This window comes from Nocardia sp. NPDC047654, from assembly GCF_043205035.1.
Lineage (GTDB): Bacteria > Actinomycetota > Actinomycetes > Mycobacteriales > Mycobacteriaceae > Nocardia.
This window is the reverse complement of record NZ_JBIDDF010000001.1, coordinates 681,526-768,462: the sequence shown is the minus strand read 5'-3', so window position 1 is coordinate 768,462 and position 86,937 is coordinate 681,526. Positions and strand designations below refer to the sequence as shown.

Sequence of the window (86,937 nt, the reverse complement as noted above, 5' to 3'; positions counted from 1 at the left end):
GACGGACGCACGGACGCACGGACGCACGGACGCACGGACGCACGGACGCACGGACGCACGGACGCACGGACGCACGGACGCACGGACGCACGGACGCACGGACGACATCCCACAGTCCCGTCGCGGGGACACACCACGTCGAGGTCCCGTGACACAGTGGGCGCTCGATCCGGGTCCGGTGGTCGCGGTGGCAGAGTACCGGTGTGTCTACGAACCGATCGACGACCACCGGATCGCTGCTCACCGCGCTGTGCCCGGACCTGCGGACCGCGCTGACCAGGGTGGGCTACGACGCCGACACCCTGCTCGAGGTACTCGGCGACGCGCACGCCGCGCTGGGCCGGTCGGAGCCGGTGCCGGTGCGCCGCGCGGCACGCCGAGCCGGGGAACTGGGCACGCTGATCCGCCTTCTGCTGCTCGGCGACGCGCTGCCCGAACGGGAGGTGGCCGGGGCGCTCGCGCCCGTGGCAATCGACCGCGCGGTCGCCGCGGGCCTGCTCGACCGCGACGGCGACCAGGTGCGGGCGGCGCTCGACCTGCGGCCGCTGGACGCGGGCGCCGGCACCCGATGGGTCCTGTCCGACCTCGACGATTCGATGCACCGGCGCACCCTGACCGAGGAGCACGTCCTCGGCGTCGGCCACGCCTCCCTTTCGCTGCTGCGCGCCACACCCACCCGGCCGGTGGGCACGGTGCTCGATCTCGGCACCGGCTGCGGCGTACAGGCGGTGCACGCCGCGTCCTACGCGCGGCGCGTGACCGCCACCGATGTCAATCCCCGGGCGCTGTGGCTGGCCGAGGCCACCGCGGCGCTCAACGAGCTGGACATCGAACTGATCGAGGGTTCCTGGTTCGAACCGGTGCGGGGCAGGCGCTTCGACCAGGTGGTGGCCAATCCGCCCTTCGTGGTGGGTCCCGGGCGCGTCGAGCACACCTATCGCGATTCCGGCCTCGCGCTCGACGGCGCGAGCGAACTGGTGATCGCGCAGGCCGCCGACCTGCTCGCCCCCGGTGGCACCGCCGCGATGCTCGCCGCGTGGATCCATGTCGAGAACGAGGATTGGCGCGGGCGGGTCTCCTCCTGGTTGCCCGCGCACGGCGTGGACGCCTGGGTGGTGCAACGCGACGTCGCCGATCCCGCGCTGTATGTGGGCACCTGGTTGCGGGACGCGGGAGCGGATCCGCGAGATCCGGCCGCGCAGGCTCGCGCGGAGCGCTGGCTGGACGCTTTCGAGGCCGCCGACGTCGAGGGAATCGGGTTCGGCTTCGTCTACCTGCGCAGCATCGACGGGCCCACCGAACTGCTCGCCGAGGATCTCACCCACGGCTTCGACGATCCGCTCGGCGAGGAGGCCGTCCGGTATTTCGAGCGCTCGGCCTGGTTGCGCGCTGTCGCCGGTGACGAAAGTCTCGCCTGGTCTTCGCGTTTCGCCGTGGACCCGGCGACAGCGCTGGAACGGGTGTATCTGCGGGGCGCCGAGGGCTGGGCGCCGGAGGTGGCACGATTGCACCGCGGCGACGGGCCCCGCTGGCAGCACGAAGTGGATGAGGCCACGATCGCACTGCTGGCGGGAATGCACGCCGAGGGCCTGCCGTTGTACGAGCTGATCGAGCTGCTGGCGCTCGCGCACGGATCGGAGCAGGTGAGCGCCGAGTTCGCGGCCGACGCGTTGTCCGTGGTCACCGGATTGGTACGGCACGGATTGATCAGGCCCGTGTGATCACACGGCGACCGCGCGCCGGTCGGTGCGGGTCCTGGCGGGAGATTGTCCCCGCGCTGCGGTGCTTCTCAGGAACTTCTCAGACGAGAGGGGCGAAAACCGCTGCTCAGAGCGGTTTATGCCAGCCGTAACGGGGAACTTTCTTTCTGTCGGGTCCGTTTATCGGAGTGAGACACCACCGACAGGAGGCAAGTCATGACAAGCCCCGCCACCACTCGTGTGCGCATCAGCGATTCGGACCTCGACGCTCAGAGCCCTGCCGCCGACCTGGTACGCGTGTACCTGAACGGGATCGGCCGCACCGCGCTGCTCACCGCTGCCGACGAGGTCGAGCTGGCCAAGCGCATCGAGGCGGGCCTCTACGCGCAAAACCTGCTGGAAACCGGCAAGCGACTGTCGGCGACCCGCAAGCGTGATCTCGCGATCATCGTGCGCGACGGTCAGGCCGCCCGGTCTCATCTGCTGGAAGCCAACCTGCGCCTTGTTGTCTCGCTCGCCAAGCGTTACACCGGCCGCGGCATGCCGCTGCTCGACCTGATCCAGGAGGGCAACCTCGGGTTGATCCGTGCCATGGAGAAGTTCGACTATGCCAAGGGCTTCAAATTCTCCACCTACGCCACCTGGTGGATCCGGCAGGCCATCACCCGCGGTATGGCCGACCAGAGCCGCACCATCCGCCTGCCCGTCCACCTCGTCGAGCAGGTGAACAAGCTGGCCAGGATCAAGCGCGAACTGCACCAGCAACTGGGGCGCGAGGCCACCGACGAGGAACTGGCCCGCGAATCCGGCATCCCGGTCGACAAGATCTCCGATTTGCTCGACCACAGCCGTGACCCGGTGAGCCTGGACATGCCGGTCGGCAACGACGAAGAGGCCCCGCTGGGCGATTTCATCGAGGATTCCGAGGCCACCTCGGCCGAGTCTGCGGTCATCGCAGGCCTGCTGCACCATGACGTGCGCAGCGTGCTCGCCACCTTGGACGAGCGCGAACAGCAGGTCATCCGGCTGCGGTTCGGCTTGGACGACGGCCAGCCGCGCACGCTGGACCAGATCGGCAAGCTCTTCGGCCTCTCCCGCGAGCGGGTGCGCCAGATCGAGCGTGAAGTCATGTCGAAGCTGCGCAAGGGCGAGCGGGCCGATCGGCTCCGCGCCTACGCCAGCTGATCATTCCGGCGCCGGCTGCGTCGAGACAGCGCCGGCGTTCGGCTCGGTGACCCGTTTCCGCCCTGGTCACCTCTCCGCGCCGACCGGTAAGCGCGCGTGCCCGCCCCCTCCGGGTGTCGCGCGAGCCGGTCGGCGGTGTCGTACTTCCCCCACGTCGGTCCGCTGGGCTCAGCTCTGATCCACCGCGATGTCGTACTTCACGGTGTCACCGTCGACCGAGGTCACCGTCAGCATCACACCGAGGGTGTCCCCGCCCGCGGTCAGCGTGCAGCGCATGGTCGTTCCTTCCTTGCCGGTGAGATCGCCGGGGCAGTCGATGGCGTCGGGTTCCTGCCCGACCTTCTCGGTGAGCGAATCCTTTACCGACCTCTCCAGATCGGCCTCTTCGACTTTCGGCGTACCGATCCTGACCGAACACGCGGTCAGCGCCGTCACGAGCAACGACAACAGGGCAAGGCTGCGAATCTTCATGGCGAGCTGGGCCTTTCTCAGGACGAATGTGGCATCCCCAAATCGCGGTGCGAGGGATCGTCCGTTATCGGACATCCCGCTTGTGACTTGTGTGAGCCGACGTCTCAGCCACGCCACCCTCCCGGCGGACAGCTCGCCCGGGGTGACTCGGCCTGCTCAGCCGAGCCGGCGCGGACCGGTATCGAAACGACTCGGCTCCGGGCCGATGCGGCCACGGGCGTAGAGGATCTCCGCCGAGGTCGGTGAGGCCAGCACCGGGTCGAAGGACAGTTCCCGCATCTCTGGGAGATCGTCGAACAGGGCTGAAATGCGCTGGGCCAACTCGGCCAACGCTGCTTTGTCCACCCGCGGGCTCGCGGGAGTGCCCGACAGCAGGGGCGCGGCCCGCGGGGCGTCGATCAGGGCCGTCGCCTCGTCGGCGGTCAACGGCAGCGCCCGATAGGCGCGGTCGCCGAGCAATTCGATGATCAGGCCGGACAGGCCGAACTCGATCACCGAGCCGAACGAGGGATCGTCCTGCACACGCAGAATGCAGCCGACTCCCTTCGTAGCCATCTTCTGGATATGCAGTACGGGATCACCGCACAACTCCGCCAGATCCGCGTATCCCTGCCGCACCGCTTCCGGTCGCCACAGATCGAGCCGGACGCCCGTGAGATCCGGCCTGCGCCGCCACAATTCACCGGTCGCCTTGGCCGCCACCGGATAGCTGAGTTCCTCGGCGGCCGCCACCGCCTCCTCGGCGCTGCGTACCTCACGGAATCGCACAACCGAAATGCCGTAGCAGGCCAGCAGTTCCACCGTCTCGAGATCGGTGAGCCACCGCCCGCCCGACCCGGCCATCCAGTCGGCCACCAATCGGCGCGCGCGGTCGGTGTCGATGCCCTGCGGCCGCACCACCGGCGACACGGGCCTGGTCCGCCACTCGGCGTATCGCCGCACCCGCGCCAGGGCCCGCGCCGCGCGCTCGGGATCGGGATACGACGGGATCGACCCGTGCGCCGCCGTCGCCCCTGGACCGCGCACTGCGAGCAGGTTCGGGATTCCTTGCTCGGCGACGAACGTCGTGAGAATCGGTTTGCCCGACTCGGGCACCGCGGCCGCCGCCGCCCGGATCGCGTCGGCGAAACCGGCGGTCGGCAGCGGCACCGGGGGCGCGAAAACCACGATCACGGCGTCTGTCTCATCCGACCGCAGGGCCGCGACCAGTGCGTCCAGGTACGCGCCCGGCGTCGCCTGCGGGCCGAGGTTGACCGGCTCGCCGACCTGCAGGCCCTCGCCCCGCGCCGCGTCGACGGCCAGCCAGTTGAGCGCCGTGCTGTTGCCGACGACCGCCAGACGCGAGCCGCGCGGTAGCGGCTGATAGCCCAGCAGCGCGGCGCAGTCGAACAATTCGGAAATCGAGTCGACCTGGACGATGCCCGCTTGCGCGAACAGATCCCGCACAATCGAACGGTCCATGTCCCCCGCGGGCTGCGCGACCGAGCGGCCGCTGCTCACGGCGACGATCGGTTTGGTCCGGGCCACCCGGCGCGCGATCCGGGAGAACTTGCGTGGATTGCCGAAGCTCTCCAGATACAGCAGCACCACATCGGTGGCCGGGTCGCTGTCCCAGTACTGCAGTAGGTCGTTGCCCGAGACGTCGGCGCGATTGCCCGCCGACACGAACGTCGACAAGCCGAGATTGCGCGCCGCCGCCTCGCCCAGGATGGCCGCGCCCAAGGGCCCGGACTGGCAGAAGAATCCGATGCGTCCGCGCCCGGGCAACACCGTGGCGAGGGTCGCGTTCATGCCGATCGCCGGGTCGGTGTTCGCGATGCCGAGGGCGCTCGGCCCGACCACGCGCATGCCGTGACCGCGGGCCGCGGCCACGAGTTCGCGTTCGGCTGCCAGACCCCCTTCGCCGGTCTCGGCGAAACCCGCTGTCAGCACCACGAGACCCTTGACTCCCTTGGCCATGCAGTCGTCGAGCACCGATCCGATCGCCGCGGGCGGCACGGCGACCACGGCGAGATCGACCTCGTCGGGGATTTCCCGGACCGTGGCGTACGCCCGCACCCCGCGCACCGATCTGCGGTTCGGGTTCACCGGGAACACCGGTCCTTGGAACACACCCGACAGCAGATTCGCCAGCACCGCACCGCCGACGCGCCCAGGTGCGGGGGTCGCCCCGATCACGGCGACCGACCGCGGCGCGAGCAGATTGCCCACGCTGCGCGCCTCCGAAGCGCGTTCGCGCGAATCGCGTACCGAGAGCAGCGCTTCGCTGGGGTCGATGGCGAACTCGAGGTGCAGGACCGATCCGTCCCTGCTGCGCTCGACCTGATAGCCCGCGTCGCGGAAAACCGTCACCATCACGGTGTTCTCGGCGAGCACCTCGGCGACGAAGGTCTCGATCTTGTTCTCGGCGGCGGCACCCGCCAGATGCTCCAGCAGGATCGAGCCCAACCCGCGTCCCTGATGCCCGTCGGCGACCACGAACGCGACTTCCGCCGCCCGCGGCCCGTCCCGTTCCAGCAGTTCGTAGCGGCCCACCGCGACGATCGCCTCGCCCAGTTCGAGAACCAGCCCGACCCGGTCGTGATAGTCGACATGCGTGGTGCGGTACAGGTCTTTCGGCGAGATCCGCGGGTAGGGGCCGAAATACCGCAGGTACCTGGTGCGATCCGACAGTGCGCCGTGGAACTCCTGCAGCCGCTCGGCGTCGCCGGGAGTGATCGGGCGCAGTCGGACGACGCCGCCGTCGGAGGCCAGCACGTCGGCGAACCAGTGCTGCGGCGGCGGGGGCGGGGTGGCGGGAGTGTCCGAGGTATCGGGGAAATCAGTCACGAGGGTCCTCCGGGTCCAGACCTAGCAACCCGAAAGTCGCTCGGCGGGTGGCCAGCACGGCCATGTCGACGGCACGTTGGGCACGGTCGGCCCGCGCGTCACCGGTCTCACCGGTGCCGCCGGGGCCGTCCCACGGACGGTAGGCGACGTCGCCGCCGTCGCCCATGGTGCGCGGCGGCTCCGCCCGCGGCGCCGCCGCGCGGATCGAGTCGATCCAGTCCTGCGGAATCGGCGTCGCCGGATCGACGGTGCGGTCCAACGCGGTGGCCAGCAAGTGGGTCCACGCCCGCGGCACCACCCGGACCAGGCCGTATCCACCACCGCCGACGGCCAGCCAACGTCCTTCGGCATAACGGTCGGCGAGTTCGCGCATGGCGCGGAAGGCCGCGCGCTGCCCGTCGACGGTGAGTTCCAAGTCGGCCAGCGGGTCTTCGCGGTGTGTGTCCACCCCGCACTGGCTGACCACGATCTGCGGACCGAACGCCGCCACCGCGCCGGGGACCACCGCGTGGAAACCACGCAGCCACTGCGCATCCCGCGTGCCGGGCAACAGCGGCAGGTTGATCGAGGTGCCTTCCGCCGCACCCGCGCCGGTCTCCTCCGGCCAACCGGTGTTGGGCCACAGGGTGGCCGGATGCTGGTGTAGCGAGATGGTCAGCACCCGGGGGTCGGCGTAGAAGGCACGCTGCACGCCGTCGCCGTGGTGCACGTCCACGTCGATGTAGGCGATCCGGTCGAAACCGTGATCCAGCAGCCAGGAGATGGCCACCGCCGGGTCGTTGTACACGCAGAAGCCGGCCGCCGAGTCGGGCATCGCGTGATGCATGCCACCGCCGATGCTCACCGCCCGCTTAGTACGGCCCTCGGCGATCTCCCTGGCCGCGGCCAGGGTGCCGCCGACGATCGTGGACGCGGCCTCGTGCATACGCGGAAACACCGGATTGTCCGGGGAACCGAGCCCGTAGGGCGGCGCGGCCGGCGAACCGACCGGCGGCACGGCGCGTTCGACCGCGTCGAGGTAGTCGGGCGTGTGGATACGCAGCAGATCCGGACGCCCGGCGGCGGCGGGCTCGAGCAGCTCGACACCCTCGAGCAATCCGAGACTCCCGGCCAGCGCCATGGTGAACTTCAGTCGCGCCGGCTGCATCGGATGCTCTGGAGTCCAGGTGTAATCCAGGAACCGCTCGCTCCAGACGACGGTTCCGGACCGGCTCGTCCCGGGCGAGGTCGGCGCCTGAGGTTCGCCGCGCGGTGCAGTGGCCATGATCGCAACGCTAGCGGGAAGCAAGGAACCCCGCGAAACGTTCCTATGCAGTACAAATACAAGAAAGACGCTCATGGCCGCCTGCCGTGCGCCGATCGGGTTGCCACAATGCCGCCGGAATGTCGTGCGCGGCGTGGAGCGACACGATCCGGCACACGGGGGTGCCGTCGTGCGTGGGTAGAATTCGTGCCGACGAAGGGGTAACAGGTGAAGGATCTGGTCGACACCACGGAGATGTATCTCCGTACCATCTACGACCTCGAAGAGGAGGGCGTGGTGCCCCTGCGCGCCCGGATCGCCGAGCGCCTCGAACAGAGTGGTCCCACCGTGAGCCAGACCGTCGCGCGGATGGAACGCGACGGTTTGCTGCTGGTCGCCGGAGACCGTCATCTCGAGCTGACCGACAAGGGGCGCAGCATGGCCGTCGCGGTCATGCGCAAGCACCGGCTGGCCGAACGGCTGCTCGTCGACATCATCGGCCTCGACTGGCAGAACGTGCACGCGGAGGCCTGTCGCTGGGAGCACGTGATGAGCGAAGACGTCGAGCGCCGCCTGGTCGAGGTGCTCAACCACCCCACCACCTCCCCGTACGGCAACCCCATCCCCGGCTTGGACGAGCTGGGCATCATTCCGCCCGCCTCCGCCGACGAGACGCTGCTGCGCCTGTCCGATCTGCCGCACGGCCAGCTGCACGCCGTCGTCGTGCGCAGGCTCGCCGAGCACATCCAGACCGACCCGGAGGTCATCGGCCGGCTGCGCGAGGCGGGCGTGGTCCCCGACGCCCGCGTCACGGTGGAGACGAAACAGGGGTCGGTGGTCATCACTGTGCCCGGCCACGACGGCTTCGAACTGCCCGACGAGATGGCGCACGCCGTCCAGGTGAAGCTGGCCTGAGGCGTGAAACTTCTCGTCACAGGTGGCGCGGGCTACGTCGGCGGCGTCTGCGCCCAGGTCCTGCTGGAAGCCGGCCACGACGTGGTCGTGGTCGATGATCTGTCCACCGGTAATGCCGACGGCGTCCCTTCCGCTGCCCGGTTCGTCGAGGGTGACGTGGCGGTCGCCGCGCCCCGGCTGCTGGCCGCCGAACCCTTCGACGGAGTCCTGCATTTCGCGGCGCAGTCGCTGGTCGGCGAGTCGGTGCAGCAGCCGGAGAAATACTGGCACGGCAATGTGGTGAAGACGTTCGAACTGCTGGAGGCCATGCGGCGCGCGGGAACGCCACGGCTGGTCTTCTCCTCCACCGCGGCGGTCTACGGGGAACCGGAGCAGGTCCCGATCACCGAGGACGCTCCGACCCGCCCGACCAATCCGTACGGCGCGTCTAAGCTGGCCATCGACCACGCCATCACCTCCTACGCGGTCGCGCACGGGCTGGCGGCGACCAGCCTGCGGTACTTCAATGTGGCCGGCGCCTACGGTGGCCTCGGCGAGAACCGGGTGGTGGAAACGCATCTCATCCCCCTGGTGTTGCAGGTCGCGGCGGGGCATCGCAAGGCGATCTCGGTTTTCGGCACCGATTGGCCCACCCCCGACGGCACCGCGGTCCGCGATTACATTCACATCCGCGACCTCGCTCAGGCCCATCTGCTGGCTTTGGCGACCGCCGAAGCGGGGACCCATCGGATCTACAACCTCGGCAGCGGCACCGGATTCTCCGTTCGCGAAGTGATCTCGGCCTGTGAGCGCGTCACCGGCCTGCCGATCACCGCGCAGGACGCGCCCCGCCGCCCGGGCGACCCGGCGACGCTCATCGCGTCCAGCGAACGTGCCATCACCGAGCTCGGTTGGCGTCCCGAACACAACGATCTCGACGAGATCGTCACCGACGCCTGGGCTTTCCTCCAGGCGCTCGGCCCCCGCGCGCACAGCGCGAAATAACCGCTGAGTGGGGCAACGGGTTTCACGACGTCGGCGCGCCCAGGTCGATACCGAGACCGGCGGCGGTTCGGTAGCCACTGTGCGCGAGCCTGCGCAACTGTTCCGGGCGCATGCCCAGGCGCAGCGAGGTATCGAGCAGCATCGCCATCGGGTGTCCGGGGTCCGCCTCCAACGCGGCCTCCAACGCGATGCCCGCCAACGGTCCATCGCCACGGACGTAGGCGCTGTAGCCGAGCAGAGCGGCGGCCTCGGCGCGATCGGCGCCGGGCAGCGAACGGGTCAGCGCGGCCCACACCGCCTCGGCCGCGTCGGCGTTGTCACCGACGGCCAAGGCGAACATCGAATCCCGCACCGCCCTATCGCGCAGGGCTGTCGCTATTTTCGCGAGCTCGGGCGCCATCAGCGCGGCGCCCGAGGCGGCGTTGGCGATCTGCCACAGCACATGGTCGAGCGCTTGCCTGCTGTATCCGATCGGATCGCCGCGACGCGCGGCCCGCGCATAGCGTTCACGCGCGCGTGCGAGCGCGTCCGGTAGATGCGCGGCCACCTCGGCCTGGGCGAGCGGGTCCCGCGCGACCAGTGCGGTGAGTTCGGAACGCGAACCGCGGATCGGCCTGCCATCCAGCACGTGGGTCAGCGTCACCAGCGAGGCCGCCGGATCCCGGAGCACCCCGTGCCGCTGCGGCCCCGCAAGCGTCCACCAGCGCTGCCCGGCGGCGATCGCACGCACCGCCCACACCCCGCCGAGCGAGATGTCGCACGCCGCCAACCTCCTGCCGAGCGAGCCGACCAGCACATCGAATCGTCCGGTCGCGCAGCCCGGCCGGTCGGCGCCCGCCCCCGGTTCCACGGCGCGTTCGTCCACGACGACGGCCAGGACCTCGGCCGCCTCGTCGTGCGCGCAGATCCGCGCGACCGCCGCCGCCAATGTCGCGCCCCGTACCCGCCGCCCGCTGGGCGAGTCCAGATCGAACCGCACCACCGCGTCGACTATCGCACCACCCGCCGTCCCGTGCCGAAGGACGAGCACGACCACCGACCGTTCCGGGGTGAAGCCCAGCATGGCGGGCACACCGGCGATCAACTCCGCCGGGTCGTCCACGCACACAACGTGATCGGACGTATTCCGGAACGGCGGAGGTTCATCACGGCATCGGGCATCGCCGGCCGCGCCACCGGGGTTCCATGCGCTTGTTCCGCTCTGCGCGGTATGCGAAGAGGAGTGCGGCGCAACCATGGCGGCGGGAGAGACGCACACCTCGGCCTCGGAAGAAACGCCGGAAGGCGACGAACGGTGACTGCCGGTTCCCGGTCGGAAGGTGTCGTCCTTGCCCGCACAGCCGGCATCGACCGGTTCGGGAGCGGGAAACGGGGTCGCGGAATTGGTCATGCTTCGACCATGCGGCCCGGCTGTCTCCGGCCCGCGCCGCCGACCTGGTGATTCCGCCGCCCTGGGGATTTCGCTTCACACTGTGCACGACTCGACCGGCACGACGGACGTATCGCACTTCGTGTCGGTGGCGCCTGCTACGGTGCCGACTCTGCCCGCTATCTCTCGCGCACTTTGCGCACCGCGGTGGCGAACAGCGCATTCAACGCCGCGGTATCCGGTTCGTCATCGGCGAAGGACATATACGTCACCGAGACTCGCACATCTCCGGTCTGCGCGACGTGGGTGCGCATGGACTGGATCAGCCGGGTGCCTCCCGCCTCTGGCCGCACGGTCCTGCGCAGCGAAAGGGCGTCGTCGGCGTCGATCGGCGGTGGCGAAGCCTGCTCGGTCGTCACCGTTGTGGCGGCGCCTGCTCGCTGCACCCGCACCGATCCACACTGCTCCAGCCGGGCGCGCAATGCCGTCAACGGTTCGCCGGTGCGCGTCAATTCGACGGTCAGCGTGGCGCGCGTGGCATCGTCCGTGCCGACCGCCATGGCGGTGTGCTCGGGGCCGAAGTCCTGATCCGGCGGCGCACAGCGGCCGGGCTGGACATTCGCACCGCGGCCCATGCCGTCCAGATCGCCCGCCGCCTGCGCCACGGCTTCTTGCGGCAGCACCACCGCCGTGTAGGGCGGGGGGAACTGGTTCGCATCCGGCAACAGCGTCGGTAGTTCGGCGCTCACATGCCGGGTGACGGTAGCGGGCACCGACGAGACCGGGCGCCCCGGTACCGTCGACCCGCATCCTGCGAGCAGCACCGCGCAGACGACGGGCGCCACCCAGCCCGGCCGCATGCGCCTCGAATCCGCCACGGTCACACCCCCACTGTGCCAAACTCCTGGTGTCCAGTCGGCGATGCCACGCCGCCGGGCCGGGAATGCACGAGCCACCGATGCTGTTGCCTCGGAGTACGGGTCGGTGTCCGGCCGTGCGCGGTGACCGCCACGACATGGGGGACAATGGACAGCGGTCCCCGGTCCGGACGACTGCTCGTCTCGCACCACCAGCAAGGGTGGCGAACGATCGGGCAGGCAACCACACTGGCGCGTGAGGTACGCGCCCGGGCCGCAGGAGCCGCGCAGGAAGGAGTACGCGATGGACTACGAGTCGCGAATGTACGAACTGGAGTTCCCCGCTCCGCAGCTGTCGTCCGCCGACGGCGCGGGCCCGGTCTTGGTGCACGGGCTGGAGGGCTTCACCGACGCCGGGCACGCGGTACGGCTGGCGACCACGCACCTGCGCGAGAGCCTCGAAAGCGAACTGGTCGCCTCGTTCGACGTGGACGAGCTGCTGGACTATCGGTCGCGCCGTCCGCTCATGACGTTCAAGACCGATCATTTCTCCGATTACGCCGAGCCGGAACTCAACCTCTGGGCTCTCCGGGACACCGCTGGCACCCCGTTCCTGTTGCTCGCGGGCCTGGAGCCGGACCTACGCTGGGAGAAGTTCACTACGGCGGTGCGACTGCTCGCCGAACAGCTGGGCGTGCGCCGCAGCATCGGTCTCAGCGCCATCCCGATGGCCATTCCGCACACCCGACCACTCGGCGTGACCGCGCATTCCTCCGATCGCGACCTGATCTCCGACCACCAGCGGTGGCCCGGCGAGTTGCAGGTGCCGGGCAGCGCGTCGTCGCTGCTGGAATTCCGCATGGCGCAGCACGGGCACGAGTCGGTCGGCTTCTCCGTGCACGTGCCGCACTACTTGGCGCAGACCGCCTACCCGGAGGCCGCGCAGACGCTGCTGGAGAACGTCGCCGACAACGCGGGCCTTGAGTTCCCGCTGGCCGCGCTGGGCGAGGCCGCCGCCCGGGTGCGTGAACAGGTCAACGAGCACATCGCGGGCAACGCCGAGGTGGAGACCGTCGTGCACGCCCTGGAACGGCAGTACGACAGCTTCGTCACCGCGCAGGAGCGGCAGTCGAGCCTGCTGGTGGGTGACGGCGAGTTGCCGAGCGGCGACGAACTGGGCGCCGAGTTCGAGCGGTTCCTCGCCGAGCAGAGCCGCGACAAGGGCGAGGACGAGGGCGAGCAGGACTGAGCCGCGCGGCAGCCGGATCCCTGTCGCCCCTGCACGGCCGCCCGCCGGCGAGGCCGTAGGGTGGTCGGAGTGGATCTGAACGAACTGCTCGACATCCCGGGGACCGACGCCGACGCGCTCTACGAGTCGTTCGGAATGTGGGCCGCCGAGCAGGGCACTCCGCTCTACCCGGCGCAGGACGAGGCGCTGCTCGAGCTGGCATCCGGATCCAACGTCATCCTCGCCACCCCAACCGGTTCCGGGAAATCGCTTGTCGCGGTCGGCGCGCATCTCTTCGCCCTCACCCAGGGGCTGCGCACCTACTACACCGCCCCGATCAAGGCGCTGGTGAGCGAGAAATTCTTCGCTCTCTGCGAGGTATTCGGCGCCGAACGCGTCGGCATGGTCACCGGCGACGCCGCGGTGAATCCGGAGGCGCCGATCATCTGCGCGACCGCGGAGATCCTGGCCAACCTGGCGCTGCGCGAGGGCGCGGACGCCGCCGTCGGCCAAGTCGTGATGGACGAGTTCCACTTCTATTCCGACCCCGACCGGGGGTGGGCCTGGCAGGTTCCGTTGCTGGAACTGCCCCGCGCCCAGTTCCTGCTCATGTCGGCCACGCTCGGCGAGGTCGACTTCTTCGCCCGCGACCTGGAGCGCCGGACCGGCCGCTCCACCGCGATCGTCGCGGGTACCGAGCGCCCGGTGCCGCTGAGCTTCTCCTACGCCCGCACCCCGATCACCGAGACCCTCGAGGAACTGGTCACCACCCACCAGGCCCCGGTGTACGTCGTGCACTTCACCCAGGCCGCCGCGCTGGGGCGCGCGCAGGCGCTGACCAGCGTGAATTTCGCGACGCGCGCCGAGAAGGACGCGATCGCCGGCGCGCTGTGCGAGTTCCGGTTCGCCGCGGGCTTCGGCAAGACCCTGTCGCGACTGATCCGGCACGGCATCGGCGTGCATCACGCGGGCATGCTGCCGAAGTACCGGCGCCTGGTGGAACGTCTGGCCCAGGACGGTCTGCTGAAGGTGGTGTGCGGCACCGACACCCTCGGCGTCGGCATCAACGTGCCCATCCGCACGGTGCTGCTCACCGGGCTGACCAAGTTCGACGGTGTGCGCACCCGCAGGCTCAAGGCACGGGAGTTCCATCAGATCGCGGGCCGTGCGGGCCGGGCCGGTTACGACACCATGGGCACCGTGGTGGTGCAGGCTCCCGAACACGAGGTGGAGAACACCCGGTTGCTGGCCAAGGCGGGCGACGATCCCAAGAAACAGCGCAAGGTGCAGCGACGCAAACCGCCGGAAGGCTTCGTGTCCTGGAGCGAGGAGACCTTCGACCGCTTGGTGGCCGCGCAGCCCGAGCCGATGGTGTCGCGTTTCACGGTGACCAACGCCATGCTGCTGAACGTGATCGCCAGGCCGGGCAACTGCTTCACCGCCATGCGTCACCTGCTCGAGGACAACCACGAGCCACGTCCCGCCCAGCGCAGGCACATCCTGCGCGCCATCCGGCTGTATCGCGCGCTGCGCGACGCCGGGGTGGTGCAGCAACTGCCGGAGCCGGACGCCCACGGCCGCCGCGCCCGCCTGACCGTCGACCTGCAGCGCGATTTCGCCCTCGACCAGCCGCTGTCGCCGTTCGCGCTGGCCGCGCTGGATCTGCTGGACAAACAGTCTCCGAGTTATACCCTCGACGTGGTGTCGCTCATCGAATCCACCTTGGAGGATCCGCGCCAGCTGCTGATGGCCCAGCAGCACAAGGCTCGCGGCGAGGCCATCGCGGAGATGAAGGCCGACGGCATCGACTACGACGAGCGGATGGAACTGCTCGAAGAGGTGACCTGGCCCAAACCGCTGGCCGAGCTGATCGAACCGGCGTACGAGACCTATCGCGCAGGCCACCCGTGGGTGTCGGAATTCGCGCCCGCACCCAAATCGGTGGTGCGCGACATGATCGAACGCGCCATGACCTTCGCGGAGCTGATCTCCTTCTACGAGCTGGCCCGCTCCGAGGGCGTGGTGCTGCGCTACCTCGCCGACGCCTACCGCGCGCTGCGGCGGACCGTGCCCGAGTCGGCGCGCACCGAGGAACTCGACGACATCACCGAATGGCTCGGAGAACTTGTGCGCCAAGTGGATTCGAGCCTGCTCGACGAGTGGGAGCAACTGACCAACCCGGGTGCGGAGACCGACGCCGACCAGCTCGCCTTCGGCGCGGAAACGGTGCGCCCGATCACCGCCAACGAGCGCGCCTTCCGGGTCATGGTCCGTAACGCGATGTTCCGCCGCGTCGAACTGGCCGCACTGCGACGCTGGGACGAACTGGCAGAACTGAGCCCCGGACCGGACTGGGCCGAGGCGCTCGCGGACTACTACGCGGAGTACGAGCGGATCGGCACGGGCCCCGACGCCCGAGGTCCGCAATTGTTCCAGGTGGAACGAAGACCCGGATTCTGGCAGGTGCGCCAGGTGCTGGACGACCCGGCGGGCGAGCACGGCTGGTCGATCGACGCGGTGGTCGATCTCGCCGAGTCCGACGCCGCGGGCGAAGTCGTCTTCGACGACGTCACCGTGTCCGCCGGCTGAGCCCGCATCACCCATCGGTCCCATGTCCACGCAGGTCAGCAGCCCCGTCGCGCCAGGAGGACGGGGGTGCGCGACCATGTGGCGAACCCAGGTTTCGACGGATTCGTTTCTGGGTACGGGCCGCTGATACTCTCTCCCCCGCTGCCCAAGCGAAAGATCAACTATGCCCGAATCGCCCTACCTTGTCATCCATCCCGAGCGTGTCCGCCAGAATTACCGCGCGCTCGATGCCGCCCTGTCCGCGGACACGGGCGCCGCGACGAGGATCCGTTTCGCCGTGAAGGCGAGCCCGGTGCCGGCGATCGTGCGCCTGCTCGACGAGGAGGGCGCGGAATTCGATGTCGCCAGTATCGGCGAGATCGACCTCTGCCTCGGGCTCGGGGTGGCGCCGCAGCGGTTGTGCTACGGCAACCCCATCAAGAAGGCCGCGCATATCGCCCGGGCCTATGCCTCGGGCGTGCGCCGCTTCGCCTTCGACACCGAGGACGACCTGCTGCGCATAGCCGAGCACGCGCCCGGCTCCGAGGTGGAGTGCCGGTTCCTCGCCTCGGCGCCGGAGTCGCGCACCCCGTTCGGCACGAAGTTCGGTTGCAGCCCGGGTGAGGCGTTGCGGCTGCTGGTCCGCGCCCGCGATCTCGGGCTCGTGGTCGCGGGGCCCTACTTCCACGTCGGCTCCCAGCAACTGGACCCCGCCGCCTGGCGGATCGGCATCGAGCAGGCGGGCCGGATCGCCGAGGCGCTGGCCGACAAGGACATCGCGGTCGGTTCGGTGAACATCGGCGGCGGGTTACCGATTTCCTACGCCGACCCCGCGCCCGGGCTGGGCGAGATTGCCGCTGTGGTCAAGCACGCCGCAGCCGAATTCCTTTCCGGGGATACCGGATTGGTCGTCGAACCGGGCCGGGCACTGGTCGGTTCGGCGGGCACGATTCACGCCGAGGTCGTCGGCGTCCGCACCGCGCCGGACGGACGGCGCTGGGTGTATCTCGACATCGGCCGCTACAACGGAATGGCCGAGACGGAGAACGAGTACATCGCCTACCGGTTCGTCACCGACCGGGACGGCGACCCCGTCGACGAGGCGGTGGTGGCCGGTCCGACCTGCGACGGCGACGATGTACTGTATCAACGCACGCGAGTCCTCCTACCGACCACGTTGCGAGCCGGTGATCGCGTTCGAATCCTCGACACCGGCGCCTATACCGCGAGCTATTCGTCGGTGTCATTCAATGGTTTTCCGCCCTTGACCGTTCATGTCTCGGGCGCTGAGCGAGAGTGAGTTTGCCCATGACGGCGGAATTCACCGGTTGGCATGTGCTGGCCGAGTTCGGTGGTGTCGACGCAGACCTCTGCGACGATCTCGAACGACTCGAATCGGCGTTGCGTGAGTCTCTGATCGCGGCGGGCGTCACCATCTGCGATGTCGTACACAAGAAGTTCGAACCGCAGGGGGTGACCGTCCTCGCGCTGTTGTCGGAGTCCCACGCCTCGATTCACACTTATCCGGAGTCCGGCGACATCTTCGTCGACGTGTTCACCTGCGGCAGCATCGGCGCGGGCGCGTCGAAAGCGGTCGAGCTACTGCGGGACGCGTTGGCTCCCAAGGATGTTCGCATGCAGGTCATCCGTAGGGGACACGGCAGCCAGCGGATCGAGGAACCGGTGGGCGCGGGCCTGACCCGCATCTGGGACCTGCACGAGGTGATCGTCGACACCCACACCCCGTTCCAGCACATGGTCATCGCGCGGACCGAGCAGGGCATCAGCCTGTTCTCCGACGACGACCGGCAGTCCACCGAGTTCTCCCAGCTCACCTACCACGAGGCGATGATGGTCCCCGCCTTCGTGCTGGCCGAGAAGCTGGACAAAGTGCTGATCATCGGCTCCGGCGAGGGTGTCGCCAGTCAGATGTCGGTCGCCGCGGGCGCCACCCACGTCGACCACGTCGACATCGACCAGCTCGAGGTGGAGCTGTGCGCCCGGCACCTGCCCTACGGCTACTCCAGCGACGAGCTGGCCGCCGCCGTCGAGGGCGATGGACCGATCAAGGTGCATTACGCCGACGGCTGGGACTTCCTGGCCACGGCCGCGCAGGCGGGCACCCGCTACGACGTCATCGTGATCGACCTGCCGGACGAGCGCGTCGAGGACGCGCAGCACAATCGACTCTACGAGGCGGAGTTCCTGTCCCGATGTCGTGCGCTGCTCGCACCCGGCGGGGTGCTGTGCGCCCAGGCCGGCTGCGCGACGATGTGGCGCAACGAGACGCTGAAGCGGTCCTGGGAGCGTTTCCACGAGCAGTTCGGCACCGTCGTCCACTACGGCAGCGACGAGCACGAGTGGTCGTTCCTGTTCGGACTGGTGGACACGGTCGATGATCCGGTCGGCGGGATGACCGATCGTCTGGAGCGGTTGCCCTACCGGCCCGAGACCATCGACGCGCGGGCGCTGGTGCGCGGAGCGATCGAACCGCACGCGCTGCGGGTCTAGGCCGAGGCACTCGAATGCGCCGGTCCCGATCGGGCCGGCGCATTCGGCGTTCGATAGAGAAGTCGGCACCGCGGCTCCCCTGTATCGGGCTGTATAGGCCGTATCGAGATCTCGGCGCCAGAGGGGAACGTAACGGTTCCGGTGCGACTTCCTCGTGACGAGTTGTCCGGCAGAGAATTCGCGGTTCAGGAGCGCTGCTCGCGCCACCGCTCGACGTCGACCCCGCCGACACCCCAATTCGACAGGGCGACTTCGTCGATCACGACGTAGGTGCTCGAGGGCGCCTTGCCGAGCACGTCGTACAGCAGATCGGTGACGCCCTCGATCAGCCGCGCCTTCTGTTCGCGGGTCACGCCTTCGTCGGTGACCTTGATGTTCACGTACGGCATTTCAGGCCGCCCTTCCAGCGATGAACCCGCCGTCGACGGGGAGGATGTGTCCGGTCGTGAATTCCGCATCGGCGAGATACAGCACCGCGGCCGTCGTTTCGGCGACTTCGCCGATGCGGTTGAGCAGTGCCAGCCCGGCGGAGGCCGGTTCGTCGCCGTCGCCGAACAGCGGCGTGCGGATGATGCCGGGGGCGACCGCGTTGACCCGGATGCCGTCGGCGGCGAGTTCGGCGGCCAGGCTGGTGGTCAGCGCGTGCACGCCGCCCTTGCTGACCAGGGCCGCCGTGGCGGGCAGCCCGGCGAGGGCATGGTCGATCAGCACGGTGCCGATATTGACGATGCTGCCGCCTCTCGCTTGCGCCAGGAATCGCCGCACCACGGCCTGCGTGGTGAAGTAGGTGCCTTTGAGGTTTCCGTTCAGATAGCCGTCCAGATCTCCCTCGGTGACCTCCACAAACGGTTTGGCTCCGAAGGTGCCCGCGTTGTTGACCAGCACGTCCACGCCGCCGAACCGCTCGACGGCGACGCCGACCAAAGTCGCTCCGGTAGCGGCCGCGCCGATATCGCCCGCCACCGTGGCCACTCGTTCCGGCGCGCCGAGTGCGGCGGCCACCTCCGTCAGCTTCGCCTCGTCACGCCCGTTGAGCACGACGTTGGCGCCGCGTTCCACGAATGCCCGTGCGATATCGCGGCCGATCCCACTGGAGGAACCGGTCACGATGACCGTCTTCGCCATCGCTTGTCCTTTCATATACGACCGGTCGTCTTTGAACGGTTGGCCGAAGACGCCGGATGAGTGTGACGCCCTGATCAGGGCAGGAAGTAGTCGCCCAGCAGGCGATCCAGGCACTTGCGCAGCGGGCCGAGGGTGCGATCGATCTTCATCCTGATCACCGCCCCCTCCCAGGATTCGAGCAGCAGATCCGCCAGTTCACCCGCCTCGATGTCAGCGCGGATCATGCCCAGACGCTGCCCCTGCGCGAGTTGCTCGGCGATACGGTCGCGCCACGCGGCCCATGCCTTCGACAACGATTCCCGCAGCAGCTCACTGCCTTCCAGCTCGCCGCCCAGATTCGCGATGAGGCAGCCGCCGGTGAAATCGGACGCGACGAAGTCGTCCATCAGCCGCCCGAAGAACGCCCGCAAACCGCTCACCGGGTCCGGCGCGTCGGCGAACGCCTCGGTCAGGTTGCGTTGGACACAGCGGGAGTGGTGCTCGATGATCGCGCGCCCGAAACTCTCCTTGCTGTCGAAGTAGTTGTAGAACGAACCCTTCGGCACCCCGACCCGGTCGAGGATCTGTTTGATCCCGGTGCCGTGATAGCCGCTGGTCAGGAAACCCGCGGCACCCTCTTCGACCAGAAGCCGCCGAGTGTCTTCGCTGCGCCGTGGTCGTGCCATGCGTTGAATATACGACCGGTCGTCTTGGAATGGCAAGAGACGGTGTCCGTGCGTCTCACGTCGAGGGCCCCGACCATCCCGGCCCGGCCTGATCCGGGAAGCTCGCCGGATCTCGGCGCCACCGCGCGGAGCGAGCGGCGAATTGCGCGAGATGCTCGGCGGCGAACCGCTCCCGCTGCCAATCCGCCGGATCCGCCGCCACCGTCCAGACATAGGTCCACACCGGAACATTCCGGTGCTCGACGCACACTCGGCGCAGGTCGTACTCGTCGTCCTCGAACGCGTCGAGGATCGTCCACTCCGCCGCGGTCAGACCGCTCAGCACCGCACCACGGGTGCGGCCGAGAGGGGCGCCGACCAGCCCCGGGTAGATCCGCCGCGGCAGCGCGGCGGCGCGCCAACCGGTCAGCTCGGCCGGTTCACTCGGCGGGACTCGCCCGAGCAGCGTCTCCAGCACTTCGGGAAACTGCAGCGTGCCGTAGACGAACAGCGCCTCATCCCGTCCGGACAGGCGGCCCAGCCGCCCGTCGCCCCACGCCGCCGATGCCACCTCGCGCCTCCTCTCACCCTGGCTCGACGCGCTCTCCCGGGCTGCGCGGCTACATCGGCCGCTGAGCGCGGACGATGGCGGCCAGATATTCGTAATCATCGGCCCGAGCAGTGGAAGTACGGAAGACCAGGCCGATGGTACGGCCGGGGGCGGGGGCGCCGAAGTGCGCGACATCCAATGTGCCGCGCGCGGTTTCCGTCGCGACGGCCATCTGCGGGATCAGCGTCACGCCGAGTCCACCGGCGACGCACTGCACCACCGTGGACAGGGACGCGGCCCGGGTGTCACCGACGGCGGCCGGGTGCACATCGGCCGAGCGGCAGGCCTCCAATGTCTGATCGCGCAGGCAGTGCCCCTCGTCCAGCAACAGCAGCGGCTGGGCGTCCAGCACCGCCGCCGCGAGATCGGTGCGCCCGGCCAGCTCGTGACCGCGCGGCGTGACCAGCACGAATTCCTCGGTGTAGAGCGGGATCTCGACCAGGCCGGGCATCTCGGTGGGCACCGCCAGCAGCGCGACGTCGAGCACGCCGGTGCGCAGGCCGTCCAGCAACCGGGCGGTCTGGTCCTCGACGATCTGCGGACGCAGCTCGGGTAGCCGCTTGCGCAGTTCCGGCAGCAACCCGGGCAGCACATAGGGGGCGACCGTCGGGATGATGCCCATTCGCAGCGTGCCGCCGAGTCCGTCACCGGTGGCCGAGGCGACGAAGCGGTCGGCGGCCTCCAGCGTCGCCATCGCCTTGGGCAGCAAGCGCATCCCCGCGGCGGTCACGAGCACGCGGCGGGTGCTCCGTTCGATCAGCTGGAGCCCGAGCCCGTGTTCCAGAGCGGCGAGTGCCTGCGATAACGTGGGCTGACTCACACCGAGGCGCGCGGCCGCGGTGCCGAAATGGCGGTATTCCGCGATCGCCACGAACGCACGCAGCTGTGACAGGGTGGGCTGATAAGTCTGATCAGTCACGCCTATCAGTGTAGTGCGACTGATCACCTTTACCTTTTACGCACCCTTGGGCAAGATCGCCGGTGAGCTTTTCCACCGGCGGTGTGAGTGCCGGCCGAGGCGGTGGCTCGTGGAACCGCGACGGCCCCGCAATACCGCAGAACACAGTTGGCAAACAACCTGACGAGGAGACGAGCATGGCCCTGCTGACCATCGGCGACCAATTCCCGGCATACAACCTCACCGCCGTCATCGGCGGTGATCTGTCGAAGGTCGACGCTCAGCAGCCTGACGACTACTTCACCCGGATCACCAGCGACGACCACGCGGGCAAGTGGCGGATCGTCTTCTTCTGGCCCAAGGACTTCACCTTCGTGTGCCCGACCGAGATCGCCGCGTTCGGCAAGCTCAACGACGAATTCGAGGACCGGGACGCGCAGGTGCTCGGCGCCTCGGTGGACAACGAGTTCGTGCACTTCCAGTGGCGCGCTCAGCACGAGGATCTCAAGACCCTCCCCTTCCCCATGCTCTCGGACCTCAAGCGTGAACTGGCCACCGCCACCGGCGTGCTCAACGCCGACGGCGTCGCCGACCGCGCCACCTTCATCATCGACCCGAACAACGAGATCCAGTTCGTCTCCGTCACCGCGGGTTCCGTGGGCCGCAACGTCGACGAGGTGCTGCGCGTGCTGGACGCTTTGCAGTCCGACGAGCTGTGCGCCTGCAACTGGAAGAAGGGCGATCCGACCATCAACGCCGGTGAACTTCTGGCCGCCAGCGTCTGAAATACCCCTTCGCACCCGGGATTCGGGTACGCCCCACATCATCGAGAAACGACCCGGTCCCCGTACGGGGCCGCATCGAGTAGAGGAATCGCCGAATGAGCATTGAGAACCTGAAGAACTCCCTTCCCGAGTACGCCAAGGACCTCAAGCTCAACTTGTCATCCATCGCGCGCACCACCGTGCTGAACGAGCAGCAGCTGTGGGGCACCCTGCTGGCGTCGGCGGCCGCGACCCGGTCGACGACCACGCTGCGCGAGATCGCCGAGGAAGCCGCCGACGTACTGTCGGCGGAGGCGTACAACGCCGCACTCGGCGCCGCCTCGATCATGGGCATGAACAACGTGTTCTACCGAGGCAAGGCGTTTCTCGGCGGCCGCTACGACGACCTGCGGGCGGGACTGCGCATGCAGATCATCGGTGCGCCCGGCGTCGACAAGGCCGACTTCGAACTCTGGTCGTTCGCGGTCTCCTCGATCAACGGCTGCGCGCACTGCCTCGAGGCGCACGAGCACACTCTGCGCGAAGCGGGCGTCTCGCGCGAGGTGATCTTCGAATCGCTGCGCGCCGCCGCCATCGTGGCCGGTGTCGGCCAGGCGGTGCAGTCGACCGAGGCGCTCAGCACGGCCGCGATCTGATTTCGCTCGAAAAGAGGCCCCTGTGCTGCGGCGGGGGCCTCTTTCGCGTCCCCGATGTGGTCCGGCCGACAGCCCCCGGCGGGGGCACACGGGTAGGCTCGTCGAGCATGAGCACACAGGTTGATGTGGTGCGAGTGTTCACCGACGCGGCCGGGCGCTTCGGCAACGAGCTGGGTATCGCGCGGGCGGCCGACGTAGCCGCGGCCGATCGGCAGGCGCTGGCGGCCAAAGCCGGCTACAGCGAGACCGTGGTGGTCGAGGAGCCGGTCGACGGCACGGTCTCGGTGCGGATCTACACCCCCACGGTGGAGCTCCCGTTCGCGGGACACCCCTCGGTGGGGACCGCGTGGTGGTTCGCGTCCCAGGGCATCCCCGTGCGGACCCTGGCTGTGCCCGCGGGCCCGGTGGCGGTGGAACTGACCGAGGGATTGACCTGGATCACCGCTCGCGGCGAATGGGCTCCGCCGTTCACCTTCCATCAGCTGGAGGACGCCGAGGTGCTGGCCACCCTGCGCCCGGACGAGTTCCCCGGCGGCCCGCACTACCTGTGGGCGTGGACCGACGAACATCGCGCCGTCCTGCGCTCGCGCATGTTCGCGCCGACCATGGGGATCTCCGAGGACGAGGCGACCGGAGCGGCGGCCGTCGCGTTGACGGCCTTGCTGCGCAAAGGCCTGGTCATCACTCAGGGCAAAGGCTCGCAATTGTTCACCCGGTGGGACTCCGACGGGTGGGTGCACCTGGGCGGCCGAGTCGTCGGCGACCAACCGGTGGAGATCTAGACCCCGCTCAGGGCAGCGTGACGCCCACGATCGGATCGCCGCTCGGTACGTCGGAACCGCCGTCGGGTTCGACGCTCACCGCGAGGACGTCGCCGGAGCGGAAGCCGGTGACGAACGGCCGATCGGTCGAGGGCAGGTCGCTCAGCACCCCGGCCGAGCGGGCTTGCCCATCGGAGCCGACCAACCACATCTGATACACCCGACCCGAAGGCGGCGGCGCGACCCGGTCGAACACGACGACCGCGCGCCCGAGTTCGGGCGAGGCGTCGACGACGAGCACACCGCCGCCGGTGAACGAGCCGTTCACCGTCCGCACACCCGGGTGCACCTGCACCTGGTCGGCAGCGGCCGGATCGGACGGCGAGCCGATGAACTGCGCGGTCAGCACGCTTGCACCGAACACCAGGCTCGCGACGGCCGCGATCGGCACAGCCCAGCGCAGCGGCCGCCGCCACGCCGAAAGGCGCGTGACGGATGGCCCGGCGGGCTCGTCGGGCAGCGCGTCCAGGATGCGGCGTTCCAGCTCCGGCGGCGGCGCGAACTCGTCGAGCACGGCAAGCCGCCCCATGACGTCGCGCACCTGCCAGACGGTGTCGGAGAATGCCCGCCGCACGTCCGGGTCTGCGGCCGCGAGGCGGGCATCGATATGCCTGCGCTCGATATCGGCGACCGCGTCCAGCGCGCACGGGTAGGCGAGGTCGATGAGGTCGGCCTCCGACCGTGGCGAGGCGTCAACCATCGGTGCGTTCCCCGGACAAACACTTCTCCAATCTCTTCAGCCCGTCGCGGATGCGGGTCTTGATCGTGGGCAACGGCACCGAGAGGTGATCGGCGACCTCGCGATAGGTCCACCCGCTGTAGTACGCCAGCGCGATCGCCTCACGCTGGGTGGGGGTCAGGTTCTGCAGGCAGCCTGCCACCTGTTGCTCTTCGATGCGCTGGGTGACCGATTCCGCGACGACGTCGTGGTCGCGGCCCAGATGCTCGTGTGCGTAGACCAGGTCCCGGCTGGTGGCCGAACTCTCCGCGCGGACCCGATCCACCGCCCGGCGATGGGCGAGCATCATCAGCCAGCCGACCGGACTGGCCAGCGAGGCGTCGTAGCGGTCGGCCATCGACCACACCTGGAGGTAGACCTCCTGGGTCACCTCCTCGGCGGCGGCGTGACTGCGCAGGATCCGCACGGTCAGACCGAACACCCGCGGGCTGGTGAGCTGATAGAACTCGGTGAACGCGGCACGATCACCGGTGCCGGTGGCGGCGAGCAACGCGGCGAGTTCACGGTTCGCCCGGGTGGCCTGGGATCGGTCGTAGCCGGTCGGCAGCGGGCACGCGAGCGCCGGGCCATCGGATTCCTCTCTCGCGCGTGCCGCGGCGCCCGATCGGTGGGGTGAAGCAGAACCGTGTTCGTTGCTCATGGCCGAATCCCGTGCCTGCATGCACAGGGGTTCGGTATGCGGGCGGACCCGGATTGGTCGCGGTCACCGAATGATCACGGCCACCAGCATGTAAGCGGTGCCGGCGTCCATCACCACGTGCGGCACCGCCGCCCACGGTTCGGCGGGCCCGGTGAGGGCGGCGACGCAACCGCCGGAACGCGCGAGCAACCTCAGCGGGCCCGACGGCCGCGCATGCACCCAGCCGGTGCAGGCGGCGACCGCGACCAGGAGTGCGTCGAGGAGGAACAGCGCGGCAAGACCGAGCGTGGGCCCGACGGCCGGGCCGCCGACGTGGCCGGAGGCGGTGTGACCGGACATCGCGTAGAGCATCGCCGCGGCGGCGGCGATGTGGTAGCCGAGCGGGACCAAGCGGTCGATCGGCAGCGCCCGCCCCTGGGTGGCGTGCTCGGCGGCGCGCAGCATCAACAGTCCGGCGAAGACCACGACCATCGCCGTCAGCACGCCGCGCAACGCGTGCGGGCTCGCGCCCGAGGGGAACACCAGCATGCCGAGCATGACCAGGCACATCACCAGATGGGCCGCGTCGGACTCGGAATGCCCGGCCGCGCCATCCCGGGCGGAGGAAGAATCCGGCAACGCGTCGACGGGATCGGCGGACGGCACCGCGGGCGCCGCCACCCGCGACAGCACGATCACCGCGGCGACCACGAACGCCGCCACCGCCGCCCACCGCAACGCGGCATACTCCTGCACGAACTCCGCCACACCCCACCACCTCTCAGCACGGCGACCACGGTCGTCGCCCTCCCATGCTCGCATCCGGAAGGGGTGGCGGTGCCCCTTTTCGATTCGCCCACATCGCTGATCGGCCGCCTCTGCGGCAATCGACCAGCATTTCCGCACCGAGAGCGCTACTTCCGGCAGCGCCCGGCCGAGACAGACTATGCCGCAGTCCGTTACGGCGACGAGATGAGGCGCCCACTTCGAGTCACAACCTGCGGCCGCGTCACCCGCCCCGGCGAACGTTCCCTAGAAGGCTCGCATGAAAACGACCAGTCGGGTGGCGCGAGCGCACTGCGTCATCCGGATATCACGTTCTGGACCGGGTGGGACGGTGCGCCACCGGCAGGGTGCGCCGCGCTGAAGCACCTCGACGACGGCCACGCCGGGATCGAGTCCATGCGCACCGTGGCGACCCATCGAGGTCGCGGCATCGCTTCCACCTTGCTGCGCCATCTCATCGCCGAGGCCACCGCGCGCCGCTACCGGCGTCTCAGCCTGGAAACAGGCGTGCAGGACTTCTTCCGGCCCGCCCGCCTGTACGCCGCCCACGGCTTCGGCTACTGCTCGCCGTTCGGCGACTACCGTCCCGATCCGCACAGCGTCTTCATGACCCGCGCGCTCTGACCTCAGGCCCGGTGCCTGCAGGCCGATCATGTCGCGGTGGATCACATATCGTTCAGTGCACGGGTGAACCCGTCGACGAGTTCGGCGATCTGGTCGTCGGTCATGATGAAGGCCGGAGAGATCTGCATGGCCCCCTGCCCCGCGGCGCGACTGGATATCCCGTGCGCGCGCAGTGTGTCTACCAGCGGCAACCCTTCGGCGGGGTCGGCCAGCTGGATGGCCGCGACGGCGCCGAACCCGCTGCGCACCTCGGCGACCCTGGGATGTCCGGCGAGCACCGACAGCTGCTCGTGCAGGCTCGCCTCCACGCGCAGGGCGGCCTCGAGCAGGCCTTCGCGCTCGATGATGTCGAGATTCGCCAGCGCGGCGGCCGCCGCGCCCGCGTGTCCGCCGTAGGTGTAGCCGTGCCGCCACCAGACGCCGCCTCCGAAGAACGGCTCCGCCACGCGCGGGGCGGCGAAGACCGCGCCCATCGGGAGATAACCGGAGGTCAGTCCCTTCGCGGTGGTCATCAGGTCGGGTTCGAGCCCGAGCCGGGACGAGGCGAACCACGCTCCGCCGATGCGGCCGAAACCGGTCACCACCTCGTCGGCGACGAACAGGATGTCGTGGTCGCGGCAGATGCGCCGGACTTCGGCGAGGTAGCCCGCAGGTGGCGGATACACACCGCCCGCGCCGATGACCGGTTCGCAGAAGAACGCGGCGATCCGTTCGGCGCCGACCTCCTCGATCAGCGCGAGCAGGGCTTTCGCGTCGTCCCACTCGACGGTCCGCGCCGCGGGCATCAGCTCGCCGTAGCCCTCCCGATTGCCCGGGAGGCCCGCCAGCGCCGTACCCGCTACGTGCATGCCGTGATAGGCCATTCGCCGCCCGACCACGATCGTCTTGCCCGGCTGCCCGAGTTCGTGCCAGTAGCGGCGGGCCAGCTTGGTCGCGGTGTCGACGGAGTCGGAACCGCCCGAGGTGAAGAAGATCTTGCTGCCCGGCACCGGGGCGAGGACGGCGAGCCGCTCGGCGAGTTCCTGGGTGGCGGGCTCGGTGATGTCGCCGAAATTGGAGTAGTGCGCGATCGTGCGCAGCTGGGCGGCCACCGCGTCGGCGATCTCGCCGCGCCCGTGGCCCACGTTGGCGAACCACAGGCCTGCGGTCGCATCGAGGTACCGATTGCCCGCCTGGTCGAAGACGTAGACGCCGTCTCCGCGAGCGACCACGAACGCTCCGTCCCGCTCGACGGCGCCCATGTCGGCAAAGCCATGCCATAGCGCGTTCATGTCTCCACCTTTACCGGTTCCCGGGTCGTGGTCCACTCCCGGCCGTCATGGCGCCGTGCACACCGCAAGACGGCGCTGATCAGCGCATGTCAGCGGCCGGGACGGAGCTTCAGTTCCCACTCGGCTACCGGCCGCGGTGGCTGGTGGAAAAATTCGCCGGCGGATTTCGCTAGGCTGGTCGATGCAATGACCAGGACAGCCGCCACCGACTCCCGCGAACTTCGCACCCGCTTGGCGAATCTCTCCCTTCGCGACGAACACCGGTTGCGGCGCAGGCTCGACAAAGCGCGCGGCGGCGACCTGGGCGAGGTGGAAGCCGAGATCGCGGCCGCCGAACTGCGGGTCGAAGCGCGGCGCGCGGCGGTGCCGGAGATCCGCTATCCGGAGCAGCTGCCGGTCACCGCCCGCCGCGAGGACATCGCCGCCGCCATCGCCGAGCACCAGGTGGTGATCGTCGCGGGCGAGACCGGCTCCGGCAAGACCACCCAGATCCCGAAGATCTGCCTCGAACTCGGCCGCGGCATCCGCGGCACGATCGGGCACACCCAGCCCCGCAGGCTCGCCGCGCGCACCGTCGCCGAGCGGATCGCCGAGGAGCTGGGCACCGAACTCGGCGACGTCGTCGGCTACACGGTGCGGTTCACCGACCACGCCTCCGAGCACACCCTGATCAAGCTGATGACCGACGGCATCCTGCTCGCCGAGATCCAGCGCGACCGGCTGCTGCGCCGCTACGACACGATCATCATCGACGAGGCGCACGAACGCAGCCTCAATATCGACTTCCTACTCGGTTACCTGAAGCAACTGCTGCCCCGCAGGCCCGACCTCAAGGTGATCATCACCTCGGCGACCATCGATCCCGAGCTGTTCGCCCGGCATTTCGCGGACGAGGAAGGCACTCCCGCACCGATCGTCGAAGTCTCCGGACGCTCGTATCCGGTGGAGATCCGCTACCGGCCACTCTCGCTGGAACTTCCGGGCGCCGCCGGAGACGAAGACGACGAGGACACCCGCATCGTCGACCGGGACCCGGTGGACGCGATCGGCGACGCGGTGACGGAGTTGTTCGCCGCGGGTGACGGCGACGTGCTGGTGTTCTTGTCCGGTGAACGCGAGATCCGCGACACCGCGGACGCGCTGCGGGATCTGAAGCTGCCGCGCACCGAGATCCTCCCGCTGTACGCCCGGCTGTCGGCCGCCGAGCAGCACCGCGTGTTCGCCTCGCACACCGGGCGCCGGGTGGTGCTGGCGACGAATGTCGCGGAGACCTCGCTCACGGTGCCGGGCATCCGGTACGTCGTCGACCCGGGCACGGCGCGGATCTCGCGCTATTCCATGCGGACCAAAGTGCAGCGGTTGCCGATCGAACCGGTGTCGCAGGCATCGGCGCGGCAGCGCTCCGGGCGTTGCGGTCGCGTCGCCGACGGCATCTGCATCCGGCTGTATTCGGAGGACGACTTCGAATCCCGGCCCGTCTTCACCGATCCGGAGATCCTGCGCACCAACCTGGCCGCGGTCATCCTGCAGATGACCGCGCTCGGCCTCGGCGACATCGAGAACTTCCCGTTCGTGGAGCCACCGGACCGCCGCGCCATCCGCGACGGCATCGCCCTACTCGAAGAGCTCGGCGCCCTCGCGCGCCGGGACGGAAAGTCCCGGACGGACGGCGACGGCGCGACCGCCCTGACGCTGACCCCGATCGGCCGCGACATGGCGCAGCTGCCGGTCGACCCTCGCATGGCGCGGATGCTGGTGGAGGCGCAACACACCGGTTGTCTGGCCGACGTGCTGGTCATCGTCGCGGCGCTGTCGATCCAGGATGTCCGGGAACGGCCCGCCGAGCAGCAGCAGGCAGCCGACACCAAACACGCGCGCTTCACGGTCGAGGGTTCCGATTTCCTGGCTTACCTGCGGCTGTGGGACTACCTCGGCGGGCAGCGCAAGTCGTTGTCGTCCAACCAGTTCCGGCGGCTGTGCCGGGAGGAGTTCCTGCACTACCTGCGGATCCGGGAGTGGCAGGACCTGCACGGGCAGCTGCGCACGATCACCAAGGGCCTCGGATGGTCGACGCGGGGACAGGACTCGGCGAGCCCGGCGGAACCGGACCGAACCGAAGCGGCCGCGCCGGACGGCAAGCAGGGCAACCGATCACGCCGCGGCCGGTCCACGCGCGGGGGCGACGGGCGCCCCGGCGCCGAACGTGGCCGGGGCGCCACCGCGGCGACCGTCGCGGACAACGACGGACTCCCCTGGGATTCCACCGCCATCCACCAAGCGCTGCTGGCGGGCATGCTGTCGCACATCGGCGTCAGGGAAGCGGAATCCCGCGAATTCCTCGGCGCGCGCAACGCCAAGTTCATGATCTTCCCCGGCTCGTCGCTGGCGAAGAAGCCGCCCCGCTGGGTGATGGCCGCCGAACTGGTCGAGACCTCACGGCTGTGGGGCCGGATGGCCGCGAAGATCGAGCCGGAATGGGCCGAGCGGCTCGCGGGCGACCTCGTCAAACGCGTCTACTCCGAACCGCACTGGTCGGCCAAGCGGGGCGCGGCGCGCGCCTACGAACGTGTCACGCTGTACGGGATTCCGCTGGTCACCGGCAGGCCGGTGGACTACGGCCGGATCGACCCCGAGTTGTCGCGGGAGTTGTTCATCCGGCACGCCCTGGTGCAGGGCGAGTGGCAGACCCGGCACGAGTTCTTCCACCGCAATCGCGCGCTGCTCGACGACGTGGCCGACCTGGAGCATCGTGCCCGCCGCCGGGACATCCTGGTCGACGACGAGGTGCTGTTCGCGTTCTACGACGAGCGCCTGCCCGCCGACATCGTCTCGGTGCGTCACTTCGACAGCTGGTGGCGCACCGCACGGCGGGCAGATCCCGAGCTGCTGGATTTCTCCACCTCCACCGTGGTCAACGAAGGCGCGGCCGCACTGGACCCGGCGGCTTTCCCGGACTCCTGGCGCCAAGGCGAACTCGCTTTCCCGCTCTCCTACCAGTTCGAGCCGGGCAACGAGGAGGACGGCGTCACCGTGCGGATCCCGGTGGAACAGCTCGCCCACGTCCGCGCCGTCGGCTTCGATTGGCTGGTGCCGGGCATGCGCGACGAGCTGGCCACCGCTCTGATCAAGACGTTGCCGAAGACATTGCGACGCAGCGTCGTCCCCGCACCCGACTTCGCGGCCGCCGCCCTGGCGGTGCTGACCCCGCGGGCGGAGCCGCTGCGGGCCGGGCTCGCGCGCGAACTGTCCCGGCTGGGTTCGGTGTCGATCGCCCCCACCGACTTCGAGGTCTCCGCACTGCCCGACCACCTGCGCATGACTTTCGCGGCCATCGGCGACGACGGCACCGTGCTCGCCCGGGACAAGAGTCTCGCCGCGCTGAAAACGCGCCTGGCCGAGCAGGTTTCCGCCTCTGTCGCCCGGGCCACCGCGGGAGCCGAACGCCCGCCTGCCACGGTGTGGACCTCCGAATCGCTCGGCACCCTCGCGCCGACGGTGCGGCGCGAGGTGGCGGGGCAGACCGTCACCGGATACCCGGCGCTCGTCGCCGAGGGCGACGGCGTGGCGGTCCGGGTGCTCAGCTCCCCCGCGGAGCAGGCCGCCGCCATGCGCCTCGGCACCAGAGCGCTGCTGCTGCACACGCTGCCCGCTTCGGCCCGAAGCTCCACCGCGGGCCTGTCGCCCGCGGATCGCCTTGCCCTGAGCCAGAATCCGTACGGCTCGCTGGAGGCGCTGCTCGACGACTGCCGCGCGGCCGCCGCCGACGAACTGCTCGTGGCCGCCGGCGGGCCGGTGCACGACCCGGCGGAGTTCGACGCGCTCGTCGCGCGAATCCGTCCGGATTTCGCCGCCACCGTCGCTCGTTACGTGCGCCTGGTCGTGCCGGTGCTCGCGGGCGCCCACCAGGTTTCGGTGGCGCTGGCGCGAACGAGCGAGCGCGACATCGCCGAAGACGTCCGTCATCAGCTCGACAACCTGGTGTTCCGCGGCTTCGTGTCCGAAACGGGCGCGGCCAGGCTGCGTGAGCTGCCGCGCTACCTCCAGGCGGCGGTGGCGCGACTGGAGGCGTTGCCCGGCTCGGCCGTTCGCGATCGGCAAGGCATGGCCGAACTCGATCGGGTGCTCGCCGCCTATGACCGCTTGGTCGCGTCGCTCCCGCAGAGCCGCAGGCACGCGCCCGCGGTCACCGAGATCTGGTGGATGATCGAGGAATTCCGCGTCAGCCTGTTCGCGCAGAAGCTCGGCACCCCGTTTCCGGTGTCGGCCAAGCGAATCGAGAAGGCGATCGCCGCGGTGCGGCGCTGAGTCAGTCGGCGGCCGACAGCGCTTCGGCGCGCGCCTGGCGCATCTCCCGGATCTCGCGTTCGAAGTCCTCGGCCGAGGTGAACGACCGGTAGACCGAAGCGAACCGCAGGTAGGCCACCTCGTCGAGATCACGCAGCGGGCCCAGGATGGCCAGCCCCACCTCGTGACTGGGCACCTCGGGAGATCCCTTGGCGCGCACCGCGTCCTCCACTTGCTGCGCCAGCAGGTTCAGCGCGTCGTCGTCGACTTCACGACCTTGGCAGGCCCGGCGCACACCCCGGATGACCTTTTCCCGACTGAACGGCTCGGTGACGCCGCTCCGTTTGACCACCGACAGGATGGCGGTCTCCACGGTGGTGAACCGCCGCCCACACTGCGGGCAGGCGCGACGCCGGCGGATGGCCGCGCCTTCGTCGGCCTCGCGCGAGTCCACCACCCGGGAGTCGGGGTGTCGGCAGTACGGGCAATGCATCCGAGAAATCCTTCGTCGATGCGCGTGCTCGCGTCCGGACCGGGCACCGATCGGGGCGATCGGTCCGGCGAGCCCGTGTACAGAGGTCTATACCCCGGCACCAGACATTCCTCGTGCGACACGCGGAATACCTGCATAACACTTCGAGGATACCCGTCCGGGTTCCCGAATTGCCGCACTCACCCCCGCTGCCGGACGCGGCTTCCTCATCCGGCGATCTGCCAGTGCGCGGACAGGTCGGCGAGAAGGTCCGGCAATCGGGCGGCGAGGCGGCCACGGGCCAGTTTGTCCCAGAACGCCTCGCCGAGGACGGCTCCGGCCACGGCGGGGTCGGTCTCCATATCTACATGGCGGGGCACCAGGTCACCGGTGATGTAGCGCCAGCGCGTCTCGCGATCGGCCCAGTTGAAGCCGGGCAACGGCACCCGCAGCGCGAGGCTGCGGCCACCTACCTCGGCGCCGACCACCGTGGGGGCGAACACGCCGGGCGCGCGGACGCCCGGCACTCCGGGTTTGCCCGCGATGGTGCTGACATAGGTGAGCACGCGGCCGATCGGCGCCCGGCCCGCCGACGTCTCGTCCCACTGGTCGGCGACGACGTGGTTCTGTTCCCGATCGGTCATCCGGATCAGCGCGTCGATGTAACCGTCCCTGGTGCCCGAGGCGATCGACTGCCACGCCGCGTGGATGTCATCGTCGAGCACACCCGCCGCGTACATCTCGTCGATCCCTCGCATGCCCAGCGCGACGTAGGCTTCGTGCATCGGCACCAGATCCGTGAAGATGTGCTTCTGCATGATCATCAGGCGGGTCTGATACCAGGCGACGTCCGCGGCGCTCAGGCGGGAGCCCTCGGTGGCGAGCAGCCGGATGTCCTCCGGCAGCGCCCGCGTCAATTCCGGCGGGGTCGCGCGCAGCAGATCGGCGACCGCGTCGCCGAGCCGATGGATGCCGGGCACGTCCAGGACCACGCCCACATCGCCCATGTCGAAGAATCCGGACGCGAACGATCCGCCCGCGATGCCGGCCAGCCCCGCCCAGTAGAACTCCGGGTGGCGCGTGGCCAGCCGCAGGTAGTTGACGTAGACCTGGTTGAAAGTGCGTTCGTTCGCACGCGGGCCCTGGCCGGGATCCCACGCCGCCAGATCGATATCGGCGTTCCCGGCGGCGATCACCAGCCAGTACTGGTGCAGCAGTGTCGCGTAGCGGCGCGGCGCCACACCGTCGGCCCGTACCTGCCGCAACGCCTCGGCGAGATCCGATTCGTTCAGTGGCAGAGCGGGACCGAGTCCGCCCGCCCCCGCACCGTCACCGTTGACCGAGGGCAGGTCCAGATAGGCCATGTACGCGGGTTCCGCCCGGGCGACAGATGCTGCGCCGAGTCCGAGGACCAGACAGAGGGACAAGGCGGCCGCGCGGATGAAGACGCGAACCGAGCGGCCTGCGCTGAGGAGTGTCATGTGCTGAAAGATCCCGACATCGTTCGGGCGGTGTTGCCCGGATCACGTTTTCAGCACGGTAGCAACACGTTCTAGTTTGTCGATCAACAATTCCGGCCGCCCAGGGTGGCCGAATTCCCTTCCACTCAGCGCGAAATGCCACCCACCGGCGCTCCTGGGCCGTCCACCACCGCCGGTACCGGCCGACCGGCATCACCGCCCCACTCGCCTGCCCGCACATGCGCCAGGGCGATCAACCCCGCCACCACCAACGCGGTGACCAGCGCGGTGACGGCGAGGACGGCGAACCCGATCTGCGCTTGCTCGACCCGGCGCATCGGGTGTTCACCATGAGCACGCCGCCGCGCGAGCGGTCGCGAACCCCGGTCGTAGGCGACCGCGCCCGCACGGGGACGCGCCCCGGGCGGGCGCCGATCGGCCGCGGATCGGTGCGCGGGTGTCAGTGCGCGGGCACGCGCATCACACAGCAACCGCCGGGCGGTCTCGTAGCCGAGATCGTCCCGATCGGGATCGGCAGGGCGCTCGGGTTGCGCGACCGCCGAGCCGAGAGAAGGGGTGACATCGCTGATCGCAGTGCTCATCGCAGTGCTCATCGGACAAACCTCCGTGGGTAGGTGCTCCGTCGGCGTTCGAGCTGTTCGAACACGTGTTCAGTAGCTATTCGCTCATGTGTTCGAAGAACTGGTGTTCGATTTCTACCACGCGTCGCCGACAAAGTCAGCAGGAACACCCGACATGCGTCGAACAGATGTTTGATCCAGCGGCGCGACCGGACTAGATTCGAAGAACCGAAGACACGACAGGCCATGAGGACACATGCCGGGCACCGACCGGCCTGGCACAGCAGGAAAGGGCGGTTGCGGTGAGGCAGACGGACGACACGGGTGACGAGACCGAGAGCGGCGCCGACGCGGCGGGTAGCGGAGCGGATCTCACCGTGCGTCAGCGCAAAGTGCTGGAGGTGATCCGCTCCTCGGTGAGCGAGCGCGGCTACCCGCCGAGCATCCGGGAGATCGGTGACGCCGTCGGGCTCACGTCCACCTCGTCGGTCGCCCATCAGCTGCGCGCCCTGGAGCGCAAGGGCTACCTGCGCCGCGATCCGAATCGGCCACGCGCCGTGGACGTCCGGGGTCTGGACGAGGTGGTGCGGTCGGTGACCAGCCTGCAGGCCGCGGCGGTCGACGACGGTGAGATCACCGTCGACGTCGACCGTCCCGTCCCCACGTTCGTCCCGGTCCTCGGTCGCATCGCCGCCGGTGGCCCGATCCTGGCCGAGCAGGCCGTGGAGGATGTCTTCCCGCTGCCGCGCGAGCTGGTCGGCGACGGTTCCCTGTTCCTGCTGAAGGTGGTCGGCCAGTCCATGATCGACGCGGCGATCTGCGACGGCGACTGGGTGGTCGTGCGACAGCAGAACGTTGCCGACAACGGCGACATCGTCGCGGCGATGATCGACGGGGAGGCCACGGTGAAGACCTTCAAGCGCACCGGCAAGGACGTCTGGCTGATGCCGCACAACCCCGTCTTCGAGCCGATTCCCGGTAACGACGCCCAGATTCTCGGCAAGGTCGTCACGGTCATCCGCAAGATCTGACGGTTTCATTGGAACGACGAACGCCGGCCGTGCGCTGATGCGCGCCGTCGGCGTTCGCCGAACGACACAAGGCGCGGCACTCACAGCTGATTGCCAGCTGATGCGCAGGCGATTCACCAGGACGCTTGCGAAGCTCCAGCGGTGACAGCGATCCCCGCCGCGGCCGCCGTGCCCGATGCGCATCCGATTGCCACCCGCGCCGGATCGGCCGACTTACCGCCCGCGCGAGGGTGGGAGCGCGTAGGGCTTTCCCTCCTGCTGATCGGGACCACGGTCGCGTATCTGTGGCACATCACGGTCAACGGGATGGGCAACGACTTCTATGCCGCGGCAGCCTGGTCCGGTGCACGGAACTGGAAGGCGGTGCTGTTCGGTTCCCTTGATCCGGGCAACTTCATCACCGTGGACAAGCCGCCGGTATCGCAATGGGTGATGGGCGTATCGGGGCAGCTGTTCGGATTCGGCAGCGCGAGCATGCTGGCGCCGCAGGCGCTGATGGCCGTGGCCGCGGTGGCATTGCTGTACGCGATGGTCACCGAGGCGACCGCCAACCGGGCCGCCGGACTGCTGGCCGGAGCCGTTCTCGCGGCAACGCCGGTGGTGGCCTTGATGTTCCGATTCAACAATCCGGATGCCGTCATGGTGCTGCTGATGACCGCGGGCGCGTACTGCACGCTCCGGGCGGCGCGGCAGGCGAGCGCGCGCTGGCTGATGCTGGCGGGCGTCGCGCTCGGATTCGCGTTCCTGGCGAAGATGCTCGAGGGGCTCATGGTGCTGCCCGCCTTGGCGCTCACCTATCTGATCGTCGCGCCGGCCTCGGCGCGAAAACGCCTGCTGCACTTGTCGGCCGCCGCCGCGGCGCTGGTCGTCTCCTCGGGCTGGTATGTCCTGCTGACGGTCCTGTGGCCCGCCACCGCGCGGCCCTACCTGGCGGGCTCGACGAACAACACGTTCATGGATCTGGTGCTGGGCTACAACGGGTTCGCTCGTTTCCTGGGGCACAATCATCGTGGCGGCAACCGGTTCGCGCTGCCGCCCGGATACGAGATGCCACCGACCGCCGGGCATACCGGTGGCGGGTTCGCCGGATCGAGCGGACCGAGTCCGGTTCGCCTGTTCAGCGGCGAGATCGGATTCGAGATCTCCTGGCTGCTTCCGGCTGCCCTGCTCGCCTTCGTACTGGTGCTCGTCTCCCGTGGGCGGGCGCCTCGCACCGACCTGATCCGTGCGGCCGCATTGGCTTTCGGGTTGTGGCTGATCGTCGACGGCGTCGCGTTCACCGTGATGCGCGGCGGCATGCATGCCTACTACACGCTGGCGATCGGTCCCGCCGTGGCCGGGATGTTCGCGATCGGGGTGGCCGAGATGTGGCGGCGGCGGTCCGCGGCGTTCGGCCGAGTCGGCGCCGCCGCACTGGTGTTCACGTCGGGGCTGTGGGCGTTCGTCCTGCTCGACCGCAACCCCGAGTGGCTACCGCCCCTGCGTTGGGCGCTCGCGGTGGTCTCCGCGGCGGCGGCGCTCGCACTGGTCGCCGCCGCGTTCCCCGGCGGAGCGCGGCGGGTGCGAGCCGGAGCCGTCTCGCTGCTCGTCGTCTCGGGTGTGCTCGCAGGCATCGGCGGATCGACGGCGTACGCCGCGGCCACCCTGCCGCAGGCGCATACCGGGGGCAGCCCGACCGTCGGCCCCGCCGAGCCCGCGGCTCCGGACCCGGGGAACGACGTGCGCCGCGAGGTGACCTCGTTCGTGAACGGAGAGGTCGAACCTCGACTTTCCGCGCTGTTGCGCGACACCTCCACGACCTGGTCGGCCGCCGTGGACCGCTCCTCGGTCGCCGCGTCGCTCGAACTCGCCAGCCACACCCCGGTCGTCGCCATCGGCGGTTTCACCTCCGACGACCCGGTACCCACCCTCGACGAATTCCAGACCATGATCCGCACTCATCAGGTGACGTACTACCTCGCGCAAGAGGTGCGGCTGCCCGATTCGTGGCGCGTGCGCAGCCGGGTCGAGGCGCCCGCCGGGCCGGGTCCGGACAACGGATGGTGGCGCCCGGCCGGGCACGAAGACATCGCCGAGTGGGTGTCCGCGCACTACACGGCGGTACACATCGGCAATGTCGCCGTCTACGACCTCACCGCGCCGGCCTGCGCCGATGCACCCGGAAGTACCTGCGCGAAATGATCGGACAGCCCCGGCAGTGTCACCGCCGTGCACTTGTGGTGATGGCGCGTTCCGGTGGCGGCTGAGGATCGGAGCCGGGTAGGACCGGGTCAGCTCGTGCCCACACCGAGGGCGGTCAGCAGCACCAGCACGACGGTGAGCACGGCCAGCACGCCGTGGCCCGCGACGATGGCGACGGGAAAGTGCCCTTCGGGAGGTTCTGCCGTACCCGCCGAACGGGCACGGTAGGTGGGCAGCCAGCGCAGCAGCATCGCGAATCCGAGCAGCGCGACGGGGATCAGCAGGACGAACGCGACCCACGCCAGTGCGTCCGTGTCGAGGACGAGGTACAGGATCCAGCAGATCAGTCCGGCAACGGCGAGCGTGAAGTGACCGAACACGACCGGCACGGGCAGCTGGGTGGAACTCGGTTGCCGCGTCCCGCCCCGGGCGATCCACGTGCCGAGCATGAAGAAACCGCCGCCCGCGGTGAGCAGCCAAGAAACCAGTGCGGCGATGCCCATGGTGTGCCTCCTGAGGGATGCGAAGGGATTCAGTGGGTGAAGCCGCCGGCTTGGGTGGTTTCGTCGGCGACCCGCACGCCATAGCGATAAGCCAGCTTGCCGCCGAGATACCCGGAAATCGCCAGCGTCACCAGGCTCGCCGCCGACAGGGTCAGCGGCCCGGCCGGGACCGCGACCGCGAGGTCCGCCCCCCGCCGCCACACGAAACCCAGCGCATAGGCGACGGTCACCAGCAAGTTGAGAGTCATGTGCAGCAAGCCGGTACGGAAGGCGGGCGTGCCGGTCGGGATCGCGAGCAGATCGAGGAACCCGATCGTCGCGGCGATCAAGGCGCCGAGCACGCCGATCGCGATCAACCAGGACGATCCCTCGACAAGGAAGTCCGGATCGTCGACGAGGCGGGACGCGATGTCGAACACGAAACTGGCGACCCAGGCGCCGATCGGGACGGTGACCAGTATCGGATGGAACGGGTGCCCGTACGGACCTGCCAGCACCGCACTCACCGGCCGCTTTCCCTGCCGTGGATCGCCGCTCATCACATACCTCCGCCGAGGTCGATCAGGTCGATGACGAAAGTGGACTTACCCGCCGCGCGGGACATTCACACCGCGCATCGGGTCGACCACAATCGACCCCGGGGTCGATTCTCGCAGTCGAATACTCGGCGCGTAACGCGCTGGGTTTGTCGCACCGGAACGGTGACCGAAACACTCGCACGTCACACCGCGACATCATTCGACTTTCCGTCTGCGGAACGGCCGCTACATCATCGGCATCATTGGCATCATCGGCATCTGCATGCCGGGGAACATACGATTCCACCAGTCGCGCGCCATCCCCATCATCTGATCCATCACGGTAGTTCACCTCCCTTCAACAGGACTCGAGAAGCAGGTCGGCTCATCGGACTCGAAGGTGAGGAAACGCGGTCTCACGGCGCGATAATCACCGGGAAACAATTCCTGGGTAGCGATGAATTTTCTGCCCGGGCGACCATTGGCGAATCCACGCGGCACTCCTCGCGGTCGAGATCGACAGCTGTGTACATTCTACTCCGAGCACGGTTGCCGAAAAACGTCGTCGCGCCTTACGAATTCGCCGAATCGTCGAGTGCGGCGCATTTCCACCGATCGGATCTTGGCGTCCTAATGAAATATCGCCATAGGCCTCGGACGACGACGGCGACCCTGTCGGACCGATGAAGCCCACCGCCACGAATTCGGCGTTCGTGATCGGCGGCGCGGCACAGAGTTCGTCAGCTCGCCGGGCTCCGCCGCGCGACCAACCGCCGATTGGTGACCTCCAGCTGACGCACCGTGCCCGCCTCGAGAGCACGCACCCCGGCGTCGTCCAGTCGCCCGCACAGCCGCCCCCAATGCACCGCGACCCGCTCCCCCGCCGCCACGTCGGGCAGCGCCGCGTACCCGTCCACCCGGATCGGCACGGACTCGGACGTCTCCGCCGACAGCGTGAGGCGTTCTCCGTCCCAACGGAGCCTGCGGCAGCGCAGCGAGACCTCGCCGCCGCTGCGGTCGAGGACCGTTCCCCAGGTGATCCGGCAGCTGTCGAGGACGTGCAGGGGATGTGCGTTGCCGTGCCGGAGCAGCCGCGACCACGGGTACACACCGAAGACGTGGAAACAATGGTTGGCCGCGGCCTCCTCGGCCAACCGCGGGGTCAGATGCGTCCAGTATCCGCCCGCGACCGGGCCGAGCAGACTCAGCAGTTCCGCGGTGAACTCATGGGGGTCCAGGCTCGCGCCGACTCCACCGCCCAGCCAATAGGATTCGACGAGCCTGCGGTCCAGCGGATCGGCGATGCCGGTCATCCGGGCCATCACCAACAGGTAGGGCCACGCGCCGGTGAACCGGCGCGCCACCGCGCGCACCTGTTCTTCCGAGCCGTCCCGCAACGCGGCCGCGTCGGGTGGCCCGCAGTAGCCGAGCCGGTTGGGCGCGTAGGCGTACCGGGCGAACATCTCCGCGCCGCCGCCCGTCATCGGCAGGGCCTTCCACCGGCGCGCTCGACGGACCAGCGCTGTTCGAGCCTGCCGAATCGCCACACCGCCACCGCCACCGCCCAGGTGAGCACGAACAGTCCGGCGATCAGCAAGCCCATGGCGCCGAGATCCAGCCCGCCGACCCAGGCCACCGGGCCGTCGGCGATGCCGAACTCCTCGGCCAGCACCGAGATCATCTCCTGCGCGCCGATCAGCAGGGCCACCACGACCGACAGCCCCGTGACGACGATGTTGTAGTAGACGCTGCGCAGCGGCCCCGCGAACGCCCACCCGTACGCGTAGTTCATGAACGCGCCGTCCAGCGCGTCGAACAGCGTCATTCCCGCCGAGAACAACACCGGCAGCACCAGGATCGCGTACCACGGCAGGGCGGTCGCCGCCGCGCCGCCCGCGATCACCAGCAGGCTCACCTCGGTGACGGTGTCGAAGCCGAGGCCGAACAGCAGTCCGACCGGGTACATCTGCCACGGCGCGCGCACCGCTCGGGTCAGCGGGCCGATCACGCGCTGCAAGGCGCCGCGGTCGTCCAGCTGCTGCCGCAACGCGGCCTCGTCGTATGTCCCGCGCCGCATGCCGCGGAACACCCGCCAGATCCCGATCAAGGAGACCAGGTTCAACAGGCCGATGGCGAGCAGGAAGGTTCCCGAGACGCCGGTTCCGAACACCCCGGTCCAGCGGTGCAGCCCGGACTCCTCGTCCCGCAGGTTTCCCGCCAGCGCCTTGACGCCGAACGCCAGTAGCGCGACCAGGACGAAGACGATGGTGGAGTGGCCGAGGGAGAACCAGAACCCCACCGACAGCGGCCTGCGCCCGTCGGCGACCAGCTTGCGGGTGGTGTTGTCGATGGCGGCGATGTGGTCGGCGTCGAAGGCATGCCGCATCCCGAGCGTGTACGCGGTGACGCCCAGACCGACGCCGAACACCGCACCGTCCACGACGTACCCGCCGGGGACCACGACCAGCAGCAGTGCCGACCACCCGAGGACGTGCAGGGTGACGACGACCGCCGCCATCCCGGCGACGCCGCGCCGCTGCCGTCCGTCCAGTGGACCGGGCGCCGCTGTGGGGCTATCGGCGATCCGAACGATGATCCACACCTCGCCTTCTGGCTCCGGACCGTTGCGTCCGCCGTCAGCAGATTCGCGGCAATTGCTCGCCCGCGGGCAGGTCCACCACCCGCGTCCCGCCGAGCGCGGTGCGGGCCACCACCATGCCGGGATGTTCGGCGACGCACCGGCCGATCACCGCGGCCTGCGCACCCAGCGGGTGCTCCCGCATCGCCGCGAGCACGCGATCGGCGTCCTCGGCCGCGACGAACGCCAGCAGCTTGCCCTCGTTGGCCACGTACATCGGGTCCAGGCCGAGCAGCCCGCACGCGTCGCGCACGCCGTCGGGCACCGGCAGCTGCCGCTCGTCCAGGGATACGCCGACCCCCGCGGCGCGGGCGATCTCGTTGAGCGAGGCCGCGACGCCGCCGCGGGTGGGGTCGCGCAGCACGTGCACGTCGGCGCCGGTGGCCAGCATCGCCGCGACCAAGCCGTGCAGCGGCGCGGTGTCGCTGAGCACGGTGGTGCCGAATTCCAGTCCTTCGCGGCAGCTGAGCACCGCGACACCGTGCACGCCGATGTCGCCGCTGACCAGCACGACGTCGCCCGGCCTCGCGCGCTGCGGCCGGATGTCGACCTCGGGGGCCACCACGCCGATTCCGGCGGTGTTGATGTAGATCCCATCTCCGTGTCCGGCGTCCACGACCTTCGTGTCGCCGGTGACCAGCTGGACTTCCGCCGCCAGCGCGGCGGTGCCGACCGCCTGCGCGATGCGCGCGATGTCGGCCAGCGCGGTGCCCTCCTCCAGGATGAACGCGGTGGACAGCACCATCGGGCGCGCACCGGACATGGCCAGATCGTTCACCGTGCCGTTGACCGCGAGTTCACCGATCGTGCCGCCAGGGAACACGATCGGCTTCACCACGAACGAATCGGTGGAGAAGGCCAGACGCGCGCCGTCGAGCGTGACCACCGCGGAGTCGCCGAGGTCGGCGTGCGCGGCCGAGCCGAACGCGGGCAGGAACAGATGCTCGATCAGTTCGCCGGACATCGCTCCGCCGCCGCCGTGGCCCATCACGATGTTCGGCGCGTCCCGCAGCGGCATCGGGCAGACCCAGCCCTCCACGTCGATAGCCACGGGGGCGGCGCCGTCCTCACGCATGGGCCACCTCCGCGGGCAGATCGAGCCGCCGGTACAGGTAGTAGGCGGCGCACGCGCCTTCGGAGGACACCATGGTGGCGCCCAGCGGGTTACGCGGCGTGCACTGCTTGCCGAAGGCGGCGCACTCGTTGGGTTTGATCAACCCTTGCAGCACCTCGCCGGAACGGCAGATGGTCGATTCGGCGGTGTGCAGGTCGCCCACGGCGAAGCGGTGTTCGGCGTCGAACTCGCGATAGCGATCCGACAGCCGCCAGCCGCTGCGCGGGATCACGCCGATGCCCCGCCAGGCTCGGTCGGTGACCTCGAAGACGTCCTGCAGCATGGCCTTCGCCGCGGGATTGCCCGTCGCGGACACCGCGCGCGGGTAGGCGTTCTCCAGTTCGTGTCTGCCCGACTCCAGTTGCAGCACGGTGCGGCGGATGCCCTCCAGGATGTCCAGCGGCTCGAACCCGGTGACCACCATCGGCACCTTGTACTGCTCGGCCAGCGGCGGATACTCGTCGGTGCCCATCACGGTGCAGACGTGCCCGGCGGCGAGGAACCCCTGCACCCGGCAGGTCGGCGACTCCATGATCGCGGCGATGGCAGGCGGCACCAGAACGTGCGACACCAGCAGCGAGAAGTTCCGGATGCCCAGGCGCTTTGCCTGATACACCGTCATCGCGTTGGCCGGAGCGGTGGTCTCGAAACCGATACCGAAGAACACGACTTGCCGGTCGGGATTCTCCTTGGCCAGGTTCAGCGCGTCCAGCGGCGAGTACACCACCCGGACGTCACCGCCTTCGCTCTTGACCCGGAACAGGTCCTTGGCGCTGCCGGGCACGCGCAGCATGTCGCCGAACGAGCAGAAGATCACGCCCGGCCGCGCGGCGATCTCCAGCGCCTTGTCGATCACCTCAAGCGGGGTGACGCAGACCGGGCAGCCGGGACCGTGGATCATCTCGATCTGGTCGGGCAGCAGTTGGTCGATGCCGTGGCGGATGATCGAATGGGTTTGTCCGCCACAGACTTCCATGATCGCCCAGCGGCGGCTGGTCGCGGTGCGGATCCGATCGAGCAGGCGCTGGGCCAGCTCGGGATTGCTGAATTCGTCCAGGTATTTCATGACCGGTCCTCCGGTTCCTCGCGTGATGGCTCGGCGGCTGGGTTGTCCATGCCCGCCTGCTTCGCGGCGATGGCGAAACCGTCGCCGAATTCCTCGTTCAGTACGCCGAGGTGCTCGAACTCGGCCAGGGTCCGCAACGCGGACTCCTCGTCCAGCCGCTGGATCGCGAAACCGACGTGGACCACGACGTAGTCACCGACCGCCGCGTCCGGGATGTATTGCAGGCACACATCCTTGTGCACGCCGCCGAAGTCGACGACCGACATCAGCGTGCCGTCCCGCTCGTGCAGGCTGAGCACTTTGCCTGGTACCGCAAGACACATCGTTGCTCTCCTTCGCTCATCCCTCGCTGCACGCGAGGAGTTGCCCGAACGCGAGGCCGCCGTCGTTGGGCGGCAGTCGGTGGTGGGTGATCACGGTGAAGCCGTTGTCGCGCAGCAGCGCACACGATCGCGCGAGCAGCAGGGCGTTCTGGAAAACGCCGCCGGACAGGGCGACGACCGTCGCAGGGGCGGCGTAGCGAGCGGCGAGCTCGAGCACCAGCCGGGCGACGGCGGCGTGGAACCGGGCGCCCACCACCTGCGCGGGTGCGCCCGCGCGCACGTCGGCGACCACATCCGCGAGCACCGGTGCGGGATCGATCAGGGCGGGATCACCATCGACCAGTGGGAACCGGTATGCGGTGGCGCCTTCGGCGCCCGCCCGGGACAACCCTTCCAGCTCGATGGCCGCCTGCGCTTCGTAGTCGACGACGTGCCGCACGCCGCACAGCGAGGACACCGCGTCGAACAGCCGGCCCATGCTGGACGTGGGAGCGCAGCCCCAACCGGTCCGGAGCTGGTGGGCCAGCACCGAACGCTCGGCGGGCGGACATGCCGCGACCGCCGGAATGTCCTCGGTCCACTCGATCCCGGCCGACCGCAGATGCGCCAGCGCCATGCGGTAGGGCCTGCGCACCGCGAGATCGCCGCCGGCCAGCGGCACGTATTTCAGATGGGCCAGGCGGCGATAGCCCTTGTAACCCGCGAGCAGCACCTCACCGCCCCACACCGCCGCGTCCGGTCCGTATCCGGTGCCGTCGAAGGCGATGCCGACCACCTGGTCGCTCGCGCCGAGTCCGTGCTCGCCCATGACGGCGGCGATGTGCGCGTGGTGGTGCTGGACGGTGTACACGGCTCGCTCACCCGCGTGCCTGCGCGCCCACGCGGTGGAGCGGTAGCCGGGATGCGCGTCGGCGACCAGTTGGGCGGGCCGCACCCCGGTGAGTTCCGCGAGGTGGCGCTGGGCCGCGTCGAAGGAGCGCAGCGTCGCCAGATCGTCCATGTCGCCGATGTGCTGGCTCAGCCAGGCGTATCGACCGTCGGCCACCGCGCACGTGTTCTTGAGGTCGGCGCCGACGGCGAGCGTCGGCGGCAGCGGAACCGGCAGCAGCAGCGGCAGCGGCGCGTACCCGCGCGAGCGCCGGACGGGCAGTTCGTGGCCGTCGAGCGAACGCACCACCGAGTCGTCACAGGGCACCAGGATGCGCCGGTTGTGCGTCAGCCAGCCGTCGGCCAGCCCGGCCAGCCGGGTGCGGGCGTCCTCGTCCTGGTAGCAGATCGGCTCGCCGCCGAGGTTGCCGGAGGTCATCACCAGCACCTGCGGGCCGGGCAGGTCGCCGGGCAGACCGAAGAGCAACAGATGCAGCGGGGTGTAGGCGAGCATGACGCCCAGGTCCGGGTTGCCGGGTGCCACCGAGGGAGCCGGGATCGGGCGGCACGCCCGCGCCGCGCCCACCGACACGGTGTCTTCACCCGGCTGAGCGGCGCGGATCGAACCGGCTGCGAAAGAGGAGGATGCCCCGGCCGCGGACCGGCGAGCGAGCAGCACGATCGGGCGAGCCGGGCTGGTCAGCAGCGTCGCGGCGGCGTCGTCGACGGCGACGATGGCCCTCGCCGTTGCGAGATCCGGCACCATCACGGCGAACGGCTTGTCCCCGCGGCGTTTGCGTCCGCGCAACTGCGCCACGGCCGTTTCGTCGGTGGCGTCGCAGGCCAAGTGGTATCCGCCGATGCCTTTGACGGCCAGGATGCCGCCCGCGCGCAGCAGCTGCCGCGCGGCCGTCAGCGGCGCACCGGCTCCCGGTCCGGTATACGCGAGCGTGGGACCGCAGTCGGGGCAGGCGATCGGTTGCGCGTGGAAGCGGCGGTCGGCGGGATCGGCGTACTCCCGCGCGCACCGGCCGCACATGACGAAGTCGGCCATCGACGTCCGCTCGCGGTCGTAGGGCAGGCTCGCGATGATGGTGAAACGCGGACCGCAATTGGTGCAGTTGACGAACGGATGGCGATAGCGGCGGTCGCCGGGATCGCGCAACTCGCGTTCGCAGTCGGCGCAGATCGCGACATCGGGAGAGGCCAGCGTGCGGCCGCCCCCGTCGCGGGTGGTATCCGCGATGCGGAAGCCGGTGCCGCCGCGCACCGGGATGTCGGCCTGCTCGACCGACTCGACCACCGCCAGCGGCGGCGGGCGCAGCCGCAGCCGCTCGGCGAACCGGTCCAGATCCGGCGGCGCACCCTCGATTTCGATGACGACGCCGCTGCTGTCGTTGCCGACGCTGCCCGACAGGGACAACTCGGCGGCGGTGGTGTAGACGAACGGGCGGAACCCGACCCCTTGGACCACACCGCGCACGAGCAGACGACGCCGCAGCCGCTGGGTGGTCATGGCAGGTCTCCGCGTTGCAGCAAGCGCAACCCGTCCAGCGCCGCCGTGGCCCCGGCCTCGTCGGTCTTCTCCACCGCGAAACCCATGTGGATGATCACCCAGTCACCCGGCCGGGCCGGATCCTCGTCGAGCAGGCCGATGTTCACCTTCCGCTGCTCGCCGGACACCTCGACCAGCGCGATCTGGCCGTGGTAGCCGTCGGGGATCGCCAGCACGCGTCCCGGGATGCCCAGACACATCGTCAGTCCTCCTGTCGCGCTGTGGCCCGCCGCAGCGGCTCGGAACCATCGGGTGCTCCGGCGGACAGCAACTCGGCGAGCACACCGCCCACGGCCGCCACCGCCTCGTCCACCGCCGCGGCGACCGGCTCGGACAGACCGATGCCCTCCGCCACGCAGGCGACCTGGCAGCCGATCACCACGGTGGGCGGGAGCGCACCGCCCAGAGCCCGTACTCCGGCGAAGACCGCGTCCGGGCTCATCGCGTGCGCGTCGAGATGCGCGGCGCCGGTGTCCTCCGCCGCGGCGGCGAACACCTCGATCCGGCCGGGTGCGCCGCGATCGGGCAGCGCGTCGATCAGCACCAGCGCGTCCCAGGGATCGAGCAGGTCGTAGGCGAGGTGCATGCCGCGGATCCCGTAGTCCACCGCGCGCACGCCCGGGTCGGGGTGGAGCGGCAACCGCCGCACCACCTCGGGTCCGAATCCGTCGTCGCCGAGGAAGATGTTGCCGATCCCGGCGATCAGCACCGCGCCCGTGGATTCACCCCTCTTCCTCGGTCGGCGTTGTCGCGCCGCCCACCCGGGCGTCGTCGACCTTCCCGGTCGCCGTCTCGGAGGGGGCGTTGGCGGTCTCCTTGCGCTCGTCGTAGGGCGGCGTCGCCGATTCGGTGCCGGACGGCGCTTCCGAGGTGAACTCGGTGCCCTTCTTGGTGTCGTCGGAGTGCGCGGAGGTCATTTCCTCGTGATCGATGCGCCCCGGCTCCCGATCCGCCGGACCCCCGGCCGCGACGTGCGCGCCGGTGTCGCGCGAACCCGGCGCGCCCCGTGCCGATTGCGGCTCTTCGCGATGCTCAGCCATGATGCTCCTTTCCGTCGGCCGCTACATGTGCCGGATCTTGAGGTATCGCCGCAGATCCGGGATCGAGCGCACGCCGAGATACACTCCCGCCGCCACCAGCACGGCGACGACGGTTGTCGACACCACTCCCACGGTTTCCATAGCGGACTTCCTTTCACTTCTCGGTGCCGTCCAGCGGCTCCACTTCGTCGGGGGCGAAATACAGGTAGCGGCCGTACCATTCGTGCAACTCGGCCGCCGGGTCGTCGTCCAGCACGACCCCGACGTGCGCCTGCCCGTCCACGTCCTCGTGGACCGAGACGACCCGGGCGCACCGGCCGTCGAAGAACAGATCCTGTGCGTCGGCCCGCCGCGACGGATGCAGTCGGACCCTGCTGCCCTTGCGCACGAGCACGCCCGCGACCGGCACCGCGTCGAGGTCGGGGCGTACGGCCTCGTCGGCCGACGGATCCCACCAATCGAGGCCTTCGGGGATCTCCGGGATCAGTCCCGGGCCTTCGGCGTGGGGGTCGCGCAGCACCCCGTGCAGCTGCCGCATCGCGTCGGGTGACATGGCTTCGCAGCGGTCGATGATCTCCGCCGCGCGCGGATCGGTGGCCCGCGCCCGTGCCTTCTCCGCGTCGGTCATCGTGAGGATCCGCAGCGTGAGGATCTCGTCGATCTCGGTGGAGTCGAACAGCGCGCCTTCGCTCTGCTCCGCGATCTCCGGATGGTCGTAGAGGATGATCGGCGAGATCAGCAGCATGCTGTAGTCGCCGGGCGGCCCCGCGAGCACCGGGAAGCAGCGGTACCGATCGCAGCGGGCGGCCGCGGCCACCGCCTCCGGAGGCGGCTCCAGCAGCGAGACGAATTCGCCGCCGGTGATCTCCACGATGACGTGCGCGCCGATCAGCGAGCGGGCGATGGCGTCGCGCTGGTCGGTCGCGGGTTCCCCCACATTGCGCAGGATGACGGTCAGCCGCGCGAAGCCGTCGTCCCGGTCGGCCGCGAGTTCCAGCTCGCCCGCCAGCGGCAGCCGGGTCCGCACGAACGTGCCTCGCCCGGGGGCGGCGGCCGTGGCGATCTCCTCGGTGTCGCGGCCGCCCGGGATGTCCAGCGGCCGCACGAGGCGGCCCGGCGGGACCGGGCCGATGACGACCTCCTGCTCGACCGCCTCGTCCCAGGACAGCCACGACCGCTCGCCGTCGGACCACTCGGCGACGGACGCGCCGCCCCCGTCCATCACTTGGCGGCGCTGGAGCTGGAGGAACCGGACGGTCAGGGTGATCTCCGGATGTTCGCCGGGAGCGACCAGGCACTGCGCCGACAGTGCCTGCTCCTCACCGAGCCCTGCGGCGGCGGCTCCGCGCGGCCCCAGCACACCGAACTGCCATCGCGACTGGTTCTTGCGTGCGTCGGCCCGGTAGGGGTAGAGCAAGTAGCCCTCGTAGAGCACCGCGTCGGCAACGGCACGAGCGCGGGCGCGGGCGTCGGCGGTCGTCACGGCGTCTCCTCGGTGCTGGTCAGCAGGCGGGTCACCGCGTCATCGAAACCGGGCAGCCCGTGGCCGGACTTGTAGGCGGCGAGCGCACGGAGGGTGTCGTTGTGCAGCCGCACCCACCCGGAATTCGGGAAGTACGCGGCCATCAGGTTCTGCCACACCGACACGGGCATCTCGAACTTGTCCTCGCGGTCCCACGGGATCTGCTGGATGGCGAATCCGGTACTGCCTCGGATGAATACGGTTCCGCTGAACAGGAAGAGCAGCGGAACCACACCGTCGCGCAACGCGTGCAGGTATTTCGACCCGGTCACCTCGAAGTCGTAGGTGCACGGCATCGGCAGATCCACTTCGGCGCCGCCGGTGAAACCCGGAATCATGGTGGCGCAGTGCATCCAGAGAAACGAACGCTGGGTCTCGTGCCACCGTTCGCGAGGGCCGAACAGATCGACCAGGCCCGCGGCCTCCTCGTCGGAGTAGCCGCGGCGGAACGGCTCGATGCGCACCTGTGCGCGCAAGGCGATGGCGTGCACGGGTTCCTCCGCGAGCGCGGCGATGCCGACGCGCGCGGACAGGATCGGCGCGACGGCATACGGCTCGGGTCTCATCTCGAGCACGGCGAACGTCGTCGAGTACACCGGGCTCATGCCGCACCCCCGGCTCTCGCGCGCGCCGACGCCTCGGCGAAGAACTGTTCCAGATACCGGTGCACGTCCTGACCGCCGTCGAAGCCGTGCCACAGCAGCCGCATCCGGCCGACGAACTCGTAACAGGCGTCGATCGGCAGCAGCAGGCAGGCCGCCTGCTCGGCGCGGCGGTCGGGCACCCGGATGAGCAGCGCTTCCACGTCGGCAGCGAGCACATCCAGCTCGGGATGCCGGTGCAGGATCGCGTTCCATTGCTCCAGCGGCAATTCCGATTCCGTCGCGCCCGCGGGCCCGGGATAGAACGCCACCGTCCGCTCCAGCGCGGAATTGCGGAAGAAGAAGGCCAGGCTCACCGGGATCTCCAACGCGTCCCACTCCGCCCGGCTGATCGTGAAATCGGGGAACGCGAGATACCGATCCGGCACCGCTCGATAGCGCAGCGCCGCGTTCTGGTCGACGAACAGCAGATAGCAGCCGCGGCACACGCACATCAGCTGTCTGCCTTCGACGTTCACGACGTGCCGGTGCTGCTCGGTGATCGGCTCCGCGCACATCTCGCACCGTTCGCCGGGCCGGGGAGCGGGCCCGCGGTCGGCGGCGATTCGCTGGAGCGCGCGAAACGGTGTGCTCACCCGTGCACCCCCACCGGCACCGCCACCGACAGTTCGCCGGATCGCACGAGCACGGGAAGCGGCTCGAGATGCCCGTCGCCGTCGACCCGGGCGCCCGCGTGCACCACGTCGTAGTGCGCCCGGCAGGTGGGGCACCGCAGCACCGCGTCACCGGCCGGGAATCCCACGCGCCGTTCCAGCACCGCGCCCGCGAGCGAGCCGTCGCACCCGGGACAGTGGTCCCGGTAGGCGTACAGTTCCTCGCCCACCCGGCAGGCCAGCACGGTCAGCCCGGCGACGTCGAAACCGCCCACCTCGCCCGCGCTCAACTCGGCCAGTTCGGGGACCGCGACCCAGTTGCCGGACCGTGCGCCGTCCGCGCGCACGCGGGAGAACAGCGAGTCGGCGGAGATCACCCCCGCCGACTCCGTCTGCGCGGCAACGACTTCGATTGACTCGATTTCCGGCGCCGCCGCCCGCACCGCGTCCTCGACGGCCAGTTCGAGCGTCACCGACGAGGACGGACAGCTCTTACAGCTACCCGCCAGTTCCAAGCGGACCACCCCGTCGACGATGTCGACCAGGTGGACATCGCCGCCGTGCGAACCGAGGTAGGGGCGCACGCTGTCCAGCGCGGTGCGCACCCGGGTGGACACATCGTGCGGATGCAACCCGTGCACGAGCAGCAGGCTGGCGACCAGATCGTCGCGGGCCAACCGCTCGACCGCGTCCGCGTCGAGCAGCGCGACCGCGCGGGTCAGCCCCGCGCCGTAGAGTCCGACCAGTTCGCGCACCAGTTGCTCGGCGCGCTCGCGGGCGAGCGCACCGCCCGCCGAACTCGCCTCGAGCAAGGTCTCGATGCGATCGCCGGCTTCCCGCCACCGGGCCTCACCGAATGTCGCGTCGTCCTGGTCGTGCGGGCGATCCTCCACCGTCACCTCCGGTCGTTTCGCCCGACGCGGACTCACTCGGGGGTGAGCGTCTGCGTCGGTGAGTGCAGTTTCTCCAGCGACTTTCCGTTGCCGAGGTACATGTGCACGCCACACGGCAGGCACGGATCGAAACTGCGCACCGTGCGCATGACGTCGATGCCCTTGAAGTGCTCGCGGTCGTTCTCCTCGAAGATCGGCTGGCCCTGCACCGCGTCCTCGTAGGGGCCGGGCGTGCCGTAGCTGTCGCGCGGGCTGGCATTCCACGGCGTCGGCGGATACGGGTGGTAGTTGGCGATCTTGCCGTCCCGGATCACCATGTGATGCGACAGCACGCCGCGCACCGCCTCGGTGAAACCGCAGCCGATGCCTTCCTCGGGGACCTCGAACTTCTCCCAGGTCTTGGTGTGGCCGGCCCGGATCTCCGCCATCGCCTTCTCCGCGAAGTGCAGCGCGCAGGCCGCCGCGTACGCCTGGAAATAGGTGCGCGCGCGGTTGCGCTCGAGGGTGTTGCTGCCGTGCACCGGGATCTTCCACTCCAGCGTGACCGGGCCTTTGAGCGCGGTCTTGGGCAGGTTGATCTGCACGCTGTTCCCGGTCGACTTCACGTACCCGATGTCGACCAGGTTGGCCAGCGCCGTAGACCACAGCCGGGCCAGCGGGCCGCCCCCGGTGTCCAGCGAGAGGTGGTCGGTGCCGTCGAACCAGCGTGGCGACATCACCCAGCTGTATTTCTCGTCCAGGTCTCGCTTCTGCGGCCTGGGGTTGGTGTGCTGGTTCCAAGGATGGCGCCGGTCCACCGGGTTGCCCAGCGGATCGCTCTTCACGAACATCTCCTGATCGGTCCAGTCCTCGTAGTACGAACTGCCCAGCAGAATCCGCAGGCCCAAGTTGATGTCGACCAGGGAGGTGGTCAGCAGTTTGCCGTCGACCACGACGCCGGGTGTGACGAACATCTTGCGGCCCCAGTCGGCCATGTCCTTGTACTCGAAATTGCAGAACTCAGGGTCCTGGAACGAGCCCCAGCAACCCAGCAGCGTGCGCCGCAGACCGACTTTCTCGTAGCCCGGCAGCGCCTCGTAGAAGAAGTCGAACAGGTCGTCGTGCATCGGCACGACCTTCTTCATGAACTCCACATAGCGCATCAGGCGGGACAGGTAATCGGTCATCAACTGAATCGTCGCGACCGTGCCCGGTCCACCGGGATACAGCGTCGACGGGTGGACATGCCTGCCTTCCATCAGGCAGAACATCTCCCTGGTGACCCGGCTGACCTGTAGCGCCTCCCGGTAGAACTCACCGGTGAACGGGTTGAGCGCCCGCATGATGTCGGCGATCGTGCGGTACCCGTGGTCGCCCGCGTGCGGCGCCTCGGTGTTCTCCGCCCTGGCCAGCACGCCCGGGTTGGTCTCGGAGACCATCTTCTCGCAGTAGTCCACGCCGACCAGGTTCTCCTGGAAGATGTTGTGGTCGAACATGTACTCGGCGGCTTCGCCCAGGTTCACGATCCACTCGCCGAGGTGCGGCGGGCGCACGCCGTAGGCCATGTTCTGGCAGTAGCACGAACAGGTGGCGTGGTTGTCACCGCAGATGCCGCAGATGCGGCTGGTGATGAAGTGCGCGTCGCGCGGGTCCTTGCCCTTCATGAAGATCGAATAGCCGCGGAAGATGGACGAGGTGCTGTGGCACTCGACCACCTCCCGGTTCTCGAAGTCGATTTTGGTGTAGATGCCGAGGCTGCCGACGATGCGGGTGATCGGGTCCCACGCCATCTCGACGAGACGGTCCGGCTCGATCGTCCGGTGCGACGGCTCCGGGATGATCTGTGTCATCAGAGATCCTCCTACCAAGTGCGGGTCGCGCCGGTCTCCAGCTTCCGGCCCCGGTGCCGCCAGTGCGGCTCCTTGTCGACGGTGCGTCCGGTGATGTGACGGAGGCTGCGGATCACCGATCCGTAGAGCCCCGATGCGCTGGACGAGAACTTCCCGCCGGGTGGTTCGTCCATGAACGGCATGAACTTGTCCGGGAAGCCCGGCATGGTGCAGCCGATGCAGATTCCGCCGACGTTCGGGCAGCCACCCAGGCCGTTCATCCAGCCGCGCTTGGGGACGTTGCACTTGACCACGGGCCCCCAGCAGCCGAGCTTCACAATGCATTTCGGCGAGCCGTACTCGGTGGCGAACTCACCCTGCTCGTAGTAGCCCGCCCGGTCGCAGCCCTCGTGCACGGTCGCCCCGAACAGCCACTTGGGCCGCAACGCCTCGTCGAGCGGGATCATCGGCGCCTGTCCGGTCGCCATGTAGAGCAGATAGGTGAGCGTCTCCGACAGGTTGTCCGGCTGGATCGGGCAGCCCGGCACACACACGATCGGAATACCCGCCTTGCTCTTCCAGTCCCAGCCGAGATAATCCGGCACGCCCATCGCGCCGGTCGGGTTGCCCGCCATCGCGTGGATGCCGCCGTAGGTCGCGCAGGTGCCCGCCGCCACGATGGCCGTGGCTTTCGGCGCGAGACGATCCAGCCATTCGCTGGTCGTCATGGGCTGACCGGTGGCGGGATTGTTGCCGAACCCGCACCAATAGCCCTCTTCCTTGATCTGCTCGTTCGGAATCGAGCCCTCGACCACCAGAACGAACGGCTCGAGTTCCCCGCGGTCGGCCTTGAAGAACCACTCCAGGAAATCATCGGCGCCGCCGTTCGGGCCGCACTCGAAGTCGATGAGCGGCCAGTGCACGGCGATCTTGGGCAGACCGGGCAGGGCGCCGAGAGCGATTTCTTCGATGCTCGGCTGCGTGGCCGCCGTCAAGGCGACCGAATCACCGTCACAACTGAGTCCGGCGTTGATCCAGAGGACGTGGATCAGCGTTTCTTCGGCTCGTACTGCTTCCTGAGTGGGCATGTCTCGCCACCTTCCGCAGCGGACCACCGGGGGCCGAATCTCACCTTTCTCGAAGAAGGGGTCACCCGTAGATGTGATCCTGATCACTTCACCTTAAGCGCGCCCGGCGGCTTCCTCAAGAGCCGCCGAACCGGCCGCGCGACGCCGCCCGGCCAGCCAGTCATACCAGGTAGACAGGCCTGCACCGCTGCTCACGGACAGCGGAAGGACCTCGACGCCGGGATGTATCGAATGGATGTACTCCCGGCATCGGTCCAGATCGAAATCGACATACGGCAGCAGATCGGTCTTGTTCACCAACACCAGTCCTGCCGCCTGGAACATGTGCGGATACTTCAGCGGTTTGTCGGTCCCCTCGGTCACCGAGATGACGACCACCTTCTCCCGCTCCCCCAGGTCGAACAGCGCCGGGCAGACCAGATTGCCGACGTTCTCGACGAACAGCAGCGTGCCCGGCGCCGGGTCGAGCTTCTCCAGCGCGCGATACATCATCTCGGCGTCGAGGTGACATCCCGCGCCGGTGTTGACCTGCACGACCCGGCACCCTGTGGCCTGGATCCGTTCGGCGTCGAGCAATGTCGCCTGGTCGCCCTCGATCACCGCGATCGGAGTCCGGCCGGACTCGCGGATGGTGCGTTCCAGCAGACTGGTCTTGCCCGCGCCCGGCGAGCTGGTCATGTTGAGCGCGACGATGTCGCGCTCGGCCAGCCAGGCCCGGTTGCGTTGCGCCAGTTCGTCGTTCTTGGCCAGCACCTTCAGTTCCAGGCTGACGGTCTCGGTGGCGGGCACGTGGACGTGGTCGGCGTCCGGACCGTGCGTGTGCTCATGGGGATGGGGGTGCTCATGGGCGTGGTCGTGCGCCTCGGAGTGCTGGTGGTCGTGCGGGACGCGAATCAGCGCGGCGGCGTCGTCGCCGCAACCGCAGGTTGCGCACATGCCTCACTCACCTCCATGGATCGGATACGCAGCTCGCGCCCGGAGCGGATCTCGACATCGGCGCTGCCGCAGGGACACAGCAGGATCGGGTCGGGCAGCCGGAACTCGGCTCCGCAGGTCCGGCACGCCCCTACGCCGGGGATCTCCACCAAGACCAGCTGCGCGCCCTCGGCTACCGTCGCCTCGGCCGCGACTTCGAAACAGAACCGCATGGCCTCGGGCACGACGGCGCACAGCGCGCCGACCTCGACGGTGACGGAGTGCACCCGCCGGCCCGCCGCGTGCTCGCAGACGGCGTCGATGACGCTCTGCGTGATGGCCATCTCGTGCATCGCGACCTCGATTCCTCGAGCGGACAACCTTGAGGCTACTCCCGGGCAATCGTGGCGCGGACCCAATCCACGATGCTCGGCGAACGCATCTTCATGGCGTTACGCACGACGCCGGCCGGGGCGTGCTATCGGTGAAGCCACGGCCGGGATCCCCCTCCGGATCCCCGCTCGCCCGGCAGCAAACATCTTCTGCTTACCCGAGCACCGACCCGTCACACCTGCGCCGCCGCGGGAGCTCAGTCGTGGTCGATCGCGCTGTGGACCGCGCCGGGGTGCGCATCGATCGTCATGTCGTACCGCACGCCCGCGGGCGTGGTGAGCTCGACCTCCCAGACCGGGGTGCCGCGATCGGAGTCGAGTTCGGTGGACCGGACCCGCCCGCCGGGCACGGCCCGCACCGCCGTGTCGATCGCCTGCTGCCTGCTGATCCCGGTGTCGGCCACCAGCGACCAGTCCCCCGCGGACGAGCGGAAGGCGACGGTGTGATCGTCCGGCCCGCCGGTGGCGACAGCGGCCAGGGCCGCGCTGAGACCGACGACGACGGCCGCGACGGCCGTGCCGACGAGGAGCCAGCGAAGACCGGCGTAGGCACGGCGGAAAACGGTTGTCATGCGAAACCTCCTGCGGGAGTGCTGATTCGAATGCGACTACGGTGACGCACGGAACTGAAGGCGAGCTGAAGACACCTGAAGACGGTTTCAGGATCGGTCTGCCACTCTTGGTGGATGCGTCTGCTGATCGTGGAGGACGAGAAACGTCTGGCTCTCACACTGGCAAAAGGCTTGTCGGCCGAGGGATTCGCCGTGGATGTGGTGCACGACGGCGCCGAGGGGCTGCACCTGGCGACCACCACCGACTACGACCTGATCATCCTCGACATCATGCTGCCCGGCATGAACGGTTACCGGGTCTGCGCCGCGCTGCGCGCCGGGGGCCACGAGACACCGGTGCTCATGCTGACCGCGAAAGACGGCGAATACGACGAGGCTGAGGGGCTGGACACCGGAGCGGACGACTACCTCAGCAAGCCGTTCTCCTACCTCGTGCTGCTGGCCCGCATTCGCGCCCTGTTGCGCCGCCGAACCCGCGGCGGAGCACGGGTGCTGCGCGTCGGCGACCTGATCGTGGACCCGGGCACCCGGACCTGCCGGCGCGGCTCGCAGGATGTGACGCTCACCGCCAAGGAGTTCGCCGTGCTCGAGCACTTGGCCGTCCGCGCCGGGGAGGTGGTGTCGAAAGCCGATATCCTGCACCACGTCTGGGATTTCGCCTACGACGGCGATCCGAACATCGTCGAGGTCTACATCAGCACGTTGCGCCGCAAGATCGACGCGCCGTTCGGGCGCCGGACGATCACCACCGTCCGCGGCGCCGGATACCGGCTGGCAGCCGACCGTGCCTGAGCGGAGCAAGCGTGCGTGGTGGCGATCGGTCCGCACGCGCACCACGGTCGCGGCGACGGCGGTCGTCGCGGTGGCGCTGACGGCCGCCGGGCTCACGGTGCTGGCGGTGCTGCGGCACAACCTGGTGCACAGCGCCGAATTGCAGGCGGAGACCACCGCGCGCGACGTGGCGACCCAGCTCGCCTCGGGCGCCGACCTCGCGCGATTGTCGCTTCCGGACGCCGAAGATCGACCGGTGCAGATCGTTTCGATCGACCGCCGAGTCCTCGCGGCCGCCGACGAACTCGCGGGGAAACCTCCGATGGCCGACTTCGGGCCCCTCGCGAAGGCCTCCGAGGACCGAGACGACGAGGACGACGAGGACGACGCAGAGGACGAGGGGGAATCGGACGACGACGAAAGCCCCTCCCCGAGCGCGGACCCCACGACGGCCGACGCGGAATTCGGCGACGTACGGCTGACGGTGGACACCGAGGACGGCCCGCAGCCGTTCCGGGTCGCCGCCCTCGCGGTGACCGCCCCCGGCGGGCAACCCGCCACCGTCTACGCGGGCTCCTCGCTGGAGACCGCCGACAGCGCGGTGGCGGACGCGCGGCAGGCGATGCTGATCGGCCTGCCGCCGCTGCTCGCCCTGGTCGCCCTGGTGACCTGGCTGGTCACCAGGCGCGCCCTGCGCCCGGTGGAGGCGATCCGCAGGCAGCTCGCCGAGATCATGGACGGCGATCTGTCCCGGCGCGTGCCCGAACCGGGCTCCCGCGACGAGATCGGCAGGCTGGCGACCACCACCAACGCCACGCTCGCCGCGCTGGAGGAATCCGGGGAGCGCCAGCGCCGATTCATCGCCGACGCCGCCCACGAATTGCGCAGCCCCATCGCCAGCCTGCGCACCCAGCTCGAGGTAACCCAGGCCCACCCCGACCTGTTGGAACTGGACGGCCTGATCGGCGACACCATCCGGCTGGAACACCTCGCGGCCGACCTGTTGCTCTTGGCCCGGCTCGACGCGGGCGAGCAACCGCGTGCGGATCGCGTGGACCTGACGGTCCTGGTTCGCGACGAACTGGAGCACCGTGCGGGCGACCGGGTGGCCGTGGAGATCGCGACACCGGAGGACGCCGTCGCGGTCACCGGCAGCCGTACCCAGCTCGCGCGCGTCCTGGGCAACCTCGTCGACAACGCCCAGCGGCATGCCGCGAGCATCGTGCGGGTAGCCGTGCAGCGCAGCGCCGACGGGCGGGCGACGCTGTCGGTCGGCGACGACGGCCCGGGTGTGCCGCCCGCCGATCGCGAGCGCATCTTCCAGCGGTTCGTCCGCTTGGACGACGCGCGCAGCCGCGACGAAGGCGGCGCGGGTCTGGGCCTGGCCATCGTCCGCGATGTCGTCGAACGCCACGGGGGCGCCATCCGGGTTGTCGACGGCACGGCCGGCGGCGCCTGCTTCGTCGTAACCCTGCCCACTCGCGTCTGACTACCGCGCCCTGTCAGGGGCGATATCGACTGGGGATTCGCTCAACCCCCGAGTGCGCTGCGCAGACGTTCGATGACGATCCTGCGGGCGGCCCGTCCTTCGGGGGTCGGCGTCAGTGGATAGACATGCGGCAGCCCCTGCCCGGCGTGGTAGTCCACCGTTACTCCGGCGCGACGTGCCGCGTCCACCAGCAGGCGCGTGTCCGGGTGCAGGATGTCGTCGGTGCCGCAGAAGACCGTCAGCGGACCGAGCCCGCGCAGGTCGGCGGCGAGCGGGCTGACCCTCGGGTCGGCGATCTCCAGGTCGCCCCGCCAGTGCTCGATGAGCACCCGAGTCCCCGCGACGCCCAGCCACGGGTCCCGGGGCTGCACGACCGGTATCTCCGGATTGCTCAGCGAGAGATCGAGGGCGGGTGCGATCAGCACGGTGCCCGGCAGCCGCACCCGATGCTCGTCCCGCAACACCACCGCGGCCGACAGAGCGATCTGCCCACCGGCGGAATCCCCCGCCAAACAGACGTTCTCGTAGGTTTCCCGGTTCGCGAGCACCAGCTCGACGAAGCCTTGGACGACTTGCGCGGCCGTCCCGAACGGAATCAGCGGGTAGATCGCGACAGTCACGGCCGCACCGGTTTCCGCGGCGACGGCCGCGCACAGCGCCCAATGCTGCGGTGCGATCTCGTGCACCCAGCCGCCACCGTGCGCGTACACGACATTCCCCCGAGGCCGCTGCCCGCGCGGAGTCAGCGTGTAGACCGGCCAGCCGCCGCGACGGTCCACCGTGATCGCCACATCCGCGCGCAGCCGGCGCGGCGGACCGTAACGCCGGGGCCGCAGGCTCAGATCGCGAACCCGCTCCCTCGCCGCGCCGACGTCGATGAATACCCGGTTGGCGCGCGTCGCCTTCAAATATCCGCGCACGACCTGGTTGGCCAGACTCGGCATCGCATCTCCTCCACTTCGGGTGATGAACGGACGTCGAGTCCGCCGACACCTCGGGAGGCGATTGTGCCCCAGGCGATGCCCGGGCCGACGGTGGACGGCGGCCCGAGCGGAAACCCCGCGCGCTGTCAGGAGAGTTTCAGACTCCGCCCGATGATCTCCTTCATGATCTCGGTGGTGCCACCGTAGATGGTCTGGATGCGAGCGTCCATGTAGGCCTTCGCGATCGGGTATTCCTTCATGTAGCCGTATCCGCCGTGCAGTTGCAGGCAGCGGTTGATCAGGTCGAGCTGCTCCTCGGTGCTCCACCACTTGGCCATCGCCGCGTCCTCGGCGGTCAGCTTGCCCTCGTTGAGCAGTTCGATGAATTTGTCCACCATCAGGCGCACGGCGGTGGTCTTGGTGGCCAGTTCGGCGAGCACGAAGCGGGTGTTCTGCAGCGCGCCGATCGGCTTGCCGAACGCCTTGCGGTCGCGGACGTACTGGACGGTCATGTCCAGGCAGGACTCCATGGCCGCCGCCGCCATGACGGCGATCGACAGCCGTTCCTGCGGCAGGTTCTGCATGAGGTGGATGAAGCCAAGACCCTCGGTGCCGAGCAGGTTCTTGCCGGGCACGCGCACGTCGGTGAAGCTCAGCTCGGCGGTGTCCTGGGCCTTGAGGCCGAGCTTGTCCAGGTTGCGGCCGCGCTCGAAGCCGGGCATGCCGCGCTCGACCACCAATAGGCTGAAGCCCATCGCGCCCTTCTCCGGGTCGGTCTGCGCCACCACGATCACGATGTCGGAGTTGATGCCGTTGGTGATGAAGGTCTTGGCGCCGTTGAGGATCCAGTCGTCCCCGTCGCGCACCGCGCGGGTCTTGATGCCCTGCAAATCCGAACCGGTGCCCGGTTCGGTCATCGCGATCGCGGTGATGATCTCGCCCGCGCAGAAACCGGGCAACCAGCGCTGCTTCTGCTCCTCGTTGGCCAGTTCGAGCAGGTAAGGCGCGATCACATCGTTGTGCAGCGAGAAGCCGAGACCGGAGTACTGGCCGCGCACCGACTCCTCCGAGACGATGGCGTTGTAGCGGAAATCCTTCACCCCGCCGCCGCCGTACTGCTCCGGCATGGCCATGCCGAGAAAGCCCTGCTTGCCCGCCTCGAGCCAGACCGCTCGGTCGACGATGCCCTGCTCCTCCCACTTCGCGTGGTTCGGCGCGACGTGCTGATCGAGAAACTTGCGGAACGACTCCCGGAACAGTTCGTGTTCGGGTTCGAACAGTGTGCGTTCCACGCCAACCTCCTAGTGACCACACCGGCCGGTCCACACCGACCAGTCGTTGCCCATACCGTACCTGGAAGGAGAATCCCTGTTCACTTCTGGGGCCAGAACCATGGTCTCACCAGGAGCGGCGGTACGGGTCGGGATCAGCAGGCGAGATTCCCCGCAAACGGTCGGGGGTCTGGGAACGGCCGGGGACGACAACGCCGGGCATCGCTGGATTCCACCCGATTCTTCGGCGAGGCCGGCCGATCACCGGTCCGGCGGCCGCTACGCGGCAGCTCGGGCCTGGCCGCTACCGGCTCATTCCGCCGAGAGCGCCATAGCCCGCGCCGGTCGGCGGCGAACACTCGAACCAGCCCACCCATGCGGAAGACCTGCGTGAGCGGGCGCGCTGAAGGCCTCTGATGCGCAACCGGTCCGCCACGGCCGCCCCACCGTCACCGACGCCTTCTGTGCCACTCGGCCCCGCGACAACTGGAGCATCACGGAGGCGTGGACCGATCCCACTCCGGCGCCATCACGCGGCGCAATCACATCCAGCTGCGTCCGACGGGCTGACCCGCCGATCGAGCCGCTGGACACATGGCATCGGCGCCACGAACCGGTCGTACCGACCGGACTCGGCGTGCATCCGACGTCGACTTCGTCCCCGCTCGGCGGCGACTACACCGGAGCGACCCTATGCCCCGGCTCGGTCGGATCGGCAGTCACCGGATCGAGAGCCGGTGCAGACCGGACAGCGAACCGTCAGAGATTCAGCCAACCCCGCACACGACCCACCAGGGTGCGGCCTTGGTCCCGCGCCCGTTCGGCGAAGAGGAAGTTCATCTCCTCCTCCAGCGCCTTGCGCACCACGTCGCGGAATTCGACCGCGGCGGCGTGCATGTCGCCCGCGTCGCGCCAGGGCGCCGGGTCGATGGGCGCGCCCGCGGAGAAATAGAAGCGCTCCGGCCGCGGGATCATGGTGGGACCGACTCCGCGGATGAGCGGCGGGGTGAGATCGCGGCTGAGGCCGAGCGCTTCCACGGTCCAGCGCAGCGGGCGCAGGATCGGATGGTCGCCGTCCACCACGATGTCGAAGGCGTCGTCGACGCCGATCATCGCGACCGGGACGATGGGCGCGCCCGCTTCGATGGCCATGCGCGCGAAGCCGCTGCGCCCTTCCCACTTCAGCAGGTACTTCTCGTTCTTGCGGCGCACCGCCTCCCGGCCGCCACCGGGGAACACCATCACGGCCTCGCCACGCCGCAGCAGGGCCAGGCAGTTGGACCGAGTCCCGCGCACCGCGCCGTAGTGGTGCAGCAGGTGACGTATACCGGGCACATTGATCAGCACGTTCTCGGCGAGACCGCGGATCAGGCGGCCGCGGCGGCGCAGCACCTCGGGCAGCAGCATCGGCGCGTCGATGCCGCCCAGCAGGTTGTGGTTACCGACCAGCAGCACCGGGCCGTCGGCGGGGATGTTCTCCAGGCCGTAGAAACGCGGGCTGGTCCACGCGCGCAGCGGCGCGAGCAGGGTGTCGATCACCCGCACATCGGTGTCGGTCAGCGCGACCGACAGGGGCGCACCGTCGGTGAGCGCCGGATCGGCGCTGCGCACGGCGCCGGAGCGCCGGGTGCGGGAATCGGAGCGGGCGTCCGACATGAACCCTCCTGGTGTCGATTCGATGACGATAGCGCAACGAAATCGACTGCGTCGCACCGGATGTGCGCGTCATATCGCGACACGCCCATTTGGTCGAGCGACCAGCTCGTTCATCGTCCCAGCAAGCCCGTCGCGAACTCGCAAGTCATCGCCCCGCCGAGGCGCCCATACCGAGGCCCACTCCACCGCACGGAAGCCCTGCGGCAGCCGCGCGACTGCGGCCGGAGCGTCCCGGGCTGACTTGCGCACACGTGACGCGGCACAGGCGACCACCGGCGGCGTCCACCGCCGCCCGCTGGCGCTGGACCGAGTCCTCGCACCCAGAGGCTTACTCGCCGGACTCCCCCGTGCCCGCGTGCGCGTACTCCGACAGGGCGGCCGCCAAGGCGTGCGGGACGCGCGCGTGAACGCGGGTTCCGCCCTCCTCATGGTGGGAGTCGAAGATGCGGCCGTCGGCATGGATGCGGGCGAGCAGGTCGCCGCGTGTGTACGGCAGCAGCACGCTGATCTCCACGTCCAGCCCGCCGAGCATTTCGGCGAGCCGCTCACGCAGCGCGTCGATGCCACGACCGCTGCGCGCGGACACGAACGACGCGTCCGGCAGCAGCGCGCGCAGGTTGGTGAGCTCGGTCGGCCCCATCGCGTCGGTCTTGTTGACCACCAGCAGCTCCGGCGGGGCGGGCGTGCCGGATTCCTTGATCACGTCCGTGATCACCTCGCGGACGGCCTTGATCTGCTCGGCGGGCAGTGCGTCGGAACCGTCCACCACGTGCAGCAGCAGATCGGCGCCGGTCACCTCCTCCAAAGTGGAGCGGAACGCCTCGACCAGTTGCGTGGGCAGATGCCGCACGAAGCCGACGGTGTCGGTGAAGACGACCTCGCGCCCGTCGTCCAGCTCCGCCCGGCGGGTGGTCGGATCGAGGGTGGCGAACAGCGCGTCCTGGACCAGCAGGCCCGCGCCGGTGAGCTTGTTCATCAAGCTCGACTTGCCTGCGTTGGTGTAGCCGACGATCGCGACGGACGGGATGCCGCTGGAGTTGCGGCGCGCCCGCATGGTGTCGCGCGCGGTCTTCATCTCCCGGATCTCCCGGCGCAGCTTGGCCATGCGCTCACGGATGCGACGACGGTCGGTTTCGATCTTGGTCTCACCGGGGCCACGCAGACCCACGCCGCCGTTGCTGCCCGCGCGGCCACCGGCCTGCCGGGACATCGACTCGCCCCAACCGCGCAGCCTGGGCAGCATGTACTCCATCTGGGCCAGCGAGACCTGTGCCTTGCCCTCCCGGGAGGTGGCGTGCTGGGCGAAGATGTCCAGGATCAACGCGGTCCGGTCGACCACCTTGACCTTGACCACCTTCTCCAGGGCGGTCAGCTGCGCCGGAGTGAGCTCGCCGTCGCAGATGACGGTGTCGGCGCCGGTCTCCAGCACGACCGAGCGCAACTCCTCGGCCTTGCCGGAGCCGATGTAGGTGGCCGGATCCGGCCGGTCGCGGCGCTGGATCAGCGCTTCGAGCACCTCGGAGCCCGCGGTCTCGGCGAGCGCCGCCAGCTCGGCCATGCTCGCCTCGGCCTGCGCGGCGGTACCCGCGGTCCAGACACCGACCAGCACGACGCGCTCCAGGCGCAGCTGCCGGTACTCGACCTCGGTGATGTCGGCGAGCTCGGTGGACAGGCCCGCCACACGCCGCAGCGAGCTGCGGTCCTCCAGTTGCAGCTCGCCCACGGTGGGATCGGCCGACCAGCCGGACCGGTGCATTCGCGCTGCGTGCTCGGCGACCACGTCGCCGGTCACCGCGTCGTCGCCGGTCACGGCGTCGTCGGCCGCCTCGGCAGCGCGATCGTTCGCGTCGGCCGGAGTGAATTCATACGTCTCTGATTTCCTCATACACCATCCATGCTGCCACGACATCACCGCAGCACGCACGCGGTTATCGCGGGGCGGCGCTCACAGCCCGTCCCACCACGATCCGGCGAGGCGGCCCGCGGCCACCAGAACCGACGGCCCGCGCAGCCACGCCGAGCCGCGCTCCAGCCCGACGGTCAGCTCACCGCCGGGCACCCGGACCGTCACCCGGCCGGTGTCCGCGGCGATCCGGAAGCCGTCGGCGGCCAGCGCCGCGGCGGCCGCGGCGACGGTTCCCGTTCCGCAGGAACGGGTTTCGCCCACACCGCGCTCGTAGACCCGCATGTCGACCGAACCATCGGCGTCCAGCGCGGTGACGATCTCGACGTTCACCCCGTGCGGGAAGAGGTCCGGATCGAAGCCGGGCGCCACGGTCAGGTCGAGCTTCCCGAGCGCGTCCGCGGACATCCCCGGATCGACGCAGGCCAGATGCGGATTGCCGACGTCGATGCCGATGCCGGGCAGCGCCCAGCCCGCGAGGGTCGCGGTGGACGCGCCGAGTTCGCGCACCGGCCCCATACCGACGGTGACGTCGCCGGTCACCGAGTTCCCGGCATGCACCGTCACCGGGCGCGCGCCGGCGCGGCTGCCGACGACGAAACTGTCGCGGTTCTCCAGTCCCGACACGCTCAGGTAGTGGGCGAACACGCGCACGCCGTTGCCGCACATCTCGGCGATCGAACCATCGGCGTTGCGGTAGTCCATGAACCAGTCGTCGGCGCCGACGCCTGCCGGGATCTCCGCGAGTACCCCGGCGGCCAGCAGCGCACCGGTGCGCGCGACCCGCAGCACGCCGTCCGCGCCGAGGCCGCGGCGGCGATCGCAGAGCGCGCCGACCCGCGCGGCCGTCAGCGCCAGGTCGGCCCCCTGGTCCGGCAGCACCACGAAATCGTTCTGGGTGCCGTGGCCCTTGGTGAACTCGATATCCGGCACGTGCGATGTCTCCCTATCTCGTCGTCACTTGGCAAACGTCCGGCGCTGCCGGGAAATTTCGTAGAGCGCCACCGCGGCCGCCGAGGGCGCCCCCAGCGAGCTGGCCGTGCCGCCCATCGGGATGTACACCATGTCGTCGCAGGCCGCTTGCCAGGCGGCGCTCATCCCGCTGGTCTCGTTGCCGACGACCAGGATGGTCGCGTCGGTGAAGTCGTAGTCGTAGGCGGCGTGCGGGGCGTGCTCGTCGGTCCCCACGATGCGGGTCGGAATGCCACGGCGCACCTGCCGGTTGCGGAACTCCAGCACCTGCGGGGGCCCGGCGGCGCGGATCACCGGCACGGCGAACAGCGAACCGGTCGAGGCCCGTACGGCCTGCGGGTCGTACTGGTCGGCGCCGTGCCCGGTGACGATGACGCCGCAGGCCCCGAACGCGTCGGCCGAGCGGATCAGGGTGCCGAGATTGCCCGGCGAGTTGGGCCGGTCGAACACCACGACCACCGGCGCGTCCTCCCCTGGCTCACCCGGCTCGAAGGTATCCAGCTCGGGCTGCCGCGACTCCGCGACCGCCACGAGTTCCGGTATCCCCCCGGACTTCTCGCCGAGTTCGGCCATCAGCTCGGGCACCAGGCCGACCTGCGGAACGCTGCTGGTGTCCAGCACTTCGCGCGCCCAGCTCGACAGCTCCGGGCCGCCGAGGCGGTACAACAACGTCTCCAGCGGCCAGTCGTTGGCCACGGCCTGCGTGATCGGACGCACCCCCTGCACCAGGAAACGACCGTCGCGATGACGCTTGGTGCGGTTGTTGAGATATGCCTGCCACACCTGGACGGAGGCGTTGCGCGTGCTCACACGTCGGGTCACTGCGGAGTCCGTTCTTTCTCTTCGAGCAGGGCCAGCGCCCTCGCGGCCGGTTCCGGCGCGGCGCCGTCCACCCACCGCACCCGAGGATCGCGCCGGAACCAGGAGCGTTGCCTGCGCACGTAGCGCCGGGTACCGATCAGGGTGCGTTCCTGAGCGTGGTTCAGGTCGTATTCGTTGTCCAGATAGGCCAGGACTTGTGCGTAGCCGATAGCGCGCCGCGCCGTGACGCCCTCGCGCAGGCCGTGCTCGATGAGGCCACGCACCTCCTCGACCAGCCCGCCCTCGAACATCGCCGCGGTGCGCCGCTCGATGCGCTCGTCCAAGGCCGCGGTCTCCCGGTCCACACCGATGATGACGGTGCCCCAGCGCGGCGGCCCGATGGTCGGCGCCGAGGCGGCGAACGGCCGTCCGGTGAGTTCGACGACCTCGAGCGCCCGCACCATGCGGCGGCCGTCGGTGGGCAGGATGGTGGCCGCGGCCACCGGATCGGCCGCGCGCAGCGCCGCGTGCACGGCCGCGACACCCCGCTCGGCGAGCATCGCCTCCCAGCGCGCCCGGACGGCCGGATCGGTGGCCGGGAACTCCCACTCGTCCAGCAGCGCCTGGACGTACATCATCGAACCGCCCACGATGACGGGCACCCGGCCGCGCCCCATGATCGCGACGACGTCCGCGCTTGCCGCCGTCTGATAGGCGGCCACGGACGCGGTATCCGTCACGTCGAGCACGTCGAGCTGGTGATGCGGAATGCCCCGGCGCTGCGCGAGCGGCAGCTTCGCGGTGCCGATGTCCATGCCGCGGTAGAGCTGCATGGCGTCGATGTTCACGATCTCGCCGCCTAGCCGTTCGGCCAGATCGAGGGCGAGATCGGATTTGCCGGTGGCGGTGGGACCGACCACCGCGATCGGGGTGATGCCGGAATCGGTCACGGCGCCACGCCTTCCGCGGGCCGCCAGATGCTCACGTGGTAACCGACCCCGAACGGGGCATCGCAGTACCGCGTCTCGACCAGCGGGTCGGCCAGGAACAGCCCGGCCAGCACCTGGTAGGCGGCGCGTCCCGAGAGGCTCAGTTCGGCGCACAGGCCGGGATCGAGTGCCCGCAGCGCGGCGCGATCCCCCGTGCTCAGGGCGTGGTCCAGCCGGTCCTGCACCGGCCGCGCCCGTTCGTCGAGGTAGCCGGGCGCCTTGGTGGACAGTGTCGCGGCGCCGTCGGCGACGACCAGCACACCGCGCGGCGCGGCATCGCCGTCCAGATCGGCGCGCAGCTTCGCCCCGGCCTCGCGGCAGTGCTCCGCCGTCGCGTCCGCGGCGACGATGCGCGCCTCGGCGGTCGCGCTCGGGGCGACCTGCCCGCGTAGCCATCCCCCGATCAGCACGGCCAACGGCAGGCCGGCATCGGCCCGCTGCGCTGCGGCGACCGCCGCGCCGGAGAGCCCGACGCGCACGTCCGCGCCGAATCCGCGGAACGTGCCCGCGGTCTCCGGACCGAACGTGCTCTCACCTGCGCCGACGCCGAGCACCGTCCAGCGCTGCGCCACGGCGGCGAAGGCGCGTACGGCGTCGAGCACGGCGGACCGCAGCACCGCGCGCGGGTCCGGATCGCCTGCTCCCGCCGCGTCCGCCACGCCGCCGCACAGCTCGGGGACCAGCACGGGTGGCGACGGAACGAGAGCGGCGACGGAGAACACGTCGTAACCGTAGTCGTTGCCGGGACCACCGGTACCGCCCGGCTTCGAGTGTCTCTGCCGGAAATACCGCCGGGATTGATAGTGTTCGAGGAGCTACAACCCAGGTCATCAGGGGTTGGAAACCCCCGGGATTCCTCCTCGGGAAGGCATGGGTCGATGGTCACAAGGGCTCGGACCGGGTTGAATGGGATGAGCTAGGGCGTAACCAGGCAGCCGTGACGCGCGGCAGGGACGAGGAAACATGACCGACAGCAACGGAACCGCGAAAGCCGGCCCCGGCAAGATGCCCCGTTCTTCCGGTGCCCCGAAACCGGGCCGCTCGATTCCACCGCCCAAGCCGCACGCGGTAAAACCCGCCCCGGGCCCCGCCCAGCAGCATCCCCATCCCGTCGTGGTCCCCACCGTCTCCGATCCGAGCCTGTGGGGCCGGGTCGATGAGGACGGCACCGCCTGGGTGAAGACCCCCGAGGGCGAACGCCAGGTCGGCTCGTGGCAGGCCGGCGACGCCACGGAGGGTCTGGCCCACTTCGGCCGCCGGTTCGACGACCTGGCCACCGAGGTCGCCCTGCTGGAGGCGCGGCTGGCCGCGGGTGCGGACGCGCGCAAGACGAAGGCCGCCGCCGTGGCGCTGGCCGAGTCGCTGCCGACCGCCGCGGTGATCGGGGACATCGAGGGGCTGGGCCGGCGCTTGCAGGCCATCGCCGAGCACTCCGAGGAAGCCGCCGCGCACGCCAAGGAAGAGAAGGAACGCGCCAGGCACGAGCACACCGAGCGCAAGGAGGCGCTGGCCGCCGAGGCGGAGAAGATCGCCGCCGAGTCCACCCAGTGGAAGGCCGCGGGCGATCGGCTGCGCGAGATCCTCGATGAGTGGAAGTCCATCCGGGGCGTGGACCGCAAGGTGGACGACGCGTTGTGGAAGCGCTACTCCAAGGCCCGTGAGGCGTTCAACCGCCGCCGCGGCGCGCACTTCGCCGAGCTGGATCGCGAACGCGCCGCCGCGAAGTCGCGCAAGGAAGAACTGTGCGTGCAGGCCGAGGAACTGTCCGGCTCCACCGAATGGGTGGCCACCGCGGGCGTCTTCCGCGATCTGCTGGCCGAGTGGAAGGCCGCCGGTCGCGCGCCACGCGAGGCCGACGAGGCGCTGTGGCGGCGCTTCAAGAGCGCGCAGGATGTCTTCTTCGCCGCCCGCAACGCCGCTGTCTCCGAGCGCGACGCCGAGTTCGAGCAGAACGCGACCGCCAAAGAGGAACTGCTGAGCGCCTACGCCTTCATCGATCCGTCCGCCGATCTGGAAGTGGCCCGCAGCGCGCTGCGCGAGCTCCAGGAGAAGTGGGACGCCATCGGCAAGGTTCCGCGCGAGCGCATGCAGGAACTGGAAGGCAAGCTGCGGGCGATCGAGAAGCGCGTGCGCGACGCCGTGGACGCGCAGTGGCGGCGCACCGACCCCGAGGCGATGGCCCGCGCCGCCCAGTTCCGCGAGCGCGTCGCGCAGTTCGAGGAGCAGGCGGCGAAAGCGCAGGCCGCGGGCAACGCGCGCGACGCGGAGAAGGCGCTGGAGCAGGCCAAGCAGTGGCGGGAGTGGGCCGAGGCCGCCGAAGGCGCCGTCAGCAACCGCTGAGTTCGCTCGATAGACGATTGCGGCCCTTCCCATCGGGAAGGGCCGCTCGTGTGTGCGATCAAGGTCAGGAGTCGCCCATGAGGCGACGCCGGTCGCGTTCCTCCGCGGCCGCGGCGGCGTTGCGGCGCTGCTCCTCGGCGGCCAGGTGCAGCGTGGTGCGGCTCCACACCACGCGGACCCAGTGGAAGGTGAGCACGACGGTCACGATCGCGCCCAGGATCAGCCCGATGCCGGGGCCCGCGCCGATATAGTTGCCCACGCCGGGGGTCTGGCGGTGCCAGATCGAGAGCACGCCGAACACGCTTGCCACGGCGCTGCCCGCGACGGCGATCCAGGCCAGCACCCAGCGGCGGGTCATCAGCGCCAGCATCGAGAACCCGATGCCGAAGACCACGAGGAACCAGACGAAGACCCGCGAGGGAAGCCCGATGTGCTCGGCCCGCGCGACGTCGGTGTCCAACAGCACGTCGAAGCCGCGCGCGGTGCCCGCGTGCGACAGGACCAGCGAGGCCAGCAGCAGGAACACCGCACCCGCCACGACCATGGCGCGGATGCCGGGATCGATCTCACCGGCGATCTTGCGCTCGACGGCATCGAGATCGTCGCGGAACTGTTCGAAATCGCCGGTGCTCTCGACCGAGCTCACTGAGTCCTCGTTTCGTTCGTCTGCGTCGCGGCTGCCGGGCCGGTGTCGCGGGTTCGCCGCGGACGCGTCGTCACCGGACGGGTGAACCGCCCCGTCGCCATCGCGGGTGGCGTCGTCGTCCGGGCCGGTGGTCATGCGCCGCAGCCGGTCGAGCAGCCCGCGGCCGCGGGTTCCGGGGTGGGCGCGCCGATGCGGGGCAGCCCGAGCCCCACGCCGATCGGCGCGGTCTTCGGCGTGACACCGCGTTCGTGCGCGTCACCGGCGCGGGTGCGGCGGTGCGTCTTGATCGCGGCATCGGCGACGAGGTGGTGCGGCGCCGCGGCGGTGATGTCGACCGTGACCAGGTCGCCGGGGCGAATCGGCTCGGCGGTGCCGCCCGGCCGGAAGTGCACCAGCCTGCCGTCGCGGGCGCGGCCGCTCATGCGCGCGGTCGCGGCGTTCTTCTTGCCCGCGCCCTCGGCCACGAGCAACTCCACCTCGGTGCCGATCAGCTCCCGATTGGCGGCCAAGGAGATCTCCTCCTGCAGCGCGATGAGGCGGTCGTAGCGCTCCTGCACGACGGCCTTGGGCAGCTGGCCGGGCATGTCCGCGGCGGGCGTACCGGGTCGCTTGGAGTACTGGAAGGTGTACGCGCTGGTGAAACGCGCCTGCCGCACGACATCGAGGGTCTCCTGGAAATCCTCTTCGGTCTCGCCGGGGAAGCCGACGATGATGTCGGTGGTGATCGCGGCGTGCGGCATCGCGGCGCGGACCTTGTCGATGATCCCGAGGTAGCGGGCCTTGCGGTAGGAGCGGCGCATCGCCTTGAGCACCCGATCCGAGCCGGACTGCAGCGGCATGTGCAGCTGCGGGCAGATGTTGGGGGTCTCGGCCATGGCCTCGATCACGTCGTCGGTGAACTCGGCCGGGTGCGGCGAGGTGAAGCGGACCCGCTCCAGGCCGTCGATGTGCCCGCACGCACGCAGCAGCTTGGCGAACGCGCCGCGGTCGCGCGGCTCGCTCGGGTCGGCGAACGACGCGCCGTAGGAGTTCACGTTCTGGCCGAGCAGCGTCACCTCGAGCACGCCTTGGTCCACCAGCGCCTGTACCTCGGCGAGCACGTCACCGGGGCGGCGGTCGACCTCCTTGCCGCGCAGGGCGGGCACGATGCAGAAGGTGCAGGTGTTGTTGCAGCCGACCGAGATGGAAACCCAGCCCGCGTAGGCGGATTCGCGCTTGGCGGGCAGCGAGGACGGGAACGCCTCCAGCGACTCCAGGATCTCCACCTGGGCTTCCCGGTTGTGCCGGGCCCGCTCCAGCAGCACCGGCAGCGAACCGATGTTGTGGGTGCCGAAGACCACGTCCACCCACGGCGCCTTGCGCACCACGACGTCGCGATCTTTCTGCGCCAGGCAGCCGCCGACGGCGATCTGCATGCCGGGACGGCTCGCCTTGGTCGGCGCCAGGTGACCGAGCGTGCCGTAGAGCTTGTTGTCGGCGTTCTCGCGCACCGCGCAGGTGTTGAAGACGACGAGGTCGGCCGTCGCGCCGGGCGCGGCCTTCACGTATCCCGCGTCCTCCAGCAAACCCGACAAGCGTTCGGAATCGTGCACGTTCATCTGGCAGCCGAAGGTGCGGACCTCGTAACTGCGTGCTGTGCCCTCGGGGGGAGCCGACAGTGCCTGTCCGATCGAATCCACCCATCCAGGGTACGGGGCGGCCTCCGGCGGTTTTCGCGCGCATCGGCGCAGGCTCCGGGCGTCCGCCGCCGACGCCGAAGGGACCGGGAGGTTACGCGCACATGTCGAATCGGCGCGGCGAGACGGTGTGTCGCGGAAAGCCGGGCAAATCCCCGATTTTTGCCTAAGGTCATGACCATGACCGACGACGCCGCCGCTCCCGGCACGACCGGGGACGCCTCTGCCGGGGACGTCAGCGCCGCCACCAGCGCGCCGCCGATGATCTTGATGCGCAATGTGGACAAGCACTTCGGCGACCTGCACGTACTCAAGGACATCACCCTGGAGGTCCCGAAAGGGCAGGTCGTCATCGTTCTGGGCCCGTCGGGCTCCGGTAAATCGACGCTGTGCCGCACCATCAACCGGCTGGAACCGATCGACTCCGGGGACATCGCCATCGATGGTGTCGCGCTGCCCGCCGAGGGCCGCGCGCTGGCCGCCCTGCGCGCCGACGTAGGCATGGTCTTCCAGTCGTTCAACCTGTTCGCGCACAAGACGATCGTCGAGAACGTCATGCTCGCGCCGGTCAAGGTCCGCAAGGTGAAGAAGGACGACGCCCGCGCCCGCGCGATGCAACTGCTCGACCGGGTCGGCATCGCCGATCAGGCCGACAAGTACCCCGCGCAGCTGTCCGGCGGGCAGCAGCAACGCGTCGCCATCGCCCGGGCGCTGGCGATGAACCCGAAGGTGATGCTGTTCGACGAGCCGACCTCCGCGCTGGACCCGGAGATGGTCAACGAAGTGCTCGAGGTGATGGTGTCGCTGGCCAAGGAGGGGATGACGATGCTGGTCGTCACCCATGAGATGGGCTTCGCGCGCCGCGCCGGGAACCGGGTGCTTTTCATGGCCGACGGCCAGGTGGTGGAGGACGCGCCGCCGGAGGCGTTCTTCACCGCCCCGAAGTCGGAGCGGGCCAAAGACTTCCTGGGCAAGATTTTGAGCCACTGATCTGCCGGACAGCGGCCAGCACCCACGGATAGGGAGAAGGAACTCGATGAGGATCAATCGCGCTCTGCGCATCGGCGTCGGAGCGATCGCCCTGACACTCGCCGCCGCGACGGCCACCGCGTGCGGCGGCGGCGACGACAAGTCCGCCCTGGACAACGCCAAGGACGGCAAACTCACCATCGGCATCAAGTTCGATCAGCCCGGCCTGGGCCTGCGGAACAAGGACGGGTCCTACAGCGGCTTCGATGTCGAGGTCGCGAAGTACGTCGCGGGGAAACTGGGCGTGCAACCGGACCAGATCACGTTCAAGGAGGCACCGTCGCCGCAGCGTGAGACGCTGATCGAGAACGGGCAGGTCGACTACATCGTCGCCACCTACTCGATCAACGACAAGCGCAAGGACAAGGTCGACTTCGCCGGTCCGTACTACATCGCCGGGCAAGCGCTGCTGGTGCGGGCCGACAACGCCGACATCAACGGCCCGGACAACCTCAAGGGCAAGAAGGTCTGCTCGGTGAAGGGCTCCACGCCGGCCCAGAACATCGAGAAGAACTTCCCCGACACCCAGCTGCAGACGAACGACACCTACTCGCTCTGCCTCGAGGGCCTGCGCGCCGGCTCCTGGGACGCGGTGACCACCGACGACATCATCCTGGCCGGTTACGCCGCGCAGAGCAGCGGCGCGTTCAAGGTGGTCGGCAAGCCGTTCACCACGGAGAACTACGGCATCGGGTTGAAGAAGGGCGACAAGGAACTGCGGGACAAGATCAACGACGCCATCGAGGCGATGATCGCCGACGGCTCCTGGAAGAAGGCCTTCGATTCGACCGTCGGCGCGTCCGGCTACCAGGCCCCGCAGCCGCCGACCGTGAATCGGTACTGACCTCACCGCGTACGGGCGGGTGGCCCGGCGCGGGCCACCCGCCCCACTTCCCTGACCATCGAGACCTGATCGGAGGGACGCGTCCGCCGTGTTCGACCTGATCTCGAGGTATGACGACCAAATCCTCGAAGCCTTCTGGGTGACAATCCAACTGACCGTGCTCTCCGCGGTCGGCGCGCTGATCCTGGGCACTGTCGTCGCGGGCTTGCGCGTGTCTCCCGTGCCCGTCGCCCGCTGGGTCGGCACGGCCTACGTCACCATCTTCCGCAACACCCCGCTCACGCTGATCATCGTGTTCATGTCGCTGGGTCTCTACACGACGATGGGCTGGCGCCTCGCAGGTGAGGGGCCGGACTCTCTGGCGCAGAACAACTTCCGATTCGCAGTCGTCGGCTTGAGCATCTACACCGCCGCTTTCGTCTGCGAGTCGCTGCGTGCGGGCATCAACACCGTACCGATGGGCCAGTCCGAGGCGGGGCGCTCGCTCGGCCTCGGCTTCCTGCAGAACCTGCGGCTGGTCGTGCTGCCGCAGGCATTCCGTTCGGTCATCGCCCCGCTGGGCAGCGTCCTGATCGCGCTGACCAAGAACTCCACCATCGCCTCGGCCATCGGTGTCGCCGAAGCGGCGACGCTGATGGCGGAAATGACCGAGACCGAAGCCGCGGTCCTGGCGATCGGCGCGATCTTCGCGCTCGGCTTCGTGATCCTGACCCTGCCGACCGGCCTGTTCTTCGGCTGGCTGGCCAAGAAGTACGAGGTGGCTCGATGAGCGTCAGCGAGGCGCGGGTATGAGCGCGGGCGCTTCGGTCCTGTTCGACGCGCCGGGCCCGAAGGCGAGACTGCGCAACAATATCTACTCGGTGCTGGTACTGGCCGTGGTGGCCGCGGCAGGCTGGCTGCTCTACCGCGGTTTCGCCGACAAGGGGCAGTTCACCGCGGAGAAGTGGAAGCCGTTCCTGGAGGCCGAGGTCTGGTCGACCTATCTGCTGCCCGGTCTGCGCGGCACGATCGTGGCCGCGCTGCTGTCCATCGTGTTCGCGTTGATCCTCGGCATGGTCTTCGGCGTCCTGCGGCTGTCGGATCATCGCATCGTGCGCTGGGTCGCGGGGGCGATCGTCGAGGTGGCGCGTGCCATCCCGGTGCTGATTCTGATGATCTTCCTGTTCGCCGTGTACTCCGAGTACGACGTGTTCAAGTCCGATGATCTCGCGCTCGCCGCGGTGGTCACCGCCTTGACCATCTACAACGGCTCGGTCATCGCGGAGATCGTGCGAGCGGGCATTCGCTCGCTGCCGAAAGGACAAACCGAGGCGGCGGTCGCGCTCGGCATGCGCAAGAACCAGCTGATGCGATTGATCCTGCTGCCGCAGGCGGTCACGGCGATGCTGCCCGCGCTGATCTCGCAGATGGTGGTCGCGCTGAAGGACTCGGCGCTGGGCTACCAGATCACCTACGTCGAGGTGGTGCGCTCGGGCCAGCAACTCGGCGCGGCCGAACAGAACACGATTCCGGCGCTGATCATCATCGCGATCATCATGATCGCCCTCAACAGCGCGTTGACGCTCGTTGCCACCAGGCTCGAACGACGGCTGCGGGCGCGCAAACGTGGCAAGGGCGGCGGCGCCGTCGTCGCTGCGGACTCGATCATCACCGACGCGGCACCCGGCGTCGACATCGGCAAGAAGCCCTGAGCCAACCGGCGGAGTCGTTGCCGCGCAGACGAACTGGCTACTGCGCGGCGATACCGGGCGGCACCGATGGAGGCGCCGGGGTGTTGTGCTCGAGCTGAGCGCAACACTCGTACACTCGGCGGCGTCCCGCCAATCTCGTAGGCATACGCCGACCCCCGGTATTCGACCGGTGGGACGGTCATCAGTGCTTCATACCTGCGGGAGTTGATGATCGATGACCAGCCGTACCTCCGACCTGTTGTTCGACGAGTCGTTCTCCTTCCCTGGCGAACTGCGCCGCGCCGGCCCCGCGCGGGTCGGTGTCTTCATCCGGGACGCGGCCGGGGAGATCCTCGGCGCGGTCGGGGTGACCGGGACCGCCACATCCTCGGAGGACGAACGCGCCGCCTGCGCGGGTATCGAGGCCGCCGGTCTATCCGCCGACACCGGAGAGGGGTAGACCGGCGATGCCGCAGCCGAAACCCACGCAGCGGTGCACCTCCGCGGCGGCGGTACGAAGGGTGCTGACCTCGACCGCCGCGGGCCGCGCCCCGATCGGCTGTCCGAGCAGCGACAATCAGCGAAGTGATCGAAAACGCCGCAGCCGCCCCAGATTCCGCTAGCCGAGGGCGCGGCACCGAGCCGGTAGCCGCACCTGCCATCCGTATCCCGCGTATCCGACCGGCGTGGAACGCAGTTGTGAGCGGGATACAGCTTCGCGCGATGGGCCCGAGCCGCTGTCTTACCGAGCCGGTGAAGCGTGGCGCGCCATTACCGCGAGCGGCAAGGGGCCGGGAGCTCAGTCGACGGGCTCGTCGAGGTCGCCCCCGACCCCTCGATCGGCCAATTCGGCTTTGACCACCCGATAGGCCGTGGCCTGGTTGTAACCGCGCCGAGCGAGCATGCCGACGAGACGACGAATCATCTTGTCCCGGTCCAGGTCTCGCGGCAAGGAGCGTAATTTGCGGCGGACCAGCTCACCGGCCCGTGTCTCCTCGTCGTCTGCGGTGATGGCGTCGAGGGCGGCGGCGGCATCCGACTGCGCGACGCCCTTGCGCCGGAGTTCCTGAGCGAGCGCCTGCTTGCCTTTACCGGAGAAGGCGTGGCGGGAGTGCACCCATTGCTCGGCGAAAGCGGCGTCATCGATGAGGCCCACTTCGGTGAGGCGATCTAGCGCCCGTTCGCTCACCTCGGGCGAATACCCCTCGGCGGCGAGACGCTGGGCCAGTTCGGCACGACTGCGGGCGCGGACGGCGAGCAAGCGGAGACACGCCTCCTTCGCCTGCTCGACCGTTCCGCCCTCGGATCCGGCCGCCACCGGATCCGCCGATCGGCCCTCGGGCCGGTCGGAGTCGGTCGAGGACGAGTCGGCGCGCCCCCGCATGCCGCGGTGACCGCGACGGGACCCAGCCGGACGCGCCCGCTGCGGATCGGACGCGTCCGGCCGAGTTCCCATGGTGTCCGGCGCAACCGAACCACCTTCGGCACTCCGGACGAGTTCGGAATCCTGTCCGCGCTGCCGGCCACCGTTCGGCGAGCCGGAGGCGGACAGGAGTTCTTCCAGCCGGCGCCGCATGTCCTGCACGACGTCGGCCCCCGGGTCGGCCGAAGACGCCCCGGGTGAGCGGCGGCGGTTCGTCGGCTCAGAAATCGGCGGGCACCTCCGCGGCCGCGTCGGCCGTGACGTCGGCGCCGATGCCGAGCTTCTCCTTGATCTTCTTCTCGATCTCGTCGCGGACGTCGACGTTCTCCAGCAGGAACTTGCGGGCGTTCTCCTTGCCCTGACCGAGCTGATCGCCCTCGTAGGTGTACCAGGAGCCGGACTTGCGGATGAAGCCCTGCTCGACGCCCATGTCGATGAGCGAGCCCTCCTTGGAGATGCCGTGCCCGTAGAGGATGTCGAACTCGGCCTGCTTGAACGGCGGGGAGACCTTGTTCTTCACGACCTTCACGCGGGTGCGGTTGCCCACCGCGTCGCTGCCGTCCTTGAGCGTCTCGATGCGGCGCACATCCAGGCGCACCGACGCGTAGAACTTCAGCGCCTTACCGCCGGTGGTGGTCTCCGGCGAACCGAACATCACGCCGATCTTCTCGCGCAGCTGGTTGATGAAGATCGCGGTGGTGCCGGAATTGTTCAGCGCGCTGGTCATCTTGCGCAGCGCCTGGCTCATCAGGCGGGCCTGCAGACCGACGTGGCTGTCGCCCATCTCGCCCTCGATCTCGGCGCGCGGCACCAGCGCGGCCACCGAGTCGATGACGATGATGTCGATGGCGCCGGAGCGCACCAGCATGTCGGCGATCTCCAGCGCCTGCTCACCGGTGTCGGGCTGGGAGACCAGCAGCGCGTCGGTGTCGACGCCCAGCTTGCGGGCGTAGTCCGGATCGAGCGCGTGCTCGGCGTCGATGAACGCCGCCACCCCGCCCGCCGCCTGCGCGTTGGCCACCGCGTGCAACGCCACGGTGGTCTTACCCGAGGATTCCGGACCGTAGATCTCGACGACGCGGCCGCGCGGCAGGCCGCCGATGCCCAGCGCCACGTCGAGCGCGATGGAGCCGGTGGGGATCACCGAGATGGGCTGGCGCGCCTCCTCGCCCAGGCGCATGACGGCGCCCTTGCCGAAGCTCTTTTCCACCTGGGCCAGCGCGAGTTCGAGCGCCTTGTCCCGGTCGTACGCCTGTGGTGCCATGTCCTGATCCCCTTTTCGACGGGTGAGTCTCGTTCTGTGGTTGGCGCCTACAGTAGAGCCCGGCACCGACAAGTTCTGGCGACCAGACTAGACGAACAGGTGTTCGAGTCAAGTGACGCGCCCGGCCCTCTCCGCACCGCCCGCGCCGTCCTCGGCAAATGCCGTGCGATCAGGGCGCCAGCGTGATCCGGTCGGTGTCCAGCAGCGTCTGCGCCTGCTTGAGCACGCGCAGCGACGGCGTCACCTCGAGGCCGGTGATCCCGTCCAGCGCGGCGAGCCGTCCGGTCACGTACCGGTAGAGGTCCGCGGTGTCGCGGCAGATGATGGAGGCGAACATATTGGACGGCCCGGTGGTGGCGGCGACGAAGACGATCTCCGGATGCGTCGCCATCGCGCGTCCCACCGCGTCCAGATCGGCGGGGCGCACGCGCAGCCACAGCGCGCCACGCACCCCGTAGCCCATCCGCTCGATCGCGAAATCGACGTCGAAGTACAGCACTCCCGCCGCCGTCAACTCGGCCATCCGCCGCGCGACCCGCGGCGCCGTCCACCCGGTTTCGGCGGCGAGTTGAGCGTACGGAGCGCGACCGTCCCGGCCGAGCAGCGCGAGCATCGCCTCGTCGGCCGCGGACAGATCGACCGCCGTCTCCGGCCCCGCGTCCGCGGGCCGGGGCCGGGCGGCGCCGAGCTCGTCGAGCTGGGCGGCGGTCAGCAGGTGCTGATGGCGCGGCCACTCCTCGTCGAGCGGAAAACGGTGGATGACCTCGTGCGCGGTCAGTTCCAGCACTTGCGGGGCGCGCGGCAGGATGTGCAGCAGCAGCGCGTCGCGCCGCTGGATCGAACGCGGCCTGCCCACACAGGTCACCTCGGAACCGGTGGACAGCAGTGTCACCCAACTCAGGTCCGGGAACCGCGCCAGCGCTTCGGCCAGCCGCAGCGCTTTGTCCGGCGTCGATCTCAGGCGCAGCACCCAGCGCGCGTGGCCGAGCGGCACCGCGTTCACCTGCCCGGACACGTGCAGGATGCCGCGCTGACGCAGCGCGCGATAGCGCCGCGCCACCGTCTGCTCGGAGACCCCGAGGATGCCGCCGAGCCGGGCGAACGGGATCCGGGCATCGTGCACCAGCGCCTGCACGATCTGTTTGTCCAGGACATCCAATTCGGAGGATTCCGTCGAGGTTTCGTCGAGCACTGGAAGAATCTAACGCCCGCACCCGGGTGACTAGGGGGATCTCTCCGAATACCGCACGCTTGGCGTCGAAATCATTCGAATCCGCCGTGGAGGCTCCCGTGAGGAAATGGCTCCCCCTGTTCGCCGCGTGCCTCGGCACGCTGATGCTGCTGATCGACGTCACCATTGTGAACGTCGCCCTGCCCGACATCGCCGCCGATCTGGACACCGGATTGTCCGGCTTGCAGTGGGTGGTGGACGGCTATGCCTTGGCATTGGCGGCATTGCTGCTGGTGCTGGGCTCGCTCGCCGACCGGGCCGGTGCGAAGCGCGCGTACCTGGCCGGACTGGTCGTCTTCGCGGTCGCGTCGCTCGGCTGCGGCGTCGCCGGGTCCGCGGCGGTCCTCGTCGCGGCGCGAGCGCTGCAAGGCGTCGGCGGCGCGGCCATGTTCGCCACGACGCTGTCCCTGCTGCACGCCACCTACACCGGCCGCGACCGTGGCGTCGCCTTCGGCGTCTGGGGCGCGGTGTCCGGAGCGGCGGCGGGAATCGGCGTGGTGCTCGGCGGGGTCCTCACCGAGGCGCTGTCGTGGCGTTGGATCTTCTTCGTCAACCTGCCCATCGCCGTGCTGGCGATCGGCCTGACCGCCACGGTGTTCCCGCCCTCCCCGCGGCGGGTCGACCGAGTGGTGGATGTGCGGGGCATGCTGTCGTTCGCGACCGCCGCGACGGCGGTCACCTACGGCGTCATCCGCGGTGGCGAGCACGGCTGGACCGACACGGCCGCGGTGATCGCGTTCGCCGTCGGCGCCGCGGCGGCGCTGGTCTTCGGTTTCGTCGAGGCGCGCGGTGCCGCGCCGATGTTCCCCCTGGCGCTGCTGCGTAACCGCGACTTCGCCGCGACCCTGTTCGGCGCGTCCGGGCAGACGTTCGCCGCGTTCGCGAGCAGTCCCCTGATCTCGCTGTGGCTGCAGCAGCAACTGCACATGTCACCACTGCACGCGGGCCTGGCGATGCTTCCGATGGCCGCCACCGCGTTCGTGGTGGCGGGCGCGTTCGGGCGGCTGCTGCACGATGTCGCACCGAAGTGGACCATCGGAGCGGGGTTGGTGGTGGTCGGCCTGGGCGCCTGGCTGCTCATGCTCGTGGGCCCCGAGTCCTCCTGGCTCGCATTGATCCCCGGATTCGTGGTGATCGGCCTCGGGATCGGCGTCAACGCACCCGCGCTGGTGTCGGTCGGCATGGCGGCCGTCGCCCCGGAGCAGGCCGGCACGGCCGCGGGGGCGGTGAACACCGCGCGGCAACTGGGCTTGGCCCTCGGCGTCGCGGTACTCGGCACCGTGTTCCGCGGTGTGGCGACCGTCGAGCAGCCGATGACCTTGTCGCGCTTCGTCGCCGGGCTCGACGCGGCGTTCGGCGTCGCGGCCGCGGTGGGCGTCGGATTCGGGCTGGTCGCCTTCGCCCTGTTCCACCGGCAGCGCGCGAACGCCGAGCCATCCGAAGCCCAGCGGCAGGCCGTCGCCGCCTGACCACGATCCGAAACGACGAGACGGCGGCGGCGCGTGGGCGCCGCCGCCTCCTGTGCCCGGGTGGTCGGGAGAACTCCCTCAGTGCTGGGGCAGCACCGCCTCGTCGCCCGGATCGCGCGGCCCGAAGATGCGCCGCTCGGATTCCTCGATGCGGACGTCGTTGATGCTGGCCTCCCGCCGGGACATCAGTCCGTCCGGCGCGAACTCCCACTGCTCATTGCCGTAGCTGCGAAACCACCGGCCGGACTCGTCGTGCCATTCGTACTGGAAGCGCACCGCGATCCGGTTGCCTTCGAAGGCCCACAGATCCTTGCGCAGCGCGTAACCGTTCTCGATGGACCACTTCCTGGTGAGGAACTCGACGATGGCGGCGCGGCCGGTGAAGAACTCCGCACGATTGCGCCACACCGAGTCCTCGGTGTAAGCGGCGGCGACCCGCTCCGGATCGCGGGTGTTCCAGGCGTTCTCGGCGGCCCGCACTTTGGCTTTCGCTGATTCCGCGTCGAAGGGTGGCAGGGGAGGTCGCATGGACGGCTCCTTTCTCGTGAGGTTCAGGGATTGACGGGCGACAGCTCGGCAGGCCCCCACCGCAACGCTCCCCCGGGCCGCTCGAGTACCTCCTCGACGGTGAAGTCGAGGGAGCATTGTGCGCCTGCCGCGAAAGTCTCAGGGGCCCAGATCAACTCGGCGGTGCCGGTGAGTTGCAATGCGGCGCCCGTGGACCAATCGGGGATCAGGATCCCGCACCGAGGGTTGACCTCGATGTTGCCGAGCGTCATGAACATCGAATTGCCCCGGTAATCCGGCCAGCGCAGCCGCGTGGGCGAAAGCACCTGGAGGAAACCGGGATTCCCGCCACGATGCGAGGCGTCGGCGTTGCCGTCGGCGTCCGCGGTCGCGACGAAGAACGTGTCGGCCGCCGCTATCGCGGCCCGCTGATCGGCATCGAGTTCGACACTGTGACGCACCACCGGCGCCTCGGCGGCGGGCGTATAGCTCTCGACTTCACGGCGGGAGATGTACTTGGGACAGTTCGAGTACACCTGGTCGGTGACGATGCGCAGGCCCGCGCCCTCCGGCATCGATCTGCCGTTGACCCGCATCCGCCTGCGCCGCTGCGGTTGCAGGGCGATCATGCCGACGCCGCACCGATGGGTCAGGGCTTCGTGCAACGGATCGGTGGCCGCGGGCCGGACGCCGACCGCTATCGTCCGGTCGTCCACCGCCCGGACGAAACCCGGTTGCCCGACCAGCTCGCTCGCCCACAGCCTGCCCGCCGTGTCGGCGGCGGCGAGCACGACCATCCGCTGTTCGGCCAGGAACCCCGCGGCGACCGCGGGAATATCGGGACGGATCATGCGGCCGACCCGTTCGGCGATGTCCGCCTGGCCCATCCGGCGCTGGACGGCGACCTCTCCGCGATGAAACGACTCGGGCACGATGCTCCCTTCGCTGCGCGGACGACCGGATCAGAAGAAGCCGCAGGTCGGGGCGGCGCCGCTGGGCGCTGGCGCGGATTCCGCGCCGCTGGGCGCGTAGACCTCCAGGCGAATGCCGTCGGGATCGGTGAAGAAGATCCCGCCCGAGGCCACGCCCTCGCCGTGCGCCACCACCCCGTCGTGCGCGAAGGCCACCGACAGCTCACGCAGCACCCGCTCCACCGCACGCACTTGGTCAAGGCTGTCGACCTGGAAGGAAAGGTGATGCAGTCCGGGCGTTTCGGTGGAGAAGGCGCCATCGCTCTGCTCCCACAGCGTGACGACCAGCTTGCCGTCCGCCCCGAGGAAGGCCCAGCGGCGCTGGTCGTCGGCGCTCGCGGCGAGCTGCTCGAAGCCGAGGGCCCGGCGATAGAAGTCCACCGAACGATCCAGATCGGAGACGTTCAGGCCGATGTGCCCGGTGGCGAGCTGAGGTGCGGCTACCGCGGTCATGAGTTCCTCCTCGGAATGATTAACCGTTCAATACGGTTTTGACGGTTAGAACATACTGCCAGACACCACTTGCGTCAACCACTGAAAATGGTTTGATCAGTTAGACAGGAGGTGGCCGCCTTGGACTTCGACGCGCACTCGATACCCTCGGGCATGCCCGATCCACGCCCCCACCTCGGTGAACCCTTGGCGCTCGATCTGCTGAACACGAGATGGATCGAGCACGGACCACAGGACCTGCTCACCGAGGTCGCCGGCCTACGCACCTGGCTGGCGACCGCCGGCCTCACCGATCGCGCGACCGCCGACGAGGGCACCTTGCACGCCGTACTGGCCGCGCGCACAGCCATCTACGACGTGGTGGTGCACGCCTCCCCCGCGGGGCTCAACGACGTGCTGGCACACGGCCGCGTCCGCCGCGCACTCACCGAGACCGGACCCGCCGACCTGGCGGACGTGCCGGAACAAGCCTGGCTGCCCGCCTGGCTGGCCGCCGACAACCTGCTGGAACTGCTGCGCGCCGCGCCCGATCGGATCCGTCAGTGCGCGCATCCGGAGTGCGTGCTGTTCTTCTACGACACCTCGAAGAACGGAACCCGCCGCTGGCACTCCATGGCCACCTGCGGCAACCGCACCAAAGCGGCTCGCCACTATGCGCGCAAAGGGTGAAGCTCAGAACAATTCGTCGAGCAGCCGGTAGTACTCCAAGCGGCTCTCGTCCGGCTCGGCCAGCCCGTAGGCCGCGAAGAAGGCCGTCACTTCCGCGTCGCCGAAGTCCGCGCGCAGATCGCGGATGGCAAGTGCCAGATCGCGATAACGGTCGGCCACGCCGAGTGCGCCCACGTCGAGCAGGATCTCGTTCTCCAGCACGTTCGGCGGGGTGAAATCACCGTGCGCCACCACCAGGTCCTCCCCCGTCGGCCGCTGCCGGAGCAGCCGGGTGAGCACGTCCGCCGGGGTGGTTCCGCGGTTGTCTTCGTCGAACTCCTCCGCGTCCACGAGCCCTTCGACGACGTTGCGGCGCGCCTGTGCCAGAACGACGTCGAGGCGGCCGTCGAACGGGCACTCGGTCACCGGAATGCTGTGCAGCCGCCGCAGTAGCCCGCCCAGCACGACGCCGCTCGACGCCGCGTGCGCGCTGCCGGAGTTCACTCGTGCCGCCAGGCTGGGCGCGCCCGCGTCCGCGAGCACCAGGACGTCGTCTTCGAACGCCGCGACCTCCGGTACGGCAATCCCGTGCTCGCGCAACCAGGTGAGCCGCTCGTACTCGGCGACCGCCTTCGGTCCGCGTTTGAGCCAGTAGGCGCCGTCGACCGACACCACCCCACCGCTGAGGCCCTCGTGTTCGTCCGACCAGCTCGACGCCTCGCCGAACAGCGCCGCGACGGTGGGCGGCAACGGGATCGGCAGCTCGCCCAGCGTGTCCAGCGCGGCGCGGGTGGCTTCGATCTCGTCGGGATCGCCTTCGGCGACGCGCAGCCGCATCGCCTCGGTCAGCAGCGCGCGCGCCTCGGTCAGGTGATTGCGCTCGGCGAGCGCCTTGCCCAAATGCTGCACGGCGAAGGAGAGCACTTCCGGAGCGGCCGCTCGCGCGTGCGCCACGGCGCGGCGGTACAACGTCTCGGCGGTGCCGACATCGCCGCGGTAGCGGTAGACGTCACCCAGGTTGATCCAGACACTGATCCTGCGCCGCTCGGTGTCCACCAGTTCCAGCGCGCGATCGAGGTGATCGAGCGCCTCGTCGTAGCGGCCGAGCAACATCAGCTCGATGCCGGTCTGCCGGTAGCCGGCGAAGTCGTCGGGGCGGGCCTGCGCCACCCGGGCGGCCAGGCGCTGGGGGTCGTGCGGGATCATCCGCTGCCGCTCGTCGAACCGGTACAGCGGCTCGTCCCGCTCCACCTGCCCCGGGGCGCTCACCAGCGCGTCCTGGGCACGTCGAATTCGGCGCACAAGGCGCGCCACACGTCGCGGGGATCGATCCCGGCCTCGATGGCGTCGGCGCCGGTGCGCCCGCCCAGCATGGGGATCACATGGTCGGCCAGCAGGGCGTCGCCCCGGGCCACACCGAACTCGGTGTGCAACAGTTCCTGGAATTCGGTCAACCGCACCGTCCCGAACTTACTCCCATTCCGCTCGTTGCCAGGTCAGTGGCACACCCGGCACCCGAGTCGATCAGTGGTGAACGGCGTGGCGCACCTGGTGGCACAGGCCGACAGGATCCGGGAACTCGGTGGTGGCCGCGGCGTCCCTGGCCGCCGCGGTGTAGCGGGGATCGGCGAGGATCTCTTGGACCGCGGCGCGGACGGCATCGGGCGACAGCGGCCGGACGACGATCGAACTGCCCTGCCGTGCAGCACGATTGGCCAGCTCCCACTGGTCGCCGCCGCCGGGAACGGTGACGATCGGGACGCCCGCGGACAGTGTCTTGGCGAGCAGGCCGTGTCCGCCGCCGCCCACGACGACGGACGCGTGGGTCAGCAGTTCGTCTTGCCGCCCCAGCCCCGCCGTGGCCCACGGCGGCAGGTCGGCAGGCGGCGCGTCCAGCATCGAAATCGCCACGCGGACACCGGTTCCGTCCAGAGCCTCGAGCACGGTCTCCGCCATACCCGCCACGCCGGTGTGCGCGGTCGATGGGGCGACCATGACCAGCGGTCCGTCACCGGGCGGAGGGTCCAGAACCGCGTCGGTCGGCTCCCACAGCAGCGGGCCGATCACGTGGGTGGATTCAGGCCAGTCGGGGCGCGGCACCTCGAGTGCGGGCAGGGTGGCGATCAGGCGAGCGGCGGGACCGGGATCGACGGCCGGGAGACCGACGCTCTCGCGGGCCCGCTCGCGCTGGCGGTGCCCGTTCCGGAGGGCACGCGCGGTCATGCCGCGCAGTACACCGTCGCGCATCCGCCCGCGCAGACCCGCGCCGGGGGCGAGCCCGCTTCCGATGGGCGGCAAACCCTTCGACGGCAGATACAGCGGATGCGGGGACAGTTCCACCCACGGGACGCCGAGCCGCTCCGCGGCCATCCCGCCGCCTGCGGTCAGCACGTCGGAGATCACCAGTTCGGGCAGCATGGCGCTCAGTTCGGGCAGGATCTCGGTGGAGATGTGCGCGGCCCGCTCGTGGATGCGCTGTCCCGCGTCGGCGTCGTCGTCCACCGGCCGCGGCGCCAGGCCCTTGAGTCTGCGCACGCCGATGCCCGCGGCGAGGGCGGCGTCGAACCAGCGCGGACCGGTGAACAAGACAGGCTCGTCACCGGCCGCCAAGAACCGCAGGCACAACGCGATAGCGGGGAACGCGTGACCGGGATCGGGCCCTGCGACAACGGCTACTCGCATCCGCCTAGCCTGCCACACCCGCGTGCGAGCCGATCACACCCGCGTCGCGGCGGCGCGGAGTCGCAGGCGCCGCCGCCCCTCCTGCTACAGCTTGCTCACCGTCGAGTTGTCCGAGCCCGACACCGCCTTGTACAGCAGGTACAGCCCGAACACGATGGCGCTGATCACCAAGATGGGGAGCAGGCCCTTGATCAGCGCGCCGATGACCGCCAGCGCGATCCAGACGACCGCGACGATACCGATGATCTTCCACAACATTTCGATGCCTTCCGAAGTCCGTTTACGCTTCGAGCATGGCATCCGAATGAGGGTGAATCACCAGGTGAGGCGGGATATGGGGGTGGAAATCAGGGTTCCCCCGGACCCTGGTCACTCGCCCGCGGTGCGCCGATCGGGGTTTTCTCCCGGCATGTGACGCGGGCGAACGGAACGGGACCCGGCCACGCGGGCGGCGCGACCGGGTCCCAGCCGCCGTGATCAGCCCCGTCGGCGCTCGGCGTCCGGGAGGTCTCCGGTCATGGGGTCGTCGTGCGCCATGCCGTCCGGTTCCCGCATACCGAGATCTGCCGTGTCGACGGCGTAGGAGTCGATCATCGGCTCACGTCCCACACGCGCCCGTTCGCCCGCGGGCGGCATCCGCAGCGTCTCCTCCTCGCTTCCAGGATAGGTCCGCATCCGGGCCGGGGCGGCGTCTCCCGGTTGGCCGGCGCGCTCCTCCGGCGGGCGAGTCATCTCGGGGCGGCCTCGCCGCGGCTGCGGCACCGGCTGCCTGCCGTAGACGTCCCAGGCGGCCTGCTCCGGGTCGATCTGGTAGTGATCGAACAGTTCCTGCTCGGCCTGCGGGCTGATCTGCCCGTTGTGGTCGAGCTGGGGCGAGGCCTTCACCGCGTCCTTGCCGACCCGCACCTGCAACGTGGCCGACTCGGGGCGGTGCTCGGCCCCGGCCAGCGGCACCAGGGCGTCGGCACTGAACAGGCCGGTGGACACCGCGATCCAGGTGGGTGATCCGGAATTGTTGTCGACGTAGACCCGCTTGACCTTGCCGATCTTCTCGCCTTCGGGACCGTACACCGAGCTTCCGATGAGCGTTTCCAGCATTTCAGTCATGGGTTCCTCCGCAGTTCGTCCGTGCGACGGGCAGCCCGACAGAACGCGGCCGACCACCGCACGTGCTGAGAAAAGGGTTCAATCGCTTGTGGGTCGATCGGTAACGTCGGGGCCTGCGACGCGCTGCGCTCTGCGCGACAGCCGCACCGGGTCCTCGGCGGTCTCACACGACAGATACCGGCTGACATCCAGCCGCTGCGTGTCCTGGTCGAGCAGCGATCGACGGTAGGAAACATCAAGCATGACGTGCTCCTGCCCAGTAGTGCATGTTCCCGGCCCCAGACGAAGCCGGAAGAGATCAGCTACAGGGTGGCAACTACCCCGGAATGCCGTGACCAAACAGGACAAGCCGCAATCTGCCAACTCGGTGCGAGCAACACGATGCGATAGCAATCACACAGCTATCCTGGCGATCACCGCAGCTCGCGCCGCGCAGCATCGGAAGCGCCGGGTGCGCCCTTGAGCAGCATCAGCGCCGAGGGCCCGCTGGTGAACCGGAAGTCCTTGCCGCGGTGGTCCACCTCGCCGTCGGTGGCCAAGGAGACCGGCTGCTCGGCCACCCGCACGTCCACGCGGGAGACCCGGCGGTGCTGGTAGGTGGGCGAATACTCCAGCGTGCCGGTGAACGTCGCGAAGACCAGCCGTAGCCGCGAGAAGGGGACGTCGGCGCGCAGGTAGCGGACGTCGAGGGTGCCGCCGTGCAGCTC

The 86,937-nt window shown here is 69.5% G+C and carries 86 protein-coding genes (1 of these 86 only partly in view); 25 read left to right on the top strand and 61 right to left on the bottom strand.

Features of this window, described 5'->3' with window-relative positions:
- Positions 1-203 precede the first annotated feature (203 nt).
- Together ACGF7Y_RS03645 and ACGF7Y_RS03640 are read left to right on the top strand one after the other, a co-directional pair.
- A complete protein-coding gene (locus ACGF7Y_RS03645) occupies positions 204-1,721 on the top strand; it encodes a methyltransferase (RefSeq protein ID WP_393228807.1) in 1,518 nt (505 codons plus the stop codon).
- 195 nt (positions 1,722-1,916) lie between these two features.
- Entirely contained in the window at positions 1,917-2,885 is a 969-nt protein-coding gene (locus ACGF7Y_RS03640) for a sigma-70 family RNA polymerase sigma factor (RefSeq protein ID WP_393228805.1), read from the top strand.
- A gap of 168 nt (positions 2,886-3,053) precedes the next feature.
- Here ACGF7Y_RS03640 and ACGF7Y_RS03635 read toward each other — a convergent pair whose 3' ends face one another.
- The 3 genes from ACGF7Y_RS03635 to ACGF7Y_RS03625 all read right to left on the bottom strand — a co-directional run bounded on the left by ACGF7Y_RS03635 (position 3,054) and on the right by ACGF7Y_RS03625 (position 7,449).
- Positions 3,054-3,356 (bottom strand): DUF4333 domain-containing protein, encoded by a 303-nt coding sequence (locus ACGF7Y_RS03635; protein WP_393228803.1) that lies wholly within the window; start codon positions 3,354-3,356, stop codon positions 3,054-3,056.
- 156 nt (positions 3,357-3,512) lie between these two features.
- A complete protein-coding gene (locus ACGF7Y_RS03630; RefSeq protein ID WP_393228801.1) occupies positions 3,513-6,185 on the bottom strand; it encodes a GNAT family N-acetyltransferase in 2,673 nt (890 codons plus the stop codon).
- Positions 6,178-7,449, bottom strand: a complete 1,272-nt coding sequence (locus tag ACGF7Y_RS03625; protein ID WP_393228799.1) for an acetoin utilization protein AcuC — start codon at positions 7,447-7,449, stop codon at positions 6,178-6,180. Before ACGF7Y_RS03625 ends, ACGF7Y_RS03630 begins: the two co-directional genes overlap by 8 nt.
- A 207-nt stretch (positions 7,450-7,656) precedes the next feature.
- Between ACGF7Y_RS03625 and ACGF7Y_RS03620 the strand changes: the two genes are divergently transcribed.
- Positions 7,657-8,343 (top strand): iron dependent repressor, metal binding and dimerization domain protein, encoded by a 687-nt coding sequence (locus ACGF7Y_RS03620; RefSeq protein ID WP_393228797.1) that lies wholly within the window; start codon positions 7,657-7,659, stop codon positions 8,341-8,343.
- A 3-nt stretch (positions 8,344-8,346) separates the two neighbouring features.
- Positions 8,347-9,327: a UDP-glucose 4-epimerase GalE gene (gene galE / locus ACGF7Y_RS03615; RefSeq protein ID WP_393228795.1), complete on the top strand. Its 981-nt coding sequence runs from the start codon at positions 8,347-8,349 to the stop codon at positions 9,325-9,327.
- Between the two features lie 22 nt (positions 9,328-9,349).
- On the opposite strand, the gene ACGF7Y_RS03610 is transcribed toward galE, so the two are convergent.
- Positions 9,350-10,429, bottom strand: coding sequence for a DUF4192 domain-containing protein (locus ACGF7Y_RS03610; protein WP_393228793.1), 1,080 nt, complete (start codon positions 10,427-10,429; stop codon positions 9,350-9,352).
- Between the two features lie 446 nt (positions 10,430-10,875).
- Positions 10,876-11,580, bottom strand: coding sequence for a sensor domain-containing protein (locus ACGF7Y_RS03605; protein ID WP_393228791.1), 705 nt, complete (start codon positions 11,578-11,580; stop codon positions 10,876-10,878).
- Positions 11,581-11,857: 277 nt separating this feature from the next.
- Between ACGF7Y_RS03605 and ACGF7Y_RS03600 the strand changes: the two genes are divergently transcribed.
- From ACGF7Y_RS03600 to speD, 4 genes are all read left to right on the top strand, one after another.
- Positions 11,858-12,802 (top strand): PAC2 family protein, encoded by a 945-nt coding sequence (locus ACGF7Y_RS03600; protein ID WP_040867985.1) that lies wholly within the window; start codon positions 11,858-11,860, stop codon positions 12,800-12,802.
- Between the two features lie 69 nt (positions 12,803-12,871).
- Complete coding sequence (locus ACGF7Y_RS03595) at positions 12,872-15,370, top strand: DEAD/DEAH box helicase (RefSeq protein ID WP_393228789.1); 2,499 nt, start codon at positions 12,872-12,874, stop codon at positions 15,368-15,370.
- Positions 15,371-15,533: 163 nt separating this feature from the next.
- Positions 15,534-16,649, top strand: a complete 1,116-nt coding sequence (locus ACGF7Y_RS03590) for a type III PLP-dependent enzyme (RefSeq protein WP_391462356.1) — start codon at positions 15,534-15,536, stop codon at positions 16,647-16,649.
- Between the two features lie 8 nt (positions 16,650-16,657).
- Positions 16,658-17,860 (top strand): adenosylmethionine decarboxylase, encoded by a 1,203-nt coding sequence (gene speD, locus ACGF7Y_RS03585; RefSeq protein ID WP_393228786.1) that lies wholly within the window; start codon positions 16,658-16,660, stop codon positions 17,858-17,860.
- Positions 17,861-18,045: 185 nt separating this feature from the next.
- Here the strand turns inward: speD and ACGF7Y_RS03580 are convergent, their stop codons facing one another.
- The 5 genes from ACGF7Y_RS03580 to ACGF7Y_RS03560 all read right to left on the bottom strand — a co-directional run bounded on the left by ACGF7Y_RS03580 (position 18,046) and on the right by ACGF7Y_RS03560 (position 21,158).
- Complete coding sequence (locus ACGF7Y_RS03580) at positions 18,046-18,249, bottom strand: 4-oxalocrotonate tautomerase family protein (RefSeq protein ID WP_393228784.1); 204 nt, start codon at positions 18,247-18,249, stop codon at positions 18,046-18,048.
- A 1-nt stretch (position 18,250) separates the two neighbouring features.
- Positions 18,251-18,985 (bottom strand): SDR family NAD(P)-dependent oxidoreductase, encoded by a 735-nt coding sequence (locus ACGF7Y_RS03575; RefSeq protein WP_393228782.1) that lies wholly within the window; start codon positions 18,983-18,985, stop codon positions 18,251-18,253.
- A gap of 74 nt (positions 18,986-19,059) precedes the next feature.
- Positions 19,060-19,650 (bottom strand): TetR/AcrR family transcriptional regulator, encoded by a 591-nt coding sequence (locus tag ACGF7Y_RS03570; RefSeq protein WP_393228780.1) that lies wholly within the window; start codon positions 19,648-19,650, stop codon positions 19,060-19,062.
- A gap of 55 nt (positions 19,651-19,705) precedes the next feature.
- Positions 19,706-20,200, bottom strand: coding sequence for a gamma-glutamylcyclotransferase family protein (locus tag ACGF7Y_RS03565; protein ID WP_393228778.1), 495 nt, complete (start codon positions 20,198-20,200; stop codon positions 19,706-19,708).
- A gap of 49 nt (positions 20,201-20,249) precedes the next feature.
- The gene (locus tag ACGF7Y_RS03560; protein WP_062973964.1) at positions 20,250-21,158 is read right to left on the bottom strand and encodes a hydrogen peroxide-inducible genes activator; all 909 of its coding nucleotides are present in this window, start codon (positions 21,156-21,158) and stop codon (positions 20,250-20,252) included.
- 176 nt (positions 21,159-21,334) lie between these two features.
- On the opposite strand from ACGF7Y_RS03560, the gene ACGF7Y_RS03555 reads away from it, so the two are divergent.
- The 3 genes from ACGF7Y_RS03555 to ACGF7Y_RS03545 all read left to right on the top strand — a co-directional run bounded on the left by ACGF7Y_RS03555 (position 21,335) and on the right by ACGF7Y_RS03545 (position 23,339).
- Positions 21,335-21,922: a peroxiredoxin gene (locus ACGF7Y_RS03555; protein WP_040867866.1), complete on the top strand. Its 588-nt coding sequence runs from the start codon at positions 21,335-21,337 to the stop codon at positions 21,920-21,922.
- Between the two features lie 95 nt (positions 21,923-22,017).
- Positions 22,018-22,557, top strand: a complete 540-nt coding sequence (locus tag ACGF7Y_RS03550; protein WP_357115914.1) for a carboxymuconolactone decarboxylase family protein — start codon at positions 22,018-22,020, stop codon at positions 22,555-22,557.
- A gap of 107 nt (positions 22,558-22,664) precedes the next feature.
- A complete protein-coding gene (locus ACGF7Y_RS03545) occupies positions 22,665-23,339 on the top strand; it encodes a PhzF family phenazine biosynthesis protein (protein ID WP_393228776.1) in 675 nt (224 codons plus the stop codon).
- Positions 23,340-23,346: 7 nt separating this feature from the next.
- Here ACGF7Y_RS03545 and ACGF7Y_RS03540 read toward each other — a convergent pair whose 3' ends face one another.
- From ACGF7Y_RS03540 to ACGF7Y_RS03530, 3 genes are all read right to left on the bottom strand, one after another.
- Positions 23,347-24,078, bottom strand: coding sequence for an anti-sigma factor domain-containing protein (locus tag ACGF7Y_RS03540; RefSeq protein WP_393228774.1), 732 nt, complete (start codon positions 24,076-24,078; stop codon positions 23,347-23,349).
- Positions 24,071-24,757, bottom strand: coding sequence for an ECF RNA polymerase sigma factor SigK (gene sigK / locus ACGF7Y_RS03535; protein ID WP_245663758.1), 687 nt, complete (start codon positions 24,755-24,757; stop codon positions 24,071-24,073). Before sigK ends, ACGF7Y_RS03540 begins: the two co-directional genes overlap by 8 nt.
- 63 nt (positions 24,758-24,820) lie before the next feature.
- The gene (locus ACGF7Y_RS03530) at positions 24,821-25,504 is read right to left on the bottom strand and encodes a DUF5134 domain-containing protein (protein ID WP_393228772.1); all 684 of its coding nucleotides are present in this window, start codon (positions 25,502-25,504) and stop codon (positions 24,821-24,823) included.
- Positions 25,505-25,708: 204 nt separating this feature from the next.
- Between ACGF7Y_RS03530 and ACGF7Y_RS03525 the strand changes: the two genes are divergently transcribed.
- Positions 25,709-26,146, top strand: a complete 438-nt coding sequence (locus ACGF7Y_RS03525; RefSeq protein ID WP_393228770.1) for a GNAT family N-acetyltransferase — start codon at positions 25,709-25,711, stop codon at positions 26,144-26,146.
- 41 nt (positions 26,147-26,187) lie between these two features.
- Here the strand turns inward: ACGF7Y_RS03525 and ACGF7Y_RS03520 are convergent, their stop codons facing one another.
- Entirely contained in the window at positions 26,188-27,417 is a 1,230-nt protein-coding gene (locus ACGF7Y_RS03520; RefSeq protein WP_393228768.1) for an aspartate aminotransferase family protein, read from the bottom strand.
- 186 nt (positions 27,418-27,603) lie between these two features.
- Between ACGF7Y_RS03520 and hrpA the strand changes: the two genes are divergently transcribed.
- Entirely contained in the window at positions 27,604-31,722 is a 4,119-nt protein-coding gene (gene hrpA, locus ACGF7Y_RS03515) for an ATP-dependent RNA helicase HrpA (protein WP_393228766.1), read from the top strand.
- 1 nt (position 31,723) lies between these two features.
- Here the strand turns inward: hrpA and nrdR are convergent, their stop codons facing one another.
- From nrdR to ACGF7Y_RS03500, 3 genes are all read right to left on the bottom strand, one after another.
- Positions 31,724-32,194, bottom strand: a complete 471-nt coding sequence (gene nrdR / locus ACGF7Y_RS03510; RefSeq protein WP_040867881.1) for a transcriptional regulator NrdR — start codon at positions 32,192-32,194, stop codon at positions 31,724-31,726.
- A gap of 206 nt (positions 32,195-32,400) precedes the next feature.
- Entirely contained in the window at positions 32,401-33,654 is a 1,254-nt protein-coding gene (locus tag ACGF7Y_RS03505) for a hypothetical protein (protein ID WP_393228764.1), read from the bottom strand.
- A gap of 125 nt (positions 33,655-33,779) precedes the next feature.
- Entirely contained in the window at positions 33,780-34,247 is a 468-nt protein-coding gene (locus tag ACGF7Y_RS03500) for a hypothetical protein (RefSeq protein WP_393228762.1), read from the bottom strand.
- A 269-nt stretch (positions 34,248-34,516) separates the two neighbouring features.
- On the opposite strand from ACGF7Y_RS03500, the gene lexA reads away from it, so the two are divergent.
- Together lexA and ACGF7Y_RS03490 are read left to right on the top strand one after the other, a co-directional pair.
- The gene (gene lexA / locus ACGF7Y_RS03495) at positions 34,517-35,245 is read left to right on the top strand and encodes a transcriptional repressor LexA (RefSeq protein WP_393228760.1); all 729 of its coding nucleotides are present in this window, start codon (positions 34,517-34,519) and stop codon (positions 35,243-35,245) included.
- Positions 35,246-35,386: 141 nt separating this feature from the next.
- Positions 35,387-37,426 (top strand): ArnT family glycosyltransferase, encoded by a 2,040-nt coding sequence (locus tag ACGF7Y_RS03490; protein ID WP_393228758.1) that lies wholly within the window; start codon positions 35,387-35,389, stop codon positions 37,424-37,426.
- Between the two features lie 89 nt (positions 37,427-37,515).
- Here the strand turns inward: ACGF7Y_RS03490 and ACGF7Y_RS03485 are convergent, their stop codons facing one another.
- The 21 genes from ACGF7Y_RS03485 to ACGF7Y_RS03385 all read right to left on the bottom strand — a co-directional run bounded on the left by ACGF7Y_RS03485 (position 37,516) and on the right by ACGF7Y_RS03385 (position 55,495).
- Positions 37,516-37,929: a hypothetical protein gene (locus ACGF7Y_RS03485; protein ID WP_062973988.1), complete on the bottom strand. Its 414-nt coding sequence runs from the start codon at positions 37,927-37,929 to the stop codon at positions 37,516-37,518.
- Positions 37,930-37,958: 29 nt separating this feature from the next.
- The gene (locus ACGF7Y_RS03480) at positions 37,959-38,468 is read right to left on the bottom strand and encodes a DUF2231 domain-containing protein (RefSeq protein ID WP_393228756.1); all 510 of its coding nucleotides are present in this window, start codon (positions 38,466-38,468) and stop codon (positions 37,959-37,961) included.
- Positions 38,469-39,187: 719 nt separating this feature from the next.
- Entirely contained in the window at positions 39,188-39,931 is a 744-nt protein-coding gene (locus ACGF7Y_RS03475; protein ID WP_393228754.1) for a DUF6390 family protein, read from the bottom strand.
- Positions 39,928-40,998, bottom strand: coding sequence for a HoxN/HupN/NixA family nickel/cobalt transporter (locus tag ACGF7Y_RS03470; RefSeq protein ID WP_393230920.1), 1,071 nt, complete (start codon positions 40,996-40,998; stop codon positions 39,928-39,930). Before ACGF7Y_RS03470 ends, ACGF7Y_RS03475 begins: the two co-directional genes overlap by 4 nt.
- An 85-nt stretch (positions 40,999-41,083) precedes the next feature.
- The gene (gene hypE / locus ACGF7Y_RS03465) at positions 41,084-42,160 is read right to left on the bottom strand and encodes a hydrogenase expression/formation protein HypE (protein ID WP_393228753.1); all 1,077 of its coding nucleotides are present in this window, start codon (positions 42,158-42,160) and stop codon (positions 41,084-41,086) included.
- Positions 42,153-43,265, bottom strand: coding sequence for a hydrogenase formation protein HypD (gene hypD, locus ACGF7Y_RS03460; RefSeq protein ID WP_393228751.1), 1,113 nt, complete (start codon positions 43,263-43,265; stop codon positions 42,153-42,155). Before hypD ends, hypE begins: the two co-directional genes overlap by 8 nt.
- Positions 43,262-43,588 carry a HypC/HybG/HupF family hydrogenase formation chaperone gene (locus ACGF7Y_RS03455; protein ID WP_393228749.1) on the bottom strand — a complete coding sequence of 109 codons (327 nt, stop codon included), beginning with the start codon at positions 43,586-43,588 and terminating at the stop codon, positions 43,262-43,264. Before ACGF7Y_RS03455 ends, hypD begins: the two co-directional genes overlap by 4 nt.
- A 16-nt stretch (positions 43,589-43,604) precedes the next feature.
- Positions 43,605-45,971 carry a carbamoyltransferase HypF gene (locus ACGF7Y_RS03450; RefSeq protein ID WP_393228748.1) on the bottom strand — a complete coding sequence of 789 codons (2,367 nt, stop codon included), beginning with the start codon at positions 45,969-45,971 and terminating at the stop codon, positions 43,605-43,607.
- Positions 45,968-46,210 (bottom strand): HypC/HybG/HupF family hydrogenase formation chaperone, encoded by a 243-nt coding sequence (locus ACGF7Y_RS03445; RefSeq protein WP_040867901.1) that lies wholly within the window; start codon positions 46,208-46,210, stop codon positions 45,968-45,970. The genes ACGF7Y_RS03450 and ACGF7Y_RS03445 overlap by 4 nt, the downstream gene beginning before the upstream one ends.
- Before the next feature lie 2 nt (positions 46,211-46,212).
- Positions 46,213-46,719 carry a hydrogenase maturation protease gene (locus tag ACGF7Y_RS03440; protein WP_393228746.1) on the bottom strand — a complete coding sequence of 169 codons (507 nt, stop codon included), beginning with the start codon at positions 46,717-46,719 and terminating at the stop codon, positions 46,213-46,215.
- Positions 46,720-46,732: 13 nt separating this feature from the next.
- The gene (locus tag ACGF7Y_RS03435; protein WP_393228744.1) at positions 46,733-47,050 is read right to left on the bottom strand and encodes a hypothetical protein; all 318 of its coding nucleotides are present in this window, start codon (positions 47,048-47,050) and stop codon (positions 46,733-46,735) included.
- 21 nt (positions 47,051-47,071) lie between these two features.
- Positions 47,072-47,191: a DUF6893 family small protein gene (locus ACGF7Y_RS03430; RefSeq protein WP_085994907.1), complete on the bottom strand. Its 120-nt coding sequence runs from the start codon at positions 47,189-47,191 to the stop codon at positions 47,072-47,074.
- A 13-nt stretch (positions 47,192-47,204) separates the two neighbouring features.
- On the bottom strand, positions 47,205-48,533 hold the full coding sequence (locus tag ACGF7Y_RS03425) for a hypothetical protein (protein ID WP_393228742.1): 1,329 nt from the start codon (positions 48,531-48,533) through the stop codon (positions 47,205-47,207).
- Positions 48,530-49,177 carry a DUF6084 family protein gene (locus ACGF7Y_RS03420; protein ID WP_393228740.1) on the bottom strand — a complete coding sequence of 216 codons (648 nt, stop codon included), beginning with the start codon at positions 49,175-49,177 and terminating at the stop codon, positions 48,530-48,532. The genes ACGF7Y_RS03425 and ACGF7Y_RS03420 overlap by 4 nt, the downstream gene beginning before the upstream one ends.
- The gene (locus tag ACGF7Y_RS03415; protein ID WP_393228738.1) at positions 49,174-49,809 is read right to left on the bottom strand and encodes a DUF5947 family protein; all 636 of its coding nucleotides are present in this window, start codon (positions 49,807-49,809) and stop codon (positions 49,174-49,176) included. The genes ACGF7Y_RS03420 and ACGF7Y_RS03415 overlap by 4 nt, the downstream gene beginning before the upstream one ends.
- Entirely contained in the window at positions 49,806-50,720 is a 915-nt protein-coding gene (locus ACGF7Y_RS03410) for a NifU family protein (RefSeq protein ID WP_393230917.1), read from the bottom strand. Before ACGF7Y_RS03410 ends, ACGF7Y_RS03415 begins: the two co-directional genes overlap by 4 nt.
- 32 nt (positions 50,721-50,752) lie before the next feature.
- Complete coding sequence (locus tag ACGF7Y_RS03405; protein ID WP_393228736.1) at positions 50,753-52,549, bottom strand: nickel-dependent hydrogenase large subunit; 1,797 nt, start codon at positions 52,547-52,549, stop codon at positions 50,753-50,755.
- An 11-nt stretch (positions 52,550-52,560) separates the two neighbouring features.
- Positions 52,561-53,616: a hydrogenase expression protein HypE gene (locus ACGF7Y_RS03400; protein WP_393228734.1), complete on the bottom strand. Its 1,056-nt coding sequence runs from the start codon at positions 53,614-53,616 to the stop codon at positions 52,561-52,563.
- Positions 53,617-53,709: 93 nt separating this feature from the next.
- The gene (hypB, locus tag ACGF7Y_RS03395; RefSeq protein ID WP_393228732.1) at positions 53,710-54,552 is read right to left on the bottom strand and encodes a hydrogenase nickel incorporation protein HypB; all 843 of its coding nucleotides are present in this window, start codon (positions 54,550-54,552) and stop codon (positions 53,710-53,712) included.
- Positions 54,510-54,884: a hydrogenase maturation nickel metallochaperone HypA gene (locus ACGF7Y_RS03390; protein WP_393228730.1), complete on the bottom strand. Its 375-nt coding sequence runs from the start codon at positions 54,882-54,884 to the stop codon at positions 54,510-54,512. The genes hypB and ACGF7Y_RS03390 overlap by 43 nt, the downstream gene beginning before the upstream one ends.
- Before the next feature lie 236 nt (positions 54,885-55,120).
- Positions 55,121-55,495, bottom strand: coding sequence for a PepSY domain-containing protein (locus tag ACGF7Y_RS03385; protein WP_393228728.1), 375 nt, complete (start codon positions 55,493-55,495; stop codon positions 55,121-55,123).
- A 114-nt stretch (positions 55,496-55,609) separates the two neighbouring features.
- On the opposite strand from ACGF7Y_RS03385, the gene ACGF7Y_RS03380 reads away from it, so the two are divergent.
- Both ACGF7Y_RS03380 and ACGF7Y_RS03375 read left to right on the top strand, forming a co-directional pair.
- On the top strand, positions 55,610-56,287 hold the full coding sequence (locus ACGF7Y_RS03380) for a response regulator transcription factor (RefSeq protein WP_040867915.1): 678 nt from the start codon (positions 55,610-55,612) through the stop codon (positions 56,285-56,287).
- A complete protein-coding gene (locus ACGF7Y_RS03375) occupies positions 56,280-57,755 on the top strand; it encodes an ATP-binding protein (RefSeq protein WP_393228726.1) in 1,476 nt (491 codons plus the stop codon). Before ACGF7Y_RS03380 ends, ACGF7Y_RS03375 begins: the two co-directional genes overlap by 8 nt.
- A gap of 41 nt (positions 57,756-57,796) precedes the next feature.
- Here the strand turns inward: ACGF7Y_RS03375 and ACGF7Y_RS03370 are convergent, their stop codons facing one another.
- The 8 genes from ACGF7Y_RS03370 to ACGF7Y_RS03335 form a co-directional block, all read right to left on the bottom strand.
- On the bottom strand, positions 57,797-58,699 hold the full coding sequence (locus ACGF7Y_RS03370; RefSeq protein WP_393228724.1) for an alpha/beta hydrolase fold domain-containing protein: 903 nt from the start codon (positions 58,697-58,699) through the stop codon (positions 57,797-57,799).
- Between the two features lie 125 nt (positions 58,700-58,824).
- Positions 58,825-59,970, bottom strand: coding sequence for an acyl-CoA dehydrogenase family protein (locus ACGF7Y_RS03365; RefSeq protein WP_393228722.1), 1,146 nt, complete (start codon positions 59,968-59,970; stop codon positions 58,825-58,827).
- A gap of 738 nt (positions 59,971-60,708) precedes the next feature.
- The gene (locus ACGF7Y_RS03360; RefSeq protein WP_393228720.1) at positions 60,709-61,605 is read right to left on the bottom strand and encodes a lysophospholipid acyltransferase family protein; all 897 of its coding nucleotides are present in this window, start codon (positions 61,603-61,605) and stop codon (positions 60,709-60,711) included.
- A 328-nt stretch (positions 61,606-61,933) separates the two neighbouring features.
- Positions 61,934-63,361 carry a GTPase HflX gene (hflX, locus tag ACGF7Y_RS03355; RefSeq protein ID WP_393230914.1) on the bottom strand — a complete coding sequence of 476 codons (1,428 nt, stop codon included), beginning with the start codon at positions 63,359-63,361 and terminating at the stop codon, positions 61,934-61,936.
- Positions 63,362-63,550: 189 nt separating this feature from the next.
- The gene (dapF, locus tag ACGF7Y_RS03350) at positions 63,551-64,432 is read right to left on the bottom strand and encodes a diaminopimelate epimerase (protein ID WP_393230912.1); all 882 of its coding nucleotides are present in this window, start codon (positions 64,430-64,432) and stop codon (positions 63,551-63,553) included.
- 33 nt (positions 64,433-64,465) lie between these two features.
- The gene (locus tag ACGF7Y_RS03345) at positions 64,466-65,302 is read right to left on the bottom strand and encodes a TrmH family RNA methyltransferase (RefSeq protein WP_393228718.1); all 837 of its coding nucleotides are present in this window, start codon (positions 65,300-65,302) and stop codon (positions 64,466-64,468) included.
- Positions 65,299-66,231 (bottom strand): tRNA (adenosine(37)-N6)-dimethylallyltransferase MiaA, encoded by a 933-nt coding sequence (gene miaA, locus ACGF7Y_RS03340; RefSeq protein ID WP_393228716.1) that lies wholly within the window; start codon positions 66,229-66,231, stop codon positions 65,299-65,301. The genes ACGF7Y_RS03345 and miaA overlap by 4 nt, the downstream gene beginning before the upstream one ends.
- On the bottom strand, positions 66,228-66,992 hold the full coding sequence (locus tag ACGF7Y_RS03335; RefSeq protein WP_393228714.1) for a hypothetical protein: 765 nt from the start codon (positions 66,990-66,992) through the stop codon (positions 66,228-66,230). The genes miaA and ACGF7Y_RS03335 overlap by 4 nt, the downstream gene beginning before the upstream one ends.
- Positions 66,993-67,233: 241 nt before the next feature.
- Between ACGF7Y_RS03335 and ACGF7Y_RS03330 the strand changes: the two genes are divergently transcribed.
- Positions 67,234-68,610 (top strand): DUF349 domain-containing protein, encoded by a 1,377-nt coding sequence (locus ACGF7Y_RS03330; protein ID WP_393228712.1) that lies wholly within the window; start codon positions 67,234-67,236, stop codon positions 68,608-68,610.
- A 64-nt stretch (positions 68,611-68,674) separates the two neighbouring features.
- Here the strand turns inward: ACGF7Y_RS03330 and ACGF7Y_RS03325 are convergent, their stop codons facing one another.
- Together ACGF7Y_RS03325 and miaB are read right to left on the bottom strand one after the other, a co-directional pair.
- Positions 68,675-69,391: a hypothetical protein gene (locus tag ACGF7Y_RS03325; RefSeq protein ID WP_393228710.1), complete on the bottom strand. Its 717-nt coding sequence runs from the start codon at positions 69,389-69,391 to the stop codon at positions 68,675-68,677.
- Positions 69,388-70,935, bottom strand: coding sequence for a tRNA (N6-isopentenyl adenosine(37)-C2)-methylthiotransferase MiaB (gene miaB, locus ACGF7Y_RS03320; RefSeq protein WP_393228708.1), 1,548 nt, complete (start codon positions 70,933-70,935; stop codon positions 69,388-69,390). The genes ACGF7Y_RS03325 and miaB overlap by 4 nt, the downstream gene beginning before the upstream one ends.
- A 258-nt stretch (positions 70,936-71,193) precedes the next feature.
- Here miaB and ACGF7Y_RS03315 point away from each other — a divergent pair, with 258 nt between their 5' ends.
- The 5 genes from ACGF7Y_RS03315 to ACGF7Y_RS03295 all read left to right on the top strand — a co-directional run bounded on the left by ACGF7Y_RS03315 (position 71,194) and on the right by ACGF7Y_RS03295 (position 74,935).
- Positions 71,194-71,922 carry an amino acid ABC transporter ATP-binding protein gene (locus ACGF7Y_RS03315; RefSeq protein WP_357116451.1) on the top strand — a complete coding sequence of 243 codons (729 nt, stop codon included), beginning with the start codon at positions 71,194-71,196 and terminating at the stop codon, positions 71,920-71,922.
- 46 nt (positions 71,923-71,968) lie between these two features.
- Positions 71,969-72,805, top strand: a complete 837-nt coding sequence (locus ACGF7Y_RS03310) for a glutamate ABC transporter substrate-binding protein (RefSeq protein WP_393228706.1) — start codon at positions 71,969-71,971, stop codon at positions 72,803-72,805.
- Between the two features lie 88 nt (positions 72,806-72,893).
- The gene (locus ACGF7Y_RS03305) at positions 72,894-73,574 is read left to right on the top strand and encodes an amino acid ABC transporter permease (protein ID WP_062974035.1); all 681 of its coding nucleotides are present in this window, start codon (positions 72,894-72,896) and stop codon (positions 73,572-73,574) included.
- A 19-nt stretch (positions 73,575-73,593) separates the two neighbouring features.
- Positions 73,594-74,496: an amino acid ABC transporter permease gene (locus ACGF7Y_RS03300; RefSeq protein ID WP_357115986.1), complete on the top strand. Its 903-nt coding sequence runs from the start codon at positions 73,594-73,596 to the stop codon at positions 74,494-74,496.
- 214 nt (positions 74,497-74,710) lie between these two features.
- The gene (locus ACGF7Y_RS03295) at positions 74,711-74,935 is read left to right on the top strand and encodes a hypothetical protein (protein WP_393228703.1); all 225 of its coding nucleotides are present in this window, start codon (positions 74,711-74,713) and stop codon (positions 74,933-74,935) included.
- Positions 74,936-75,274: 339 nt separating this feature from the next.
- Here the strand turns inward: ACGF7Y_RS03295 and recX are convergent, their stop codons facing one another.
- The 3 genes from recX to ACGF7Y_RS03280 all read right to left on the bottom strand — a co-directional run bounded on the left by recX (position 75,275) and on the right by ACGF7Y_RS03280 (position 78,354).
- The gene (gene recX / locus ACGF7Y_RS03290; RefSeq protein ID WP_393230908.1) at positions 75,275-75,859 is read right to left on the bottom strand and encodes a recombination regulator RecX; all 585 of its coding nucleotides are present in this window, start codon (positions 75,857-75,859) and stop codon (positions 75,275-75,277) included.
- Between the two features lie 259 nt (positions 75,860-76,118).
- On the bottom strand, positions 76,119-77,162 hold the full coding sequence (gene recA, locus ACGF7Y_RS03285; protein WP_043728224.1) for a recombinase RecA: 1,044 nt from the start codon (positions 77,160-77,162) through the stop codon (positions 76,119-76,121).
- 169 nt (positions 77,163-77,331) lie between these two features.
- Positions 77,332-78,354 (bottom strand): Lrp/AsnC family transcriptional regulator, encoded by a 1,023-nt coding sequence (locus ACGF7Y_RS03280; protein WP_393228701.1) that lies wholly within the window; start codon positions 78,352-78,354, stop codon positions 77,332-77,334.
- A 98-nt stretch (positions 78,355-78,452) separates the two neighbouring features.
- On the opposite strand from ACGF7Y_RS03280, the gene ACGF7Y_RS03275 reads away from it, so the two are divergent.
- A complete protein-coding gene (locus tag ACGF7Y_RS03275; RefSeq protein WP_393228699.1) occupies positions 78,453-79,862 on the top strand; it encodes an MFS transporter in 1,410 nt (469 codons plus the stop codon).
- A 78-nt stretch (positions 79,863-79,940) separates the two neighbouring features.
- On the opposite strand, the gene ACGF7Y_RS03270 is transcribed toward ACGF7Y_RS03275, so the two are convergent.
- From ACGF7Y_RS03270 to ACGF7Y_RS03260, 3 genes are all read right to left on the bottom strand, one after another.
- Positions 79,941-80,390 (bottom strand): nuclear transport factor 2 family protein, encoded by a 450-nt coding sequence (locus ACGF7Y_RS03270; RefSeq protein ID WP_393228697.1) that lies wholly within the window; start codon positions 80,388-80,390, stop codon positions 79,941-79,943.
- A 23-nt stretch (positions 80,391-80,413) separates the two neighbouring features.
- Entirely contained in the window at positions 80,414-81,256 is an 843-nt protein-coding gene (locus ACGF7Y_RS03265; RefSeq protein ID WP_393230906.1) for a pyridoxamine 5'-phosphate oxidase family protein, read from the bottom strand.
- A gap of 75 nt (positions 81,257-81,331) precedes the next feature.
- Positions 81,332-81,793: a VOC family protein gene (locus tag ACGF7Y_RS03260; protein ID WP_393228695.1), complete on the bottom strand. Its 462-nt coding sequence runs from the start codon at positions 81,791-81,793 to the stop codon at positions 81,332-81,334.
- 153 nt (positions 81,794-81,946) lie between these two features.
- On the opposite strand from ACGF7Y_RS03260, the gene ACGF7Y_RS03255 reads away from it, so the two are divergent.
- A complete protein-coding gene (locus ACGF7Y_RS03255; protein WP_393228694.1) occupies positions 81,947-82,462 on the top strand; it encodes a CGNR zinc finger domain-containing protein in 516 nt (171 codons plus the stop codon).
- 3 nt (positions 82,463-82,465) lie between these two features.
- Here ACGF7Y_RS03255 and ACGF7Y_RS03250 read toward each other — a convergent pair whose 3' ends face one another.
- The 7 genes from ACGF7Y_RS03250 to ACGF7Y_RS03220 form a co-directional block, all read right to left on the bottom strand.
- Complete coding sequence (locus ACGF7Y_RS03250) at positions 82,466-83,710, bottom strand: phosphotransferase (protein WP_393228692.1); 1,245 nt, start codon at positions 83,708-83,710, stop codon at positions 82,466-82,468.
- Positions 83,707-83,901, bottom strand: a complete 195-nt coding sequence (locus ACGF7Y_RS03245; RefSeq protein WP_393228690.1) for a DUF3046 domain-containing protein — start codon at positions 83,899-83,901, stop codon at positions 83,707-83,709. The genes ACGF7Y_RS03250 and ACGF7Y_RS03245 overlap by 4 nt, the downstream gene beginning before the upstream one ends.
- 64 nt (positions 83,902-83,965) lie before the next feature.
- Entirely contained in the window at positions 83,966-85,123 is a 1,158-nt protein-coding gene (locus ACGF7Y_RS03240; RefSeq protein ID WP_393228688.1) for a glycosyltransferase, read from the bottom strand.
- Between the two features lie 84 nt (positions 85,124-85,207).
- Complete coding sequence (locus ACGF7Y_RS03235) at positions 85,208-85,381, bottom strand: hypothetical protein (protein ID WP_393228687.1); 174 nt, start codon at positions 85,379-85,381, stop codon at positions 85,208-85,210.
- Positions 85,382-85,600: 219 nt separating this feature from the next.
- Positions 85,601-86,230, bottom strand: a complete 630-nt coding sequence (locus tag ACGF7Y_RS03230; RefSeq protein WP_393228685.1) for a PRC-barrel domain-containing protein — start codon at positions 86,228-86,230, stop codon at positions 85,601-85,603.
- A gap of 78 nt (positions 86,231-86,308) precedes the next feature.
- Positions 86,309-86,473 carry a hypothetical protein gene (locus ACGF7Y_RS03225; protein ID WP_357034056.1) on the bottom strand — a complete coding sequence of 55 codons (165 nt, stop codon included), beginning with the start codon at positions 86,471-86,473 and terminating at the stop codon, positions 86,309-86,311.
- A gap of 170 nt (positions 86,474-86,643) precedes the next feature.
- Positions 86,644-86,937: the final stretch of a bifunctional phosphatase PAP2/diacylglycerol kinase family protein gene (locus tag ACGF7Y_RS03220; protein ID WP_393228682.1), read on the bottom strand. 1,236 nt of this gene lie beyond the right edge of the window; only the last 294 of its 1,530 coding nucleotides appear in the window; its start codon lies off the right edge, out of view — the gene reads right to left on this strand; its stop codon occupies positions 86,644-86,646.

Bases quoted from the DNA above. Each gene is read 5' to 3' on its own strand.
- ACGF7Y_RS03640 (WP_393228805.1), top strand. From the start codon at position 1,917: ATGACAAGCCCCGCCACCACTCGTGTGCGCATCAGCGATTCGGACCTC.
- ACGF7Y_RS03635 (WP_393228803.1), bottom strand. From the start codon at position 3,356: ATGAAGATTCGCAGCCTTGCCCTGTTGTCGTTGCTCGTGACGGCGCTG.
- ACGF7Y_RS03625 (WP_393228799.1), bottom strand. From the start codon at position 7,449: ATGGCCACTGCACCGCGCGGCGAACCTCAGGCGCCGACCTCGCCCGGG.
- ACGF7Y_RS03600 (WP_040867985.1), top strand. From the start codon at position 11,858: ATGGACTACGAGTCGCGAATGTACGAACTGGAGTTCCCCGCTCCGCAG.
- ACGF7Y_RS03590 (WP_391462356.1), top strand. From the start codon at position 15,534: ATGCCCGAATCGCCCTACCTTGTCATCCATCCCGAGCGTGTCCGCCAG.
- speD (WP_393228786.1), top strand. From the start codon at position 16,658: ATGACGGCGGAATTCACCGGTTGGCATGTGCTGGCCGAGTTCGGTGGT.
- ACGF7Y_RS03580 (WP_393228784.1), bottom strand. From the start codon at position 18,249: ATGCCGTACGTGAACATCAAGGTCACCGACGAAGGCGTGACCCGCGAA.
- ACGF7Y_RS03575 (WP_393228782.1), bottom strand. From the start codon at position 18,985: ATGGCGAAGACGGTCATCGTGACCGGTTCCTCCAGTGGGATCGGCCGC.
- ACGF7Y_RS03570 (WP_393228780.1), bottom strand. From the start codon at position 19,650: ATGGCACGACCACGGCGCAGCGAAGACACTCGGCGGCTTCTGGTCGAA.
- ACGF7Y_RS03555 (WP_040867866.1), top strand. From the start codon at position 21,335: ATGGCCCTGCTGACCATCGGCGACCAATTCCCGGCATACAACCTCACC.
- ACGF7Y_RS03550 (WP_357115914.1), top strand. From the start codon at position 22,018: ATGAGCATTGAGAACCTGAAGAACTCCCTTCCCGAGTACGCCAAGGAC.
- ACGF7Y_RS03545 (WP_393228776.1), top strand. From the start codon at position 22,665: ATGAGCACACAGGTTGATGTGGTGCGAGTGTTCACCGACGCGGCCGGG.
- ACGF7Y_RS03540 (WP_393228774.1), bottom strand. From the start codon at position 24,078: ATGGTTGACGCCTCGCCACGGTCGGAGGCCGACCTCATCGACCTCGCC.
- sigK (WP_245663758.1), bottom strand. From the start codon at position 24,757: ATGAGCAACGAACACGGTTCTGCTTCACCCCACCGATCGGGCGCCGCG.
- ACGF7Y_RS03525 (WP_393228770.1), top strand. From the start codon at position 25,709: ATGAGGCGCCCACTTCGAGTCACAACCTGCGGCCGCGTCACCCGCCCC.
- ACGF7Y_RS03520 (WP_393228768.1), bottom strand. From the start codon at position 27,417: ATGAACGCGCTATGGCATGGCTTTGCCGACATGGGCGCCGTCGAGCGG.
- hrpA (WP_393228766.1), top strand. From the start codon at position 27,604: ATGACCAGGACAGCCGCCACCGACTCCCGCGAACTTCGCACCCGCTTG.
- nrdR (WP_040867881.1), bottom strand. From the start codon at position 32,194: ATGCATTGCCCGTACTGCCGACACCCCGACTCCCGGGTGGTGGACTCG.
- ACGF7Y_RS03505 (WP_393228764.1), bottom strand. From the start codon at position 33,654: ATGACACTCCTCAGCGCAGGCCGCTCGGTTCGCGTCTTCATCCGCGCG.
- ACGF7Y_RS03500 (WP_393228762.1), bottom strand. From the start codon at position 34,247: ATGAGCACTGCGATGAGCACTGCGATCAGCGATGTCACCCCTTCTCTC.
- ACGF7Y_RS03485 (WP_062973988.1), bottom strand. From the start codon at position 37,929: ATGGGCATCGCCGCACTGGTTTCTTGGCTGCTCACCGCGGGCGGCGGT.
- ACGF7Y_RS03480 (WP_393228756.1), bottom strand. From the start codon at position 38,468: ATGAGCGGCGATCCACGGCAGGGAAAGCGGCCGGTGAGTGCGGTGCTG.
- ACGF7Y_RS03475 (WP_393228754.1), bottom strand. From the start codon at position 39,931: ATGACGGGCGGCGGCGCGGAGATGTTCGCCCGGTACGCCTACGCGCCC.
- hypE (WP_393228753.1), bottom strand. From the start codon at position 42,160: ATGCGTGAGGACGGCGCCGCCCCCGTGGCTATCGACGTGGAGGGCTGG.
- hypD (WP_393228751.1), bottom strand. From the start codon at position 43,265: ATGAAATACCTGGACGAATTCAGCAATCCCGAGCTGGCCCAGCGCCTG.
- ACGF7Y_RS03455 (WP_393228749.1), bottom strand. From the start codon at position 43,588: ATGTGTCTTGCGGTACCAGGCAAAGTGCTCAGCCTGCACGAGCGGGAC.
- ACGF7Y_RS03450 (WP_393228748.1), bottom strand. From the start codon at position 45,971: ATGACCACCCAGCGGCTGCGGCGTCGTCTGCTCGTGCGCGGTGTGGTC.
- ACGF7Y_RS03445 (WP_040867901.1), bottom strand. From the start codon at position 46,210: ATGTGTCTGGGCATCCCGGGACGCGTGCTGGCGATCCCCGACGGCTAC.
- ACGF7Y_RS03435 (WP_393228744.1), bottom strand. From the start codon at position 47,050: ATGGCTGAGCATCGCGAAGAGCCGCAATCGGCACGGGGCGCGCCGGGT.
- ACGF7Y_RS03430 (WP_085994907.1), bottom strand. From the start codon at position 47,191: ATGGAAACCGTGGGAGTGGTGTCGACAACCGTCGTCGCCGTGCTGGTG.
- ACGF7Y_RS03420 (WP_393228740.1), bottom strand. From the start codon at position 49,177: ATGAGCCCGGTGTACTCGACGACGTTCGCCGTGCTCGAGATGAGACCC.
- ACGF7Y_RS03405 (WP_393228736.1), bottom strand. From the start codon at position 52,549: ATGACACAGATCATCCCGGAGCCGTCGCACCGGACGATCGAGCCGGAC.
- ACGF7Y_RS03400 (WP_393228734.1), bottom strand. From the start codon at position 53,616: ATGCCCACTCAGGAAGCAGTACGAGCCGAAGAAACGCTGATCCACGTC.
- hypB (WP_393228732.1), bottom strand. From the start codon at position 54,552: ATGTGCGCAACCTGCGGTTGCGGCGACGACGCCGCCGCGCTGATTCGC.
- ACGF7Y_RS03390 (WP_393228730.1), bottom strand. From the start codon at position 54,884: ATGCACGAGATGGCCATCACGCAGAGCGTCATCGACGCCGTCTGCGAG.
- ACGF7Y_RS03385 (WP_393228728.1), bottom strand. From the start codon at position 55,495: ATGACAACCGTTTTCCGCCGTGCCTACGCCGGTCTTCGCTGGCTCCTC.
- ACGF7Y_RS03380 (WP_040867915.1), top strand. From the start codon at position 55,610: ATGCGTCTGCTGATCGTGGAGGACGAGAAACGTCTGGCTCTCACACTG.
- ACGF7Y_RS03370 (WP_393228724.1), bottom strand. From the start codon at position 58,699: ATGCCGAGTCTGGCCAACCAGGTCGTGCGCGGATATTTGAAGGCGACG.
- ACGF7Y_RS03360 (WP_393228720.1), bottom strand. From the start codon at position 61,605: ATGTCGGACGCCCGCTCCGATTCCCGCACCCGGCGCTCCGGCGCCGTG.
- hflX (WP_393230914.1), bottom strand. From the start codon at position 63,361: ATGCACCGGTCCGGCTGGTCGGCCGATCCCACCGTGGGCGAGCTGCAA.
- ACGF7Y_RS03330 (WP_393228712.1), top strand. From the start codon at position 67,234: ATGACCGACAGCAACGGAACCGCGAAAGCCGGCCCCGGCAAGATGCCC.
- ACGF7Y_RS03325 (WP_393228710.1), bottom strand. From the start codon at position 69,391: ATGACCACCGGCCCGGACGACGACGCCACCCGCGATGGCGACGGGGCG.
- ACGF7Y_RS03315 (WP_357116451.1), top strand. From the start codon at position 71,194: ATGATCTTGATGCGCAATGTGGACAAGCACTTCGGCGACCTGCACGTA.
- ACGF7Y_RS03310 (WP_393228706.1), top strand. From the start codon at position 71,969: ATGAGGATCAATCGCGCTCTGCGCATCGGCGTCGGAGCGATCGCCCTG.
- ACGF7Y_RS03300 (WP_357115986.1), top strand. From the start codon at position 73,594: ATGAGCGCGGGCGCTTCGGTCCTGTTCGACGCGCCGGGCCCGAAGGCG.
- ACGF7Y_RS03295 (WP_393228703.1), top strand. From the start codon at position 74,711: ATGACCAGCCGTACCTCCGACCTGTTGTTCGACGAGTCGTTCTCCTTC.
- recX (WP_393230908.1), bottom strand. From the start codon at position 75,859: ATGCGGGGGCGCGCCGACTCGTCCTCGACCGACTCCGACCGGCCCGAG.
- recA (WP_043728224.1), bottom strand. From the start codon at position 77,162: ATGGCACCACAGGCGTACGACCGGGACAAGGCGCTCGAACTCGCGCTG.
- ACGF7Y_RS03270 (WP_393228697.1), bottom strand. From the start codon at position 80,390: ATGCGACCTCCCCTGCCACCCTTCGACGCGGAATCAGCGAAAGCCAAA.
- ACGF7Y_RS03265 (WP_393230906.1), bottom strand. From the start codon at position 81,256: ATGGGCCAGGCGGACATCGCCGAACGGGTCGGCCGCATGATCCGTCCC.
- ACGF7Y_RS03260 (WP_393228695.1), bottom strand. From the start codon at position 81,793: ATGACCGCGGTAGCCGCACCTCAGCTCGCCACCGGGCACATCGGCCTG.
- ACGF7Y_RS03255 (WP_393228694.1), top strand. From the start codon at position 81,947: ATGCCCGATCCACGCCCCCACCTCGGTGAACCCTTGGCGCTCGATCTG.
- ACGF7Y_RS03240 (WP_393228688.1), bottom strand. From the start codon at position 85,123: ATGCGAGTAGCCGTTGTCGCAGGGCCCGATCCCGGTCACGCGTTCCCC.
- ACGF7Y_RS03235 (WP_393228687.1), bottom strand. From the start codon at position 85,381: ATGTTGTGGAAGATCATCGGTATCGTCGCGGTCGTCTGGATCGCGCTG.
- ACGF7Y_RS03230 (WP_393228685.1), bottom strand. From the start codon at position 86,230: ATGACTGAAATGCTGGAAACGCTCATCGGAAGCTCGGTGTACGGTCCC.
- ACGF7Y_RS03225 (WP_357034056.1), bottom strand. From the start codon at position 86,473: ATGCTTGATGTTTCCTACCGTCGATCGCTGCTCGACCAGGACACGCAG.